The following is a 110,932-nucleotide window of genomic DNA, read 5'->3' as shown; positions in this document are numbered from 1 at the left end:
CGCTGCTCTGAAGTCCGCTCCACGAAAATAGGTTTCGGGGGCGACCGAAAGAACCGTCGCCCCCAACTTATCCACAGGTCTCACAGCGAGGACTCGCCTCTAACTTCTGGAGATCTCTATGTTATTCTGAATGTAATCGAAGGGCGTGTCGACTTTTCAACAGTCCGCCCACGGCCGCTTCGTCCTCGGGGAATCATCCGCATGCCCCCGCAAAATGCGGGTGGACAGTACAGCCCTCCTGTACCGGGACCCGGCCCGGCCGCAGCCGAACACGTCGATCGAGGTGGGGGTACAGCCGTCGCGTCGAGGTCCATCGCATTGGAAGACAGATCGGCACAGCCGTCCCCCATACCGCCTCACAGAGCTCGGTAACCCGCAGCGCCTCTTTCGAGGCCACCCTTTGGAGGACCCGGTGCGGCACGGAACCGCCCCGAGGACGAATCCGAGGTAGCACCGGGTGAGTCCGGGCGTCTATCCCCAACTGCGAAACTTGGCTCAAGTATCCGATAGTATTGTTCTAAATTCAGTCCCTGACACACTGCGAAACCGGCTTCGCGTCGACCGAGCTCTGGCTGCCGGACACGAGGCGCCAAAACTCCCGACGCGGGGCGGTGATTTTTACGACGCGCTCACGATTGCAGAGCAAAACCCGCTCATCTCGTCGTCAAGAGGCTCGAAGTCGCGGTTTTTCCAGCTTTCTGAGAAAGACGGAGTTCGTCCAGCACAGAGCGACCGGGGGGCAGCGGTTTTCAGGAGCCGAGAATTTGCCCCCGGGGTCCAGGTGTGCGGTATGGCGAGGTGATGTCGTCGGGGATCCGGTTGACAAGGAGGGCAGTCCTGGCGCAGCGGCCTTTGGGGGCGTGGCGCCGGGCGGCGGCCGCCCTGCGGGCCGGGGCCCTCTCGGCGGCAGGCGCGCTCCTGATGGCGTCGGCCGCAGGGCCGGCGGCGGCCGAGGAGCTGCCGCCCCAGCTCGCCTACGCTTATGGCGAGAATGAGACGCCCCGCGCCGCGGCCTTCGGGGGTGCGCTGCGCGCCCTCGGGAACGGGACGTCGGCCGTCTTCCTCAACCCGTCCGCCATGGTGGAGACCCGCGTCTATCACCTCCAGGCGCTCTTCCAGGGGAGCCCCGAGGCCGGCCGGCACGCTTACGGCGGCGTCGTCGTCGACTCGGTCACCGGCAAGCTCGCCGGGGCGCTCTCCTTCGTGGGCGGCTTCGTCGACATGGACGGCGGCATCGAGCGCTCCTACCTCGACGCGCGGGCAGGCCTCGCCTACCCCCTCACCGACCGCGTCTTCGTCGGGCTCACCGGCCGCTACGCCAAGATCACGCAGGACGGGACGCTGCGCGAGGGCGGCCTCGGCGACAGCTCCGTCTCGGGCGGGCTGCGCGCGTGGGAGGACGGAGCGGTCGTCGGTCGAAGCGCCCTCGTCGACGGGTTCACGTTCGACGCCGGGCTCACCGTCAAGGCGACCGACAACCTGCACATCGCGGTCGTCGGACAGAACCTCACCTACCCGGACCACGGGCTGCTCCCCACCACGGTCGGCGGCGGCGTCGGGGTCGGCACCGCTGACTTCTCGATCGAGGTCGACGGGCTCGCCGACTTCAACTCTTACCGCGACACCACCTTCCGCTTCATGGCCGGCGGCGAGTACCTCGTCGCCGATCACTTCCCGCTCCGCGCTGGCTACCGCTTCGACCAGGGCGCCGACCAGCACGCGCTGTCGCTCGGCCTCGCCTATGTGGGGACCCAGTTCGCCGTCGAGGGCACCGTGCGGCGGGCCCTCGCCAGCGGAGGACCCACCACGTTCGTGGTCGGGCTCGCGTACCACCTCGAGTCGAGCGGGCTGACCCGCGGGTCGTCCGACAGCTTCTAGAGCGACGGTCACCCGCTTCGGATACGGGCCCATCTCGACGTTTTCGGTGCTCAGCGCACCGGAGTGCGCTTGCGCGCCGAAAACGCCGATCTGGGCCCGTCTCCTGTGCGGGTGACCGCCGCTCTGCTCTGCACGTGGTAGAGGCGGGCGGAAACCGCCCGCGCCCGCCTCCCCCTTCTCGCCGCGCCACGCCTGCTCTAGGTCGGCCCTGCGTGCTGTGCCTGACCCTACCGACCGATCCACGCTGGGCTGACGTGGCGCTCGCCGATCTGCCGGCGCTCCTGACCGATCACGCGCACTGCGAGATGAAGGCGGCGTCGAATGCCCTGTCCCTCGCCGCGCGCTGGCCGTCGCTCCCGCGCCTCGCGCGGGCGCTCGTCGACCTCGCCGAAGAGGAGCTCCGGCACTTCCGCGCGCTGCTCGACGTGATCGAGCAGCGCGGCCTCGCGCTCGGCAAGCCGGAGACCGACGTGTACGCGAGCGAGCTGCGCAAGGCGGCCTCGAGCACCTGCGCGCGCAACGCGAAGGCCGCGCTCATCGATCGGCTGCTCGTCGGCGCGATCATCGAGGCCCGCTCCTGCGAGCGCTTCAGGCTGCTCGCCGACGGGCTCGCGGCGCGCGAGCACGAGCTCGCGCCGCTCTATGAGGAGCTCTTCGCGTCGGAGGCCCGGCACTACCGGACCCTCGTCGACCTCGCCGTCGAGGTCGCCGGCGACGAGGGCGCCACCCGGGGTCGGCTGGCCGAGCTCGCGCGCGCCGAGGGCGAGATCGCCGGGCGGCTCGGGACGGCACCCGCGGTGCACGGGTAACAGGCGTCATGAGCATGGAGATCGATCTGATCCGCCTCGACCGGGACGTTGCCCGCGCGGAGCGCGCCTGGCGCGCGGCGCACGGCGACCTCGTCCGGCGCGGTCCAGCCCCGCCCGCTGCAGACGAGGACGGCCCGAGCGCCGCCGAGGCGAGGGCCAGGCTCGAGAACCCGCTCGACCGCTTCCGGCGCGTCAGCTCGCGGACGACCTACCTCGAGCTCACCGGCAAGACCCCGGGCCTCGGCGCGGAGCTCGGGCTCGCGAGCCCGACGTCGCCCGCCGCGCCGGACCCGACCGGCCTCGCGGCCCCCCTCGCCGACTGGGTCTACACGCTCACGCTGGAGCGCGTCGTCTGGACCGACCGCCTCCGGCTCGCCGCGGCCTGGCACGCGCCGCTTGTCACGATCGACCTGCCCGAGCCGGCGCGGATGTCGCCCCACGAGGCGCGGCTCAGGCTGCTCGCCGACCCGACGAGCGCCGGACAGCAGATCTTCGCCGAGGCGCTCGCCCGAGGATCCGGCGCGGTCGCCGACGCCGCCCGCGTCCTCGTCGAGCGGCGACACGAGGCGGCGCGGCGGCTCGCGGAGGAGGGCCTCCGCGCGATCGAGATCCCCTGCGACCCTCCCGGCGCGGCGATCGGCGCCGCGGAGGCGCTGCTGCGCCAGACCGAGTCGGTGATCGAGCCCGAGCCGGCCTGGCACGCCGCGCTCGGGCGCGCCGTCGGCCGCGACGCGGCGTCGGGGTGGCCAGCGCGGCTCGGCCCACGGTGGATCGAGGAGCTGTTCCGCGCGACGAAGCTGACCGACGGCGTCGCGATCGATCTCGGACCGCTGCCGCGGCCGCTCGGCGCATCGTCGTTCGCGCGCGCGCTCGCCCGCTTCGGCGCGGCGCTCTCGCGCGGCGGGCGGCGCGGGCCGTTCGCGCTTTCCCACGCGCCGTTCGATCTCCGGCAGGCGCGACGCGCCGCGCTGTTCGGCGGCCTCGTCGCCGATCCCGTCTTCTGCGCCCGCGCGCTCGGGCTCGGCCGAGGCCGCGCGCTCGATCAGGCGCGCGCCACCGCGCGCAGCCTCGTCCTCTCGCTGCGCCTCGACGCAGCGACCGTGGCGCTCGTGTTCGGCGCCGACCAGGACGGAGGCGGGCACGTGCTGCTCCGGGCCTCGCGCGATCGGAGCGACCGCTTCGAGGAGACCACCGCGCGCGCTCTCGGCGCGCCGATCCCGGGAGCGCTCGCCGGGGTCGTCCCGGCGCTCGATCCCGGCGCAGCGGTCCGGCTCGCCGGGGCGCTCCTCGCCGCGCGCGATCGGCGCAGCCTGATCGAGCGCTTCGACGAGGACTGGTTCCGCAATCCGCGCGCCGCCGAGGCCATCCGCGACGAGGACGGCGCGCGCGCGCCGGCGCCGCGCGCCAGCAAGGGCGATCTCGAGGCGGGCCTCGGAGAGATGATGCGCTCGCTCGCGAGCCTCTAGCGCGGGCATCGCCCGCGCTCGCACGCCTGGAGCGCGGGCGTCACCCGCGAGCGAAGCGTGCGATCGCGAGGCTGTAGCACGCCCGTCACCCGCGAGCGGCGCGCGGGCGCGTCGTCAGGAGACGTGATGTGTCGTCAGGAGACGTGATGTAACGAGGGGCTCGTCCGCTCTGCGAGAACCCTTCCAGCTTTGACTGACACGTGCTAGTGCCGGCTCGCGAAATCGCCCCCCGGGGGGCGTGGGGCAGCGAGCGGCTCGCGCTGCGCCGCCCTCGTCGCCGAACAAGCACCCGTGAACCCGAACGCAATGCACCCTCTCCTCGCGTCCGGCGCCAGCGCCATCGCCGTCGACTTCGATCTGACGTTCCTGGCGCAGGTCGTCCTGTTCTCGACGTTTGTCGTCGTGCTCAAGCCGCTCTTGTTCGATCCGCTGCTCCGCGTCTTCGAAGAGCGCGAGCGGCGCACCGACGGCGCCAAGCGGGAAGCGCGCGAGATGGACGAGCGCGCCGGCGAGCTGCTCACCCGCTACGAGGCCGAGATCGAGAAGGTCCGGCGCGAGGCGGGGATCGAGCGAGAGCGACTCCGCGCCGAGACGGCGAAGATCGAGGCGCAGATCATGGCCGAGGCCCGGGCCGAGACGGCGCGCATCCTCGAGGACAGCAAGGCGAAGATCGCGACCGAGGTCGCCCGCATGCGCGGCGAGCTCGCCGCCGCCCAGCCCGCGCTCGCCGCGGAGATCGCCGCCAGCATGCTCGGCCGCGAGGTGCGCCAGTGAAGAAGCCGCTCCGCCGCTCCTCGCTCGCGCTCGGCCTGGCCGCGGCGCTCGCCGCCGGCACGGCGCTGGCGCAACAACCGGGCTCCGAGCCGGCGCTGCCCCCCGGGCACCCGCCCATCCCGTCGCCTGGCGAAGCGCAGCCGGGCTCGCCGCAGATGCCGGCGCGCCCGCGCGACATGCAGCCCGGCCGGCCGCTCGGGCCGGGCGGCCGCCAGCTCCCGCCGGGGCATGGGCTCCGGCCGCCGGGCATGCAGCCCGGCCGCGCGCGCCCCACGCCGCCGCCGGCGCCCGAGCCGGCGTCCCACGGGGAGGAGCACTGCCCCGGGCACGGCCCGACGGATCCGCCGCCGCACGTCAACTGGTGGCACGGCCTCATCGGCGTGAACAACGAGGCGGCCGCGAAGGGCGGCATCAACGCGCTGCTCTGGCGCTACCACAACGAGCAGAACCCCTGCGATCCGAAGAACGAGCCGCCGCCGTTCCTCGCGTCGGTCCTGAACTTCGGGCTGCTCGCGCTCATCGTCGTCCGCTTCGGGAGGAAGCCGATCGCGGAGGCGCTCAAGAAGCGCAAGCAGACGATCACGCAGGAGCTCGACAACGCGTCGCGCCTCAAGCAGGAGGCCGAGCAGCGGCTCGAGGAGTACGAGGACAAGCTCACGCGGCTCGAGGAGACGCTCGCCGAGCTCAAGGCCGAGCACGCGGCGCAGGCGGAGGTCGAGAAGGCCCACGTGCTCGCCGAGGCGGAGCAGCGGCGCGTCCGGATGCGGCGCGACGCCGAGTTCCGCGCCGAGCAGGAGCTCAAGGCGGCGCGCGCCATGCTCCTCCAGGAGGCGGTGCAGAACGCCGTCGCCGCGGCCGAGGAGCTGCTCCGGCAGCGCATCGGCCAACAGGACCTCGACCGGGTCAATGAAGAGTACCTGAAGGCCATCCCCGCGGCCGTCTCCGCCGGCGCGCGCCGCGGAGCCCAGACCACCGGAGCAGCGACATGAGCTACGAGTCCGTCGCCCGACGCTACGGGCGCGCGATCTTCGAGATCGGCAAGGAGACCGGGACCCTCGCGGCCCTCGCCAGGGAGATCGGGGACGCCAGCGCGATGTACTCGGCGAGCGAGGAGCTCCGCCTCGTCCTCGACAATCCGCTCATCCCGGAGGCCTCGCGCGAGGAGCTGCTCCGCGAGATCGCCGGCCGCGCCACCTTCTCGGAGGTGACGAAGAACACCCTCCTCCTGCTGGCGCGGCGCCGTCGGCTCGCGGCGCTGCCCGAGATCGCGCGGCAGCTCGCGCTCCTCGTCGATCAGGACCAGAACGTCGCCCGGGCCGTGGTGACGAGCGCGGGCCCGCTGAGCGACGGCTACCTCGACCGGCTCCGGGCCGAGCTCGAGAAGGCGACCGGCAGGAAGATCTCGGTCACCCACAGGCAGGATCCCTCGCTCATCGCGGGCGTGGTCACCCAGATCGACGATCAGGTGATCGACGGCAGCCTCCGGACCCGGCTGTCGAGCTTCCGTGACAACCTGCTCCGGACCTGAGGGGACGCGAGCAAGCACCCCTGTTTCATGATGGGTCGTGGCCTGGCGCTCGCCGCCCCCTCGACCTTGACGACGTTGACTCCGCAGCCCAAGCGTCTCCCGACAGAGGACTCCGCATGCAGCTCCGCGCCGAAGAGATCTCCCAGATCATCAAGAAGCAAATCCAGAATATCGACAAGGCCGCTCAGGTCACCGAGACGGGCACCGTGCTCACGGTGGGCGACGGCATCGCCCGCGTGCACGGCCTGAGCCGCGCGATGGCCGGCGAGCTCATCGAGTTCACCGGCTCGGAGGGCAGCAGCCTGATGGGGCTCGTGCTGAACCTCGAGCAGGACAACGTGGGCGCCGCCCTCTTCGGCGACACGAGCACCATCAAGGAGGGCGACGCCGTCAAGCGGACCGGGCGCATCATGGAGGTGCCCGTCGGCGAGGCGACCCTCGGGCGCGTCGTGAACGCGCTCGGCATGCCGATCGACGGCAAGGGGCCGCTCGAGACGAAGGAGCGCCGCCGCGTCGAGGTGAAGGCGCCCGGCATCATCCAGCGCCAGCCGGTCACCGAGCCGATGCAGACCGGCATCAAGGCGATCGACGCGATGATCCCGGTCGGCCGCGGCCAGCGCGAGCTCATCATCGGCGACCGGCAGACGGGCAAGACCGCCGTCGCCGTCGACGCGATCATCAACCAGAAGGGCAAGGGCGTCATCTGCGTCTACGTCGCGATCGGCCAGAAGCTGTCGACGGTGCGCCAGGTCGTCGACCGGCTCGATGCGCACGGCGCGCTGGAGTACACGATCATCGTCGCCGCGACCGCGAGCGAGACCGCGCCGCTCCAGTTCATCGCGCCGTACACCGGCGTGACCATCGGCGAGTACTTCCGCGACAGCGGGCGCCACGCGCTGTGCATCTACGACGACCTGTCGAAGCAGGCCGTCGCGTACCGCCAGCTCTCGCTCCTGCTCCGCCGCCCGCCGGGCCGCGAGGCGTACCCGGGCGACGTCTTCTACCTCCACTCCCGGCTCCTCGAGCGCGCCGCGAAGATGGCCGACATCTTCTACGTCGTGTCGAAGGGGACGAAGATCGAGGGCGGCGACGCCTCGTACCGCGGCGTCGACGGCAAGGCGCACGTCGGGGCGCACGGGATGCACTCGGCGAAGGACTCGCTCTGGAAGACGATCGACGGGGCCCTCTTCGAGAAGCTCGAGCAGGCGCGCAAGGACGAGAAGAAGGACGAGATCAAGAAGCTCGAGCAGCAGCTCTCGGACAAGGCGAAGGCGAGCGACTACGAGATCGTCCGCGATCCGAAGTCGGGCGGCTCGCTCACGGCGCTGCCGGTCATCGAGACGCAGGCCGGCGACGTGTCGGCGTACATCCCGACGAACGTCATCAGCATCACGGACGGGCAGATCTTCCTCGAGGCCGACCTCTTCTACTCCGGCGTCCGCCCGGCCATCAACGTCGGCATCTCGGTCAGCCGGGTCGGCGGCAACGCGCAGATCAAGGCGATGAAGTCGATCGCCGGCACGCTCCGCCTCGATCTCGCGCAGTACCGCGCCATGGCGGCGTTCTCGCAGTTCGCCTCGGATCTGGACGCGAAGACCCGCGCGCAGCTCGAGCGCGGCGCGCGCCTCACCGAGATCCTGAAGCAGGGCCAGTTCGTGCCGCTGGCGGTCGAGAAGCAGATCCTCATCATCTACGCCGGCACGCAGGGCCTGCTCGACAGCCTGCCGGTGAGCTCGCTCGCGCGCTTCGAGGAAGAGCTCAACAAGTTCATCGAGGCGAAGCACCCCCAGATCTTCGTGGACATCCGCGAGAAGAAGGTCCTCGACGACGACCTCAAGTCCCGGATGACGAAGGCGATCGACACCTTCAAGAAGCGGTTCGCGGTGGAAGCGGGCGGCGCCTCGACCGCGGCCGACGAGGACGGTGCGGGCGACGACGAGGAGGAGGCGCCGGCGCCGAAGGCCAAGTCGAAGAACGGCAAGAGCGCCTCGAAGGCAAAGGAAAAGTAGGCAGCCGTGCCCAGCCTCAAGTCCATTCGCAAGCGGATCTCCAGCGTCAAGTCGACGCAGAAGATCACCCGCGCCATGAAGATGGTCGCGGGCGCCAAGCTCAACAAGGCGCAGCTGCGCATCACCGAGCTGCGGCCCTACGCCGTGAAGGTGCAAGAGGTCCTCTCGGCGATCACGCGCGACGCGGCTCCCGCGGCCGAGGCGCTCGCGGCGGAGGGGATCGGGGCGGAGGGCGAGGCGGGCGCGCTCGCCGGTGGCGAGAAGGCGCTGCACCCGCTGCTCGTGACCCGTCCGGAGCGGCGCGTGCTGCTCGTGGTGCTCACAAGCGACCGCGGACTTTGTGGCGCCTTCAACACCAACATCAACAAGCGCGCCGAGCGCGAGTGGAAGAGCCGGACGGAGGCGGGCCAGGAGGTCCAGCTCGCGATCATCGGCCGCAAGGGTCGGGACTACTTCAACCGCCGCGGCGCGCCGATCCTCGAGTACCTGGCCGGGGTCTGGGACAAGCTCAACCTCGAGACGGCCCAGGCCGTGGGCGCGAAGCTCCTCGCCCCGTTCAACAAGGGCGAGATCGACGCGATCTACCTCGTCTACAACGAGTTCAAGAGCGCCATCACGCAGACGGTGGTCGTCGAGCGGCTCCTGCCGCCCGCCGGCGGTCCGGCGAAGGATCAGGAGCAGGGGGACGAGGGCGGCCACGGCGCGCCTTCCGCGGCGTCGGAGTTCCTCTACGAACCGGACAAGGGCGCGCTCCTGGAGCGGCTCGTGCCGATGTACGTGGACATCTCGATCCTGCGCGCGCTCTACGAGTCGATGGCGAGCGAGCTCGGCGCGAAGCTCACGGCGATGGACGCCGCGAACAAGAACGCCAAGGAAGTGATCGACAACCTGACGCTCGAATACAACAAGGCGCGTCAGGCGGCGATCACCAAGGAGCTCATGGAGATCATCGGCGGCAGCGAGGCGCTCAAGGAGTAGCGCGCCGCGCTGCACGCGGGATCTTCGATCGCCGCCTCGGGCCGGTCGCGCGTGCGACCGGCTCGCGTCTCGGGGCTTCGCCCCGTCTCTCTTCACCCGAATCACCTGCAGCGCCCGCCCCCGGCTGCCCGGCGCTGGTCGTACATCCAATCAACCAGCACTGGCGGAGTCGACCGGGCGGCCCCATGGTTGCGCTCCCGTGCTCCAGCCCATCAACCCCGATCACCCGGAACCCCGCAAGATCGCGCGAGCGATCGATCTCATTCAGAAGGGGGAGGTCATCGGCTATCCGACCGATACCGTGTACGGGCTCGGGTGCGACCTGATGAACAAGCAGGCGATCGAGCGCATCTACCAGATCAAGGGGATGCGCCAGAACAAGAACCTGGCGTTCATCTGCCCGGATCTGAGCGATATCGCGCGCTACGCGATCGTCGAGAACCAGACGTACCGCATCCTCAAGCGCTACCTGCCCGGGCCGTACACCTTCATCCTCCCCGCGACGCGCGAGGTGCCGAAGTACGTGCACCTCAAGCAGAAGACGGTCGGCATCCGCGTGCCGAACCACCCGGTCGCGATCGCGCTGGTGCGCGCGCTCGGGCGGCCGCTCATCAGCACGACCGCGGCGCCGCCTGGCGAGGATCCGATCATCGATCCGGGGGAGATCGACGACCGTTTTCCGGGGCTCGCGCTCGTCCTCGACGCTGGGACCGGCGGGTCGGTGCCGACGACCGTGATCGACCTGAGCCAGGGCAATGTGCAGATCGTCCGCGAGGGCGCGGGGCCAACGGACGATTTCGTCTGACTCAGGGCGAGAATCGAGAAGGAGCGAGGGGCATCGGAGCTGCCCGGCCCGAGGAGCGGGAGCCCGCAGAGCCCAGTCAGGGACGCTCCGGCTCGCCATCCGCGGCTGGAACGGACTCGTACGCTGTGTACACGATCCCCTCGCGGTCGAGCCTCTCCCGCGCCGTCGCGAACGCGAGCGGGCTCCGGTCGCCGCCGACGAAGCGGCGGCCAAGGCGCGCGGCCGCGACGAGCGTGGTGCCGCTGCCGCACATGAGGTCGGCGACGGTCGCGCCGGGCGCGGAGGACGCGCGGACAATGCGCTCCAGCAGCCGCTCCGGCTTCTGCGTGGGGTAGCCGGTGGCCTCCCGGCGCAGCGGGGTGTTGGCGACCATCCCGGGAATGTCGTTCCACACGCTCCCGAGGCGGCGGCCCTCGTCGGCATAGTACCGGTACGCTTTGCCGCCGAGGATCCGCTCGCGGTACAGGCGGCCGTCCTCGTCGCGGTGCTTGAAATGCATCGCGAGGCTGGTCTCGGCGTACGGCTCGCGGAGCATCGGATCCGCGGCGTTGTAGACCACCTGGCCGCGCTCGCCCGCGGCGCGCGCATACAGCAGGATCGTCTGGTGCGTGACGGAGAAGCCGCGCGCGCCCCGGCCGCCGTTGCCGGGCGCCCAGATGATCTCGCCGAGGAAGGCGCCGCGGCCGAACAGGCGATCACACGCGACCTTCGCGTCGTGGACCGCGCGGTGATCGAGGTGCAGGTACAGCGTCGCGCCCTCGGTCATGCGATCGCGGATGGCCTCAAGGCGCGGCGCGAGCATCGCGACGAGCGCGTCGGCGCTCGCGCGATCGTCGTACGCGTCGGGCCCGCTCTCCGGCCTGCGCCGGCCGCGCGCCTGGCCGCGCGCCGCCCGCGCGGTCATCGTCGTCCCGACGCCGAAGGGAGGATCGAGGTAGACGAGATCGAACCGCACGTCAGCGGGGAGCGCCGTACAGACGTCGGCGGCGTCGCCATGCGCCAGGAGGTGGCTCACAGCGCGCTGTCGGGAGCCGCCACGCGTGAGCCCGCGGCGGCGCTTCCAGGCAGGAGGTCGTCAAGCAACGCAGCGGCGAGGTCGCCGTCCGACGGCGCGATGAGCTGCGGCACCGCCGGCAGCCACGGCCACTGCGGGCCGCCGCCGAGGCAGCCGGAGAGGGTTTCGTCCGGCGTACACGCGACGCGGAGGTGGATGTGATCGGCGTGCGCGGTGCTGTCGCCCGGCTGGAGCAGCACGCTCTCGGCATACCAGATGAGCTCCGGGTCCTCGCCGAGCGCGCGGGCGTACTCGATGAGCAGGGCCTCGAGCCAGCGGGCCACGAAGAGCCACTGGACGTGCGCGTCGGGCGAGCGGACGAGCGACTTCACGAGCAGCCACTCCCGCTCGACGTCGAAGCGGACGTACTGAGGCGCGCCAGCGCGCGGCGACGCTGGCTCCTCGGCGCCATCGCTGATCCGCCCGAGCCCGTCCGGCCCGAAGGCGACGAAGCCCGGCGACCGCACGGGGCGGCCGTCCGGGGTCAGCGCGTAGAGCAAGAGGTCGGCGTCGCGCCCGGTGCGGTGGGACCGGTGCCCCCGCGTGGCGCCGCCGTAGCGCGCGGAGAGGTCGCCAACGACGAGCGGCTCGCCGCCCGGCCGCGCCAGCGCAACCTCCGCCGCGGCGCGCTGGACCGCGGCGACCAGCCTCGCCGTCCCCCACCGGATGCCGTTGCTGCGGAGCAGCCGGTAGCCCGGGCCCTGTTTCGGGAGCTCGACGGCGTCGGTGATGACGCCGTGGTGCGGGACGCCGATCGAGCCGCGGAGCGCAGGGGCGAGCGGCGTTGGCGAGGAGCCGACACAGGCCGCGCAGCAGAGCGCGACGAGCCCGAGGAGGAAGGTGGCGAGGAGAGGACGGCTGGACATCACGACGAAAGAGCGGAGGGCCGCGGCGCCAGGCACCGGACGGACGAAGCTGACAGCCGCTCGTTAGCCCCGCGGGCAGCGGAGGGGAAGTTCTCGGCTCACCCGGGTGCCCGAAGCGCGGCGCGCGCCGCGATCGTGGGTCCAGCAGGCGATGCAGATGAGCTCGCCTGCAAGCGTGAGCTCTGCAACTTCCGCGGTCGCCTTCGCGCCGAGCCGGTAGACGAGCCCGAAGCCGAGGTGGCGCGCCCTCGTCCCAGCTTGCATCGAGGCCAAACTACGGGAGCCCGCGGCCGGTGCGCTCGAGCAGGAGAGAGTGTCCGTCGAGGGTGGAGCCAACCATGTCCCCGTGGCTGTTCAGGTCGTTGATGTTCCCTTGAGGGGCCGTGTCGGAGGGCTCGTCGTAGACGAGATCGGCCTGGTTCAAACGCATACCAGGCCCGGGAACAAGACAGCTGTTCCGGAGATCGTCGTCCTCCAGACGGAGGTCCTATCGCAGGCTCCTGCGTCCCGAAACGGCCCCTTGATGGTTGATATCGAGCATCGATGAATATCTGCGCGACTCAGCGCGTGTGCACCGGCGTCGCGCTGGGCCACGCAGAGGTGGCCAAACTCCCACACAGATCTGGCGCCGCAACGAGGCCACTGGAAACGGCGGCACCGGACACACGTGAGGGGACAGGCCGCGTGAATGCGCTCCAGCACGTCCTGCGCGAACGGCGCTGGTCGAAGCGGACACACCCATCCTCCCACGGTGCCGCCGCGCTACATGCCTGTGCGCCCGCGCCCCAGCGATTCCATGAGTCGAGGTCGCGCCCCATCGGGAGCTCGCGCGCAGCGGCCGCGGCGGCGGCGCTGCGCAGCTTACGCTCCCCCTGCCCTCGCGGAGCGATCAGCGCTAACACCCACGCCCCATGGATCCCGAGCAGCGCGCCACCCAGCGGAACACCAGCCAGGGGAGCACGGGCGCAGATCGACAGCCGCCGCCAGCGGATCGACAACCGCCGCCAGGGGACGACCCCGAGGGCGTCGCCTGGAAGGGCGCGCTGGCCGTCGCTCTCGTCGTCGGTGGTCTCGTGGTGTGGCGCGCCTGCTCTCCACCGGGAGGCGGCGCGACCGATGCGCCCGCGTCGCCGAGCGCGAACCCCGCGGCGTCCGCGCCGAGCGACGCCGACGATGCCGGCGCGGCGCCGCAGCCGCCGCCCCCGCGCTGCACGCCCGCGAGCCCGCCGCCGTTCGTCATCGGCGACGCGCCGCCCGCGCGCGCGGCCGAGCAAGGCGCGGGGGGCGGCGACGCGGACAGCGCCGAGGACATCGCGCCGTTCGCCGTCGAGGTCGGCCGCGGGACGACGTTCTCCGGCGGGTTCGCCGTGGGCGCCCAGCGAGAAGCCGAGGGCGGGACCATCGCGATGGTGGCCACGCTCTCGGCCGACGGCGCCCAGGGGAAGCTCGTCCGCCTCGCGCGATCGCGCGGGGACATGGATCCTCCGGTCGTCGCAGGCGCCGGGGGCGCGATCCTCGCCGCGATGCTCGAGCCGAACGCAGGCGGGCGCGCGATCAAGGTCGCCAGGGTCGAAGGGGACCACGTGACGTGGGGGGCCGAGCTCGCCGAGGGGCGGGATGAGTCGCTCGCGCTCGACATCGCCGCGTCCGGCGAGCGCGCGGTCATCGTCTGGGACGACGTGACCCGCGACGGCAAGCGATCGCGGATCATGCTCGCCTCCGCCGACGTGGGCACGCTGCGCTCCGTGACGTCGGCCCGCCCGGTCTCCCAGCCGAGCACCGACGCCGAGATGCCGCGCGTGCTCGGCCGGCCGGGCGGCTACTGGCTCGCGTACATCGCGCGCGCCGAGGAGCCGGCGCGAAAGGCCGCGGCGAAGAAGGACGACGGCGACGAGGACACCGCCGCGGCAGGCGAGACGATCACCCACCAGTGGATCGAGGTGGTCCCCCTCGACGAGACGGGCGCGCTCACCGCGACGCCCCGCGCGGTCACCCCCAAGAACGGACACGTGCTCGCGTACGATCTCACCCTCGGCGAGGACGACGGGGTCATCCTCGCCTTCCGGGACGACGACACTCCGAGCGGCTCGATCGGAGGGCGCATCAGCGCGGTGCTGGTGCGGCTCGGCGGCGCCAGCGAGCCGCGCGTGCTCGTCGGCGGCGATCGCGAGCAGGACGCCCCGCCCGAGGCCGCGCTGGGCCTGGGCGCCGGGGTGCCGGCGCTCCTCCCCGGCGCTCGAGGCCCGGGCGGGCAGGACCCGGCGAAGGCCGGGAGCGCCGCGGCATGGCTCGCGATCGCGAACGCATCGGGCCCGACGCAGCTCGCGGCGCTCACCGCGAGAGGCGAGCTCGAAGGCGGGCTGAACGCCGAGCCGGCCCTCGGGCGCGGCGAGCCGATCGCCGCGTCTGCCGAGGCGCTGCTCGTGGCGCGCCCGGCCGGAAAAGCGATGAAGCTCGCCTTGCTGCGCTGCGCATCGACAGCACCGTTCAACAAGTAGGTCGCCCCTGTATCTGGGAGCGCGCAACACCAGCGAGCAGGCGCATCGACTGTAGATTGAGGGCGCGTGGATGTGTAGCATCCGCGGCGGTGGCCCACGGGGACGATCCGCAACACGAAGCGTCGCGCCGGCCTGGTTTGCCGAGCCTGTCCGGATCGCCGGACGAAGCTGGCTGGGAAGCCAACGCCGACAACGCTCAAATGACGCGCGCGAGCGCGCAACCTCAGCCCGGCGCGAAGACGCTGCTCGTCGGCACGAGCACGTCGAGGCTCGGCGCGCCGTCGAGCGCGAGCGCGCCGACAGACGGCGAACCGCTGCCGGCGGCCGCGAGCGCGCCGACAGACGGCGAGCCGCTGCCGACCGCTGCGAGCGCACCGACAGGCGACGAACCGCTGCCGGCGGCCGCGAGCACGCCGGCAGGCGACGAACCGCTGCCGGCGACCGCGAGCGCGCCGACTGGCGACGAACCGCTGCCGGCGACCGCGAGCCCGCTGCCGCCGCTGAACCCGCCGCCGCTGCCGAGCATACCGCTGGCCTCGAGCCCACCGCCGCTGCCGAGCGCGCCGCCGCCAGGGCCGAACAAGACGCCAGCCCCGAGCGTACCGCCGCCGGTACCGAGCAGGCCACCGCCGCTGATCCGCCGCAAGGACGGCAGCGTCGCGAGCGGGCCGCCGCCGGCGCCGCCGTCGCTGGCGCCGCCGTCGCTGGCGCCGCCGTCGAGGCCACCGCCGCCGATGCCTCCGGGAGGCGCGGCCAAGCCGACGGCTGCGCCCCCTGGCTCCAGCCCGGCCCGCCCTCCGGCGCGCGGCCCAGGCCAGCGCCCGCCGAGCCCGAACCGCGCTGCAACGCAGCCCTCTCCAGGCTCCGCCGCGAGCGCGGGGAAGCCGGCGCCTGGCTCCCAGCCGGGCGCCGCGGCCCAGGCGATCGCCGCGTTCGACGCAAGCACGACGCCGATGCCCATCTCGGTCGAGGCGACCGCGACGCCGCTGCCCATCTCGGTCGAGGCGACCGCGACGCCGCTGCCCATCTCGGTCGAGCCGAGCTCGTCGCCGACGCCCATCTCGGTCGAGTCGATCGATCCGGCGCTCGCACAGAGCGCCGCGCCGGCGCCCGCACAGAGTGCCACGCCGAGCGCCGCGCCAGCGCCCGCACAGAGTGCCGCGCCAGCGCCCGCACAGAGCGCCGCGCCGGCGCCCGCACAGAGCGCCGCGCCGGCGCCCACGCCAAGCGCGACGCGCACGCCGTTGCCAGGCGGCGCGCACGCACCGAGCGCAACGCGCACGCCGTTGCCAGGCGGCGCGCCCACGCCGGGCGCCTCACGCGCCCCGCTGCCGGGCGGCGCGCTCACGCCGAGCGCCACGCGCACGCCGATACCGGGCGTCACCCCGAACGCCGCGCATGCGCCGGGCGCCACGCCCGCGCCGAGCACGGCGGCGCCCGCGCAGAGCGCCGCGCATGCGGCGACCGTCCTGCACGCGCCGAACGCTGCGCATGCAGCGACCGTGCTGCACGCGCCGAACGCCGCGCATGCGCCCGCGCCGAGCGTCACGCACGCGCCCGCCTCGCCCGCCCAGCCGCCTCCGGCGGCGCCCCGCGCGCAGCCGAACGCGCCCGAGCCGCCCGCGCAGAGCCCGCAGCTCGCCGCTCCGGACCTCGCCACCGAGCTCCAGCAGCGCGCCGAGCGGCTCAAGGGCAGCGATCCGGTCGGCGCGGCGCGCGCCCTCGTCGAGCTCGGCATCCATGAAGAGCGGGCGCTCAAGAACCCCGCCGCCGCGCGCCGCTCTTACGAGCGCGCGCGACAGCTGTCCCGCACGCTCGAGCCGGCGCTCTCGCGGGTCCACCGCGTGCTCGACGCGCGCACCGAGCTCGCCCTCGCGCTCGAGGTCGTCGAGGACAAGCTCCGCGTCGCCGAGACCGACGCCCTCCGGGCCGACCTCCTCGCCGAGCGGGCGCGCCTGCTCCAGGCGCTCGGGCGGACGCCGGAGAGCTGCGAGGCCTTCACCGAGGCGCTGCGGCTCGTCCCGCTCCACGCCGCGTCGCTGCGCGGGCTCGAGATCGCCCTCCGGCGCGAGAGCGCCCGCGGCGCCGAGCAGGCGGCCAAGGACCTCGCTGCGCACCTCGACCGGCTCTCCGCCGCCTACGCCCCAGGGCGCCTGCGGCCGGACGGCGACGGCCAGCTCACCGCCTGGGTCCACGTCGAGCGCGCCGCCGTGCTCGATCGGAAGCTCTACAAGCCGGAGCTCGCCCTCGCGTCCCTCGAGGGCGCGATCGCGTTCGATCCAGGGCCTGGGCCCGTGCGGGAGGCGCTCCGCCGCCACCTCGTGCACCACGACGGCATCGTCGGCCTCGTCAGCGCGCTCTCCCTGGAGGCCGATCACGAGAGCGACGACGACCGTGCGGCGCGGCTGCTCTACACGGCGGCGCGGCTGCTCATCGACAAGATCCGCTCTCCGGCGGACGCGGTGCCCCTCCTCCGGCGCGCCTCGACGCGGGCCCCGGCCGGCTCGCCGACCGCGCGGCGCGTGGTCGGCGAGCTGATCCGCCTGCTCGAGACGAGCGGCATGCTCGAGCTCGCCGCCAACGTGCGCCAGAAGGAGCTCGCGCTCCTCACCGACAAAGAGGCGATCATCCACGAGCACGTCCGCCTCGCGGAGATCTACGACACCCTCGGGGACGCCGAGCAGGCCGCGCTCCACGCGACGCGCGCGCTCGACCTCGACCCCGAGGACAGCTCGACGCGGGAGCGGCTCGACCGCGCCCTCCAGCGCCTCGGCCACCACGCCGAGCGCGTGGAGGTGTGGACCGCCGTCGCCAACGCGGACCGGCCCGCGCCCGTCCGGGTCGCGGCGCTCCTCCGCGCCGCGGACATCTCCGAGCGCCACCTGAAGCGACGCGACGAGGCGCTCGCCATCCTGCGCGCCGCGTGGGCGATCGAGCCGGGCAACAGCTCGGTCTTCGACGCGCTCTCCGCCCTGCTCACGCCAGACGCGCTGGCCGTCGAGGAAGATCCGCGCGGCGTGCAGGCGCGGCTCGACCTGTACACGCAAGCCGCGAGCGCGACGGAGGACCCCACGCGCAAGATCGGGCTGCTCGAGAAGCTCGTCTCCATCTGGGAGGACGAGCTCGCCCAGCCCGCCCGCGCCGTGGAGGAGATCGAGAAGATCCTCGAGATCGACCCGGAGCGGCGCGCCGCGATCCTCGCGCTCCAGCGCAACGCCGCGCGCGCGGGCGACGCGCAGCGGCTCGCGCGCGCGCTCTGCGCCGAGGCCGAGCTCACGAGCAGCCCGCGCGAGCAGCGCAGGCTCCTCCTGCGCGCCGCCGACGTCACCGAGCTCCGGCTCGGCGATCGCGATCGGGCCTCGTCGCTGGTCGACCGCGCGCTCGCGATCGATCCGACCGACCCCGACGCGCTGCGCGCGCGCGTCCGCCTCGACGAGCGCGCCGGCCGGTACGAGGAGGCGCGGCGGGCGCTGCTCAAGCTCATCCAGCGCGACCCCGCGGGAGACGCGGCGTTCAGCCTCTGGATCGAGGTCGCGGGGCTCGACGAGCGGCGCCTCAAGCGGCCGCACAGCGCCGTGGAGTCGCACCGCGAGGCGGCGCGGAGGAGGCCCGCTCACCCGCTGCCCCGGATCGAGATCGCGCGGCTCCTCCGCGAGACCGGCAACTACGAGAAGCTCGTCGAGGTCCTCAGCTCGCTCGCCGACGAGGCGCAGCGGCCCGACGACCACGCGCGGCTGCTCTTCCAGGCGGCCGAGGTGCAAGAGCTCGCCCTCGGACGCGATCAGGACGCCCTCCGCCTCCTCGCCCGCGCCGACGCGGCGCTCGCCTCGGGCCAGCACGATCCGGCGATCCTCGACGCGATGGAGCGCATCTACGTCCGCGCCGGCGGCGCAGGCGTCGGCGTCGGCCTCGGCGCGCCCGTCGCGCAGCGGCCCGCGACCGGCGCCCGCGCGTCCAGCCTGCCGGGCATGTCCGCCTCCATGATCGCGAGCGAGCTCGCGGGGCTGTACGCGCGCTGGCTCGAGCGCAAGCCGCCGGCGCTCGTCGATCACGCGCTCCGGATCTCCCTTGCGCTGGTCCTCGCGGACAGCAGCCCGCGCCAGGCCGTCGAGATCCTGGAGGGGCTCGTCGGGGTGGTGCCGAACCACGTCCCGGCGCTCCGCATGCTGGAGCAGCTCTACCGGCACCTCGAGGCGCCGACGTCGCTCGCGACCGTCCTGCGCGCGGAGGCCGACGTGTTCACCTCCGCCACCGCGCGCGGCGGCGCCCTCTGGGAGATCGTGTCGCTCGAGGAGCAGCTCGGTCCGAGCGCCGCGCTCGAGGCGCTCGCGCGCATCGTGAAGGAGGCGCCCGACGACGCGGCCGCCCACCTGGCGATCCTCCGCATCGCCGCCAAGGCGAGCCCCGCGGATCCGAGCGCGCCGCGGGCGCAGGCCCTCTTCGCCAGCGCCATCCGCGACAGCCGGGAGCTGACGCCCGATCCCATCGCGCGCGCCCTCTACAGCGTCGAGGAGGCGCTCCTCGCGGAGGCGCAGGCCGACGCGGACCCCGCCGCCGCCCGCGCCGCGCTCGCCGGCTTCCGCAACGCCCTCGGGCTGTGGCCCGAGAGCGTCATCGCGGCGCGCGGGCTCGATCGGCTCGCGCAGCGCCTCGGCGACCGCGCGAGCGTGATCGCGGCCCAGCTCGCGCTCGCCGACCTCGTCCACGGAGCGCCCGCACGCGCGATGCACCTGGTGCGCGCGGCGGAGCTCACCGCCGAGGACGCGTCCCCCGAGGGCCGCGGGCGCGCGCTCGAGCTGTACGAGAGCGCGCTCCGCGCGGATCCGAGCTGCGTGGCCGCGGCGCGCGCGCTCGCCCGGGAGCTCGCGGGCGATCCCCAGCGGCTCACCGACCGGCTCGGCGAGGCGCTCGGCAAGGCCGCGAGCCGCGAGGCGATCTCGCTGCTCGGCACGGAGATCGCCCGGTCGGTGCTGCAGCACCACGGGCGCCCGGGCGCGATCGACGCCGGCGTGGGCATCGCGGCCGTCCGGCGGGTGATCGAGGCGATCCCGAACGACCCGGCGGCGCTGCTCCTGCTCGCGCGGCTGCTCACCGCGCAGCGCGTCTGGCTCGAGGCCCGCGACGCCCTGAAGCGCACCGTGGCCGCGGCGACGGACGCCGAGACCAAGATCGCGGCGCAGTTCCTGATCGCCGATCTGTACGAGGGGCCGCTCGCGAACCCGGCGCTCGCCCAGGACGCGCTCCAGGCGGTCCTGTCGCTCGACGCGCAGAACCGGCCCGCGCTCGAGCGGCTGCACAAGCTCGGCGTCACGCGCGGCGACCACGCGCTCGCGCTGCGCGCGCTCGGGCGCCTCGTCGAGCTGTCGCCCGACCCGGGCTCCCGCGTCGAGGCCGCCCTGCGCCTCGCGGACGCCTACCGCGACGCGGGCGACACGGCCGGCATGGTCCGCACGCTGTGCGACGCGATCGTGAGCGCGCCCGGCGGCGACACGCGCGGGTGGGTGGCGCTCGCCCGCCTGTACCGCGTCGACACGAGCGAGGGCGCGGCGGCCTACGCCAAGGCGCTCGCGCAGCTGCTCGAGCTCGCCGAGTCCCGCCGCATCCCGGCCGATCCGCGCTGGCTGACCACGCTCGGCCTGCTCGAGTCGACGCTGCTCGTGCGGCCTCGCGACGGGCTCGCGCGCCTCCAGCAGGCCGTCGCGCTCCCGGGCGCGCCGCCCGAGTCGCGCACCGCGCTCGGCCGTGGCCTCGAGGCCGCGGGGCGCAACGCGGAGGCGGTCCAGGTGCTGCGGGAGGTCCTGACGCCCGATCCGGAGGTCTTCACCCGGCTCCCGGACCTCGGCCCAGCGCTCGCCGCGCTCGAGGCCGCGCTTGCCAAGGACGGGCGCGCGGAGGAGCGGATCACCGTGGAGGAGGTCCGCGCCTGCCTCGGCGAGGTGTCGCTGGACCGCATGTCCCGGCTCAGGGGCCGGCGCGTCCCGTCGGAGGCGCCGTACGCCGGGGCCTTCGCGGGCCCCGAGATGGGCCGGCTGCTCCTCCCGGAGGCCCGGAGCCCCTGGATCGACGTGGCGCTCGCGATCGCGCCGATCGCCGCGAAGGCGATCCGCTTCGAGCTGAGCAACCTCGGCATCAGCTCGCGCGAGCGGATCGGCCCGCGCGACAACCACCCGACGCGGCACCTCGCCGAGCGGGTGGGCCGCGCGCTCGGCATCGAGGCGTTCGAGCTCTACCTCGTCCCCTCGTGGCAGGGAGCCGCCCGCGTCTTCCCGGGTGATCCCCCTGCCATCGTCGCGCCGACGTCGTTCATGGAGCTCCCGGAGCTCGAGCAGACGTTCGCGCTCGCCCGCCTCTTCGCGCGCATCGCGGTCGGCTTCACCTTCCTCGACGAGATCCCGGCCGAGGCCACCGACGGCCTGCTGCTGGCGTCGATCCGCACGCTCGATCCCGGCTTCGGGTCAGGCGCCATCTCGCCCCCGCGCGAGCACGCCGCGCAGCAGATGCTCCCCGGCGTGCAGCGGGCGATCGGGCGCCGCCAGCGCAAGATGCTCGAGGAGCTCGCGTCGACCGTCGCCGTGTCGTACGACGCGCGCGCCTTCGTCCTCGGCCTGCGCCGGAGCGAGCACCGCATCGGCTACCTGCTCTGCGGCGACGCGCTCGCCGCGATCGACTACCTCCGCCGGTACGATCGCGACATGGCCCGCTCGACCGAGGAGCCCCGCCTGCTCCTTCAACACCCGGTGTCGAACGAGCTCCTGCGCTACGCGCTCTCGGCCGAGGCCTACACCGAGCGCCGGCGCGCCGGCTCCATCTGGCCCGCCGTTTGAGCGGCACGCGCCCGCGGCGGATACGGGCCCATCTCGACGTTTTCGGTGCTCGGCGTACGGGAGTACGCCTGCGCGCCGAAAACGCCGATCTGGGCCCGTCTCCTGTGCGGGCGCGCGCCGCTCGGCAGGGCGCGTTCCGGGATGGATGAGCTCGGTGACGGGAGCGCTTCACTACGGATGAGCTCGGCGAAGCGCCTGCGATGGAAGCGCGTGCGATGAACGAGCGGTGGTGACGCGGCTTGGCATGGTGTGTTTCATGACCGGTGAAGTTTGGTATCGAGAAGATATCGGCGCTTCTGCGGTGACAGGGACGTACAGTTAACCGGTGATGTTATGTGGCTCCCGGGATCGCGGTGGGCAATCGAACATCCGTGTTGAAAAGATCACTGCGGTTCTGCGGCGACAAGGACGTACACACGAACACCTATGTCGTATGGCGCGCCAAGGCGCGCGGTGCTGCGTCGAACACGTAATTGTCCGACCTGAGCGGTGTCGGGGCGTTTGAGGCATGCGGAGAAGGTCAGGAGGACGGCGCGTGGTATCCTGATCTCCGCGTGAGCAATCCGCTGATCCCGGGCGCCCTGGTGGCGAGTCGCTATCGGGTCGATCGCCAGCTGGCCGAGGGAGGCATGGGGGTCATCTGGGCCGCCACCCACCTCGCGAACGGCGAACGTGTGGCGTTGAAGCTGCTGCGCCCGGGCACGACGGAGGACGCGTCGACACGGCGGCGCCTCGTCCGGGAAGCGCGCGCCGCGGCGGCGGTCGATCACCCGAACGTGCCATCCATCCACGACGTGCTCGAGCTCGACAACGGGACGCCGTTCCTCGTCATGGATCTGCTCGAGGGGGAGTCGCTCCGCGACAAGCTGCTGCGCGAGGCGCAGATCCCCCTCCCCGAGCTGTCGCGCATCCTGCTGCCGGTCATCTCGGCCGTCGGCACAGCGCACGCGCTGGGGATCGTCCACCGCGACCTCAAGCCCGACAACATTTTCCTGCTCACGCCCGACGCAGCCGCGCCACGAGGCTCGCCCGGCACAGCTCACGCCGCCGAGGAGCGCCCGAGCGGCGCGCCGGCGCACGGCTCAACGGATTCACCGGAGGCCGCGCAGCACGACGCCCGCGTCAGGGTGCTCGACTTCGGCATCGCCAAGGTCACGGCGGCCCACGGCGAGACCAGCTGGTCCTGGGGACGCACCGGGAGCGGCGAGATGCTCGGGACCCCGTACTACATGTCGCCGGAGCAGATCCTCGGCGAGCACGACGTGGATCACCGCGCCGACATCTGGTCGCTCGGCGTCATCCTCTACGAGTGCCTCACCTCGGTGCGGCCCACCGAGGCCGAGAACATGGGCAAGGTGATGAAGCGCGTCCTGACCGGCTCGATCCAGCCGATCGGGGAGAGCGCGCCCACGCTGCCCGCCGACGTCGCGGCCATGATCGATCGCATGCTCAGCCCGGACCGCGCGCAGCGCCCGGCCGATCTCCGCGAGGTCGGCGCGCTCCTCGAGCGCTACGCGGCCGTCGCCCTCCGCCCCTTCGGTCCCCCGGCGGCGCCCAGGGCGCCGGAGAGCGACTCGCTCGTGCCCAGCGCCCGCGCCAGCGACCCGCTCGTGCCCAGCGCCCGCGTCAGCGCCTCGCTCGCGCCCGACGCCCGCATCAGCGACGCGTTCCCGGCCAGCACCGCCGATCTGGACGGGGAGGCGTCGATCGCGACGCTGCGCGCAGGCAGCCTCCTGCCAGCGCCCCCCTCGAGCAACCGGCTGCGCGCGCGCAGCGCCGGAGCGGCCTCGCTGGAGGCGCCGCCCGACGCCGCGGCGCTCTTCTCGCCGGAGGCGGCCGGCGCCGCGCTCGCAGAGGAGGGAGCGGTCGTCTCTTCGGCGCGGGCGCGCCGCGCGAAGCGCGCAGGGATCAAGCTCGTCGCCGCCGGCGTGCTCATCGCCGCCGGAGCAGGCTTCTCGCTGCTTCGCTGCTCCGCCTCGTCAGCGCAAGAGTCGCCCCGCCACTTCTTCGTCACGCCAGCGACGCGCGCTCCATCGAACAGCGAGTGATCAAGTCAACTCCGGATCTGCCGGAGAGGTCTTGAGGGAGCCGCCTGAACGAGCCAGTGTCGAGCTCGCCCTGATCCCGCTGTGACGCGGTACGACCGCGTTCTGCCGGGTCGGATTCCTGTTGCGTCGGGATCTTGAACGCGGCCACGCTCTCTTACCTCAGGAGAGCGTCATGCCCAGCGATGTCATCGTCCGGATCCGTTCGCCCCGAGGGTTCATCGACCTGCCTGGCACCGTGGATGCCGTCGGGCCAGCCGCGTCCTCTGCCTTCGAAGGGCGAAAGTCCGCGCCAGGCATTCACCTGCTCGCGGTCGCTGTGAGCGACAGCGATTATGCCCTCTCGCTCTCGGCGCCGGTCCCCGGGGAGAACCTTGCGGCGCTCCGGGAGCGCGAGGGCAGGGCGGTGCTCATCGTGTTTCCCGGCCGCTCGCCTGTGCGCCGGCGGCTGCGCGCCGTCGCCGTCTCCAACGTCGAGGTCGTACCGGATCCGGGCGTGGCGTCGCAGGCGGCGCCGCTCGACCTGAACGCGGGGCGCGAGGGCGCCGCGCCGCTCTGGCTCCTGCCCGCCGGGGTGTTCAGCGCGAGCCCGACCCTCGGCCCCGACGGGCCCGCCGCCCGCGATGCCCTGGTCACCGCGGCCCGGTGGATCTCGTCGCGCCGGACGAGCACCCTCACGCAGCTCTTCCCGCCGAGCGCGTTCCACCCGGAGGAGCCGGTGCGCAAGGAGCGGCTCTCGGCGCGCCGGGGCACGGCGCTGCTGGATCAGGCGCGCGCTGCGCTCGAGATCGCGGCCGTGGGCGGTGACGAGGCGCGGCGCGATCCGACCGCCGCGGCGACCCTTCGCTCGGCGGCGACGACCGTCCTCTCGCACCTCATCGCGACGTCGCTGGACGACCGCGGCTTCGCGCCGGTCGCGGAGCGCGCCGCCGAGGAAATCCTCGCGCTCATCGAGGAGGAGGCGGGCGACGAGACGGCCCGGCCGGCGCTGCGCGCGCACGCGATCCACCTGCTCCAGCTGCGCGCCCCGGGGCTCACGGCGGCCCAGCAGGAGCGAGCGCGGGAGCTCGTCCGCGGGCTGCTCCGCGAGGCGCCGCCGTACGACGAGCTCACGGGACCGTGGAACCTCGCGATGTGCGGCGCCTCGGAGTTCCACGAAGGCGAGTGCAACATCCTCGTATCGACCCACGGCTTCAAGGAGATCGCCCTCCCGCCCGAGGCGCCCCCGTCGCCGAACGGCTGGAGCCGTTACCGCGCCTTCGAGGCCCCCTTCAAGACGCCCGCCGGCGAGCCCATCCGCGTCTTCGCCCGCACCGCCGCCCCGCGCGACGAGAACCTCGAGATGGGGATGACGTTCTTCATCGGGGTGCTCATCAACCGGCACGCCCAGCTCGGCGCCTTCGACCTCCGCGCGGCCGCGGTGCAGGTGAAACAGGAAGGGTACAAGCTGATGATGAACTCGCAGTGCGCGGGGCTCACCACGCGCTTTGCCATTTCCCAGATGTTCCCGGACGCGGACATCTACTCTTCGTGGGACTCGACCTATTTCAGGACCGGTTCGGAGGGGGTGGTCACCTCCTCCGAGGGGGTCGACTGCTTCGTCGCCGCGCTGCGCGGGATGAGCAAGCGCGCGTCGCACGCCGAGCTCGACGCGCGCCTCCGGCAGGCGCAGTGGCCCCACCCGCAGGCGCAGGTTGCCGGGTTCTCGCAGTTCGTCGGGCCCTCGCACCCGCTCGTCGTCGCCCGCTACTCCGACGTGAACCGGGACGGGCGCGCGGATTACTACGACGGCTTCCTCGACTTCCAGCTCACGGACATCGCCGAGGACATCGAGGCCTCGATGACGCCGCGCGACCCGGGGGTGAGCGCGTCGCAGATCGGCGGCGACGGCGCGGCGGGCCTCAACTGGGCGGCGGGCAGCCTCAATCGCGTCGCGCAGTACTCGGACATCTGGGCGGGGCTCGCGGGCAAGAGCGAGCTCTATTATGCCTTCCAGTCGGGTGGCTTCTTCAGCCACCGCGAGCCGCCCCACGACGTGCCCACGGGCGGCGCAGTGAAGCAGGATCTCGGGCGGCTCCCGGTCGTCACCCGCTTTCAGCAGAGCAAGGAGGCGCTCGGCGGCCTCTCGGTCGAGGTCATGTTCCACAGCCACCTGAGCCACGCAGCAAAGGAGCTGAAGCGCCTGCTCTGCGCGGCCGACGCCATGCGCCGCGCCTTCGATCTCGGCCACCTATCCGGCGGCGAGGCGCTGTCCACGCCGAGGGGGCAGCGCTGCGCGATGCTGCTCACCATGGCTGGCCTGCTGGAGTTCCCCGCGGACCAGAACCGCATCGACGGCCTGTGGTCGATGGCGCTCAAGGCGCTGCGGCTCCCGCAGATCTCCCGCAGCGCGGTGCGCGCCTGCATCACGGACGAGGATCACGAGATGTCGAACTACTACGGGTCGCGGCGCGGGCTGGCGCAGCTCCTGGCGGCGCTCGAAAAGAGCGATCCGAGCGCGTTTCAGCAGCTCGGGAGCGAGGATCCGCTCGTGGGGAGGCTGGCGGAGATCGACCTTTCGGCCGAGGGGAAGCCGGAGGGCTGAGCTTGAGAGGGCAGGTCGGGGGCTGAGGCGGTCGTCGCGCGCGTCGTAGCGCTCAAGGTCCGGGACGACCTCGGAGCGGCGGATCACGCGGAGAGACGGCGGCATCGGCCCAGAGGGTGGCATGGGGCTGGGGGCGCGCTGCGCGGCAGGCAAGGTCGGCGGAATCCTGGGTGCGGGCATGGCAATACCTCCCCCCGCGCGGAAGGGGCCGCGCTGCGGGCGCGCAGCTACGCGGGCGCCGCTCGAGCTCAGGGCATGCTGGCGATGGCGACGGAGCTGAAGCCCGTGCCGGCGCCGACCCCGACGGCGGAGGTCCAGCTGCTGCAGGCGCCGGAGGTCATTGCGGTGCACCGCGTGTGACGAATGCCACCGGATGTGCCGGTGCCACCGCCAGTCGAGTCGAGCACGTAAGCGAGCTCCACGGAGGCCGCTGCCGAGGTGTCGGCACCCACGCCGCGGGCCAGCGCCGGAGAGCCCACGATGCGGATGCCGCTGACGGGCTGCGTCGCCGCCGACCAGCTGCCATTGCCGCTCGGGTTGAAGAAGCGCGTGAACAACGTTCCCGCTGTCGCGCTGGAGCTCGACCGATAAGCCACTACTGCAAGCCCCCCATCAAGAGCGGCGAGCGAGACCTGGTGACTCGTCGTGTGCGTGCCAATCCGCGTCGACGGGCTCCACGTCGTCGCTCCCGTCCGCCTCCGCCAGTAGATTCCCCCCGCCGAGTCGACGAAGACCACCAGCAGATCGGCCCCGCTCCCGCCGCGGAAGGCGATGATCGAGGACGGCACGTCCCCTGAGACGTCCGTGCTGAGCACGGGTTCCAGTGTCCATGTGGTAGCGGCGGTCCTTTCGCTGACCCGAAGTTCCTGAGTGAACGAGGAGCCGGCAACCAGGCGACGCGTATAGACCACCGCTGGATGGTCCGACGGTAGCACCGCGATATCAGGCGCCAACACCGATACGCTCGCAACATCCACCGGCTCGGCGAAGGAGCCCCATGCATCGCCGGAGAAGCCGATGTACCGATGCTGATCGTCCATCGACGTGTCCATCAGGTACGCTGCATGGATGGCGCTTGCGCCGGAGCCGAGCGCCGGCCAGGCCAGGATGTCGGGGTCGGTGCCGATCACCGCCGCGAAGGGGGTCCACTCCTGTTCTGTGTAGTCCCATCGCGTGTACCGTAGCTTGTTGCTGCTCGCACCCGAACTGCCACGAACCAGCCCGATCCCTCCCTCCAGGTCCATCGCCACCGCCACGGGGCTCGCCGTCTGCACACCGGCGATCGTCGCGGTCTGCCAGCCTTCTCCGGGATGGAAGTGGGCGCCGAGGATCTCGCTCGCGCCGCCAAGCAACACCACGGTGTGCGCCTGGCATGTGCCGGGAGTCATCAGATTTCCCGTGCAGAAGGCTCCGGCGACGCATTGCGAGTCGTCCGTGCAGCTCATCAGACAGGCGTCACTCACACAGTCGTAGAGACCGCATGGCTCGGTCTCCGCCGGGCAGGCTGCTGACATGCCGGAGCACTGCTCGTCCACGTCGCACTCGCCCGCCGCCGCGCGGCACACCGTTCCGCTTCGCGCCAGCGCGTCGTTCGGGCACGCAGCAGCCGACCCGTTGCAGGTCTCCGCCACATCGCAATCGCCCACCGCCGAGCGGCACACCGTGCCGCTCGGCGCTCGCGCGTCGCCCGGGCACGCAGCAGCCGACCCGTTGCAGGTCTCCGCCACATCGCAATCGCCCGCCGCCGCGCGGCACACCGTGCCGCTCGGCGCTCGCGCGTCGCCCGGGCACGCAGCAGCCGACCCGTTGCAGGTCTCCGCCACATCGCAATCGCCCGCCGCCGCGCGGCACACCGTGCCGCTCGGCGCTCGCGCGTCGCCCGGGCACGCAGCAGCCGACCCGTTGCAGGTCTCCGCCACATCGCAATCGCCCGCCGCCGCGCGGCACACCGTTCCGCTCGGCGCTCGCGCGTCGCCCGGGCACGCAGCAGCCGACCCGTTGCAGGTCTCCGCCACATCGCAATCGCCCACCGCCGCGCGGCACACCGTTCCGCTCGGCTCCCGCGCGTCGCCCGGGCACGCAGCTACCGACCCGTTGCAGGCCTCCGCCACATCGCAATCGCCCCCCGCCGAGCGGCACACCGTTCCGCTTCGCGCCAGCGCGTCGCCCGGGCACGCAGCAGCCGACCCGTTGCAGGTCTCCGCCACATCGCAATCGCCCGCCGCCGCGCGGCATACCGTTCCGCTCGGCGCCCGCGCGTCGTTCGGGCACGCAGCAGCCGTCCCATTGCAGGTCTCCGCCACATCGCAATCGCCCGCCGCCGCGCGGCACACCGTTCCGCTCGGCACACGCGCGTCGCCCGGACACGCGGCGCTCGACCCGTCACAGCTCTCCGCCACATCGCAATCGCCCCCCGCCGAGCGGCACACCGTTCCGCTCGGCACACGCGCGTCGCCCGGACACGCGGCGCTCGACCCGTCACAGCTCTCCGCGAGATCGCACGAGCCCGCCGCCGCGCGGCACAGCGTTCCGCTCCGCACCAGCGCGTCGTTCGGGCACGCGGCAGCCGTCCCGTTGCAGGTCTCCGCCACATCGCAATCGCCCGCCGCCGCGCGGCACACCGTGCCGCCCGGCACGCGCGCGTCGCCCGGACACACCGCGCTCGTCCCATCACAGCTCTCCGCGAGATCGCAGTCGCCCGCCGCTGCGCGGCACACCGTGCCGCTCGGCGCCCGCGCGTCGTTCGGACACGCAGCAGCCGCCCCATCGCAGGTCTCCGCCATATCGCAAATGCCCGCCGCCGCGCGGCACACCGTTCCGCTCGGCACGCGCGCATCCCCCGGACACGCGGCGCTCGACCCGTCACAGGTCTCTGCCACATCGCAGATACCCGCGGCCACACGGCATACCGTGCCGGCCAACCTCACCGCGTCGCCCGGACACGCGGTGCTGGTCCCGTTGCACCGCTCCTCCACGTCACAGCCACCCGGCCCTGCCTCACGGCACACCGTCCCGCTCGCCCTCCTCTGATCACCCGGACAGACCGGGTTCGTGCCGCTGCACGTCTCCGCAAGATCGCAGTCGCCCGCCGCCTCCCGGCACACGGTACCGCCGGGCAACATCGTGTCGCTCGGGCACGCCGCGCTCAGGCCGCTGCACATCTCCGGCAGGTCACAGCCCCCGGCAGACGCGCGGCACACGGTCGTGCTCGATCTGAACACATCGCTCGGGCACACCGCGTCCGTGCCGGTGCACACCTCCGCCAGATCGCAGTCGCCCGCCGCGCTGCGGCACACCGTTCCGCTCGGCCTGAATGCCTCGGCGGGGCACGCCTTCGTCACCCCGTTGCACGCCTCGGCGACATCGCAGTCCCCCGTGCTCGAGCGGCACACGATGCCCGCGTCACGCACACCGTCCGCAGGGCACACCGTGCTGGCGCCGTCACACAGCTCGGCGACGTCGCAAACGTCCGTGGCCCCGCGGCAGACCGCCCCGACCGGGCTGGCAGAGCAGGTTCCCAGGTGGCCGGCGACGTTGCACGCCTGGCAGTCGCCCGAGCTGCCATTACCGCACGCCGTCTGGCAGCACACGCCGTCCACGCAGTAGCCGTCCGCGCACTCGGAGGCCGACGTGCACGGCTCCCCAGCGCGAAGCTGGTCGGTGCACGCGTCCCCTCTGCAAGTGAAGGGAGCGCAGCTCTGGTTGCCCCGGTCCACGCACGACCCGCTCCCATTGCACGTGTCCGCGAGCTCCAGCGTGATGCCGTCGGCGCTGCAGGTCGCCTCCCTGCACGCAGTCGTCGCCGGGTGCTGCTGGCAGGCGCCAGCACCGTTGCAGAAGCCCGTGTTGCCGCACGTCGCCGGTGCCTGGGAGTTGCACTCTTCGTCCGGGTCCCGATCGGACGCGATCGGCCCGCAGACACCGTCTTGTCCGATGCCCCGCAGAGACGTCGTGCACGCATAGCAGAGAGCGGAGCACTCAGCGTCGCAGCACACACCGTCGACGCAGTGAGTGCTCTCGCACTTCACGTCCGCGTCGCAGGGCTCACCGAGCCCCTTCTTCGGCTGGCACCGCGTCCCCGCGCAGATGGACGTCTTGCAGTCGACGTCATCCCGGCACATCTCGCCGACCTCGCACTTCTCGAGGCACGAGCCGCCGCAGTCGATGTCGCTCTCGTTGCCGTTCAGCGTGTTGTCCGGGCAGCAAAAGGGGCCATCGTCGACTTGCCCGTCGCAGTTGTCATCCTCTCCGTTGCACAGCTCAGCGTCGCTCGTCGCCTTGGGCAGGCATCGGATGCTGCCATCCTCGGCGTCGCACTGGGTGGTACCTTCGCTGCACCGGGCAGAGAGCCCCGTCTCGCAAGGCAACCCGACGCCGGGCAGGTCGTCGGTCACGCCATCGCAGTCGTTGTCCAGGTTGTCGCAGCGCTCCAGGCTGGGGAGGACATCATCCTTGCAGTCCCCCCAGCGACCCTCGTTGCAGTGCTGCCGGCCATAGTTGCACGGATCATGGCCGAGCGTGTTTTCCGGCCCTCTGTAGCAGAACTGCTCATCACCGTCGTTGCAGGCGCACCCCTCATCGACCTCGCCGTCACAGTCGTTGTCCAGCTGGTCGCAGAGCTCGGACGTCGGGATGATGGCCCCCGCGCACTGTCCCCAGACGCCGTTCTGGCAGGGCTGGGTCCCCTCGCGACAGAGACCTCTCCCCTGGCCCAGGGTGTCCTGCGACGCGGGGTAGCACAGCTTCTCCGCCCCCTTCTCGCAGGCGCAATCATCCTCATCGATGGCGCCGTCACAGTCGTTATCGAAATTGTCGTTGCACGTATCGCTGGGCTTCGGTTCGAGCGGTGGACAGGTGGCGGGTAGCCCGAGATCGTCGCACGCGTCGAGCAGCACCCAGCAGATCCCTCGGCCCTCATGGCACGAGACGGGAGGGAGCTCATCCGCGTTGGAATCGTTGCACGGGTTGTGCTCGCTCTCCGTGTCGACGCCCAGGAGGTCGGCGCAGCTGGCGACCGTCGCGAGCACCCAGAGCGCGAAGAGCACGAGGCCCGCCGGCATGCTCGGCCCCCTACCCACGCGGCGCCGTGCCCCACCCGCGCTCGCTCCCCACCCAGACCCGCGCATCACCATACCCACCTCACCCCGGCGACAGCCTCGCGCGCACTGCCCCCTGCCCATAGCTCCGGGTCCGCCGCGGCCCCCAGGCGACGCCGTGGTACCTGACCCACGCGTGCAGGCTCCGGCTCCGTCAGAAGCAACACCACCGCCACCCCGAGCGCGCCCAGGCCGACCCCGAAGCTTGCGGTGCTTATAGGACTCGCGACCGCCGCCGTCTGGATCGCTTCCTCCCCCGTCTTGTTGCAGAAGCTATCGCGGCAGTTCTCCGCGATGGTCTCCTTCTGGCTCAACGTCACCCAGCCTGCGATGGATCCGGCAACGACCCCTGCCAATCCCACGCCCCCCGCGATGTACATGCCGAGCCGGCGTCCTGACATCCCGTCGTCGATGGATGGAGGGAGCAACACCGGCACAGGCTCGATCGGCCGGCTATAACGCACCGTCTTCGCCTCATCCCCGGGCTGCGCCACCGTCAGCTCGATCGTCTGGCGCTCTTTCCGGTTCACGAAGAACCGCCTGTCCCGCGGCGGCCCCCCGGGCGGCTCGGTCCTCACCCACTGCTCTCCCGGATCGACCGGCACCGGGACCCCGAGCACCACCGGCACCGCGTCCGGGCTCGCCTTCGACGACCGCGTCACCCTCGTCCCCTTCGGCGCCGTCTCCGGAAGTCGGAACGTCACCCGGGGGATGTCGGCGTCGAGCCGCTCCCGTCGCTCCAGCGCGAGCTTCTGCCGCGCCGCCTCGTCCTGCTGCTCCGGAGGGGACAGGCGCTCGATCGCGTCGAGGTATTCATCGTAGTGCAGCGCCGCGGTAGCGATGCGCCCCGCCCGCTCCTCGCACTCGGCAAGATGAAACAGCGTCCGCGGCCGCTTCTCTAGCCGATAGCTCTTGCGAAGCAGAGGACACGCCGCGTCGTGACGACCGGCCTGAAGGTCTGCCATCCCTTTCTCGAAGAGCTGGTCGGGCTCACTCGCGCCGGCGGGCGCGGTCGACGCCAGCAGCGCGCCCCCCAGCAGGACCGCGGCGGCTCGGATGCCAGACCGGCGACGGAGAGAGCAACGAGATGAAGAAAGGATACGGGCGGACCCTGCGCGGATCGAAGCGGACATCTCGGGTGCTCCATCAAGGTGGCCAGAAGGTCATGGCGCCCCCGCACCCGTCCTGCGCGGCCGGCATCTCTTCCACAACCAGGCCCCCTGTGCATCCTACTTGGGGTCTCTGGCGCGGGCCAACGGAATAGTGCGCGGTCACACGAGTACACGGTGCGGTCACGAAATCCGCCGCCGCCCGCTCGTGGACGGCGAGACCGAGCCCGTCTCCTCTCTTGCGAGCCCCTCCGAGGTCTTCCGCTCCTAAAGACCCCGGCCACGCCGCACCCGCCCTGCACGCCTGAACATCTCGACAAGAAGAGGCCTTTCGTGTCTCGGACTGGGCGCCAGTGTCCCTGAAGCATTCCGCGCGCGCAGTACCGAGCCAGCCGGCTCCGTGTCGTTTACGTGGCTCTGATGACTCATCACAGCAATCGTACAAGCACCGCCCCCACATCGGCCGCGCCGCCGGACTCTGCAGTTTTTTTCCATGCGCCGCGCGCCCACAGTTACCATCGCTTCCATGCCGTACCCGACCGGCGTCCGGGGGTGCCGGATATCGCTCCGCCGCACCCTCGGGGCCCTGCTGGCGGCCTGCGCGCTCGTGGGTTGCGGGGGCGGGATGATCGCTACCCGCCTGCTTCTCGAGGTCCGCATCGCCGCTCTGGCGAACCAGAACTCTCCGATCCCTGTCACGCTCCTGGCTGTCTATGACGCGAAACTGTTCGAGCGCCTTGCCGAGATGTCGGCGAAGCAGTGGTACGAGCAAAGGGATCAGCTCCGGCGTGATTTCCCAGGCGGTGACGCGTTCACGGAGTGGGAATGGGAGTTCGTGCCAGGGTACACGCCGCCTCCCGTCGTGGTGGAGATCCCCCGAAACGCGAAGCCGCTCGTGTTCGCCAATTACCGCGCGCCCGGGCCCCACCGCATCCGCCTCGGTCCCCACCAGCGGCTCCGGATCGAGCTGCGCGACGAGGACTTCTCCGTGACGACCCTCGAAGCCCTGGAGCAAAACCGATGATCGCGGGCAAGCTCCCGACGCGCCGCGCCACGGGCAGCCCCGCTGCCGGACAGCCCCGCCTGGCGAGGAGAGCTCGGGCATGAGGCGCGCCGCGGAAGTGCCCGCCGCCGTCCAGTGGCACGACGGCATGCTGCTCTCGCCGCAGCACTTCCAGGAGGCCGCACGGCGCTCGGAGCGGCTCCTCGATTACCACCTCGGGCAACTCCACCCGTTCCATTACGGGGTCCATCACCTCGAGATCGACGCTGGGCTGCTCGCGAGCGGCACGCTGCGCCTCCTCGAGGTCGAGGCCGTGCTCCCCGATCACCTCGTCGTCCATCATACCCCGCGCGATCCCGAGCTCCAGGTCGACCTCAAGCCTCACGCCGCCGAGCTCACGTCAGGCCCCCTCACCGCGTATCTCGCCGTTCCCAAGGAGCACCTCGGCGGCGCCGCGACCGGAGGCGATCTCGCTCGCTATCGCTCGATCGAAGGAGCGCCGGTCCCGGACGACAACACGGGAGAGGAGCCGCTCCCGATTCCGCGCCTCGTCCCGGTGGCGCGCCTGCTCGTCGCAGCGGCGCCGCCGGCCCGCTTCGTGTGCCTGCCCATCGCGGAGCTGCGGCGCGAAGGCGAGGCGTTCGTGCGCACCGACTACCTGCCGCCGAGCATGTCCGTCCCCCTCACCTCCCCGCTCGGCACGATGTGCGGCCAGATCGCCGCGCGGCTGCGAGAAAAGGCGCTGCGACTCGCCGACAGGATCAGCGCGCACTCCCGCAGCAAGGAGCGCGACGTGCTCGAGGAGCTGCGCCGGCAAATCCACGCGCTCGTCACCGCCTTGCCGCCCTTCGAGGTCGTGCTCGGCACGGGGAGGTCTCATCCCTATGCCCTCTACCTCGCCCTCTCCGCCCTCGTCGGCCACCTCTCCGCCCTCGCCCGCATGCCGGTCCCACCCGTGCTGCCCGCCTACCAGCACGACGATCTGCGGACCACCTTCAGCACCGCGCGCGATCACATCTTCCGCCTCGTCGACGAGGGCATCCTGGAGTCGTTCACGGCGCACCCGTTCGACTTCGGCGAGGGGCGCTATCTCGTGGAGTTCCAGCGGCGCTTCGCCGGGCGGCCCGTGCTCATCGCCGCGCGCGGCCGCCGCGGAGCGCCGGAGAAGGACGTCGTGAGCTGGATCGAGGGCTCGCTCATTGGCTCGGCGCGCCGCGCGCGCGAGATGCAGCAGAGCCGCGTGCTCGGCGCCGGACGCAAGCGCGTCGATCGCCACGGCGATCTGATCGCGCCCGCAGGGACCGTGCTCTTCGAGCTCGAGCCGTCGAGCCCCTACTTCGATCTCGGCGAGCCGCTCCTCATCTTCAACACGGGAGATCCCTCCGCCGCCGCCGGGCCTGCAGAGCTCGTCCTCTACGTGAAAGCGACCGACGAGCGAGCATGACGGCAGGATCTGCAGCCACCGTGGCGACGCCGCGACAGGAGGCCCTGGCTCCTCTCCACGGAAGCCCCGTGCAGACGCTCGCGGGGAGCACGCTGCTGCTCGACGCATTCCACGCCTTTTATGCCGAGGTCGCGCGGCAGCGACAGCTCGTCACCCTCGCCCACGGAGGGCTCGCGCCAGGCATCGAGACGGTGCGGCAGCGCCTCGTCGACTTCCTGGAGACCCAGGCGGTCTTGCTCGGCCGCAAGCTCACCAAGCACGAGCTCCGGGCCTATGACGACGCCCAGTACGTGATGGCCGCCATGGCCGATGAGGTCCTCCTCCAGGCCGAGTGGGACGGGCGGTACGCATGGGCGGAGCGCCCGCTGGAGGCGCACATCTTTCACACCTACGTCTCCGGCGAGCGCATCTTCCGCAAGCTCGACGACGTGCTCGCCGGGCACGACGCGGCCCCCTCCGCGCTCCTGCTCGTCTACCTCGCCGCCCTCGCGCTCGGCTTCCAGGGCAAATACCGCGCGCTCGGCCTGCGCGACAGGCCCGAGCGGTACCGGCAGGAGCTGGCGCTCCACCTCCAGCGCGTCGATCCCACCCTGGGCACGGGGCTCACCGAGCTCTGCCCCCAGGCCCACGCGCACACCCTGGGGGGCTCGTCGCGGAGCCGGCTGCCGTCGCTGCGCAACGGCACCCTGCCGCTCGCCATCGTCGCGCTCTGCCTGATCGCCGCCGCACAGATCGTCTGGTCGTACCGCGTCGCTGACGTCGTCGAAACGCTCGACGGGATCGAGGGCGCGCCGTGAGGTGGCCTCTCGCGATCGCCCTCGCGCTGCTCGCCGCCGCGCTCGTCGGGCTGGCGCTCTTCCTCCGCGCGCGGCGCAAGCGCCGCGCAGCCAGCGCCGCGCCGGCCGACGATCTCGATCACGAGATGGCGCGGCTCTTCGCCGCCGCGCGCGCCGCGCTCAGGGCGTCGCCCGACGAGGTCCCGTGCTTCCTCGTGCTCGGCGCCACCGGCGCCGGCAAATCCACGCTGCTCGCCGGCGCCGGGCTCACGCCGCGCCCCGGGACGACCGCGCGCGCGCTGGGCGACCCATCGACCTGCCAGGTGTGGCTCTCCGAGCGGGCGATGTTCGTGGAGCCGGCCGGGCGGCTCCTCGCGAGCGAGCCGCAGGGCGGCGGAGCGCCGCGCGCGTCCGGCTTCCGCGCCGTCCTCGAGGCGATGCGGAACACGCGATCCGAGCGGCCCGTCGACGGGATCCTCCTTGCGCTGTCCGCCCGCGACTTGCTCGACAGCGACGGCGCGGCGCCGGCCCAGCGAAAGGAGGCCTCCCTCCTGCGCCAGCGGCTCGACGAGGCGCAGCAGCACCTCGGGATGCAGGTCCCCGTCCACCTCGCGATCACGCAGAGCGACCGGCTCGCCGGGTTCGACCGCTTCGCGCAGGAGCTCGACGCCGATCTCCGCCAGGCGACGTTCGGCTGGGCGCAGCCGGGCGCCGCCTGGGTCGAGAGCGGCGCCGGCCTCGTCGATGAGGCGCTCGGCAGCGTCGGCGCGGCGCTCTCCGTGATGCAGGCGCGCCGCCTCGCGGCGGACCGGCCGTTCGCGACGGGCGTCGAGGCGTACTTCCTCTTTCCTGACGCGCTCCTCGCGCTGCGCGAGCCCCTGAAGCGGTCGCTGGAGGACCTCCTCCGGCCGAACGATGGCGGTGAGCCCGTCGCCGTCCGGAGCCTGTCCTGGATCGGCCTGGAACCGCCAGCGCAGCCCGAGACCGCGCAGCCCGAGCCGCCGCCGGAGAGGCCGGCCGGGCAACGGGTGCTCTTCGCGCGGGATCTCCTCGAGAGGAAGGTGATCGCCGAGGCCTGCCTGGCGCGCCCGACCCGCCTCACGCTGCAGCGCCGGCAGCGCGTCGTGCGGGCGCTGAGGATCGCCACCGTCGCGCTCGCGCTCCTCTACAGCATCTTCCTCGGCCTCGAGAGCAACCGCCTGGAGCGCCACGCCGCGTCGCTGCTCCCCTTCCTGAGCGACCTGGCAGCGAGCCTGCGCCATATGAAGCTCGAGGACCCCAGCGCCGACCCCTCGGGCGCGGTGCGCGCGGAGCGCTCCGTCCGCCTGCTCCAGGGGCTGAGCGCGATCGAGAGCACGCGGCTCCGCTCCACGCTCGTACCCGGATCGTGGCTGAGCGGCATCGACGCGCGGATCGAGCAGGCGATCGCGAGCGCCTACGAGCGGGTGATCCTCGACGCCTTCCGCGTCGGCCTCCACGCGAAGACGAGCCCGCTGTTCGGGGAGCCCCCCGCGCTGCCCCCCGCGGGCGCGGAGATCGCCGCGGCGACGCTGGAGCGCACGCCGGAGTACGTCGCGCTCGAGGCCTGGCTGCGTGAGGTTGCCGCGTTCGAGGGGCAGGTGGCCCGCTTCGAGGCGCTCGTGGCCGGACCGCCGAAGGAGCCCACGACCGAGGCCGGCGAGGCGCGCGTCCAGAGCGTGGCCGATCTGGCCGAATCCGTCCTGCAGCACCGGCTCCCGCCCGCGCGCACGACGGCCTACCAGCGGCGCGCGCTCCTCGCCGTCCCGCCCCTCGCGCCCTTCGGCCTCGACGCGTACCGCGATCCGGCGCGCGCCCGGTCTGATCGCCTCTTCACCCAGCTCTACCAGCGCATCTCGCGGACGCTCGACGAGGCCGCGCTGCGCGCTGACGTCGACGCGCTCGTCCGGGGGCTGGCGGAGCTCGAGCGCGGCGGCCCCGAGTACCGGACCGGGAGCCTCGTCGCCTTGCGCGACGCGATCTCGCGCACGGAGGCGCGGCTCGCCGCCCCCACCCTCTCCTGGGTCGCGGCCGACAAGCTCCCGCCGAACGCAGCGCTCGATCGCCTGCTCGCGGCGGTGCGCACGTCGAAGCTGCTCGGCGATCCGGCCTACGGCCTGGTGAAAGACGACGGCGAGGGGCGGCTCTTGCTCCTGAAGAGCTACCTGGGGGGCGCGGAGACCGCGCTCTCCGGGCCGCTGCTCGTGCGCAAGGAGGGCGTGGTGCAGCTCCAGCTCTCGCCCTTCGTCGCCGCCCTCAAGGAGCCTTCGGCCGCGCTCCTCCGCCAGCGCTTCATGGCGCCCGTCGACATCGTGGATCCGCTGCCGGCGACCCTCGACGACGCGCGCCTGAGCTGGAACGTCGAGGAGCTCAAGGAGGGCGTGAAGCGCCTCAAGGAGTACGAGGCGTTCGCGCAGGAGGAGGGGCTCAAGGGGTTCCCGGAGCGGGTGCGGGGCACGCTCGGGGAGCTCGCCCTGCGCAACCTGCGGGACAACGTCCTCGCCGCGGTCGGCAAGGCCGCGCGCCGGGAGATGGCCCCCCCTCCGAGCGAGTCGCGCCGCGTCGAGACGGTGCGCGCCGATGTCGCCAGCCTCGCGCTCGCGAGCGAGCCGCTCCGGGAGATCCTGGCGGCCGCGGGGCGCCTCGGCCTGGAGGAGGTGCGCGATCGCGTCCGCGCGCTCGCGCGCGGCCAGGGCGCGTACCTGCTCACCCTCGCCAGCCGGACGCTCGAGGCGGACGGGCTCTACGAGGTCAAGAACGGGACGTTCCTCTGGTGGAGCGGCGAGCGCAGCCCCGCGTTCGAGGCGTTCGGCCTCGCCGACGGCGACGGGGCGCAGCTCGCGGAGTACGCGGTCGCGCAGCGGGGCCGGGCCGACGCCTTGACCCGTGCGCTCGCCGAGCCCGTCCTCGGCTTGCTGGAGAGCGCCGAGGTCGCGGCCGACGCCCAGTCGGTCAGCGGCATGGCGCCGTGGCAACGCGTCGTCGGGGCGCTCCGCGATTACGAGGGGAAGAAGGCCGGCAACAGCGTCGCCGCCCTGGAGCGCTTCCTCCTCAACGACCTGCCCACGATCACGTTCGAGAACTGCATCGCGCAGATCGAGCGCGTGCCGGTCGACGTGCGCTCCGACGACTACTTCGCCAGGCGGCGCCGGCGCATCCTCGTCCTGCTCCGCGATCGGTGCGCCACGCTCGCCGAAGAGGACATCCGCACGAAATACCCGAGCCTGCGGCGCGCGTTCCACCGCTCGCTCGCGGACCGCTTCCCCTTCGCGCGGCTCGAGCCGGGCGTCGAACGGGAGGACGCGAACCCCGACGACGTCCGGCTCTTCCTTCAGAACGCCAGCGACTTCCGGAAGCGCTTCCGGCCCGTGCTGTCGCTGCGCGGCGGAGCCGCCGCCCGCGACGTCGTGCGCTTCCTCGACCGCATCGAGAAGGTGCGCGAGTTCCTCGCGCCGATGTGGGCGCAGGGGGACGCGACGATGGACGGCTCCTTCGACGTCACGACCGCCTTCCGCGTCAACCAGGCGCGCGAGGTGGCAGGCAACCAGATCGCCGAGTGGAGCCTGCGGATCGCCGAGGAGCGGCTGTTCCTGGGCGGGCCGAAGCCGACCGCCACATGGCGGCTCGGCGACCCGGTCCAGCTCACGCTCCGGTGGGCGAAGAACAGCCCCGACATCCCCTCGGCCGAGCAGAACGCCGGCGCGGCCGCGAAGGAGCGGACAGCGACCTTCGAGGCGAGCGGCCCCTGGGCGCTCCTCCGGCTCATCGCGATGCACACGCACTCCATGGAGGAGGCGGAGCTGAAGAAGGAGGACGCCGCCGCCAACATCCTCCAGCTCGTCGTGTTCACGATCCCCGATCCCGCCGGCGGCTGGCTGGAGCGGGCCGGTACGACCGGCGGCGTGGCCCGGGTGTTCGTGCGGCTCGGCCTGATCGGCAAGGAGAAGGACAAGCAGCTCAAGTACCCGGATTTCCCGACGACCGCTCCGGTGCTTGGCAGCGAGTAGCGCGGCGGCAGCGACGAACGAGGCACGCATGGCAGAAGGCACCATCGCAATCGACATCGAGCGCCTCCTCGCGCCCATCTCGCAGGCCGCGCCCGCCGGGGCGCCGCTGCGCTACGAGGGCACCTACGATCGCGTCCGCGAGGCCCGGCGCGAGGACGATCCGACGCTGCCGCAGGGCGTGTGGGCGACGCGCCTCAAGACGGCGGACTGGAAGCTCGTGGCCGAGCTCTGCGCCGAGGCGCTCGCGCGGCGCTCCAAGGACCTGCAGATCGCCGTCTGGCTCACGGACGCGTGGGCGCAGATCGGCGGGATCGGCGCGGCGGCGCCGGGGCTCCGGCTGATCGCGGGGCTCTGCGATCGCTACTGGGACGCGATGTTCCCGGCGCTCGACGACGACGGCCTCGAGGCGCGCGGCGACCTCGTCGGTTGGCTGGACGAGGCGCTCGCGCGGCGGCTCCGGATGCTGCCCCTGCTCGAAGGCAGCGACGACCGCCCCCCCTGCACGCTCGCCGACTGGGAGAGCGGCCGGGTGGACGGCGGCGGCCCGGCCGAGGGCGCGCGTTCGGCCGAGCCCCTCGCGGCGCGGCTCTCCCTCGTCGATCGCTCGCGATGGACAGCGCTCCAGCGCGACGCGCGCGCCGCCCTGTCCGCGGCCGAGTCGCTGGAGCGGAGCCTCGCGGCGAGGATGGACCGCCCCCCGGTCCTCCACCGGACCCGCGGCGCGCTGCGCCTGCTCGGCGCCGCGACGGCGTCCGCTCTCGGCGAGCCCGCCAATGACGCGCCGGCGCCCGCCGCCGGAGAGCCCCCCGCGCAGGGCGCGGAGGACCCGGCGCCCGCGCGGGGTCCGGCCGCGGCGATCCAGAGCCGGGTGGAGGCGTATCGCCGGCTCAACGAGGCAGCCGACTACCTCCTTCGCACGGAGCCGCACAGCCCCGTCCCGTACCTCGTGAAGCGCGCGATCTCCTGGGGGAACATGTCGCTCGCGGAGCTGCTCGGCGAGTTCGTGTCGAGCGCCGACGACCTCGTCGCGATCTACCGACTGCTCGGCATGCGCGGGCGGGAGGAGGGCGACGCCGGATGATCCCATGAAACCGCCGGCGCCGGCCCGATCCGCCGATCGGTCCCCGGCCCGGCCGCGCGAGGGTGGATTGGCCCCGGGGAGAGCGTCCGCGCGAGATGCACGCTCGACCGAGGCCGCGGGAGAAAGGAACGACCATGGCAGAGAGCAAGCAACAATGGCTGAGCAGGAACCGCCCGCCTCGGGTGCAGATCACCTACGACGTCGAGACCGGCGGCGCGATCGAGAAGAAGGAGATCCCGTTCGTCGTCGGCATCATGACGGACCTGTCGGGTACCTCCGAGGCGCCGCGGCCGAAGCTCAAGGACCGCAAGTTCGTGGAGATCGATCGCGACAACTTCAATGAGGTGCTCGCCGCGGTGGCGCCCGAGGCCACGTGCCTCGTCGACAACAAGCTCACGGACGAGGGCGGCAAGCTGAAGGTCAGCCTCTCCTTCAAGAGCATGGATGACTTCCGGCCCGAGCAGCTCGTGGAGCAGGTCGAGCCGCTGCGCGCGCTGCTCCGCGCGCGGGAGCGGCTGAACGATCTGCTCGCGAAGCTCGAGGGCAACGACGATCTGAGCGGGATGCTCAAGCGGGTCGTCGAGGACACGAAGAAGCTCGAGACGCTCAAGCAGGAGCTCGAGAAGGGCCGGGACGGCTGAGCCGAGATCTTAGGACGGGAAGGGAGAGAGCCATGGCGGAAGAGAGCACCCAAGCGGTCGGCTCGGCGGCGGCAGCGCCGGCCGAGGAGATGAGCCTTATCGACCAGATCCTCGCGCAGGGGATGGTCCGCGGCGCGGCGGAGCCGCAACGAAAGCACGCGCGCGATCTCATCGATGAGTTCGTGAACCAGGTCCTCGATGAGAAGGTGAAGGTCGGGAGCGACACGGTGGCGGCCATCGAGGCGCGCATCGCCGAGATCGACGCGCGCATCAGCGCGCAGCTCGACGCCATCCTGCACCACAAGGAGTTCCAGAAGGTGGAGGCGCGCTGGCGGGGGCTGAACTACCTCGTCATGAACACCGAGACCTCGACGCGGCTGAAGCTGCGCGTGCTCAACGTGAAGAAGGACGAGCTGCGCAAGGACTTCGAGGCCGCGGCGGACTTCGACCGGAGCGCGGTCTTCAAGAAGGTCTACGAGGAGGAGTACGGCACCTTCGGGGGCGCGCCGTACGGCATGCTCGTCGGCGACTACGAGTTCGACGGCACGAACCCCGACGTCTCCCTCCTCACGGAGCTCTCCAAGGTGGCGGCCGCGGCGCACGCGCCGTTCATCGCGGCGGCGTCGCCCGAGCTCTTCGACATGCCGAGCTTCACCCAGATCGGCGTGCCCGGCGACCTCGCGAAGGTCTTCGAGAGCACGCAGCTCATCAAGTGGCGCGAGTTCCGCGAGACGGAGGACTCGCGTTATGTCGGGCTGGTCCTACCGCACGTCCTCATGCGCCTGCCGTACGGGCCGAAGGGCGTCCCGGTCGAGGGGTTCAATTACGAGGAGCAGGTGGGCGAGGGTGATGGGAACTTCCTCTGGGGGAACGCGGCGTACGCGCTCACGCAGCGGATCACCAACGCCTTCGCGCTCTACGGCTGGTGCGCTGCGATCCGCGGCGTCGAGGGCGGCGGCCTCGTCGAGAACCTCCCGCTGCACACCTTCAAGACGAGCGAGGGGGATATCGTCGCCAAGATCCCGACCGAGGTCGCCATCACCGACCGACGCGAGAACGAGCTGTCGGAGCTCGGCTTCATCGGGCTCTGCTACAAGAAGGGGAGCGCGCAGGCGGCCTTCTTCGGCGGCAGCACCACGAACAAGCCGAAGGCGTACAACCTGCCGCAGGCGAACGCGAACGCCCGGCTGAGCGCGCAGCTCCCCTACATCCTCGCGGCGTCCCGGTTCGCGCACTACGTCAAGGTGCTCATGCGCGACAAGATCGGGAGCTTCAGCTCGCAGGAAGGCGTCTCCAACTACCTCAACAACTGGATCGCCGACTACGTGCTCCTCAACGACAGCGCCGGCCAGGAGACCAAGGCGCGGCTGCCGCTGCGCGAGGCGCGCGTCGACGTCTCCGAGGTCCCCGGCAAGCCCGGCGCGTACCGCGCGGTGGTGTTCCTCAAACCGCACTTCCAGCTGAACGAGCTCACGGTATCGATGCGGCTCGTCGCGGAGCTGCCGCCGCCGGTGGGATGACGAGGAACAGCGCGCGCCGCGTGATCGCGTAACCTCGTATGTAGAAGATGGCCGCGCTCGCGGCGGCGCCTCGCAGAGGGGCCCGACCGCGCGCGGGCTGCGCAATCGTGGATAGAGGAGGGATGAACCATGCAGAACGTCTTCTGGGAAATCGATGGCATCAAGGGAGAGAGCACGTCGGATCAGGGCAAGGACATGATCGAGCTCCTGTCCTTCAGTCACGGCGTGTCCATGCCGCTCACGGCCGGGCCCTCGAACACGAGCCGCGCGAGCGGCCGCTGCGTTCACAACGACTTCACGGTCACCAAGTACCTCGATCTCGCCACGCCGACGCTTGACCTCAAGTGCTGCGGCGGCGAGGACATCAAATCGATGAAGGTGCACCTCTGGAAGGCCGACGCGGCCGGCAAGCCGCACAAGTACATGATGTACACCTTCGAGAGCTGCATCATCACCTCCGTCTCGGTGACGGGCGGCTCGGATCAGCCGATCGAGACCATCACCTTCAGCTACAAGAAGATCTCCTGGGACTACGCGCAGCAGAAGCAGGAGTCGCCGGGCGGGGCCAAGGGGAAGAGCTCGGCGTCGTTCAGCCTCGAAGAGAACAAGGGCAAGTGATCGCGCGGGGCCTGCCGCGCGCCGCCGCGCCGGCCTCGCGGACAGGAGCGCGGGATGGAAGAGAGCTGGGGAGCAGCGGATGCGGGGCGCGTGCCCCTCTTCGATCGGCTGGTCGACGACACCCCGTCGCAGCGGAGCGAGGCGCGGCCGAAGCGCAGCCATGACCTCGACGCGCTGCGCGCCTCGGTGCACCGCGAGCTCGAGCGGCTGCTCGGCACGCGGTGCCCCGTCCCCGGGGACGTGGCCCTCTCGCGCCAGCGCACCGTGATCGACTACGGCCTGCCCGACCTGGAGCTCGGCGGCCGCGACGTCGTCAAGGAAGACCGGTTCCGCGTCGCGCGGCTCGTCCAGCAGACGATCGAGGCGTACGAGCCCCGCCTCGCGCGGGTCGAGGTCGAGCTGCTCCCTCCCGCGGACGGCGACGCGCGGTACCGCGTCGCCGTCCGCGCGCTGCTCGCCACCGAGCGGGTCCGCGAGCCGCTCAGCTTCACCCTGCCGCTGCCGGAGGTCGGGTGACGACGACCGACCACGACGCGGAGCTGCTCGATCTCTACGCCCGCGAGCTCGCCTACCTGCGAGAGCGCGGCGCCGAGTTCGCCGCGGCGTACCCCAAGATCGCCGCGCGCCTCGGCCTGGAGGGGCGCCACTCCGCGGACCCGCACGTCGAGCGCCTCCTCGAGTCGTTCGCGTTCCTGACGGCGCGCCTCCAGCGCCGCCTCGACAGCGATCTCCCCGAGCTCACCACGTCGCTGCTCGGCGTCCTCTATCCGCCGCTGCTCTCGCCCATCCCGTCGATGGCGATCGCGGCGTTCGAGGTGAGCCCCAGGGACAGCAAGCTCACCTCGGGCCACGTGATCGAGCGGGGCACGCCGCTCTTCGCCGAGGCGCACGGGGGCCCGACCTGCCGTTTCCGGACGTGCGCTCCGGTCACGCTCTGGCCGATCGAGATCGAGGCCGCCGGCTTCGGCGCGCCCGAGGCGCTGGATTTGCCGCCGGGCTCCGGCGGCGTGATGGCGGCGCTCCGCATCCGGCTGCGGAGCGGCGGCCCTCCGCTGCGCGCGCTCGGGGTGCGGCGGCTGCGCTTCTTCCTGAGCGGCGGCGGCCTGAGCGGCTATCGCCTGTACGAGCTTCTCTTCGGCCACACGCTGCGCGTCCTCTGCGCCGGCGAGGGCGGCGGCCGGGATCTCGCCGAGGCGCGGCTCCACCCGGTCGGCTTCGGGCCCGACGAGGAGGCGCTCCCCTACCCCGTGCACGCGTCCGCCGGGCACCGGCTGGTCCAGGAGTACTTCGCCTTTCCCGAGAAGTTTCTCTTCTTCGACGTCGAGCTCACGCACCTCCCCGAGGGCACGGCGTGCAGCCTGCTGTTCCTGCTCGACCAGCGCCCGCCCGCGAGCCTCGTGGTGCGGGCCGACACCTTCCGGCTCGGCTGCGCGCCGATCATCAACCTGTTCTCCCGCACGACAGAGCCGATCCGGGTCGATCACCGCTTTCCGGAGTATCGCCTGGTCGCGGACGCGCGCCGCGAGCGCACGACCGAGATCCACTCGATTCACAAGGTCACGGCGACGGCGCCGGGCGAGGCGGAGCAGGTGGAGTACGCGCCGTTCTTCTCCTTCACGCACCACGCCGAGGGCGCGGGCCCGCGGGCGTTCTGGCAGGCCCGCCGCGTCGCGACGTCGCGTGAGGACGTGCCCGGCACGGACGTGACGCTGTCGTTCGTCGATCTCGACCTCTCGCCTCGGCGGCCCCCATCCCGGGTCGTGTACGCCTCGGTGCTGTGCACCAACCGCGACCTCCCCGAGGAGCTGTCTGCCGGCGTGTCGCTGTCCCTCGAGCGTGGGGCCGCCATGGGCCGAATCACCTGCCTCACCAAGCCGACCCCGCAGCGCGATCCTCCGCTCGGCGGACAGGCGCTCTGGCGGCTCGTCTCGAACTTATCGCAGAATCACCTCTCGATCTCGGGGCCAGGCGGCATGGACGCGCTGAAGGAGATCCTGCGCGTCTATCTCTTCGCGTCGATCCCCGAGGCGGAGCGCCAGATCCAGGGCATCGTCGGCGTGTCGGCGCGCACCGTGACGCGGCGGCTCGGCGCGGACGCGTGGCGCGGGTTCTGCCGCGGGACCGAGGTGACGCTGACGCTCGACGAGGAGCAGTTCGTCGGCTCGAGCCCGCTCTTGTTCGCAGAGGTGCTGAGCCGGTATCTCTCGCTGCACGCGCACATCAACTCGTTCACGGAGCTCGTGCTGAGGAGCACGGGACGCGCGGAGGTCTGGAAGCGATGGCAACCGATGGCAGGCGCGAAGGCGCTCCTCTAGAGGACTGGCTCTTCGCCGAGAGCCGCCGCTTCGACTTCTTCCAGGCCGTGGCGCTGCTCGAGGCGCGGGCGGAGGGCTGCCGGAGCGTGGGCGAGAGCTCCGAGCCCGCGGCCGAGGCCGTGCGGCTGCGCGGCGCGATCGACCTCGCGTTCCCCGAGACGGACGTGGCCGGGATCGAGCGCCCCGCGCGCGAGGGGGAGCCGCCGGTGCTGACCGCGAGCTTCATGAGCCTCGCGGGCGCGCTCGGGCCGCTGCCGCCGCCGTTCGCGGAGCTCGTGTACCAGCGCGCGGCGCGGCGCGACTTCGCGTTGCGCGATTTCCTGGACATCTTCAACCACCGCCTGCTCTCGCTGGTCTACCGCATCCGCAAGCGGCACCGGATCGGGCTCGGCGTGGCGTCTCCAGAGCAGGACGACGCCGCGCGGTACCTCTATGCGTTGATCGGCCTCGGGTTGCCGTCGCTGCGCGGGAGGTTACCGGTGAGCGACCGCGCGCTGCTGGAGCCGGCGGCGCTGGTGGCGCGGGAGCTGCGGCCGATGGGGGGCCTCACGGCGCTGCTGCGGCACCACCTGCGGGTGCCGATCGAGGCGGCGCCGCTGACGGGGGCGTACCACCCCATCGAGGAGAGCGATCGGACCGCGATCGGGCCCTCGGGGCGCAACCGGGGGCTCGGGCGAGGGGCGATCCTGGGGCGGCGAGCGTGGGACCAGGAGGCGGGGTTCGAGCTCGTCGTGGGGCCGCTGTCGCTCCGGGATTATGTGCGTTGCTTGCCTGGAGGGGACCTGCTCGAGCCGCTGTGCGCGCTGACGCGGTTCTATGCGGGCGAGGTGCTGAGCTTCACGGTGCTCCTGCGGCTGCGCGCCGAGGAGGCGCCGGCTGCGCGCCTCGGGAAGCGGCACGGGGCGCGCCTCGGGACGACGGCGTGCCTCGGCGGGGGGGCGAGGAGGCGGGAGCCGATCGAGAAGCGGCTGCGGGGGGCTGCGCTGGCGCAAGCGTGCGACGTCAACGGTGTGGACTCCCAGGCACGCGGAGCGGCAGCAGCGCGCGCTGCAGTGGGGGATTCATGAGCGGACACGTTCGATGGATTCGGCTCCATGGAATCGATGGGAACCATGTGTTCCGGGCCCAAGTTGAGCGTCTTGGGCCGAGACAGGCCAGAACGCTCTCTATCGAGGGCACGATCCGGAACCTGGCTGAATCCTACAGAGGTCCTCGCGGAGTCCCCGAGCGCACCGCCTTCGACCACCGGGGTCACCTCATCGCGCGAAGATTTGGCGGCCCGAACCGCCGCGCCAACCTTGTGGCAATGCATGGGCTCATCAACATGAGCGGCGGCCCTTGGTACAAAATGGAGGGGGAGGTCGCTGCGTTCATTGGCGATCGACCCGGCCAGATGCGCATCACCGTGCAGTACGTGGGACAGCAGCTCCGGCCTGTGGCCTTCCACGTGGAGGCCACCGACGCTCGGTCGATGCGGCGATTCTGGAGAATTCACAACGCAAACCCTTATTTGCACGCGCCGGGCGACCCGCGCGCACGGCGCCGAGAAGAGCAGGACGCCGAGGAAGTCGCGGAAGATGCTGCGAGGGGAGACGGGTAGAAGGACGTTACCTCGGTGCTTCAGCTCAAGAACACCACACCTCTCAAGGCGAACATCGCGCTCTTCCCGGACGCTCGCGGGGTGGACACGCTCTACGTCGCGGTCCGAGCGACCTTCGCGCTCCGCGGCGGGGCGCTGCGCATCGCCGAGGTGCAGGAGCCGCTGAAGCTCGCGGACGAGTACTGGGGCGAGCCCGGGCAGACCAGCCTGAAGCACGCCGCGGATCTCCACCTCGGCAGGCCGGCGACCGACGTGGTGCTGCTCGGCGAGGCGTGGGCGCCGCGCGGGCGCCCGGCGCCTTCGGTCGATGTGTCGCTCGCCGTCGGTCCGGTCGCCAAGGTGATCCGCGTCTTCGGCGATCGGGAATGGCGCGGCCCGCTCGATCTTCGCATCTCTCCGCCGGTCCCGTTCGAGCGGTTACCGCTCGTCTACGAGCGCGCCTTCGGCGGCGTGCTGAAGCACGATCCCGAGAAGGGTCCGCTGGAGATCGATCAGCGCAACCCGGTAGGCATCGGCTTCGGCTTGCGGAGCGGGCCGCCCGAGAAGGCCGTGCGGCGGCTGCCCAACCTGGAGGACCCGGCGCACCTCATCTCGGGCACGCGCGACCGCCCGCCGCCCGCGGGCTTCGGCTTCGTCGCGCCCTCGTGGGAGCCCCGCAAGCGGTATGCAGGAACCTACGACGAGGCGTGGCAGGAGACGCGGGCACCGTACCTGCCGAAGGACTTCGACGCGCGCTTCTTCAACGCGGCCTCGCCGGGCCTCGTCTGCCCGAGCCACCTGCGCGGCGGCGAATTGGTCAAGGTGCAGAACGCCTCGCCAGATCCCTGGGACTTGCGGCTACCGCTCTGCGAGCTCGACGTGAAGGTCACGATCGATCGCGACGTGGAGCGGCCGCCCATGCGGCTCCAGACGGTGGCGCTCGAGCCTTGCGAGGGGCGGCTCGGGATCGTGTGGCTGGGCGCGGTGGGCTGCGACAAGCGAGCGCTCAAGGTGAAGCTGGTAGAGATCGACGCGAAGCGGATCGAGCTGAGCGGACGGAGGTCGTGATGGCGGCGCGGGGCGCGGACATCCTGCGGATCGGCATGGTGAGCTCTGTCGGCCTGAGCGCCGAGGTGACGAACGCGGCGGTCCGGGCGGGGATCGATCGGTTCCAGGAGAGCTCGGTCCTGGATCGCCGGCGTACCCCGCTTGTGATGGCCCTCGTGGCAACGCCCGATCTGCCGCCCCTCGCGCCAGTGCTCGCCGAGACCGTCCCCACGATGACGGCACGGCAGCGGCGGATGCTGCGGCTCGCCGGCCTCGCGCTACATGGCTGCCTCGGCGAGGCGCGCGGGCCCAGGGCCGGCATGCCACTCCTCCTGGGAGTGCCCGAGGGCATCCCGAGCGGGATCCCGGCGCCCGCCGGCCCGCGCTTTCTGAAGCACCTCTCCCAGCAGGCCGGGTGCCCCCTGGATATCGAGCAGAGCCGTGTCTTCGCGGCTGGCCGCGCGGCCGCGCTTGCGGCGCTGGAGGAGGCGCTCGCCGGGCTGGCGTCGCGGCGTTACGATGAGGTGCTCGTCGGCGGTGTGGACAGCTGCCTGGACCTGCAGTGGCTCGGCGCCCTCGATCAAGAGGACCGGCTGCGAGCCTATGGCGTGCACGACGGATTCACCCCGGGCGAGGGTGCGGCGTTCCTCTGGCTCGCGCGGGCTGGAGCCGGGGCGCAGCGCGGGGCGCCGGCGCTGGCCCGCATCGATGCGGCGGCTACGGCCGAGGAGCCGGGGCACCGCTATGCAAAGGACACCGCGTACCTGGGCGATGGCCTGGACGCAGCGTTCAAGCGCCTCTTCTCCCGGTCGGCTCCTGCCGCGCTCATCCCCACGATCTATGCGGGTCTGAACGGCGAGAGCTTTCCGGCCAAGGAGTGGGGCGTCGCCTACACGCGACAGAAGAAGCGGATCCTGGCGGATTTCACCATCGAGCACCCGGCGGACTGCCTCGGCGACACCGGGGCGGCGCTCGGGGCGATGCTGGTCGCCCTCGCCGGAATGGCGATCCACGACGGGTACAGGAAGGGCCCATGTCTGGTATGGTGCTCTTCGGACCTGGCGACGCGAGGCGCGGCGCTCGTGAGCGGCGCGTAGAGACCTATCGGACAAGAAGTCGTGGCGAGGAGGTAGAGGGATGTCGTCGAGCGTGTTCGCGAACATGCGGGGCGTGGTGCACAAAGGCAGCGGCGGGATGAACATCGTTTTCCCTGACGTCTGCAAGACGCCAGTGCCGCCCGCGGGGCCCGTCCCGATCCCCTACCCTAACATCGGCCAGGCGTCGGATACGTCGGACGGGCCTCAGAAGGTGAAGTGCGACGGCAAGATGCCGATGGTCAAGGGGGCGAAGTACACGAAATCGAGCGGAGATGAGCCCGGCAGCGCCGGCGGCGTCGCGAGCGGCGTCAACCGGAGCGAGTGCGAGTTCATGATGTACTCCTTTGACGTCAAGTTTGAGGGCAAAAACGTCTGCCGCATGGGTGACCCGCTGTTTCACAACAAGAAGAACATGATGGGCTAAGCTCGGAGCAATGCCAAATGCCGCATCTACTCGATGGCATGACCACACCGGACGTCAGCACTCCGAACAACGCCGAGACCCAGCGTTGTGAATGGTCGAAGTGCGCGGGGCTGCACACGTCGAAGATCACCTACCCGAAGGGTGGCAACGTCGAGCGGAGCGGGAACGCCCTCCGCACGGCGCTGCTCGACGCGAAGTTGCACCCCTGGCACGACGGCGGCTACGGCGTCCCGAGCAAGCCGATCTACCTCGACAATGGCGGCAAGATCACGGTCCGCGTCGAGTACCGCAGCGACGGCCTCATGTACGCGCTCGACGCGCATCACCTGATCCCGATCGATCAGATGAACGGCACTTCCACGCTCAAGGACAACGCAGTTCTCGCCGGCTGGGACATCAACGACACTTCGAACGGAATGTGTCTGCCGTCGTACGACACAGACGTGGCCATCCATGAGCTCCAGCTCCATAGCGGCAGTCATGCACCGGATTACACAATGTTGATCGAGGAGCGGCTCGCACACATCGAAGAGCTGTATGAGACGGCTTGCGGCGGCAAGGAGTCGGCGGAGTTCAGCGAGAATCTGACGCGTTCCCTCATGGCGCTGTCGGCCCACGCCCGGCGGAAGCTCCTGGCAATCAGGAAGTACGCGCGAGGAGCAGACTTCCTGCCGCTCCACAACAACTCGCTCGAGGTCTTCATACGCTCGGTCCAGCAGTACAACGACCGGCGCACACGCTACCTAGAACAGGACAGGTGAGAGCCGATGCACTACGTACTCTCCTTCCGCTCGCACGACAGGTCGTGCATCCCCATGCTGCCTCGACCCGAGATCCCCGGTCACCCGGCGCTCCGATTCAACGCCGGCGCCAGGATCGACGAGCGGCTCCCAGTCGTCGAGCTCCGGCAAGGCGCCGATCACCAGGGTTCGATCCCTGACTACGTGCCCACGGCGCTCGCCGGCATGGTCGTTTCGTCCCGCTTCCGGCACACTCTCGAGGCGGCGGGCGTGGACAACATCGACTATCACGACGCGCGGATCCTTAACACGGTGACCGGCGCCGCCCTCGACAACTACTACGTCGCCAACATCGTTGGGCGGGTCGCCTGTCTGGATCGAGAGAACTCCGTCGTCGAGCCAGCTCCCGGAATCCCCGACGCCATCCTGGAGATTTACGAGATGGTCCTGGACTATAACCGCATTGGCGATCTGCGCATGTTCCGGCTCCACGAACTCCCATTTATAGTCATCGTCGACCAGGGAGTGAAAGAGGCGATAGAGCGCGCCCAGATCACCGGCGTGCGCCTCTCGCCAGCCGACGGTTATAGCACGTGAATCACACCCCCGTCTTCGCCGGACAACGTAGAGACCGGCGCAAGTTCGAGGCCAGGCATCCAATCGCGGCCGAGGCGGCTCGCTCAACGGCCTGCGAGCTGAGCTGCACCTCTGCAAGAGTGCAGAATTGGCGCCTACAGGGGACTTCACTTTCTACGAAGAAAGAAATCGGGCCGAGGACATCCATGACGAATCTCCATGCCCGGCTCAAAGCGGGCGGCGAGCATGGAACGACGCAACGCGGGATCTCTGGGCCACTGTTCTGCGGTACCCGAGCCACCACCATTGATAACCTTGTCGGTGGAGCAGCACCATGAGGCGTACGACCTATCTAGGAGGCAGGATCTTAGATCCGGACCTCTATATCTCTCTGAGCAACGCGTCTTTCGAGCTTGCCCGGCAAGGCGCGCTGCCTCTCCAGCTTACTCTTGCCGGGACACGCTACGAGCGCGCCGTGACTCCGGGACCTTGGTACGGGGGACCGCATAGCGTCCTGACGCTCCCGGCCAATGCCAAGACCACGGACGACAACCGCTGGAGCGGGCGGAGCTACGACGGACGGCCTGGAAACGCCGGATTTTATATGGGCCCGTGGAACGCAGTGCGCGCCGAGGTCTGGCACCACGGCGCTCGAAAGGACGACCCATCGATCAGCGATGCGCCGGGCCTCGATCAAAAGGCTTTCAAAGGAAAATTAATATTTGAACTCCGCCTCTTGCAGAGGATAGACCTGGTCGACATCAGAGCGCTTGCGTCCCGGATCGCTCAAGATCAGGACGTGCGACGCTACTTGCAACATCATCCTCGGAACGGCGCGCTTTGGGACTGGGTGCTGGATCCCCACGACTACACGGCCTCTCGCGCTATCGTGAACGGCATCTTCCGCGCCGACGTGGGCTACCGGGGCCTCCAGGTGCCCACGGCCAGGAGCCACCTCGGAGTGAGCGGCGAAAATACCGTACTCATCGACAGCCCATCACAACCGATGACGACGGTCCCCTTGGAGGTGATCAAGGTGTCTCGTCTGTCGGACCCGCCGATCCGTGGCGATAACTTCGTAGGGACCTTCACGGGGGAATATCTCGGGCTTTCGCGCGAGGAGCGGCTCGCAGAGTTCAAGGCGAAGCTGCCGAGGGGAGGCGGACATGTCTAGAACACCGATCGCGTTGTTCAAGCGAGAAATGAGGCGCCATGAGACGCCACAAGCATAAATATACTGGCGTCTTATGGCGCCTTGGCGGTTCGAAATTCTGCGCTTTTCAGGCAGTTTCAACCCGTTTGTTGCTCTAGCATGCGCAGCCCCACGGCGGCTGCAAAGCCCGGCGGCACGCGCTGCGCGCGAGCGACCTGCCCACAGCGATTCGCTACCCCCCGAGCTCCGCCCGCTGCACCTCCCCCCGCGCACGCACCTCGAACACCCCCAGCCGCGGCCTCAAGAAGCACCGCTCGATCGCCGCTGCCGCCCTCGCCGGCTGGCTCCCGCGCCGCAGCACCTCGTTCAGCCCTTCCAGATCGACCCCCCTCCCCCAGAGGTGCCTCTTCCCCGCCGCGAAGTCCCCTCGCCGCCGCGCCCACCACCGCCCCACGGCCGCCGCGTCAGGCCACGGCAGCCCATCGTCCGGATCGGGCCCCACGTCCTCGTCCTCCGGGTCGTCGCTCGGCCCAGCCTCCTCGAGCGCGGGCCCCTCGAGCTCCTCTCTCACCAACTCAACCCCCGTGATCAACGACAGCGCCCCGCCCGCCAGGCGAGCCAGCCTGGGCGCGCTCATCCGCTCGATGAGCCACGGCACGTGCGCCGGATCCCCGAGCGCCCCCACCCCAGCGATCGCCGCCCGCGCCGCCCCCGGCGATTCCCCGAGCCCCCTCAGCCACCGCGCCCCCGCATACGGGCCGAGGCGCCGCAACGCCACGCCCGCGGCCCGCTGCGCGAGCGCTCCCCCGCCCGCAGCGATCTCCAGCAGCACATCCACGCCGCGCTCGTCCCCGAGCAGCGCCGCGGACCACGCCGCCCAGAACCGCACCGCCTCGTCCTCGGCGCCGAGCGCCCGCCGCGCATCGTCGAGCCCCTCCACGTACCCGAGCTCCCCGAGCGCCTTGAGCGCCCGCGCCCGCAGCCCCGCGTCCTCGGCAGAGAGCGCCTCCTTGAGCGTCGGCCCCGGATCCCGCCGCCGCACCGCGCTCGCGGCGATGCCGATGGTCCGGAGCCCCGGCTGCGCCTTCGCGCCGAGCAGCGCTGGCAGCAGGTCCTTCAAGAGCTCCGGCGCCGCCCAGCCGAGCGCCGACGCCACCCCGCGCGCGAGCGCCGGCGCATCGATCCCCCGCGCGATCAACGCCGCGATCGCCACCTGATCCCGCCGCACGAGCGCGAGCGAGAGCGCCGCGAACACCTCGCCCGCCCCCCCTTCCTCGGCCGCGGCCGCGCAGCCGTCCCACGCCGCGCGCCCGCCTCGCTCGAGCAGATCGAGCTGCGCCGCGAGCCGCGCGTCGACCTCCGCCAGGCCCTTCAGGTCGTACCGCGGATCGCGCGCCGCGCTGTCGCGCTGGCTCCACAGGAACCCTGCGTTGTCCACCGCCTGAGCGAAGACCTCATCCTCGGTGATCGACAAGGGCGCTCCTTTCGCGACACGCTCGCCCGCGCCCGGGCGGACGTCAGTTGTTCTTCACCTCGCTGCCCTTGATCGCGACCTTCCCCCCACCCTTCAACGTGAGGTCCGCGCCGGACTCGCCCTTCAGCGCCTGCCCCGCCTTGAGGGTCATCGCCTGCTCGCTCTTGATGGTCACCGACTTGGCCTCGATGACCAGGTTCCCCTTCACCTTGAGGACGTGATTGCCCTTCACCTCCTGGGTGAAGTTGGCCTTGTTCGTGTGGGTCTCGTGCCCCTCGACCGTCAGATCCCGTGTCCCCTTGACCGCGTGCGACTCGTTGCCCTTCGACACGTCGATCGTGCGGTTGCCCTTCCCCACCGTCAGCAGGTCGTCCCCCTTGTCGATCGTCACCGTGCGGCTCTTCTCCACGCTGATGGTCTGGTCTCCACCCACCGCCAGCGTCTGATCGTGGTCGATGGAGATCGCCTGGTCGTGCTTGACGCCGATCGTCCAGTCGTTCTCCACGTCGACCACCATGTCCTTCTGGGCGTGCATGAAGAGCTCCTCGCTGTCCTTCTTGTCCTCGAAGCGGAGCTCGTTGCCCGCGCTGCCCCCCTTCGACGAGCGGGACAGGAGGGTGCTCTTCGTCTGCTCGCCGGGAAGCGCGTAGGGGACCGTCTGGTCCGCGTTGTACACCGACCCGGTGCAGAGCGGCCGGTCGGGATCGCCGCCGAGGAAGCTGACCACGACCTCCTGGCCGACGCGCGGCAAGTACCAGCTCCCCCACCCCTTGCCGGCCCAGGACTGGGCGACGCGGATCCAGCAGGAGCTGTTCTCGTCGCGCTTGCCGTACCGGTCCCAGTGAAACTGCACCTTGATGCGGCCGAATTCGTCAGTCCATATCTCCTCGCCGCTCTTGCCGACGACGACCGCCGTCTGAGCCCCCGCGATGATGGGCCTCGGCGTCACGCGCGCGGGGCGAAAGGGGCTCTGCATGGGCATCGCCTCGAAGGAGTTCTGGTACTCGTCGTTGTCGGCCGAGTGCGTGACGGCGAGGAGCAGGTACTCGCCGTTCACGTCCGAGCGCTCGTGCTGGACGAGCTGGAACGCATGGCCGGCCGTGAACGCGCGGCAGAACGAGCTGCCGACGAGGCGCCGGGCCACGCCCTCCTCCGCCTCGATGCGACGCGTGGCGATCGCGTCGCCGGCGCTCTTGTCGGCGTAGCCGCCAGGATACTCGAAGAGCGCGAGCTTCGCCCCGCCGCCGCTCGCCTGGCTGAGCAGCGACGTGCTGGGCGCCTTGAAATTGTAGTCGGTCGCCGCATACGACCCCGCGACGACCTCTCCGATGAGCTCGCAGACGGTCATCGCGTCCTCATCGCGCGTCGAGTTCTCGGCGGCGCCCACGTAGCGAACGTCGCCGAGATCGGGGCAGCGCGGATTGCCCGCGCTGTCGTCGCCGAGGACGAGGGTGTGCTTTCCGTCCTCGTGCTGGAAATAGTAATAGATGCCCTCCTCCTCCAGCAACCGCGAGACGAACTGAAACGCGGTCTCCTGGTATTGGACACACACCTCGCGAGGAGCGTAGGAGCCGGTCAGCTCGTCCTTGTAATCGGAGAAGCCGAGGTCATCGAAGATCTGCTTCACGATGTCGGGCACCGATCTGTCCTGGAAGATGCGGGAGTCGGTGGTCCTCGTCAGAAACCAGAGCCAGGGGTGGATCTCGGCGCGATAGGCGGTCCTCGGCTGGCCGCCGTCGACATAGACACGGCCGGCCTGACGGAAGCGCGTGACGACACCGTGGATCATGCGCTCGGCGCCGCTGGAGAGGCGGATGACCGCGGTGATGCCCTGGCCGACGATGGCAGAAAAATCGATGGCCCGCTCCTCGGACAGGAGGTCGAGCTCGAACCGGAACAGGCCAGATAGCCGCTCCTCGCCATGGATCCTGACGAGGGCGAGGGCGTCGGGGCCGAGGGGGCTATGGAGGGCGAGGATCGTCTTCGCCTGGGAGTAGGGCATCGCGCATCCTCTTGGTTCAGGGCCGGCGGTCGGGCCGAGACTACCACAGGGGGCCCGCGGAGCCGCAGCGCGGCGACAGGCCCAGAGGCCATTGGCGCCCAGCGAGCGGTGTGCGACAAGGACATCGCTGCCCTCGAGAGGTGGCGCTGATTCTCTTCGCTGGCGCGGGTGCGTTGTGACCCCTTACGACGAGCTCCCCTCCCTGTTCCGTGGGCACCTGACCGCGGGGAATCGCGCGTTCTTGCTCGCGAAGCGCGGACGCTTGCTGGCGGACGGATGACGACGGGGCTGACACTCCTGGCGCTGGCGGCGCTGCTCGTGACGGCGCTCGTCGCCGAGCGAGGGCGACGGCAGCTACGGAGAGCTCTCGAGGACACGCGGCGCGCGCTCGCAGCAGGGGAAGCGGCTCATGCCGAGTCGACGCGGGAGCGCGAGACCGAGGCCGTGCGCCGCGGCGCGGAGGCCGCTCGCCAGGCGCAGGATACAGCGCAGCGCGAGACCGAAGCGGCTCGGCAGGCGCAAAGCACGGCCCAGCGCGACGCCGAAGCAGCCCAGCATGAGGCCGAAGCGGCTCGGCAGGCGCAAAGCGCGGCCCAGCGCGACGCCGAGGCAGCCCAGCATGAGGCCGAAGCGGCTCGGCAGGCGCAAAGCGCGGCCCAGCGCGACGCCGAGGCCGCGCTGCGCGAAGTCGAAGCGGCTCGGCAGGCGCAGCACACGGCCCAGCGCGACGCCGAAGCGGCTCGGCAGGCGCAGCACACGGCCCAGCGCGACGCCGAAGCGGCTCGGCAGGCGCAGCACACGGCCCAACGCGACGCCGAGGCCGCGCAGCGTGAGGCCGAAGCGACCCTGCAGGCGCAGCACGCGGCGCACGCCGCCCTGGAGTCCGCGAAGGCTATCGCAGAAACGGAGCGCCAGGCAGCGCTGGAGGAGGCCCGGCAGGCGCGCGCCGAGCGGGACTCGTTCGCGCTGGAGGTGCGGGTGCTGCGAGCGGAGCTCTCGACGGCGCGCAAGCCTGTCGAGAAGGCGCCGCAAGCGGCGGAAAAGCTCGCGGGGACCTCCGTGAAGCCGAGGACGCCGAAGACATCCGAGCAGCCGAGCAAGACGAGTTGGTGGTGTCAGCAATGCGGGCGAGGAGGAACGCGGCCTGAGCGGTGCTGCCGATAGGTGGCAGATAGGTGGCAGATAGGTGCCGGAGAGTACTGCCGGACGAGCGCGGTGCCGCGCTCAGGAGATCCGTCACCGCGCCGCGCGCGCCTTCGCGAAGCCGCCGCGCACGTCGGGTCTCGCAAAAAAGGGCGGCGGAAGGGCAAGAGCGGCGCGCCCGTCGCGCTGAAGCTCCTGGAGGCGAGGCTCCGCCGCGAGCCCAAGGTGAAGGCGCGGTTCCTCCTGGAGGCCATGGTCGTTCACCCGAACATCGTCGAGGTCCTCGACATCGGCCTCCATGAAGGGTCGCCTTACCTCGTGCTGGAGTTCCTCTTCGGCGAGTCGCTGAGCTCGCTGCCATGATCGTTGCGAGCTGGCGGCCGCTCGCGGCAGGGAGCCGCGCGCAGGATATCCGGCCGGCGGCGCGGGCGGCAAGGCCCGCGCTGCCGAGGGGAGCCGATCTCCCCTCAGGGTCGGTCGATTGTCGATCGGCGCGCGCGCAGTCCGGGCCGTCGTCGCTCGTCTCTACGCAGAGCACGCCGAAGCGACCGCCCCCATCTCAGGGAGCGCAACATCTACACCTCGACCACATCGCGCCCCCGAACGCTTGACCGCGGCTTGAGGCCGCCATGCTCAACGTCGTACAATCGACCAGAATGAAGTTTTTCCAGGCCATCGCTCGGATGGGGCTGAAGGCGGGCGACGATCCGAAGGTGCGCCAGCACAAGAAGATCCTCACGCTCACCGCGGCGCTCAAGGCGTGCGCGTGCCCCGTCTGGGTGATCGCCTATGGGGCAGCCGGGGACCACCGCTCGGCGGCGATCCCGCTCGGCTACATGGTGTGTACCGGCCTGAGCCTCGCCCACTTCGCCAGGACGAAGGAGTTCGCCGGGTTCCGCTTCCGCCAGGCGCTGCTCATCTTCGCCCTGCCGTTTCTCATGCACGCGAGCCGGGGAGGGTTCGTCGGCTCGAGCGGCGTCGTCCTGTGGGCGCTCCTCGCGCCGCTGACGTTGCTGCTGTTCCACGGATCGCGGGCGTCCGTCCCCTGGTTCATCGCGTACACGCTGCTCGTGATGGCCGCCGGCGTCGCCGACCCGCTCCTCTCCGGCGTCGCGCCGGAGGCGCCTCCGAGCCTCCTCGCCGGCTTCTTCGCGATGAACCTCCTCACGGTGTCGGCCATCGCGTACGCAGCGGTGCAGTATTTCGCGCGCCAGCTCGCGGAGGAGCAGGAGAAGCTCGCGGAGCTCGTCGTCTCCTCGGCGCAGGCGCTCGACGACATCGCGAGGTGGTCGTCCGCCGCGGCGGCGCAGATCGCGGAGGCGATCGGCGCCCGCGAGGTCGCGGTGTGGAAGGCCGAGGAGCAGGCGATGGCCAGCCTCACCGCGACCACCACCGAGGCGCCGCACGTCGACGCTCTGCGCCACGCCGCGCTGACCCAACACTCCTTTCCGAGATCCGCGGATGTCGTGGTCCCCGTCCTCGGCATGTCGGGCGACGTCCACGGCGCGCTGGTCATCGTCGGCGACGGCGTCGTGTGGAGCGATACGACCCGACGGCTCGTCCGCTCGTTCGCGCACCACCTCGGCAGCGCGCTCGAGCTCTCGCGGCTGCGCAAGGATCTCGCGAGCGCGGCGGAGCGGCGGGCAGCGACGCTCGAAGACATGGTGCGCCGCGGTATCGATATCCTGCAGATATGCCCGAGCTGCCAGCGCTGTTACGATCAGCGTGTGGAGCGATGCCTCGATGACGGCGCCGCGCTGAAGAGGCCGCGGCCGTCCCCCTATCGCGTGGCGGGGCGGTATCGCCTGACCCGGGCCGTCGCGGAGGGCGGCATGGGCAGGGTATTCAAGGCCCACGACGAGCGGCTCGGGCGCGAGGTCGCGATCAAGACCATCAGGACAGAGCACTTCAACAACGAGGATGTGCGCGAGCGGTTCGCGAGAGAGGCGCGCCTCGTCGCGCGAATCCGTCATTCGTCCGTCGTTGAGGTGTACGACTCGGGCGAGCTCGAGGACGGGACGCTCTTCATCGTGATGGAGTGGCTGGACGGCTTCACCCTCGCTCACGCCATGAAGTCGCACGGGCCCGGGACGCCAGCCCAGGTGGCGGTGCTGCTGCGCGAGGGTGCCTCGGCGCTCGGCGCTGCGCACGCGGCGGGGCTCGTGCACCGCGACGTCAAGCCGGAGAACATCTTCCTGATCCCGTCGACGGGGCCGGGCGACTTTCACGTCAAGATCCTCGACTTCGGTATCGCCAAGGAGCTCTCCGCCGACGTGAGCGCGACCTCGACGGGCATCTTCCTGGGGACTCCGCTCTACATGGCCCCGGAACAGGCGCGCGGCAGGTCGGTGGACACGCGCAGCGATCTCTACTCCTTCGCGGCCGTCGCTTACCAGGCGCTCACCGGACGGCGCATCGCCGCCGGAGAGGACCTCGCCACCATCCTGTCGAGCCTCTCGCGCGCCCCTCCGGCGCCCGTCTCGTCGCTGCTCCCGGGGACGCCGCCGGACGTCGACCGCGCCTTCGCGCGGGCGCTCGCGCTGTCGCCCGACGAGCGGCCTCAGGACATCGAGGAGTGGGTGAGCTCGTTCGTCGGCCTGCTCGACAGCCTGCCCAAGCGGAGCCCGGGCTGGCGCATGTCAGGCGACGCGCCCGACATGGAGGAGCTCTCCAGCGCCGAGACGGTCCTGATCCACGAGCCCAGGGCGCGGATGCCGTCGGACATATCCCGCGCATCGTGATCGCGCCGCGCCCCTTCGCGAGGCGCGATCACGACACGCACGTCGGGCCTTGCAAAGAGGGCCGTGGAGGGGCTATGCCCGGAAGGGGACCTCATGCTGTGCCCTCGTTGCCATCGGCGGTACGCGGATGACCACCGCTTCTGCCCGCACGACGGAGAGAAGCTGGTCGCGAGCCACGACATCCGGCGGATCCGGTCCCAGCCCACCGAGCATGTGGGCACGATCATCGCCGAGCGGTACCGGGTGCGGGGCCTGATCGGCAGCGGCGCCATGGCGCAGGTGTTCCTGGCGGAGGACACCAAGAGCGGCGCGCCCGTCGCGCTGAAGCTCCTGGAAGCGAGGCTCCGCCGCGAGCCGAAGGTGAAGGCGCGGTTCCTCCTGGAGGCCAAGGCCGCGGCCACGGTCGTTCACCCGAATATCGTCGAGGTCCTCGATATCGGCCTCCATGAAGGGTCGCCTTACCTCGTTCTGGAGTTCCTCTTCGGCGAGTCGCTGAGCTCGCTGCTCCTGCGCGAGAAGCGGCTGTCGCCGGAGGCCGGCGTGCCGTTCCTCCTGCAGGCCGCGGCCGGGCTCGGCGCGGCCCACCGGGCGGGGATCGTCCACCGCGACGTGAAGCCCGCCAACGTGTTCCTCGTGGGAGAGAAGGGCGACGCCTGGGCGGCCAAGGTCGTCGATTTCGGGTTCGCGAAGCTGTACGAGCACTCGGGGCTCACGCAGGCCGGGGTGACCGTCGGCACCCTGGAGTACATGGCGCCGGAGCAGACCGTCAGCGACCCTCCCGACGGGCGCACGGACGTCTACGGCTTCGGCATGCTCATGTACCGGATGTTCACCGGCCGTCTCCCCTTCAGCGTCGCGCGGAGCTCCTCCCCCGCCCTGGCGCCCGCCATGGACGAGGCCGTGGTGCTGGCCAATCAGCTCGTCACGCCGCCGCCGCCGCCCAACCTGGGTGAGAGCCCGGCGTCGCGGGCGCTCGAGGCGGTGATCACGAAGTGCCTGCGCAAGCGGCCGGAGAACCGGTATGCCTCGATGGAGGCGCTCAGCGAGGATCTCACCCGGCTCGGGCGGCCCGGCGCGCTGGCGGCGCACGCGCCGATCGCCTCGCCCGACGTGTACGCGGCGCAGACGCCCTATGGAGAGCACGCGGCGCGGTTCCTCTACAAGCAGCTCGGCAGGGTGTACGGCGACGCGCCGTAGCCGCGGCACGCCCGGAGCGCGCTCCCTCGCGCGACGCCGCGCTCCTGCGCTGGCCGCTTGCGCCGCCGCGCTCTGCTGGTTGCTCTGGCCGCTCGCCGCGGGCGCGTCGCCCGAGGCGCCGCGGCAGGCAGCGCCGGCGGCCGCCGCCACGGAGCCCGACATCCACCCCACGCTGGCGTGGCTCCTCGTCCAGCTCGTGCCGAGCCCCGAGCTGTGGCTCGAACCGGGCGAGGCGCACTTCGGCTTCCGGTGGCAGGTGACGCCGCTGCTCTACTCGTTCGGGATCAACCGCAAGCTCTCGCCGTGGCGCGCCTTCATCGCGGAGCCGCTCACGCGCCACGCCGGCTCGATCGAGCTCTTCGGCTCACCCGGGTACGTCGCCCGTCCGGGCGCGTTCGCCGATCGCTGGCTGATCCGGGGCGGCGTCCGCGCTTACTTCCCGCTCCTCGATGGAGGCGACTACCTGTCCTGCTCACTCGGCGGATCCGCGCTCTTTGCTCGAGGGCAGGTGGCGGCCTCGTACGAGGCGGGGATCTATACCCTGTTCGGCGCCCTGGGCGCGCAGGTGGCGACCACGCCGACGGCCGCCTTGCGATCGACCACGATCACGCTCAGCATCCGCTACTTCTGACGCCGCGCATGGCCACGCGCCCCTCCTCGTCGCCAGCTCGCCTCTCCGCCGCGGCGCTCCTCGCGCTCGCGGGCCTGTCGTGCAGCGTGCCCGCGCGCATCCTGGAGAGCAACGTGGCGAGGCTGTTCGCGAGCCCGCTGCCCGTGCCAGACAAGGTGCGTGCGCCGTACCGCCCCGAAGCACGGCTCGCCGCGCTCTGGGTCGGGCACGCGACCGTGCTCGTGCAGATCGATGATCGATGGATCCTGACCGATCCCGTCTTCACGTCGACGGTGGGCCTCATGGTGAAGCGGCTCGTCGAGCCGGGGCTCGCTCCGGAGGACCTGCCGCCCATCGACGCCGTGCTGATCTCGCACATGCACCTCGACCACCTCTCGCTCGGCTCGCTGTCCCTGATCGAGCCGAAGGTCCGCGCGCTGCTCGTGCCTCGAGGCGGGCTCGTCTACGTGCCCAACCATAGCTTCGCGTCGTTCGAGGTCCCCACCTGGACGACATGGCAGCAGGGCGATCTGAAGATCACGGCCGTCCCGGTGCGGCACTCCGGATATCGCTACGGGCTGGACCGGGACTGGATGACGGAGAGCTTCACGGGTTATGTCGTCGAGTACCACGGGATCACCGTCTACTTCGGCGGCGATACCGCCTACGACCGCGATGACTTCGTGAAGACGCGCGCGCGATTCCCCTCGATCGATCTGGCCCTCTTGCCGATCGCGCCGGTGGGGCCGCGCGAGTTCATGGAGAGCAAGCACGTCGATCCGGCAGAGGCGGTGCAGGCGTTCCTGGACCTCGGGGCGCGGCGGATGATGGCTATCCATTTCGACACCTTCATCAACAGCACCGATACGTTCGGAGAGGCGCCCCGCGAGCTCCGGCGCGTCATGGCCGCGCGCGGGCTGGGGCCGGATCGGGTGTTCCTGCCCAGGCATGGCGAGCAGCGGGTCCTCATCACGAGGGGCGAGCCCGGGGGCGCGGCGGCGGCGAGCGCGCCGGCGGCGCGCGGCGAATAGCCGGGTCAGTCGAGCTCGCGCAGCGCCGCCGCGTAGTCCTCGGGCGTGTTCAGGTTGCGCAGCGATCGCAACGCCGGATCCGCAGCGCAGAGCCGCGGATCCGAGAGCAAGAGCTCCGGATCCGCGACCAGGGTGCGCGCCCGCTCGAACAGGGTGGAGAGCCGCAGCCTGCCCTCGGCGAGCAAGGCCGCCACCTCGCCGCGCACCGAGCACGCGTACACCGCGGCGAGCGGGTGATGGTGCCCCTCCGCCCGCGGCACCGCGATGGCGTGGCCGCCCGCCTGGAGATCCGCGAGGCGCCGCACGAAGGCGGGGTGCAGGAAGGGCGCGTCGGTCGAGGCGACGTAGGCCCGCTCGGCGAGCGGCGCGATCGCATCGAGCCCGGCCGCGATGCCCTGGAGCGGCCCGCGGCCCTCCACCGCATCGCGCACGACCAGCACCCCCTCCGGCAACGGCGGCAGCTCCTGCCCCGGCGCCGCGACCACCACGATCGGCCAGGCCGCCTCGCCGAGGCGCCGCACCACCCGCTGGAGCAGCGCCTCGCCCCCGAACGGCAGCCATGCCTTGGGTTGCCCCATCCGGCGGCTCTGCCCGCCGCACAGCACGACGCCCGCGAGCCCGGCCACGCGGCCCGCCCCGTCGCCGTCCTCCGAGGGCGCTGTCATGAGCTGCACCGCCGTCCTGCATACCACCCCCGCGTGGAACATGCGCTCGCGGCGCACGCCAGGCGCCGACCGCTGCCACCGGTGCCCTCGTGCCACGACACAGACACTCCGTGTTACCGAGCGTGTTCCATGTGCTAAGGGCACCTCGCCGGCCCAGGCCGGGGAGCGACGGATGACGAGCCGACTCATCGATGCCATGTGTGCCGCGACTGCGGCCGCCGCGCTCGCCGGCCGCGCTGGTGCGGGCCTGGCGAGCGCGGGCCCTCTGCGCAGGGCCCACGGGCCGTCTCCCCGCCTGGGCTCGCGCGTCCGCCTCGGCGGACGTGAAGGTCGCGACGATCCATCCACACCTACAGGAAACGAGTCCATGAGCCAGCAAAAGAGGGGCCCTGTCTCCGAGTTCATTCGACACCACTACCGGCACTTCAACGCCGCTGCGCTTGTCGACGCCGCGGCCGGATACGAGCGTCACCTCGCGGACGGGGGCAAGATGCTGGTGTCGCTCGCCGGCGCGATGAGCACGGCCGAGCTGGGGGTCTCCCTCGCCGAGATGATCCGCCAGGGGAAGGTGGACATCATCTCGTGCACCGGCGCCAACCTCGAGGAAGACATCATGAACCTCGTGGCGCACAAGCACTACAAGCGGATCCCCGGCTGGCGCGACCTGACGCCCGCGCAGGAGTGGGAGCTCCTCGAGGGCGGTCTCAACCGCGTGACGGACACCTGCATCCCCGAGGAAGAGGCCTTTCGCAAGATCCAGCACAGGGTGTTCGAGATCTGGAAGGACGCCGATGCCCGGGGCGAACGCTTCTTACCCCACGAGTTCATGTACAAGCTGCTCCAGAGCGGCGTGATGGCGGGCGACTACGAGATCGACCCCAAGGACTCCTGGATGGTCGCGGCCGCCGAGCGGAACCTCCCGATCGTGGTGCCCGGCTGGGAGGATTCGACGATGGGGAACATCTTTGCGAGCTATGTCGTGAAGGGCGAGCTCAAGGCGACGACGATGAAGAGCGGCATCGAGTACATGACCTCGCTCGCCGCCTGGTACCGCGAGAACTCCGCCGGCAAGGGCGTCGGCTTCTTCCAGATCGGCGGCGGCATCGCGGGCGACTTCCCCATCTGCGTCGTGCCCATGATGTACCAGGACCTCGGCTGGAAAGACGTCCCCTTCTGGTCCTATTTCTGCCAGATCAGCGACTCGACGACGTCCTACGGCTCCTACAGCGGCGCGGTCCCCAACGAGAAGATCACCTGGGGGAAGCTCGGCATCGACACGCCCAAACACATCATCGAGAGCGACGCCACCATCGTGGCGCCGCTCGTCTTCGCCTACGTGCTCGGGCTGTAGCGCGGCGGTCACCCGCTTCGGATACGGGCCCACCTCGACGTTTTCGGTGCTCAGCGCACCGGAGTGCGCTTGCGCGCCGAAAACGCCGATCTGGGCCCGTCTCCTGTGCGGGAGACCGCCGCTCTGCTCTGCATGGCGCAGAGGTGGACGGAGATCGCTGTAAAGCGCCCCTCAGCGCGGCGTCGATAGCGTGACGTCGCCGAGCACGCCGTGGTTCGCCGCGCCGAACAGGTTGTCGGGATCGACGGCCTGCTTCACCTGCTGCATGAAGGCCCGCGCGCCGTCCGAATAGACCTCCTTCACGAAATCCTGCCGGATCTTGCCGATCCCGTGGTGGTGGGACAGCGACCCTCCGGCGGCGAGGATCTCCTCTCGCGCGGCGTGCTCCATCTCGGAGTAATGGCGCACGGGGTCGTCGACGCCCTTGGCGTAGAAGCCGAGATAGAAATAGATGCAGACCCCCGTCGGGTAGACCTGGGTGATGCGGCCGGTGAAGAACGGCTTGCCGGGCAGGCGCCGCTGCTCGTGCTCTCGCAGGACGCGCTGGCGCACCCGGTCGTAGAGCTCGAGCGCGCGGCTCCACGGGACGCTCGTCTCGAAGCTCTCCGCAATAGCCCAGTGCTCGAACGTGAGATCGCGGATGTACGCGATGCCGAAGGTCAGCTGATAGCCGCGCTCGCCGTTCGCCGCGCCCGCCTTCATCCCGCCGTGCTGCGCCGCGATGCGGTAGAGCGTCTTCTCCTGGAAATCGACCTCCTCCTTCGTCCCCTCGAACACGATGGTGGCGACGGCGAGCTGGTGCGGATCGAAGCCCTTGATCCGGGTCACCACCAGCTTCTCCGCCTGGCTCTTCACCCGGGCGAGCACCCCGGACTTCTTCGGCTTGAGCGCCTGACCGAAATGGAACTGCGTGTTGTCCATGACGCGCACGCTCGCGGGCAGCGCGCCGGCGCCCTGCAGGTCATAGAGGAACGCGAGCCCACGCGCGAGGTCGGGGAAGATGACGCTGCCGTAGCGCTGGACCTCGGGCAGGGGGAACAGCTTGACGACAGCGCTGGTGACGATTCCGTAGTTGCCCTCGCTGCCGAACATGCAGTTCTTCGGGTTGGCGCCGACGCTCTCGCGCGGGGCCACGTGCGGCCGCTCGACCACGCCGCGCGCGGTCACGACCTGCATGTCGAGGACGAGATCCTCGATGTTGCCATAACGGTTCTTCTTCATCCCGCTCGCGTTCGTCGCGATCCACCCCCCGAGCGTCGAGAACTCGAGGCTGTCGGGCTCGTGCCCCATGGTGAGCCCGTGCTTCTCGAGCTCCGCGACGATGTGCCGCCCGGTCGCGCCCGCCTCGATGCAGGCCATGCGGTTCACGGGATCGAGCCAGAGGATCCTGTTCATGCGCCGCATGTCGACCGCGATCACGGTCCGCTCCTCGTGGATCGACAGGCGCAGGGCGTCCGTGACGTTGGTGCCGCCGCCGAACGGGACGAGGCACGCGCCGTGTTGCTTGGCGACCTCGGTGACGCGCACGACGTCGTCGTGCGACGCGGGGAACACGACGAGATCCGGGACGCGCTCGAGGCGCTCGTAGCGGATCGCCCAGATCTCGGCCCCGGTGTGGCCGTGGCCGCGCCTGAGGCGCACGAGCGGGTCCTGCGAGATCTGATCGTCCGAAAGGAAGCCGCGGAGCGCGGCGAGCAGCTCGCTCGCGACCCTGGCGTCGGGGATCTGAGGCGGGTAGTGCGGCTCGTTGCGGTTCTCGTAGGAGAGCGGCGCGGCGAGCGTGGCCGACATCCACGGGATCAGCGACGGCAGCTCGACGTTGCTGATGCTGTACCGCGTGCCGGTGAGCACGACGCTGCCGCTCGGCTTGACGACGAACCGGGTGTCGGCAAAGCCCCAGCCGTCCTTGCGCTCCTCGTCGCGCGCCTCGTCGCGCGCCGCGGGGCCCGGCACGATGCGCGTGCTGGAGGGCGTCGCGCCGCGCGAAGAGAGCAGCGCCGAGCCCGAGGGAGTCTCACGTCTTCGATTCACCATGGAGATAAGGCCTTCCAAGCAACCCGCGCACGAGCGCGCGTCCAATCCCGAGTAGATCGCGCTGGAGCGGGCCGGACGTCCATCGAGAGAGCGCGGCCGCCGATCGACGCCGCGGCTCCTCTGGGCCTGCTCAACGCGCGGCGATGGTGCACGAACGTCGGCGGGCGTACCACCGGATACTTGGGAGCCGCCGCGCGCCCGTGGATAATGCGCTGCGAGACGCCGCTCGAGATGCGCCCTGCCCTTTGCTTCCTCGCGACGTGCGCCGTGGCCGCGCAGATCGGCTGCGAGCGACCCGCCAACGTGGGCGCCGGGCTCGCGCCGCCGCCCGCCGTCGCGCCGGCCGCGCCCCGCGACGCCGCGGAAAGGCCCCGGGAGGCTCGCGCCGCGCCGGCCGCCGCCACCGCCGCGCCCACCGCCGCGCCTGCCGACGCGATCACGCTCCTCGCCGGCGGCGACGTCTGCCTCGGCAAGGCGCTCGGCCAGGAGCTGCTCCGCAATCCGGCGTACGATCCGTTCGCCTCCGTCGCGGCGCTGTTCGCGTCCGCCGACGTGCGCTTCGTCAACCTCGAGAACCAGCTCAGCGACCAGGGCGGAGAGACCCAGCACGCGCGCCAGCCGCTCGTGTTCACGGGCCCCCCGGCCGGCGCGGACGCGCTCGCGCGCGCCGGCATCGGCGTGGTGTCGCTCGCGAACAACCACATGTGGGACTACGGCAAGGGCGGGTTCCTCGAGACGCTCGGCCACCTGGAGCGCGCGGGCGTCGCCTACGTGGGCGCCGGCCGGACGCGGCTCGAGGCGTACGCGCCGGCCGTCATCGAGCACCGCGGCTTCCGCGTGGCGGTGCTGGCCGTGACCGGCATCTGGAACCAGGGCTCGCTCTGGCAGCACCCGGCGCGGGAGTTCGTCGCGGGCGCGGAGCGGGACGGGCTCGCCGCCGCGGTGCGCGCCGCGCGCAAGCAGCCCGGCGTCGACGCCGTCGTGGTGAGCTACCACGGCGGCACCGAGTACCTGGACACCCCGCTCCCGCAGGCGCGCGCGCTCGCCAGCGCCGCCATCGACGCGGGCGCCGACGCCTTCCTCGGCCACCACCCGCACGTGCTCCAGGGCATCGAGCTCCGCCGCGGCCGGCCCATCTTCTACAGCCTGGGCAACTTCCTCATGAAGGTGAAGCGGACCGGCCCCGCGGTCGAGCTCGCGATGCTCGCGCGCCTGCGCCTGCGGCGGGGCGAGCCGCCCCTCGCGGAGATCTGCCCCGTGCGCAGCGACGGCCTCGGGACCGTCCCGCTCGCGGCCGACCCGCGGCGCGCCGAGACCGAGGCGGCGTTCGCCGAGCGGATGCGCCGCGTCTCGGTGTTCGTCGAGGGCGAGCCGGAGATCGGCCCCTTTGCGGCCGACGGCTGCGCGCCGCTCGAGCCGGCGGCGAAGGCGGCCCCCGCCTCGCCGCCGAGGGTCGCCGGCCCGATCCGCTGAGCGACGCTTCGCGGCCTTGGGGCGGGCACGCGCGCGAATCGCTCGGCACCGTCGGTCGGCGCCGGCTGTTGGGCGGAGGCCGCCCGAAAGGGCGCCCGCGAAGCGGGTCGGAGCGAAGCGGAGAGCCTCGATGGCGTCGAGCACGGCGCCATCGAGGCATTCGACGGGCGTTCGCGCCGCACACCCACGAAACGTTCAGGAGCGCCACATTGTCTTTCGATCAGGGCGTCGCGTCCCAGACGCGACCAGATGCAGTTCCATTGCTACCGGGGTTGAACACCTCGACGGCCAGGACCTGATAGGTGGGATCGTCACTCGCATCCAGGTTGTTCATGTTCGGGACAATCCAGCCGTTGTCGGCCCATGCCTTCACGTGATCGGCGAATATGATCTTGTGGTCCTGTCCGAGGGCCTGCGCCCGAGCAGGCTTGCTCCAGTATTGGTAGAAAGTGGAGCGGCCATTGATAGAGGGCTGCTGCTGCCGCGTCGAGCGGAGCGTGGAATACTCAACCCCGTCGCTCATGAAGGTCTTGCCAGCGGTAGCACCCTGGCTGGGATCATAACTCCATCGTTGCAGGATGTAATATTCCACCAGGTGTGCCGCGTTTGAAGTGGGCATGCTCTTGTCGTACCCCCAGCCGTACAAAGCGATATAGCTCGCGCCGCTGTCGCTATTGAGGCGGTAGCCGATCACCCTTTTTTCATCTCCGTAATGCCACCCTGGACCACCGACATAGTTATAGCCACCGCCCTGCCAGGTCACGCTGAATTCGCCATTCGGGTCCACAGTCAAAGATGTCGAGCCGCCATCTTTCCAGTGAGTGAAGAAGAAATCACCGACGTGACCCGTCGCGTGATTCGAATTGATCACAGTTTTCTCAGTGTATTTCTGAGTGTAGGCTGAGTACTTGGAGAAATCGGGGAGGGGCGCGGCCGTTGTATCCAATTCTCCATCATTAGAATAAACGGCAAACCCTGCGATGGTGGGATTCTCTACACCCTCAATCAGCTCGATGGTGACGCTGCCGTCGTTTACCGCAATATCCGCGAAGGTCTCCGTGTAGCCCACATCATGACCAGCCTCGGCATAAACATCCAGATCACTGATAACGGTGCTACCTTCAATTGCAACGCTAAACTTGCGCGAGCCAGCGCTGGTTTTATCAATTTCCGCAAAATGCAACTTCACGGTGTAGCGACCATTGGCGGTAACCGGGACTTCATAACTGAATGAACCATACCGCTCTGTTTGATAAAGCTGCCCACCAACGACAGAGTCTTGCGTGCTGTTGGTGGAACCACCGTTAGCGTATTTGTCCGCCTGGTACTCCACGCCATCAATCATTGTGCTCGAAGTACTACCGGAGTCAATCGCGACCACCAATGCGAGATCGCCACCAGACGAACTGGAGCTGCTCGAAGACGAGCTGGAGCTGCTAGAAGACGAGCTGGAGCTGCTCGAAGACGAGCTAGAGCTGCTCGAAGATGAGCCAGAGCTGGAGCTGGAGCTGGAGGATGAAGAGCTGCTGGAAGACGATGAGCTGCTCGAGGGCCCTGTGGCATTGGTATCATCGCCACAGCCTGCTAGCGCGACCGACGCGAACGCCAGCATGAACCAACGAGAGAATTGATTCTGCTTTGAATTTGCCATAGACGTTTTCCAATGCTGCTTGCTGACGATTGTGTTCATATGACGTTTCACGGCTTCTACATTAACCCATTCTCGGGCAATTGTGCCCTGGGACATACTCTCTCTGGCATGAGTGATCGGACAATAGATGTGCACATCACGCGGTGTGCTTCGTTCGGCGCTGCGGCTTGGGCGGTGCCGTCAGCCGTTGAATTCGACCGAGGACACTTCCATGCTCTCTCTGGAAGATGATGTGGTCCTTCGACTCAATCTATACGCCATGGATCGGCCGCGACACAACGCCATTTTGCACGGTTTTATTGATCGCATTTCTCACCCGACGTTGGCACAGAGGGGGCGGAAAATGCCAACAGGCTTGAGACAGGCCGGACGAGAATCCTATGAGTGGATCGCGCAGAGAGGCGCGTTCCGGCTCTGGGACGAGGAGCTCGTCAAAGCCGGTGTCATGCTCGCCGGAGAGGGGCTACACCCAAGCAGCAAAGGCAAGCGCCTGCACATCTCGGGCGGCAAGAAGACGCTCATCGACGGTCCCTTCGCCGAGACCAAGGAGCTCGTCGGCGGATATTGGATCTGGTAAGTGAAGTCGCTGGACGAGGCAGTCGCGTGGACCAGGCGCTGCGCCGATTACATGCCCAGCGGGGAATGGGTGCTCGAGATTCGACCGATCTTCGACGCAGAGGACTTCGGCAAGGAGTTCACGCCGGAGCTGCGCGTGCAGGAGCAACGCCTGCGCGCGGAGATCGAGCGGCAGCGGAAATCCTTCCTCCTCAGGCCCCCCCGCGCCGCGCGCCGGCCACCTCGTCGACCGCCTCGAGCGCGCTCTCGATCTCGCGCACGAGCTCGTCCGCCGCCTGCGCCTCCTCGTCGGCGCGCGCCTCCACGGCCGACGCGTCGAGGCGCGCCTCCACCCGCCGCAGCACCTCCGCGACCCGCTTCCCCTCAGTCGAGGCGGCGTCCACGCGCCGCCGCTTCAGCGCGCCCAGCGCGGCGTCCACGGCCGGCGCGAGCGGCGCGGCCACGACGGGGTCAGCGCCCTTCAGCTTGGCCCGCGTGCGGTTCGCCAGCCCGATCAGCTGGCCGAACGGCGATCGGGCGCGCCGGCGCTGCACCGCCCAGCCGACCGAGGCGAGCACGCCGAGGCCGAGGAGCACCGCGGCGCCCTGCACATAAGGCGCGACCGACGGCGGGACGGGGGGCACCAGCGCTTCCGGCACCTCGACGGTGATGCCTCCGTGAAGGCAGCTGCCCAGCTCCTGCGCCGTCTGGAGCCGCGAGCGCGCGAGCGGCAGCAGCCGGAGCGGGAGGCACGGGGCTTCCACGCCCGCGAGCGCGCACGCGGGGGCCGGATCCCCGGTCGCGATGGCGTGGACCTCGTGGGTCGCGGGGTCGCGGCTCGTCATGTGAAAGCCGCCCTGCTCGAAGTCGACAAGCCCACCGCTGTCGACCGACGCGCCGCCCGGCGCGCCGGCGGGCCACGTCGTCGTCGCCGCGTCGATGACCGAGGCGTCGGTCGAGCAGACCAGCTTGCCGCGGAGGACGATCTCGCCGCCCGGCGCGACGTCGACGTGCTGCGCCGCCACATCGCGCCGGAGTGTGAATGTCTGGGTCATGTCCGCCCCTCGGCTCCGCCGGTGGATCGCTCCCGCGCCATCGTGCCCCGAGCCCCGCCCTCAGTGAAGGTGCGTCCGCGAGGCCGTCTCGAGCAGCATCGCCAGCACGAGCGGATCACCCAGGCCGCCCGTGGCCCCAGTGTGGCCGCGGAGGCGCGCGAGGCGGGCCGCGTCCTTCAGGAAGAGCGGCTCCCCGAGCGCCTCGGCCGCGGCATGCAGGATCCCCTCCCGCTCGGAGAGCAGCGCAGCGGCGCGGGCGCGATCGCCGAGCGCGATCTGGCGGGCGGCCTCGGCCAGCGTTTCGCCGGCGGCGAAGCCCTGGATCGTGCGGGCGACCGACGGGTCGACGCTCACCGCGCTGTCCGCGTCGCCGGTCGCGTACGTCACCCGGAGCGGCGCCTCGTCCACGACGTTCTTCTTGGCGACGCGGTCCTTGTACTTGAGCTCGATCGCCGCGATGGCCCGCGGGTCCGCGCCCGCCGGGAGGCCGAGCTTGAAGAGCATCGCGTGGCTGTCGTCGCGCGAGAACGCCGGGATGAAGAACCGCATCCCGCCCTCGGCGTCGTCCTGCCGGTCCCGCTCGATGCCATCGCGCCGCGCGGACTGCGCGTCCGCCGCGACCTCGATCGTCCGCACGCGCGCCGCCTCCACGTCGTTCAGCCGGCGCGACCCGTAGACCTGGAGCAGCTTCACGTCCGGCTTCAGCCGCACCCGCAGCTCGACCGCGGTCGCGACCGGATCGAGCCGCCTGTCGAGCTCCGTCGCGAGGGCCGGGGCGATCTGATCCGGATCGCGCAGGTAGTAGTACCCGCCAGCGCCGTCGCTCGCGATGGCGCTCATCAGCGCGCCGTCGTAGTCGGCGCCGAGCCCGAACGTGCTCGTCTGGACGCCGCCCTGGAAGGCGTCGAGCGCGAGCCGCGAGAGCCGCTCCGAGCTCGTGATCCCTGAGTTCGCGCGCCCGTCGGAGAGCAGCAGCACGACCTTCACCGCGCCCTCCGGGATGCCGGGCCGGGCGGCCTGCGCGTAGCCGAGCGCGAGGCCCTGGCCGATGTTGGTACCGCCACCCTCGCGGATGCCGTCGATCGTGGCCTTGATCGCCGCACGCCGCGGCCCGACGGGCCCATCGTCGATCCTGACGTCGGCGCCGCTCGAGAAGGTGACAAGGGAGAAGTCGTCGTTCGCGTCGAGCTTGTCGACAAGCGCTCGCGCCGCGTCACGCGCCCGCGCCATGGGCTCACCCTGCATGGATCCGCTCACGTCGAGCACGAGGTGCACCGACAGGTGCGGCCGCGCCGCGGGCGCCTGCGCCGTCGAGCGGAGCGTGACGCGCACGTGCACCGGGCCGCCGCCGGGCGGGACCCGCGTGCGCTCGAGGTCCGTGCGCAGGGCGAGCGCCGAGCCCTTCGGGACGTCGATCGACGGGGCGTAGCGGGCGCCGACGTCGCTGACCAGCTCGCGCCCGTCGGGTGGAACGATGCCGCGCGCGACCGCGGACTCGAACGCGGCGAGGTGGCCGCCGCCGGGGCGGTACGTGGTGGCGAAGCGGCCGTTCGGGTCGAGGCCCGCGGCCTCGGGCGCCGCGGCGCGGGCCGCGCCCTCGCCCGGCGCTGCGGTGGCCAACGGGGCGGGGACCACCAGGCCGTCGGCGCCTGCGCGCCCCTTCCCGCCCGCCGTGTCGAGCCTGGGTGCGGCGGGGTCACGCACCGCCAGGGGTTCGGCGGCCGACCCCACGGCCTCCCGCTTCGCCTCGGCGGCGTTCCCCAGCGGCGTCGACGCCGGGGACGCCTCCAACGCCGCGGGGGTATCCTTCGTGCTGCACGCGATCCCCGCCCCCGAGAGCCCCAGCACGAGCGCGCCGCCGAGGAGCGCTCGCTTCACCCACACGATTCCGAGTTCGTTCATCGTCTTTCCCCTCCCGCGGACAGAGCGGGTGCTCGGTCTGACGGGTGAGCGCCGCATCTGTTCTGTCGCTCCGCTCCGGAGCGACGGCGCCGGCCGCCGCCGGGCGCTCCAGCCAGAGAGACAGCGGCGATCGTACATTGTTCGGCAGGGGTCGCCCGTGCGCCGGCGGAAGGCCTCCGCGTCAGCCGCCCGGCCGCCACCGCCGGCGGGTGCGACAAGGCCGGTGGGCGCCCCGCGCCGCTCCTGCACGGAGCGCGGCGGCGGGCAGGGCCCGCCTCCTCGCCTCAGCGGACGTTGACCCTGAGCCTCGTCGGGCGGCCGTCGCGCTCGACGACGACGGAAAGGCTCTTGTCGGAGCGCATGCGCGAGTAGGCCAGCATGGCCTTCTGTGGGTCGGTCAGGTCGATGCCGTTGACCGACTTCACGAGATCGCCGCTCTGCAGCCCGAACGACTCGAGCACCGAGCCAGGCTTGATCATCATCTTCAGCCCGACCACCTTGTCGTCCCGCATCTCCGGTACCGCCGCCGAGGTCTGCGTCACGAGCTCGGGCTGCGCGAAGATCTTCTCGGCCGCCGAGCGGTCGATGTCGATCTCCGTGTCGCTCACCCGCTGCATCCGCGAGGCGATCTCGGGCGGGACATCGCTCCTGCTGCTCGGGCGGTACGTCGCGCGGGGCGGAGCCGGCGCTGCCGCCTGCGGCTCGGGCTCCTTCTTGCCGCCCTCTCCACCCTTCTTGCCGAGCTGCATCTGGCAGCGCGCGCCCCCCGAGGTCATCCACACCCGATCCCAGGCGATGTCCTCGACCTTGCGGCCGCCGATCTCTCCGCCTCGCCGCCCGAGCGCCGTATGTCCGCCTTCGCTCTCGAAGGCGGCGAACGACCATTCGGGGTCCTCGGACATGGCGATCAGCACGACGCGGCCCGTATCGCAGGATGGAGCGAGGTAGGGGTCGAGCTTCGAGAGGTCCACCGGGCCGGCGGGCGCGGCGCTCGGCGGGGGCACGAGCGGCCCTGTCGTCGAGTCGAACGGATTGCGCTCCAGGATCGGCGCCGCGCTCGGCGGGGGATCGTCGGAGGGCGGCGCATCGACAGGATCTGGGACGAGGGGGGCGGAGGTCTCGCCGTCCCGCGCGATCTGGTGAGCGACGAGCTGAGATACCCCGGAGGCCTGAAAATACGCGGAGACCGCGACCATTCCTCCCAGGATGAATGCGAATCGGCGCTTGACGAACGCGTCCGGGTTCATGGGTAACGCTCCTCCTGGCCGGAGCGCGCCGGGGCTCGCTGCACGAGTGTCCCTTTCCGCCGCGGCGTTCGCGGCAGTGCACGCCCTCGCCACCGGCAAGACCGCACCTCAGGGCGAGCACCGAGCGTGCCTGCGCGGGAGCGAACGCGACGCGCGCCCCCTGTGGCAGGGATTGCCGCTCTGATTGGACCGCTCAGCGCCGGTGGCGGCCTGTCCGATACGGACGCGGAGCGCGCCCCGCGAGCATCACGCGCGTCGCCCGGTGGAACAACCGGAAGATCCGTCGATCAGGGCAGAGCTGGCGGGCAACGGGGACGGCACCACGAACGAGCTCGTGCGCTCGCCCGGGGGGACGGGGCCGTGACGGGCGCGCTCGGGGACCGAGGAGCGCCTTTCGTGCGGCTCAGCGGAGCGCGTACTCCAGGCCCCAGATGTCCACGGAGCTCCGCTCTGGGTAGTACACGGTGAGCTCGTCCGAGGTCTCGAGTCGGGCGGCGTCGATCAGAGGATCGGAGAAGAACCGGCCCGAGTCGGCGGCATCGAGGAGCGTCCAGGTCGCGTAGCCGTCGCTCGGGGAGGCGCCGGCGATGCGGAGATCGGGGAGGATCGCATAGACGTTCTCGGTGGAGGAGATCGCGAGCTTGCCCCGGAAGTTCTGGACCACCCTCAGGCCGATACCGTGGCGCGCCCAGGTCCCGTCGGTATCGCGGAGATAATGGAAGAACTCGCTGCGCGTCCGGGCGCTGGTGAAGTTCGAATTGGCGGCCTCGGCGTCGGGGAGGTGCGAGAGCAGCACATGGACGCGGCCGCTTGCGTCGACCGTCATGTGTTCCTGGTTGATGAGCCCTCGGTTCTGGCCGATGGGCCACACGGAGAGGCCCTCCGTGCGCAGTGTGACGAAGGAGGTGCCGGTCGTCGCGACCGTGGCGCCTGCGTTGTTCTTCCATGTGCGCCCGTGATCGTCGCTGTAGACGTACAGGAGATCGTGGTTGGTCGTCGCATCGGGCGTGTCGCGCCAGCACCACGCCGCGTGCAGGCGCGAGCCGCCGCGCGTGTACGATAGACCGTGCAGGTAGGCGTTCATGCTGGCGTCGGTGCCCTCGATGTACTCGCCGAGCGCTGTCCAGGCGTGCGTCGTGGCGTCGTACTCCCAGAGGTGCTCGTCGCCGCTGCCGCTCTCGCCGATCCGTGCGCTCAGGAGGAGCCTGTTCCCGCCGGGCTCGGTGACGAACCGCGGATAGGTCACGAGGGAGACGCGGGTCGATCCGACGAGCGCGCTCGAGACGGCGCCGAAGCTCGAGGCGGCCCAGGCCGCGCCTTCCGGGTCCGTCAGGAGTCCCGTGACCGAGCGGCGGTAGTGCAGGTTGCTGCCGTGGTGATCGAACGCGAGGTGCAGCGTGCCGTCGCCTGGCGCGATCCCGAGAGAGATCGTGTTGTGGGCGTCGTCAGCGCTCAGCCGATAATCCTTGAAGTCGAACTTCTCCCAGGCGCCCGCCGCTCCACCGGGGCTCGTCGGCAGCCGCCGTCGCGCGAGGACGACGTTGCGGTTGGTGTTCCAGAAGGCGGTGTACTGGAAGCCGCTGAACGACACGATCGCGTCCTGCTGGAACGACTCGCCGTTCAGGTAGCCGCCGTAGGACACCACGGTGAGCCCCGACTCCGCGAGCTTTCCCTCGCCGAGCTTGACGATCCCCGGCGCGACGGGCTCCGCCCCGCCGCCGCCGGCCGTCGTGCTGCTGACGGTCGTGCTGCCGATCGTCGCGCCGCTGGTCGTCGTCGTGCCGCCCCCCGCGCCGGTGGCTTCGGAGGTCGTCGCGACCGCGCTGCCGCCGCCCGGGTTCGCGCCGCCTGAGCCTGAGGAGGTCGACGACTCCGGCGTCGAGGGGCGCTCGCCATCGCTGCAGCTCGTCAGCCAGACGACCGGCGCAAGGACGGGCAGAATGGAGAAGATAAGTCGGAGGTTCATGCGTTTGCCCGAGGATACTGCCGTACCGCGGCGGTACCAAGCGAGGCAAGCGGGCTTCCTTGAAGGATTCGCGGCAAACAGCGTTCCAGCAATCGCATTGCGCCAGCATCGCCCACCGACCAGAGCGTTCCGAAGCAGAGATCCAGCGGAAGACCTGGCAGCGCAACGTGGTGTTCGAGCCGGTGAGGGGGAACTGAGCGGTCGTTCGGCGTAGATCATGGCAGAAGCTGGCGGTCGTCCTCCGGGACGCCCGGTCCGACGAGAGCGATCCGATGCGACCGGTTCCCCGGGAAGACCATCAGGACGCCGGCGCAAATGCCGCTCACATGAAAAATTCCATGGTTTCGACCGCTTGGTCTCCACGCTCTTCGGCGCAGCGCCCCGCTTTGGTCCTCGCTGAGCCGCCTCTCCGCGGCGCGGCGGTGCGCTTCCTCCGGCGATCCACGGCAGCCGCAGCGCTGCTCGCGAGCACGCTCGCGCCGTGCCTCGCCGCCGCCGCACCCGACACGCCCGTGCCCCATGCAAAGCCGCCCGCGGAGCCGTCCGACGATGCGCCACCGGCGGCGCCGCCCCCCGATGCGCCACCGGCGGCGCCTCCAGATGCGCCGCCGGCAGCGCTCGTCCCACCCACGCCGCTCACGCCGCTCGGCGCCGACTACCCTGCTGGGGCGCATGGCGACGCGACAGTCCGCCTCGTCCTCACGATCAACGCGGACGGGAGCGTCCGCTCCGCGGTCGCCGAGGATGGTGTGGAGCCGTTCGCATCGGCCGCCGTGGCCGCCGCAACGGCGTTCCGCTTTGCGCCGGCCACCAGGAACGGCGCGCCGGTCGCCGCCAGGATCCGCGTCGAGGTCCGCTTCACCGAAGCCGCATCGCCCGCGCCGCCCGACGCCTCCGCAGCCGCGCCGCCCGGCGCCTCCGCGCCCGCGCCGGAGCGCCCGGCCACGGCAGCCGGGCCAGCGCCGAGCGCGCCGCGCCCGATCGAGGTCACCGTGCACGGCGAGCAGCCGGCACCCGGCGTCTCCAGCTTGAGCCGCGGCGAGGTCAGGATCGTCCCGGGCGCGTTCGGCGATCCCTTCCGCGCCCTCGAGATGCTCCCCGGGGTGACCCCTATCGTCTCCGGGCTGCCGTTCTTCTACGTTCGCGGCTCACCGCCGGGCAACGTCGGCTATTTCCTCGACGGCATCCGCGTCCCCTACCTCTATCACCTCGGGCTCGGGCCCTCTGTGGTCCATCCCGGCATCGTCGATCGCGTCGACCTCTATCCTGGCGGTTACCCCGCACGTCACGGTCGGTACGCCGGCGGCATCGTCTCGGGCGAGACGACGCAGCCGCTCCCGTACTGGCATGGGGAGGGCATGCTGCGGCTCGTCGACGTGGGCGGGCTCGTCGAGGGGCCCTTCGCCGGCGACCGCGGGATCGCGCTCGTGGGCGGCCGCTACTCGTACACGGCGTTGCTCCTCTCGCTCGCCGCCCCCGAGGTCACGCTCGATTACTGGGATTACCAGGCCCGGCTGTCCTACGAGGTCGTCCCGGGAGATCGGGTGAGCCTCTTCGCGTTCGGCGCCCACGATTTCCTCGCGAGCGACGAAGACGGCGAGATGACGACCCTCTTCGACACGACATTTCACCGGCTCGATCTCCGGTACGACCACACCTATGGCCAGGGCAGCTCGCTGCGCGGCGCGCTGACGCTCGGCCACGACGAGACGGGGATCGGGGACGGCCAGAAAGCGCTGACGCGGACCGTCGGCGCGCGCCTCTCGCTCGCTCACCGGCTGCGCGACGAGACCACGATCCGCGCCGGCATCGACGCCGTGGTCGACGACAACGAGCTCGATCTCGGGAGCGACGCCGACGACGCTCCGGGCGACGTCCCGCCGGACGATGACGACGACGTCCCCGTCGACGATCTCCTCTTGAGCCGCGTCGACCTCACGGTGGGCGGCTACATCGAGTCCGACATCGCGATCACCCCGCGCCTGCGCATCACCCCTGGGCTCCGGCTTGATCTCTACCACTCGGACGACACGGTCGCGCTCGCCGTCGATCCGCGGCTCTCGGCGCGGCTCTCGCTCGGACGCGGTGTGACGTTCGTGCAGGCGCACGGCATCGCCTCCCAGCTGCCGAGCTTCGTCGTCCCGATCCCCGGCTTCCGCCCGCGCCTCAAGGACGGCCTCCAGCGGAGCTTCCAGTCGAGCGCCGGCATCGAGCTCGCGCTGCCGGAGGACATCACAGCCACGGTCTCGGTGTTCCACAACGCGTTCTTCAACATGACCGACGCGCTCGGTTCGCTGGGCCTCGAGTCGGTCGAGGACGCCTTCACGCTCCGCGCGCTCGGCGCCGCGACCGGCGTGGAGCTGTCGGCCCACCGGCGGCTCACGCGGCGCATCGGCGGGTTCGCGTCGTACACGCTGTCGCGCTCCACGCGGAGCATCGGCCGAAGCCGGCAGCTGAGCTCGTTCGACCGGACCCACGTGGCGAACGTCGCGCTGACCTACGACCTCGGTCGCGGGTACAGGGCTGGCGGGCGCTTCGTGTTCTACTCGGGGCTCCCCCAGAGGATCGGCGGCGCGACGCTCCCGCCGATCAGCGGCGTCCCCGGAGGCGCCGGATCCCTCGCCAGCGGAGCGCCGCGGTGGGAGCGGCTGCCGCCGTTCTTCCGTCTCGATGTCCGCCTGGAGAAGCGCTGGTCGATCGGGAAGGCGGGCTGGCTGGCGGTCGTCCTCGACGTGCTCAACGCCACGCTGTCGAAGGAGACCATGCCGGGGATGTGCGATGCGTTCTCGTCGTGCGAGCCGACGACGTTCGGGCCTGTCACTGTCCCGAACTTCGGCCTGGAGGGTGGGTTCTGACGCCCCGAAGGCACGACGCCACACGCCACCGGCGAGGAACCTGAGAGACGAGCGACTCCGCCGCGCGGACGCCGTCGGCCGAGCCGCTTCGCTTCAGCCCCCCGCCTGATTTGCGAGCAGGACCAAGGCGAGGCCGATGGCCGACGGGACGGTCTGCACGAACAGGATGGATCGCTTTGCCGTCGCGGCGCCGTAGACACCGGCGACGGCCACGCAGAGGAGGAAGAAGGCCTGGATTTGCCATGCAAAGGCCCTGTTCGGATGGATGACGCCCCAGAGCAGGCCCGCGGCGAGGAATCCGTTGTAGAGCCCCTGGTTGGCCGCCAGCGGCGCGGTGATCGCGGCGACCTCGGGGGTTGTACCGAACGCTTTGTACGCTCGTTCCGAGCGCCACAAGAACATCTCCAGGACGAGGATGTAGATGTGAAGGACTCCGATCAACGCGACCACAACCTGAGAAGCGATCAGCATGTGGCGCACCTTAACACGCGTGCCGTGGTGCCACCGGATGTGCACGAAACGTGCTCCGAACGCGGCGTCCCTCCCCCGCCTCACGCGTCGTAGAGCAGCACGTCGACCTCGGCGCCCTCGCCGATCACCGCATCCTCGGCCTGCACGATGACCACGCCGTCCGCGCGCGTCGTCGACGATAGGATGGACGCGCCGCTCGTCGCGATCGGAAACACCCGATCTCCCTCGACACGCACCCTCACGTAATCGACGCGCCCGGGCTGGGAGACGATCTCGCTCGCCACCACGCACCGCCGTCGCCGGTGCGGCCACGCGCGCGGCAGGCCGCCGAGGGCGCGGATCGACGGGCCGGCGAAGAACTCGTAGGCGCAGAGGCACGACACCGGGTTGCCCGGCAGCAGGAACACCGCCCGCCCCCCGGGCAAGAAGCCGAACCCGGCCGGCTTCGCAGGGCGCATCGCGACGCCGTGGACCACCACCTCACCCAGCTCCGCGAGCACGAGCGGCGCATGGTCCTCGGAGCCGACCGACGACCCGCCGGAGACCAGCACCACGTCCCCGCCTGCTGCCTCGAGGGCAGCCCGCACCGCCTCGCGCCGGTCGGGGACGTACGCGACGGCGATGTCCTCCGCGCCGTCACGGCGCGCGAGCGCCGAGAGCACCAGGCTGTTCGTGTCGACGATGCACGCCCCGCTCGGCGCGCTCCCCGGCGGCAGGAGCTCGTCGCCCGTGATCAGGATCCGCACCGACGGCCTGCGCACCACGCGCACCTCGGCGACCCCGGTCGAGGCGAGCACGCCGACGTCCTGCGGGCGCAACCGGCGCCCCGCCGGCACGACCTCCACGCCCTCCAGCACGTCCTCGCCGATCGCCGCGACGTGCTTGCCGGACCGCACCGGCTCGCGCGCCCGCACGACCGCCGCCCCGTCGCGGCCCGCGCCCTCTTCCGCGCGCTCCGCCACCAGCACCGCGTCCGCCCCCTCCGGCACCGGCGCGCCGGTCGTGATCCGCACGGCCTCGCCCCGGCGGATCGCGCCCGCGTGCGGGCGCCCGGGGAACGACGCGCCCACGAGCGCGAGCTCCACCGGCGCGAGCGCAGCCGCGCCCGCGGTCGCCTCGCCGAGCAGCGCATAGCCGTCCATCGCCGCACGGACGAAGTGCGGCACGCTGACCCGCGCGCGCACGGGCTCCGCCGCCACCCGCCCGGCCGCCTCGCCGATCGGGACCAGCTCGTCACCGAGCCGCTGGATCCGCCGCTCCAGGACCTCGAGCGCGCGCTCGACCGCCGTGTGCTCGCGAAAACCCCGCATCCGGACGTCGCGCATCAGCTCTCCGTGGAACGACGGCCGCTCAGACCGCCGCGGAGGCCTCGAGCGCGCCCCGGTACACCTCGTCCACATCGAGCAGGGCGTCGATCGACGCGAGCCGCGCGCGCTCGCCGGGCCCGGCCTCGTAGAGCGTCCACGTGCCGTCCTCGTTGCGCCGGAAGACCTCGATCCTCCGGTGCGCCTGCGAGACCAGGACGTACTCCCGCAGCGAGGGGATCCGACGGTAATGCGCGAACTTCTCTCCCCGATCGTACGCCTCCGAGGAGTCCGACAGCACCTCGACCAGCACCAGCGGGTTGACCACCGCGTCCTTGTCCTCGGGATCACGCGCGATCTGGCCGCAGACGACGCTCACGTTGGGGTAGGTGGCGAGGCCCGTCGCGCGCACGCGCACGCGGAGGTCGGACGAGAACACCTCGCAGGGGCGCCGGCCGAGCTGCGCGCCGAGCGCCACGGTCACCCGCGCCGCGAGCCGCGCGTGCTCCGGCGTGCCGCCGGCCATGTCGAAGATCTCGCCGCCGAGGAACTCGTGCTTGGTCGGGCTCGCCCGCTCCTGCTCGAGGTACTCGGCGTAGGTGAAGGAGAGCCGGCGGGCGGGCGCGTTCACGTCATGACCTCGTCCGGGAGTATGCCACGGGAACCGCCCCTCCGGTGTGCCCCCCTCCCGGAGCGCCGCTGCGCAGCCTACCGCCCGCCGCTCTTCCGGGGCCGGCTCGCGCGCCGGATGGGCGCGATCAGCGCAAACATCCCGAGCGCCATCACCGACAGCTTCGGCCCCCGCTTCTTCCGGGCGCTCGACTGCCGCTCGGCCGCGATCGAGCAGTCCTCCGACTCGGCGTCCTCGGACTCGCTCGTGTCCCCGCTGCAGCCGTCGTCCTCCGCGTAGTACTCGTCCTCGGACTCGCTCGTGTCCCCGCTGCAGCCGTCGTCCTCCGCGTAGTACTCGTCCTCGGACTCGCTCGTGTCTCCGCTGCAGCCGTCGTCCTCCGCATAGTACTCGTCCTCGGGCGCCGGCTCGCTCGTGTCCCCGCTGCAGCCGTCGTCCTCCGCGTAGTACTCGTCGTCGTCGACGTCCTGCGTGTCGACGTCATCCACGACCACCGTATCGGCGGTCCCGGAGCAGCCGCAGCCCACGTCAGCGGCCGGCTCGTCATCGTAGTAGTCGTCCGGCGGCGGGTTCCCGGCGCCCGACGAGCCGCTGGTCGGGCCAGATCCGCCGCTGCCCGGCCCGCCGCCCAGACCGTCGGGCCCGCCCACACCCGACGAGGCGCCCGCGCCGCCACCGCCGGCCTCGCCGGAGCACTCGTCCACACGGACGCTCCCGGCCCTCACGACCGGCGAGATCGCGGAGCCCTCCCCGAAGGTCAGCGGCCAGTCCGCGCCGGGCTGCCCGGCCGCGAGCCGGAGCGAGACGCGGGTCAGCCACACCGACGACGGCGCGATCCCGGAGAGCCCGACCGCGAGATCGTCGGCGGCCGGACCGCAGCGCAGGAGATCGGGATCGGTCTCGTCCCTCCGGGGCGACTCCGCGCAGTCCAGCGCGCCGTCGACCACGCCGTGCGCGGCGCGCGGGCAGCTCGCGGCGACCTTGAGGCTCGACTCCAGCGCGGCCGCGGCGACCGCGGCGCACGTCCCCGGCGCATCGCCGATGTCGCCGTACGCGCTCGCGCGCGCGAAATAGGCCTCGATCACGCTGTCCACGCTGTCGCTGCCGAGGGAGATGCGGCGGCTCAGCGTCTCGTGGCCCGCGCCCTCGACCAGCGCCCCGTGGAGCCCCGCCTGGACGAGGGCCCCTGCGCGGAGCTCCGCATAATCGCTGCGCTGCGCGCTCGCGTCCCAGCTCAGCGAGGCCGGCGGGAGCGTCACCGGCGCCGCGCCCGAGAGCGCACCCCGGCCGTCGCCGAGCAGCCATGCCGTCACCTGCACGTCGCCTGCGCCCGCCGCGGCCAGCGACAGCGGCAAGATCGGCTCACCGCCCCCCATGGCGATGCGCAGCGTCCTCGTGACCGCCGCGCCGCCGGGAGCGTCGAAGCGGGCCGCCGCGAACCGCATTCCTTGCAGACCACCGAGCTGCGCGGCCGTCTCGGAGGACAGCGCGAGCCCGGCCGACGCCGCCCAGCGCGCGACCGCGTCGGCGTCCTCGAGCACCGTCACCTCGACCGGCTCGAGCGTCGCCTCGTGGGCGAGCCGCCCGACCGTCTCGAAGGGGTTCGGCGCGCCTGCCTCCCCGGGGCAGTACGGGCCGACGCCCTGGGGCGGGAGCACCCGGGGCGCCGTCGCCGCCTCGAGCGCCTCGAACCACGCGTCCGAGCTCGTGTCGAGCGCGGCGAGCGGCGGCACCGGAACGACGAGGGCCACGGGCCCGCTCGCGCCCTGGAACCGCAGGCTCGTCCAGAGCGTCGTGCGCTCCGGGCCGGCCGCGACGGCGACGCGCTGCTCGACCGACGCCTGTCCGGCGCCGGGCAGCCACGCCCCCGTGGCGAGGGCGTCGCCGGAGAGCGAGAGAAGGACCGAGGAAGAAAGAGCGACCGCAAGCGACCGTCGGGGCATGCGAGGCCGAATGGCAAGCAGCATGCCCTTCAGCGTACGCCTTGTTCGAGGCCAACTTCCACGCGGCCGCGTCCGGCTGAGAACGGCGGTTCACGACGCCCCGGCGCCACACCGGCGCGACGGCCGATCCGCGAGGATCACCCCTCGTGGACGATCACGATGTCGTCGGGGTGGAGGTGGCAGAACACCCGGTCTCCGACGTGCAGCGCCGCCTGGCCAGAGCTCTCGTTGGCGACCACCGCCGTGAGCACGAGGCCGGCGTCGGTCCGGAGGCGCAGCTGATCGGTGGCGCCCTTGAACAGCTCGTCCTCGACGCGCGCCTCGAAGCGGTTCTCCGGCGCGCCCTGCGGCTCCTTGCGGAGCGCGATCTTCTCCGGCCGGATGGAGACAAGGGTGCTCCCGGCGCTGCCGGCCAGGTGCTCGGCGTTGACGAGGAGCTCGAGCCCCCCGTCGAGCTGGACCCGCGCCCGCTCGCCGCTCCGCGAGAGGACGCTCGCGCGGAGGATGTTGGCCTGGCCGATGAAGTTCGCGACGAACGTCGTCTTGGGGCGGTGGTAGATCTGCGATGCGTCGCCGAGCTGCTCGATCCGGCCCTTGTTGATCACGGCGATGCGGTCGCTCATGGTGAGCGCCTCTTCCTGGTCGTGGGTCACGAACACGAAGGTGATCCCGAGCTGCTTTTGCAGCTCCTTGAGCTCCACCTGCATGGCGTGCCGGAGCTTCGCGTCCAGCGCCGAGAGGGGCTCGTCGAGCAGCAGGACCTTCGGGCGGCACACGATGGCCCGCGCGAGCGCGACCCGCTGCCGCTGCCCGCCGGACAGCTGCGACGGCTTGCGCTGCTCCATGCCCCCGAGCGACACCATCGCGACAGCGGCCCGGACCCGCTCGGCGATCTCCGTCCGGGGAACCTTCTTCATCCGCAGCCCGAAGCCGATGTTCTCCTGCACGGTCATGTGAGGGAACAGCGCGTAGCTCTGGAACACCTGGTTCACGTCCCGGCGGTAGGGCGGCTCGTGCGTGACGTCCTTCCCCTCCAACAAGACGGCGCCGGTCGACGGCGTCTCGAAGCCCGAGATCATCCGGAGCAGCGTCGTCTTGCCGCACCCCGAGGGGCCGAGGAGGGTGATGAACTCGCCCGCCCTGATCTGGAGATCGACCTCGCTCACGGCGTGGAAGGCGCCGAATCGCTTGGTGACCGCGCGGAGCTCGACCATCACATCCATCGATTCACCTCGGAGGGCCGGCAAAGCGCGGGAGAAGGCCGGCAAAGCGCGCGGGAGAGGCGGAGAGGAGCGGCGCTGCGCCCCGCAGGACGGCGCCGCATCAGGCCTCCGGCTCCTTGCGCAGGCCGAGCAGGAAGAAGAGCGAGAACAGGAGCAGGAGCGCCATGCCGAGCGCAGAGCCGAAGGGCCAGTCGCGCGCCTGGCCGAACTGGTTCTGGATGACGTTGCCGATCATCGGCACGCGCGCTCCCCCCATGAGATCCGTGATCGCGAACATCCCGAGCGCCGGGATGAACACGAGCAGGACGCCCGCGAGGATGCCCGGGCGCGTGAGCGGGACGATGACGTGCGAGAACGCCGACACGGGCCCCGCGCCGAGATCGAACGCCGCCTCGATCAGGGCGTTGTCGAGCTTCTCCACGCTCCCGTAGATAGGCAGGATCATGAACGGCAAATACGAGTAGACGAGGCCGATGACCACCGCCGTCGGCGTGTACATGATGTCGAGGGGGGTCGAGATGATCCGCAGGTAGAGGAGCAACCCGTTGAGGAGCCCCTCCGACTTGAGGATCGACATCCACGCATACGTCCGGATGAGGAAGCTCGTCCAGAACGGCACCATCACCAGCATGAGCAGCCGGTTCCGGACGCCCTCCCTGGCCCGCCCGATGAAGTACGCCACCGGATAGCCCGCGACGAGGCAGATCGCCGTGGTGATGGCGGCGTACTTGATCGAGCTCAGCAGGATCTTGAGGTAGGTCGGGTCGAAGACCCGGGCGTAGCTCGACAGCGAGAGCTCGAAGACCACCTGCCCGAGCTCGTCCCGCTCGCAGAAGCTGTAGACGAGCATGATCGCGGTGGGCGCCACGACGAAGGCGACGAGCCAGAGCAGGAGCGGGGCGAGCAGCAGCCACCCGCGGACGCCCGGCCTCCGCCGGGCGCCCTGAAACTCGACGACCTGCCCGGTGGCCGTGTTCATGACGCCCCGCCGCTCACTCCGACGCCTTGAGGTCGGTCACCAGCTTGTCCACGTCCGCGGCCGCCTTGCCGATGTCGTGGAAGGTCTCCATCCCCGCGATCGGCGGGTAGCTCGCCGGGTTCGCGAGCTGCTCCGGCGTGAGCAGCTTGCGCGCCTCCGCGTTCGGGTTCGTGTAAGGGAACTTGTCCGAGATGATCTTGCTGACCTCCGGACGGAGGATGTAGTTGATGAACATCTCCGCGCCGATCTTGTTCTGGGCGCTGTCGGGGATCACCAGGCTGTCGATCGCCTTGTGCGTCCCCTCCTGCGGCAGGACGAACTGGAACTTGTCCTTGTCCTCCTGGTAGAGCAGGGCCGCCTCCCCGCTCCACACGACGCCGATGTCGACGTCGCCGTTGAGCAGCGCCGTCTTCGGGCTGTCGGAGTCGAACACCTTCACGAGCTTGATCCACTCCGCCAGGGTCGGCTTGACCTTCGCGAGGCTCTCGGGCGTGACGTCGTTGGGGTTCAGCCCCATCGTCACCATGACCCAGGAGACCATCTCGCGGTTGTCGTTCAGGGCCACGATGCGCCCCTTGTACTTCGGCTGGAACACGTCCTTGAAGCCCTTCACGGGCTCCTTCACCTTCTGGGTGTTGACGACGATGCCCACGACCGTGCCCATCCACGGGACCGAGTACTTGAGCTCCGGGTCGTGCGGCTGGTTCCTGAACGCGGGCGCGATGTTCTTCAGGTTCGGGATGCGCGATTGTTCAAGCAGCTGCAGCTTCTTCTGCTTGATGAGCGCCTCGACCGCGTACTCCGAGGGCTGGATGAGGTCGTACCGGGTGCTGCCCGCGAGGAGCTTCGACAGCATCTCCTCGTTCGAGGCGAAGGTCTCGTAGTTGACCTTGATCCCCGTCTCCTTCGTGAAGCCGTCCAGGACCTCCTGCGGGACGTACTCGGACCACCCGAAGAGGTTGAGCTCGTTGCCGGGCTTCGGCTCGGGCGCCGGGGCGCTCCCCGAGGCGGCCGCCTGCTGCGGCGCCGGGCTCTCCTTCTTCCCGCAGCCGAGCAGGCAGAGGAGCGGGACGAACATCAGTATCAAGAGCGCTGAGATGCGTTTCATTGGCCTTTTCCTTGTCTCGCCTGCGCCGGCGCAGGCCCCCGGGTTCGCGCCGCGCGCCGCTCCCCTTCAGCTCTCGTCGGGGGGCCGCCTCGCGGTGCTCTTCAGCGACTCGGCGACCACGACGAGCATCGCAGTCGCTACGATGAACACCGTCGAGATCGTGTTCAGCATCGGGTTCAGACCGACCTTCGCCATGCCGAACACCTTGATCGGCAAGGTCTCGGACTTGGGCCCGCGGGTGAAGTAGGTGACGATGAGCTCGTCCATCGACAGCGTGAACGACATCAGCGCACCGGAGATGATCGCGGGCAGAAGGTAAGGCACCATGATCAGGAAGAACGCCTTGAGCGGCGTCGCCCCGAGGTCCAGGGCGGCCTCCTCGAGCGACGGATCGAGCCCCGCGAGCCGCGCCTGGACGGCGATCAGCACGAACGGGAAACAGAAGGTGACGTGCGAGATGATGACCGTCGTGAAGCCGAGATCGAGCGCCACCGTCTTGAAGAAGATGAGGAGGCTGATCCCCATGATGATCTCCGGGATGATCATGGGAATGAAGATCAGCGTCGTGATCGACCGGAGCGCGGGGAACCGGTACCGGTAGAGCAGGAAGGCGCCCGCCGTGCCGAGGGCGACCGAGAACGCCGTCGTGATCGCGGCGATGATCACGCTGTTGCTCAGCGACTCGATGAGCGGCGACCGCCGCTCGTCGCCCAGGTGGGCGACGAGCTCATCGAAGAGCTGCCGATACCATTTGAAGGTGAACCCCTCCCACACCACGCTCATCCGCGAGTCGTTGAACGAGTAAGCGACGAGGAGCAGGATCGGCAGATACAGGTAGAGGAGGACGAGCCCGCTCCAGCCGCCAAGGAGCAAATTCGACAGCTTGATGCCCGACATCGTCCGGAGTCGCATGCGGCGGCCTAGCAATCCGACAGGATCGCCGCGCGAGCTTATCGCTTGCAGAACGCCGCTTGCAACACATTGCCGAGTGGAGAGGAGGGGCACGACGCAGGTGATCGCGGCCACGCTCGCTGTCGTTCGCGAGGACGCGCCTGCACCGACCGCACGCCCGCACGCCCGACCGAGCCCGCCCTCGCCGTGCGCGCTGTTCGCGCCCGCCGCGCCTGCCGCGCCCGCCGCATGCAGCGCGCGGCGGCTCCTTCCGTAGAAGCCCTTGACACCGCACTCTCCTCCGCTTACCGGCCCTGCATGACCGGGTCGTCGCGCCGCCCTTCAGGTGAGGTCCCGTGAGCACTTCCCGCATCTGGACGATCGAAGAAGCGAACGCGCTCGTCCCGCGGCTCTCGTCGATGATCGGCCGGCAGCTCGCCCTGGCGAGCGATATCGAGCGCTGCTGGCAGGAGCTCGTGCAGGCCGTGCAGAGCCCGGCGGCGACGCCCGATCAGCTCATCGAGATGGCGCGCAGCGGCAGCGAGCAGGCGCGGGCCCGCGAGCGCGAGCTCTCGGAGAAGATCGCCGCGTACGAGTCCGGGTGGCAGGAGATCGAGGATCTCGGGGTCGTCGTGAAGGACCAGCGGATCGGCCTCTGCGACTTCTACGGGCGCCTCGACGGCGCCCTCGTCTGGCTCTGCTGGCGCTACGGCGAGCCGGCCGTGGAGCACTACCACGGGCTCGAGGCCGGCTACGCCGGGCGCAAGCCGATCACCGCCGAGAGGCGCCGGCAGCTGCTCAACTGACGAGGTCCCGGTGATCGATCGGAAGAGAGCTGCGTGGGCGATCGAGGAGTTCCTCCGCGCCCTCGGGCGCGACGTCGAGGGCGACCTCGAGGGCACGGGCGAGCGGGTCGCCGACGCGTGGGCCGACGACCTGATCGAAGGCGAGGCGATCGACGCGGCCGCGGTGCTCCGCGAGGGCGCCATGGAGACAGGCCCCTTCGAGCGCGGCCTCGTCGTCGCGCGCGACCTCGCCGTGACCACGATGTGCCCGCACCACCTGCTGCCGGGGCACGGCACCGGGATCATCGTCTACCTGCCGGGCGCGCGGGTCGCCGGCATCGGCACGCTCGCGCACGTCCTCGACGCGCTCGCGCGGCGGCTGACCCTGCAAGAGCGCATCGGCGGGCAGCTCGTCGAGCTCCTCGTCCGCGAGCTCGGCGCGCGCGGCGCGCTGTGCAAGCTCACGCTGACCCACACGTGCCTCATCGCCCGCGGTGAGCGCAAGGCGGGCGCCCTCATCGAGACCGTCGCCGTCGCCGGCGTGTTCGCCGAGCCAGGCCCCGAGCGCGATCTCGCCCTGGCCGCGCTCTCCGGGGGGAGGGCGTGACCGACGTCGCCGTCGTCACCGGGCCGAGCCGCGGGATCGGCCGGGCGACGGCGCTCGCGCTCGCGCGCCGCGGCCTCTCCATCGCGCTGCTCGGCCCTCCGAGCCCGCGCCTCGACGACGTCACCGACGAGGTCCGCCGCCTCGACGTCGCCGCGCTTCCGGTCCCCTGCGACGTCGCCTCCGAGGAGCAGGTGGCGCGCGCCTCCGCCGAGGTGGTCGCGTGGCTCGGCGCGCCCCGCGTCGTCGTGAACAACGCCGGCATCGTGCGCCGCGGCGCGAAGGTCCACGAGACCGCGCCCGCCGCCTGGGACGAGGTGATGGCCGTCAATCTCCGTGGCCCCTACCTCATCTCGCGCGCATTCCTCCCGGCCATGCTGAAGCAGGGGCACGGCCGCCTCGTCCACGTCGGCAGCATCTCCTCGACCATCGCTTCCCCCGGCAACGCCTCGTACGCCGCGTCCAAATGGGGCCTCGTCGGCTTCTCGAAGAGCCTGGCCGAGGAGCTGCGCGGGACGGGGCTCCAGTCCATCGCCGTGCTCCCCGGCTCGGTCGACACCGACATGCTCGTCGGGAGCGGGTTCCCCCCGCAGATGAGCGCCGACGAGGTGGCGCGGCTCATCGTGTACGCCGCGCTCGACGCCCCCGACGCCGTCACCGGCTCGGCCATCGAGATGTTCGGCTGACGGCGCGCCGCGCTCACCTCCGCAAAGCGAGAGAAGGTGACGGCGGACTGCCGAGCCCGATGTGTATGTACGTGGCGCCGCCACACCCCACCCCCCGCGTGCTACCCTGCGGCCCGTGGACACGACGCCTCCGCGCCCGGGCAACCTCAGTGCGGCATTGCCCGAGCTGCCGCTGTTCCCGCTGCCGCAGACGGTGCTCTTCCCCGGCGCCCTGCTGCCGCTCCACATCTTCGAGCCGCGCTACCGGGCGCTCGTGCGCGACGCCCTCGAGACGCACCGCATCCTCTCGGTCGTCCTCATCACGGACACCCGCGCGATTGACGCGCACGGCCACCCGGCCATCGCGGGGGTGGCCGGCGCCGGCGAGATCATCGATCACGCCGAGCTGCCCGGGGGCCGCTACAACATCATGCTGCGGGGCCGCGCCCGCGTCCGCCTGGCGGAGCGCCCGTTCGTGCCGCCGTACCGCACGGCCGCGGCGACGGTCCTCGAGGACGAGCCCGGGGAGGTCTCGGCCCAGGATCACGCCGCGCTCATCTCCACCGCGGCCTCGTTCTCGGCGCTCGTCCGGGATCGGGACAGCAATTTCGAGTTCCGGCTGCCGCGCGACGCGGCCACGTCGCTCGTCGCGGATCTCTGCGCCCACCACCTCATCCTCGACGCGCGGGAGCGGCAGACGGTGCTCGAGACCCTCGACATCGTCGCGCGGGTGCGCCGCGTGACCGAGGCGCTCGCGCTCCAGCAGCTCGCGCTCGCCTCGGCGGCGCGCGACGTCAACTGAGACCTCTAGCGCCGGCCTGCCCGCATGGGCCCGCGCGGCGCACCTGAACACGGGTCCAGAATGGGCTCCGGGGCGGATGCGGTCGCCCCAAGATCGAGTAGGCTGCGCCGCCTATGGCGACCTCTCGTTCAACGGAACCCTCGGCCCCGATCATCGTCAAGCACCCGGGGTGTCCCCAGTGGGGACTCGGATACCTCGTCGAGGAGCGCGACGAAAAGCGCTTCTACGATTTCGAGGATGGCCTCAATCACTCCATCGCCAAGGCTTTCTGGTCGAAGCTCGAGCCGGTGCAGCTCGGCGACGACGAGGCGAACGCGCTCGAGGCCAGGATCCGCGGTCTCCGTGACCGGCCGTCGGCCGCCGCCAAGAAGCAGCGCGCCCGCGTCGTCGCGCCGCCGGTCACGAGCTTCGACGAGCAGGTCGCGAGCTTCGAGACGCAGTTCGAGGGTGGGTTCGGGGGTCCGCAGTTCATCGCCGAGGAGCGCGGCGCCGCCGGGGGCGAGGGGGCCGAGGGCCCGGCGAGCGGCGCGAAGAAGAAGAGCAAGGCCTTCAAGCAGGGCGCCATCGAGACCGCGCGCGCGCTCCTCGCCAAGGGCGAGCTCGAGGCGCTGCTCGCGGCGGGCAACCTGAACGATTTCATGGAGCGGATCACCAAGGTCCACAAGGCCGCGACCGGCCTCCTGCACCCTCTCGGCGATCTGATCCCCTTCAACAAGATGCCGGCCGAGCACCACCGCGCCTACGCCGAGGCCGTCGTGGATCTCCTCTATGGCGCGGGCGACTACGCCGCGCGCTTCGACCGGCTGGCCGGCGTGCTCGCCGCGGCCAAGGTCGTCACGTGGCCGCTCGTCACGATCCTCGGCGCGCTCGTCTACCCGGGCGAGCACGTCTTCGTGAAGCCCTCCTTCTTCGAGAAGCAGGCCGCCGTGCTCGGCTTCGATCTCGCCTACGATCGCGCGCCGAGCGCCGAGGGGTATGCCCGGATGCAAGCGCTGGCGCGCGAGCTCGAGCGGCGCCTGCGCGAGCGCGGCCTCGCCCCGCGCGATCTGATGGACGTCTACGCGTTCCTCTGGCGCACGATCTCCCCGTCCAAGCCGGCCACGAAGTCCTGACATCCCGCGTCAGGCCGCCCTGCGCGACGTCGTGCGACGCTGCGCGGGGCGGTCCCCGGCGCTGCGCGGCGGTGCGCGCGCAGCCGGCGGCCCTCGACCCTCGACGCGCGGCCCTGGCCCGCCTATGCGACCTTCCCAAGGAGGGTCTCGCATGAAGGCTGCCGTTCTCGAAGCCGTGAAGAAGATCGCCGTTCGCCATGACGTCGCCCCGCCGCAGATCGGCCCGCGCGACGTCCTCGTCCGCGCGAAGGCGTGCGGCATCTGCGGGACCGACGTGCACATCTGGGAGGGCGACTTCTTCCCGACGTTCCCGCTGATCCCCGGGCATGAGCTCGCCGGCGAGGTGGCGGCGGTGGGCGACGAGGTCGAGGGCCTCCGGCCCGGCGATCGGGTGATGGTCGACCCGACGGTGACCTGCGAAGAGTGCCACTTCTGCATGATCAACCGGCAGAACCACTGCTTGAAGTGGAACGCGGTGGGCGTGACGCGCGACGGCGGCTTCGCCGAGCTCGTCCGGGTCCCCGCGAAGAACTGTTATCGCTTCGAGCGCGTCTCGTTCAGCGAGGCCGCCTTCTGCGAGCCGCTCGCGTGCGTCGTCTTCGGGCAGGATCGCGCGCGCATCGAGATCGGCTCGGAGGTCCTGGTCCTCGGCGCCGGCCCGATCGGCCAGCTCCACCTCCAGGCGAGCCTCGCGAACGGCGCCGCCGCGGTCACCGTGGTCGACGTCGTCGAGTCGAAGCTCGACCTCGCCCGCCAGCACGGCGCGACCGAGGTGGTGCTCGCCGACAACGCGCTCCAGGCGAAGCTCAAGAAGATCGCGCCCTACGGCTTCGACGTCGTGATCGACGCGACGGGCATCGCCCGGGTGCTCGGCGACTCGGTCCAGTACGTCAAGAACGGCGGCCGGTACCTCGTGTTCGGCGTGTGTGGGCCGCACGACAAGGTGGAGGTCTCGCCGTTCGAGATCTACCGGCGCGATCTCGAGATCATCGGCAGCTTCGCGATCAGGCGGACGTACGACCGGGCATTCAAGCTGATGGAGCGCGGCGCGATCGACGTGAGGAAGCTCCTCTCCGAGGCGATGCCGATCGAGGAGCTCCCGCGCGGCCTCGAGATGATGAAGAAGGGCACCGCGCCCATGAAGCTCCAGGTCGTGTTCTAGCCGCGCGGCTTTCGCGCTTACAAAGCTTAAGATTTTCTCGATTAGTTAAGAGTCGTTACGAAGATCACCGAAGTATACGAAACTGCAAAAAGGACGCTTTCCATGGCCATCGTGATCGGAATCGACGTCGGGACCAGCGGCCTCAAGGCCATCGCAGTCGAAACGGAGCGCGGCGCGGCGGTCGCGTCGGCGCACCGTGAATACCCGCTCTCCACGCCGCACGCCGGGTGGGCCGAGCAGGATCCCGAGGACTTCGCCGCGGCGGCGCTGAGCGCCCTCGGTGAGCTCGCCCGCTCCCTCGGCCCGCGCCGCGACGACGTGCGCGCGATCGGGCTGACGGGGCAGATGCACTCGGCGGTCCTGCTGGACGAGGCGCAGGCGGTCATCCGGCCTGCGATCCTGTGGTGCGACACGCGCACCACGGCCGAGTGTGAGGCCATCCGCGCGAACCCGAAGGTCGGCGACGCGGGGCTCGCTCGCCTGGTCGGCAACCGCGCGCTCGAGGGGTTCACGCTGCCGAAGCTGCTGTGGCTGCGGGCGAACGAGCCCGAGGCGTTCGCGCGCGTCCGCGCGGTCCTCATGCCGAAGGATTTCGTGGGCTTGCGGCTGACGGGCGAGCTCGGGACGGACGACAGCGACGCGAGCGGCACGCTGGCGTTCTCGCCCGGGGATCGCTCCTTCAGCGCCGAGCTCCTCTCGGCGGTCGGCGTCCCGCGCGCGGTGTTCCCGCGGTCTGCGCCCTCGAACGCGCCGCTCGGCCAGCTGACGGCCGAGGTCGCGGCCGCGACGGGGCTGCCGGCGGGTATCCCCGTCGTGAGGGGCGCCGCGGACAACGCGGCGGGCGCGGTGGGGCTCGGCATCGTGCGCCCCGGCCGGGCGATGGCCTCGGTCGGCACGAGCGGCGTGATCCTGGCGCACACCGACTCGTGGATCGTGGAGCCCGAGATGCGGCTCCATAGCTTCTGCCACGCGGTCCCGGGCCGCTTCTACCTGATGGGGGTGATGCTCGCCGCCGGCGGCGCGCTCCGCTGGTACCGCGACGTCCTCGGCGACGGGGAGCGCCTGGCGGCCGAGCTCCGCAAGGTCGATCCGTACGAGATCATCTCGGACACGGCGTCGACGGCGCGCCCGGGCGCGGGCGGGGTCGTCTTCCTTCCGTACCTGATGGGCGAGCGCACGCCGCATAACGATGCGGCGGCGCGCGGCGCGTTCGTGGGGCTGAGCGCCCGGACGACGAAGGCCGATCTCTCGCGCGCGGTGCTGGAGGGCATCACGTTCGGGCTCGCGGACTCGCTGGATCTGATGCGCGGCGTGGGCCAGACGAACGGCGCGTCGGCGGTCTCGATCGACGAGATCCGCCTGACGGGCGGCGGGGCGCGGAGCCCGTTCTGGCGCCAGCTGATGGCCGATGTCTTCGAGGCGCCGGTGGCGATCACGACGTCGACCGAGGGCCCGGCCTACGGCGCGGCGCTCCTCGGCGCGGCGGGCGCGGGGCTGTTCTCGTCGGTCGAGGAGGCGGCGGACGCGTTCGTCCATGTCGTGTCGCGGGTCGCGCCGGACGCGGCGCGCTCGGCGCGGTACCGGGAGATCCACGCGGTGTACCGGGGGCTCTACAACGACCTGCGCGGGCGGTTCCGGGAGCTCGGGCGGCTGGCGTGATGGGGTGACAGGAACCGGGCCGCCACGGTGATGCGGTCGTTGTCCCGGTGGGCGTGAGGTCTTGCCGGGTCGCCCGGCGCCCAGAGAGGGTGGTCTCCGCGCGGGGTGGGGGCCCCGCCGAACTCGCCTGACTCATCTCTCCTCCGGCTCCGCCGGAGGAGAGATGAGTCAGGCTCAAACATCGGCCCATCCCCCACCCCGCGCGGAGACCACCCTCTCTGGGCGCCTACCGCTCACTTGACTGTTTCAACAGACAGACCAGACAGACATCGGCCCATCCCCCTCGGCGAACTCCCTCTCTGGGTGCCTGCCGTGGGCGGTGGGGGCCTGGGACGAGCTCGGGGACACGGCGCTAGGGCGGCCCCGGCAGGTAGCAGAGGTGCATCCAGGGCCTATTCGAGGCGGTCACCGGCGCGATCTCGCTGGCGAGGAACTGAGTCTGCGCGCCATCACGCGCGCGGAGCAGCATCCCGTGATCCTCCTTCTTGCCGCTGAGCCAATCCGTCACGAGGGCGGTCACGTCGAACGAGAGGGTACTGAAGGTGCTCACGCTGGCGGTCTGATTGCCGGACGTCGCGACCGGGGTGGCGTCGAACCCGTCCTTTCCAAAGGAGACCCAGGACTCGCGCTCGTCCCATTCCTTCACGACGCGGTGCACGCTGATCGTCCCCGGCTCGCTCGTGCTCCCTATCATGAGCCCGAGGCGGGCCGCGAGGAGCGTGGCCCCGCGGGGGACCGCCGTGAGATCGAAGCGGAGCAGGGCATTGCGGATCGCGTTCGTGTTCGGCGGTGCCCCCACGAGCAGCACGGCGCGCTCGCCAAAGCTCTGATCGGGCTTATCGCTCGCGATGTAGGTATCGAGAACCGGGCCGAGGGAGATGCCAAGGCGCTGGAGGATGATGCCCTTGAGCATGGATTTCTCGCCGGCGAGCACGTTATCGAGAAACTCGTCCCGGATGGCAGGAAAGGCGACACGCCCCAGCGTGCCCGTGATGTCGCAGAGCCCGAGGCCAGCAGCAGACGAGGTGACACCAGCGACGACCTCGACGCCGCCCTGCGGGATCAGCGCGGGTCCGCCGCTGTCGCCGGCGCACACGCCGCCTTGCTCGTTCGTCTGATCGAGGGCGAGGGAGAGCGGAGTGACCTCGCTGACCCGCGCTTTCGCCCTCTGGCGACGAGTGTTTATCGCCGGGGAGGTGCCGTAACCAACGATCGTGACATCGCTGCCGACCGTGAGGCCGTCAGCCGCCGACACGATCGGGATCGGCGTGACCTTGAGCGCGCCCGCGTCTTTGACCGCCACGACGCAGACATCGTAGTCACGGTCGAGCGATCCCTCGCGTTCATCGAAGCACGGGTGATTCTGGAATGAATCGACAGGGAGAACGAGCGACGGATCGGAGAGATCGAAGCCGATCCGGACCTCCTTGGGCGGAGAGGACTCCCGGCAGCAGTGCGCGGCGGTGAGCACGTACACCTTGTTGCGGTCGGCGCTCTGCCGAACGATGGTGCCGCTGCAGCGCGCATGCTCGGAGTGCAGGGAGACGACCGCCCTGTGGGTGCTGTCCGGGCGGGCGCCGGCGCCGACGACCGCTGACCGCTCCTCCCCGCTCTCCTCGAGCGAGCCGTTCTCGGTCGGTTGCGCGCAGGCCGCCGGCAAGAGCGCGGAGATAGCCATCCAGGCCACGACGAGCGTTCTCATGATTCAACCTCCCCCAGAACACCGACGCTCGGGAGCCACGATCTCCCGGGTGGAGAGCTCCGGGCCGCCGCAGCACAGCGCTCAGGGCGGCCCCAGCAGATAGCAGAGGTGCATCCACGGACGGCTCGAGTGATATAAGAGGGCTGCATCGCTGGCGAGGAGCTGGGTTTGCTCACGATCGTCTGCGCGGAGCAGGATCCCGTGATCGTCTGTCTCGCCGCCGAGCCAGCTCGCCACGAGCCCGGTCAGGTCGAGCGAGAGGACCCCCTCCGCCCTCACGCGGGCCGTCTCGTTGCCGTAGGTCGCGACCGGGGTGGGGTCGAATCCGTCCGGTCCGAAGGACGCCCAGGACTCGCTTTCGTCCCAATCCCTCACCACGCGGTGCACGCTGATCGTCCCCGGCCCGCTCGTGCTCGCCACCCGGAGCCCGACGCGGGCCGTGAGCAGCGTGGCCCCTCGGGGGACCGCGGCGAGCTCGAAGCGGAGCAGAGCGCTGCGAATCGCGTCGGTGTTGGGCGGCGCCCCAACGAGCAGGTCAGCGCGATCGCCGAAGCTCTGCTCGGGCTGGTCGCTCGCGATGTACGTATCGCGGACTGGACCAGGGGTGTCGCCCCTGCGTTGGATCCAGAGGCCCTGGAGCCTCGATTTTCTGCCGGCGAGCACCTTGTCCAGGAACTCGTCGCGGATGCCAGGAAAGGTGACGCGCGCGAACCCACCCGCGACGTTGCAGAGCTCGCCACCGGCTGCCAACGTGATGACACCAGCGACGACCTCGACGCCGCCCTGGGGGATCAGCGCGGGACCGCCGCTGTCGCCGTAGCAGAGACCACCTCGTTCGTTCGTCTGATCGGTGAGAAACGTGAACGGCGCGACGTCGCTGACGCTCGCTTCGACCTTCCGGCGGCTCGTGTTCGTCGTCGGGGTGATGCCGTAACCCACGAGCGTGACGGCGCCGCCGACCGTGAGCTCATCCGGCGCTGATGCGAGCTGGATCGGGCTGACATTGAGCGCGCCCGAGCCTCTGGCCGTCACGACACAGACATCATAGCCATAGAGCGTCGAGCTGCGGTCCTCGTAACATGGATGACGCTCGAACGAGTCGACGGGGAGAATGACCGACGGATCGTCGTAATCGAAGCCAACCCGGATTTCCTTGGGAGGAGACGAGTCCTTGCAGCAGTGCGCTGCTGTGAGCACGTGGACCTTGCCACCTTTAGCGCTCCGGTGGACGATGGTGCCGGTGCACTGTTGGCCGCTTTCCCCGCGCACCGCGACGACCGCCATATGCGTGTTGTCTGCACGGGCGCCAGCGCCGATGATCGCAGCTCGCTCCTCCCCGGGCTCCTCGCGAGAGACACTCTCGGTCGGTTGCAGGCACGCCGCCGGCAGGAGCACGAAAATCACCAGTGGGGTCACCGCCAGCTTTCTCATGGTTTGACCTCCCCCAGACCACCTGCGCTCGCGCCGACGCGCGCGCGACGCCACCACGCGCTCTCGACGATTCCCGCTGTTCATCTGTCCGAGAGGAATCTTGCTGGCGACCCGGGCGCTGTCAATCGAGCGTGCAGCGCTGCCGCGCTCGAGCTGCAACCCGCGCCCAGCACAAACGGCGGTCACGATCAGCCAGGAAAGCTCACTTTCACCCATCTCGCGAAGAGCGAGACGGCGTGCATTCTCCAGAGATCGCCCATTTCACGTCGCGAGCGCATACCGCCCGATCCAGCGCAGGAGTCGAGCGCGCCGAGCCTACGCCGCCCGCACCCAGCCCCGCGCCGTCTCCTCGAAATGCTCCGCGCCGGCGATCTCGAAGACGCTGCTCTCCGGCTGCCAGAAGTTTCGCTCGATATCGATCCTCCGCCCGTCGACGCGGATCACGTTGAACGCGTTCCGCTCCCCGCGTCCGCGGGTCGAGGTCGCCGTGCCGGCCTGGATGATGAGCGAGGAGTGGCCGCCGGCGTCGAAGCGCTCCGCGGAGTGCCCCGTGTGGCTGAGGTGCAGGTGGCCGGACAGGATGACGTCGACGCCGCAACCCGCGATCGCCTCCATCGCCTGCCTCGCGCGCCCGACGATCGCGTGGGGCGAGTTCTCGGGCAGGTCGAACGGGTGATGCGTGACCACGATCTTCGTGATCTCGGGCCCTAGATCGCACATCCTCGCCTTGATCCCCCGGACCTGCCGCGCGTTGATGCGCCCCTCCTTGATGGTCAGCGAGCGCGCGGTGTTGATGCCCAGGATGGCGATCTCCGCGTCGAGGTGGAACGGCGAGAGGTCGTCCGTGATGTGGCTCCGGTACCTGTCGAGCGGGCGAAAGAAGCGGTCGAACAGGTTGTAGAGCGGGACATCGTGGTTACCAGGCACCACGATCTGCGGCGAGGGCAGCGCGTCGAGGAAGGCGCGCGCCTCGGCGAACTCGGCGTCGCGCGCCCGCTGGGTCAGATCGCCGGAGATCACGACCACGTGCGGCTCGAGCCCCCCTATCCTGTCGATCAGCGGGCGGAGGATGGCCTTGTTCACGCGGCCGAAGTGCAGATCCGACAGGTGCACGAGCGTGCGCACGGCGCCTCATCCCCCCAGCGCCGCGACCGGGCGAGTGGGGTCCTCCTGCCGCCACGAGCCCGCGCGGATGTCGGACGACAGCGGAACGATGACGCGCAGCGCTGCAGGCCGCACGCGATAGCAGAGCGGCGGCGTCATCCTGAGGACCTCGCCGTCCGCGGCCACGTGGAGGCGGCGGTGGGGCGCCTCCACCCGGAGCTCCGTCGTCCGCAGGATACTGAAATCGTTCGATTGATGAATGCGCCCGACGACCGCGCTGGCGATGAGCCTGAGCGTGGAGAGGCGGCTCTCCGCGTGCGCCACGCACACGCCGAGCTCGCCCGAGCACGGCGGGCGCTGGCGGCCGATGTCCACGTCGCCAAGCTTGAAATCGTTGTTCGCGACGAACACGAACGGCGTCTCCAGCTCGACCTCCTGCCCATCCAGGATGAGCCGGAGACGGACGCGCTCGTGCCGCCGGATCCCGGAGAGGGTCGACAGCGCCAGGGCTATCCACTTGTTGAGCCCACGCCTCTTCCGGAGCGCCTCGCGGCCGCGCACGATGCCCGGGTAGATGCCCAGCGTCGAGTTGTTCACGAAGGCTCGGCCGTTGACCTCGCCGACGTCCACATGGACGCGCCGCCCCTCGGCGAGCGTGCGCACGGCGCCCTCGAGGGCCAGCGGAACGCCGAGGTGCTTGGCAAAATGGTTCACCGTGCCGAGCGGAAGGACGCCCATCGTCTTGTCCGTGCCGGCGATCGCGGCAGCGACGGTGTTCACCGTCCCGTCGCCGCCGCCGGCCACCACGAGGTCGCAAGGCCCCCGCGCCGCGCGGCGGGCGAGCTCTCCGAGCAGCTGCCCCTTCTCGGCGCACAGCACCTCCGCGGCGAGGCCGCTCTCTTTCAGGAGCTCCCCGAGCCGCGCGCGCTGCGCCGCCGCGCGGTTTGACCGGGAGGAGCAGTTCAGGAGGACCACCATGGATCGATGCTTCACCGTCGCGCTCCCGGCATGGGGCAAGGGCCCATGCTCACCCGACAGCGAGAAAGCAGATCGCGCGCCACCGCCCCGCGGCGAGCGGCCGCGACGCTCCGGCTCCGCCAGGGGGCGCGGAGCGTGGCGGATTGCCACGCTCGTCTCGCGCCGCGCGCCACGCCAGAGCCGGCGCTCCTCAGCGCATGCCGAGCCCGCCGTCCGTCTCCATCCGAGGCCAGGTGAAGAAGAACGTGGCGCCGGCGCCCTGCTCGGACTCGACCCACACACGCCCCCCCTTGCTGAGCACGATCTTCTGGACGATCGCGAGCCCGATGCCCGTCCCCTCGATGTTGTCGCGCGCGTTCAGGGTCTGGAAGATCTCCCATACCTTCCCGTGGTATCGCGGGTCGATCCCGGGCCCGTTGTCCTTCACCGAGAACTCCCAGAGATCGCCCAGCGTCCGCCCCCGCACCTCGACGCGCGCGTCGGGGCGTTCGGCATACTTCAGCGCATTGCCGATCAGGTTCAGGAACACCTGCTCCAGCGGGATCCGCTCGGCGAGGAGCGTCGGCATGCCCGCCGCGATATCGATCGACGCGCTCGCAGGGACCGTGAGCAGCGTGAGGACGTCCTCGAGGAGCTTCTGGACGTCCACGATCTCGGGCTTGTCGCGGAGACGTCCAGCGCGCGAGTAGCGCAGGATCCCGTCGATGAGCGCCTCCAGCCGGATCACGCGCGAGCGGAGGAGCTCCATGTACTGGCGCGTCTCCGGCGTCGCCTTGTCCACGAGATCGTCCTCGATCCACTGCGAGAGGTTCGCGATGGCGCGGAGCGGCGCCTTCAGGTCGTGGCTCGCCACGTAGGCGAAGCGGTCAAGCTCCTTGTTGCTCCGCTCGAGCGCCTGAATGAGCTGCTGCGCCTTCCGGAACAGGTGCGCGTTGTCCATCGCGATGGCGGCCTGGGCCGCGAGGCCGACCACCAGCTTCTCCGCCCGCTCGGTGAAGACACCTCGCCCGGAGTGCCCGAAGAACAGCCCGCCGATGACATGCCCCGAACGGGAGACCACCGGCACGGCAAGGTAGCTGACGACAGGCAAGTGGCCCTTCGGCATCCCGTGGTAAGGGGCGTTGTTCCCGTAACGCGGGTCCTTCGTGACATCGTCGAGCCGCACCACGCCCTCTCCGTTGAAGGTCGGCGCGAACACGTCCGTATTGCGCGGCATCGGGAACCCGGAGAAGTGCTCTCGGGGCACGCCAGAGATGGTGTAGAGCATGTAGCTCTTCCCCTCGGCGTTCGTGACATTGTAAAAGAACGCACCAAACTGGGCGCCGCTCAGCCGGGTCGCCGCGTCGGTCACCGCCTGCACGAGCTTCTCCAGATCCAGCTCGGCGGCGAGCTGCTTGCCGGCGCGATTGAGCAGCTCGAGCGTCTCCCCTTCTTCCTGGAGCCTGTCCTCCGTCTGCTTGCGCTCGGTGATGTCGAGGACGACCGTCCCCACGCCCGTGACGCGCCCGTCCTTCGCCCGCACAGGCGCGTAATTGACCAGCCAGGAGCGCGGTCGCTCCGACGCCCGCGTCGTCCCCGTCACCTCGGCGGTGAACGCCTCGCCCGTGTCCAGGACACGCCGGAGATGGGCGACGATCACATCGCTCATCTCCGGGAGCAGCTCGGGGATCGTCCTGCCGAGGTGCGCCTCGAGGGGGATCCCGTTGATGTCCGCCAGCGCCTGATTGAGCCGCACCACGCGGAGGTCGCGGTCGATCATCCCGAGCCCCGCAGCCGTGGCCTGGAAGAAGGCGTCGACCAGCGCGCCGTCCGCGGAGGGCTCATGCAGCGCAGAACGCTCCTGATCGATCAGCGCAGCCCCCGCCGCGCCGCACTGCAGGGGCGCCGCAGCGGGCTCTGCCGCCGCGGGCGAAGCCGGATCGGGGGGCTCCGCCGACTCTTGACGCGAATCCGTGTTCTCCATGGACCTCGTGGACACAGGCTGTCCCCACGAGCCTAGCGCTCGAGTGCAAACGCGACATCCGCCGTCTGTTGCCAGGCGGTTCCCCGACGCCAGCGCTGCGACACGGGCTCAGCAGTCAAACACGGCCGGTCACCGCGGCCAATCGCATCCCCTGCGCGCCGGCGAGCGCCGGCTACACGCCGGCGACGACTGGCCTGGCGAGACGGAAGCCCACGGCGCTGAAGCGATCCTCCGGGCGCGCGGCGAAGCGGCCTGCTGCGCGGCACACCGCGGGGGGCCCGGAGCTCCACGCGCCCCCGCGGATCGAGCGGAGGCCCGAAGCAGCCGCGTCCGCTGGCTCGAGGCGCGCGATGCGGTCGACCACCGTGGGGCCGTCGGGCATCCACAGCTCGGCGCACCAGTCGCGGATGTTGCCCGCGAGGCCCCGGGCGCCGTGGGGGCCCTCGTCCGTCGGATGGTCGTCCACCGGCGCCGGGCTCGCGGGGCCGGGGCGGCCCCCCACCATGCAGGCCCACGTCGGCTCGGGCTCATCTCCCCAGGGGAAGAAGCGCCCGTCGACGCCGCGCGCGGCCTTCTCGCGCTCGAGCTCGCCGACGAGGCGCCACGGCGCGCCGGTGCGCTCCTCAATCCACGACGCGTAGGCGACGGCGCTGCGCCAATCCACCGAGGCGACCGGGTGCCGCGCCTGCTCCGCGCGCGCCTGCGGGCCGAGCGCGAAGCGCCCGTCCCCGTCGCGCGCGAACAGCGGGATGTCCACGTTGCCGGCGATCGCGCGGGCCGCGCGCGGGCACGCCGCCGCGGCCTCCGCCTCGCGCCCGCGCGCGAGCAGGTCGTTCAGGAAGGCGAGGTACTCGGCCTGCGTCACCGGGTGCCGCCGCACAACGAAGCCGTCGACCCAGATCCGGCAGGCCGGCAGGCCGTCGCCGGCCTGCGGGTCTCCGCCGGCCGAGAAGAAGCCCGCCGGCACGTAGACGTCCTCTTCGCCGAGCGTCTCCGAGGGCAGGAGGGGCACCACGAACGGCGCTGCGCCGCCCGGACGCACGCCGTCCCAGTGCTCGCCGCGGCCGATCTTCACGGGGTACCGCGCCTCGCGGTACCCGGGTGCGCGGATCAAGAGCAGGTAGCTGCCGCGCGCGAGCGGGACCTCGCAGAGCGGCGTGTGGCCGAGGAAGCCCTGGGGCTCGGCGCGAAGCCGGCGCTCCTGCTCGACATAGCGAAGCAGCCAGACCTGCGCCCCCTCGGGATCGGTCCGCAGCGAGAGGGCGCCGGTGCCGCGGAGCAAGACCGCGTGCCGCTCGCGCGCGTGCGCCCTGAGGAACGCCTCGGCGCGCGCCGAGGCCTCGGCGTCGCGGGCCTCCTCGGCGGCCCGCAGGTCGGCCAGGTGGGCGTCGGCGAGCGCGGCGTGCGCCTCATCGAAGTCCGGGGCCTCGTTGAGGGCGGCGCGGAGCTTCTGGTGCCAGGTCGCCTCGTCGAGCGCGGCGGCGCGGTCGAGCGCGCGCGCCTCGTCCTCGAGCGCCCACCCCTGCGCCTTCTCGGCGGCGGGCGCGAACGAGTCGAGGCGCCCGAGCACCGCCTTCGCCTCGGCCCGGAGGGCCCGGGCGCGCGCGCGCAGGCCCTCGATCTGCGGCGCCAGCGCGCGCGACTCCTCGACCAGGGCGCGCGCCCGCTCGCGACGGCGGGCGCCGTCGAGGAAGCCGCGGATCTCCGCGGCGAGCACCTCGGCGCTCGCGTAACGCGAAGACGGCGCGCGGGCCATCGCCCGCTCGCAGATCGCGATGAGATCCCGAGGGATCTGGTCAGGGCACCGGACGGCGAGCGGCTCGGGCGACCGCTGGACCACCTGCGCCAGGACGGCCAGCGCCGTCCCCCGGAACGGGGGCTCGCCGCAGAGGAGCTCGTACAGGACGGCCCCGAGGGAGTACACGTCGCTGGGGGGCCCGAGCTGCTCGGCCTCGCCGCGCGCCTGCTCCGGGGGCATGTAGACCGGCGTCCCCAGGACGAGGCCCGCGTGCGTGTGGTGGCCGCTGTCCGGGAGCGCGTCCGCCAGCGCGCCGCGCGCGGTCGCGCGGGCGATGCCCCAGTCCATCACGAGGACCTCGCCGAACTCGCCGATCATGACGTTGTCCGGCTTGAGATCGCGGTGGAGGACGCCCTGGCCGTGCGCATACGCGACCGCCTCGCAGACGCGGACGAAGACGTCGAGCACGCGGCGCAGCGCCTCGGGCGAGGGGCCGGCCTCGCCCGAGGCGTGGAGCGCGCGGATCAGCGCGCTCAGCGTGCGGCCGCGGACCTCCTTCATCGTGAACCAGAGCTGGCCGGTCGGGAGCATCCCGCAGTCGTGGACGGGGACGATCCCTGGGTGCTGAAGGCACGCCGTGAGGCGCGCCTCGTCGAGGAAGCGCGCGCGGCCGTCCGCATCGTCTTGCCCCTCGATGCGCAGCAGCTTCATGGCGAGCACGCGGCCCATCACGCGATCGCGCACGCGCCGCACCTCGCCCATGCCCCCGCGGCCGATGAGCCCGAGATCGTCGTAGCGGTCCCAGGGCCACGCCGCGACCGGCGCGTGGATCGCCGGAGGCGCGCTCGGGCGGTGCTCGGCCGCCACCGGCGCGTCCCCGGTCTGCCCGGGCGCGTCCCCGGCCGCCGCCGGCGCCTCCCCGTTGGGCCCCGGCGCGTACCCGGCCGCGACGGGCGCCGCCACCGGCGCGTCCCGGACCACGGTCGCCGGTAGCTCGTCCGTGAGGCGGCGCGCGGCGTGCTCGGCGAGCGCCCGCTGGATCTCCGCGCATGCCGAGGGAGACAGGTGCAGCTCGCCCGCTAGCTTCCTGAGGAGTGCCGCGGGATCGCTCATGGGAGGCCTCGCCTTCGACGCCGTTGATGTGGTCGGCGGCAGCATCTTACGCTGCATCCATGGCGGTCTTGAAGCATGAAGCCCACGGCGCTCGCGTGACGCTCCCGGCGCGCGCGCGGGTCGGCCGAGCGCGCGACTGCGCCGTGCGCCTCCGGGACCGCTGCGCCTCCGGCGAGCACGCCGTCCTGTTCTGGGACGGGGCGCGCTGGTGGATCCGCGACCTCGGCAGCACGAACGGCACGCACGTCAGCGGCCGGCGGCTCACGTCCGCCGAGCGGGTCGCGCTCGACGCGGGGACGGAGCTCGTGTTCGGCGGCGACGCCGAGCGCTGGACCGTGGAGGAGGCCGGCGCGCCCGTCACGAGCGCGCGGGCCGAGCTCACCGGCGAGGTGCGCGCGGCGGAGGAGGGCCTGCTCGCGCTGCCGGACGCCGCCGATCCCCGGGTGACGCTCTTCGAGGATCAGCACGGCGTCTGGCAGATCGAGATCGACGGGAGCACGCGCCCGGCCGTGGATCAGGAGCGCATCGAGGCCGGCGGCGCCTGGGTCCTGCGCGTCCCGCCGCACACGCTCGACGCCGCCGTGCCGACGACCGCGTCGAGCGCGGCGAGCCCCAAGCTCCTCGGCCTCACCGTCCTGCGCTTCGAGGTGAGCCACGACGAGGAGCACATCGCCGTCTCCCTGGTGCAGGGGGAAAAGGTCATCCAGCTCGCCGCGCGCGCCCACCACGAGCTGCTCCTCATGCTGGCGCGCTCCCGGCTGCGCGACCGGGAGAGCGGGCTGCCCCCGGCCGAGCGCGGGTGGCGCTACGTCGACGACCTGCTCGGCAAGCTGCGGCTCGACCTCCATCACCTCAACGTCAACGTCTTCCGCGCCCGCCAGCAGCTCGCGCGCGCGGGCGTTCTCGACGCCGGCGCGCTCGTCGAGCGCCGGACGACGTCGCGGCAGATCCGGCTCGGCACCGAGGCGATCGAGGTGGTCCGGTACTGAACATCGGGTCGCCGCCGGAGCTCACCGGCCCTCCCGCGTGACCGCCTGTCATCGACGCCGCGGCCCGGAGGATCCAGGTTTCCTGCCGTCGACGCGGGGTAAGGCCGCGCGGGTCGCGCGTCGTGAACACGCACGCGCGACCGCGCCGCCGCCGGAGCGCGGGCTGGGCAGGGCCTGCGCGCTGCGATCGATGCTGTCGTGATCGTCATCCCAGGAGAGAGCGCAACCATGAGCAACGATGCAGACTCAACGTTCGGTGCGCCCGCCGTCGGCGCTTCTATTTCAACGCGCAGCCCTGCGAAGGCCAAACCGGGCTCCGGTGTGACCGAGCAGATCCCGCCGGACGTGAGGCTCAGGATCTTCTCGACCGCGGATCTCGTCCGGATCGTGACCCTCGGGATCAACGGTGTTTCCAATGGCCAGCTCAGCTTCCAGGCGCAGACAGAGTACTGGCGGTGGGCGAACACGCTCACCTTCTCGAACACATTGACCTTCACGTCCGAGGTGATCCCGAGCTTCACGGCGCCAGCGCTCGACGCGTTCCTGGACGTCGTGAGCGCGAGCAACCAGTTCACGGCCCCCCGGAACCCGACCCAGGGCGACTGGACGCAGGGGACGCGCACCGTCCCGGGGACCCGCACCGGGGTCCTCTACCGGTTGCCGAGCCCTGACGACAGCCAGGTGAAGATGGGAGTCCTGTTCGAGAAGGACAACCAGACATCGGCCCTGATGGCGGTCGCCTGGTACGTGAAGACGCAGGCGCCGAGCAACGGCCTTGCGTTCAACAAGAAGATCTTCACGAGCACGCTGACCCGGGTGAGCGGCACGCACCCGAACGCCATCGAGGTGGGCACCTGGTATTATATCCTGATGGGCACGCCCTGACCTAGGGCAGGGGCGAGAGGCGGCGCGGCGGGGTCGCCTCCGGGGCCCTCTCCAACGAACCGCGCGCGCCGCCTCAGAACCGCGCGCGCCGGCTCAGAGGAACGGGGCAGATCGCCGCTCCGGCTCGCGAAGGGGGATATGCAGCTCGCGCTGGGGCATCGGGACGACGATCCCCTCCGCGTCGAGCCGCTCCTTGAAGTGGCGCGTGAGCTCGAGCCGCACCGGGAAGAAGTCGGCGGGGAGGGTCCAGGCGCGGACGAGCAGGTTGACCTTCTCGTCCGCGAGCTCGATCACGTCGACCGACGGCGCCGGCTCCGGCAGCACGCGCGGCTCGTTCGAGAGGACGTCCCGCAGCGTGGCGATGGCATGAGCGATGTCGGCGGTGGCGCTGACGCCGATCGTGAGGTCCATGCGCCGGCGCTCCGCCCGGGTGAAGTTCTGGATCTTGGCGGACCGGACCTTGGAGTTCGGCAGCGTGATCGGGACGCCGTCGAAGCTCGTCAGCTTGGTCTGGAACACGTCGATGGCGTCGACGACGCCGGAGGTCCCGTCGACCTCGATCGCATCGCCGACATCGAACGGACGGAGCACGAGCAAGACCAGCCCGGCGGCCACGTCCGACAGCGTGTCCTTGAGGGCGAGGCCGATGGTCAGACCCGCAGCGCCGAGCACGGCGAACAGGCTCTTCGTGTCGACGCCGAAGCGCTCGAGCACGGCCATGGCGGTGACCGTCAAGATAGTGAGTCGGCTTACACTGGCCAGCAGGGGGATGAGGGTCGCGTCGACCTGCGTCCACTTCTTGCCGAGCGCTCGCACGCTCCGCGCGGCCCAGGCCGCGGCCGTCCACCCGACGACCGCGATGAACAGCGCGCTCGCGACGCCGGGCCCGTGGCTCTCCAGGAGCTCGATCGGTGTGCCCCACGTCGGAATCCCCTGCTGCACGGCGCATCCTCCTCGGCCTCAGCGCGACGCCGCGCGCGGCCCTGCGCCGGGCTGTCTCCGCGCGCGGCCGGCGGGAGTCAACCCGCGAACGTGACCAGGCGCCGGAGCCGCTGCGCCGCGAGCTCCACGCCGTTCACGAGGCCCCGGAGGAGGTGGGCGACGACGTCGTCCTTCGCCGCCCGCGTGGCGCGCACCGGGCGCGCCGCGAACCACGCGAGCTCGTCGGCGACCGCCTCGACGAGGGGCCTGCGCATCGAGAGCCAGCGCGCGCACCACGCGGCGAGGGGCGTGTCGCCCTCCACGGTCGCGACGTACTGGAGCAGCTCGACGAGGTCGACGCCGTGCCGCATCCCGAGGAGCGTGCCGCGGTAGGACCTCTCGGTGCTGAGCAGGTGATCGGCGAGGTGATCGCGCAAGGCCGAGAAGGCCCCGCCCACCATGCTGCCGCCCGCGCTGATGGGCAGCCCGCGCTCGCGGAGGAGCGGGCGGATCTCCGACAGCGCGGCCTCCGCGTGGGTCGAGACCGCCCGCATGGCGTGCGCCGGCGGCACATCGCCGAGGCGCTCCGCCTCGATCCGCGGATGGATCATCGCCGAGCGCTCCGTCTGAAACAGCTCCCGGACAAGGGTCGTGAGGAACTCGCGCCCTCTCCGGCTCTCTACCTGCGGCCCGGACTCGTCGCCCAACAGGCCGCCCTCACCATTCGTCGCTCCGTTGCTCTGAAGTTCCTGCATGGTTGCCCCCTCTCCCCTTCTCGCCGGGGCGTCAGGACCCGCTCGCGGCGCGCCGCGCTCCGGTCTTCGCCCTCGAGCTCGTCTTGCGCGAGGCCCCACTCGCGGCGCGCCGCGCTCCGGTCTTCGCCCCCGAGGTCGTCTTGCGTGAGGCCCCCGCCCCGCCGCGGCGGGCCGTGCCCTGCGCGGCGCGGGAGCGGCCGCTCGTCGACTTGGCCGAGGAGCTGCGCGAGCGAGCGCTGGACGCGGCGCTCTTCTTTGCCCTCGCCGGCGCCTTCTTCGCGGCCGTGGCCCGTCCGGCGCTCGCCGCAGCGTTCCGCTTGCGGGTCGCCGCGGCCTTCTTCGCCGCCGCGCTCTTCGCGGCGGCCGGCCGCGCCTTGGACGCGGCGCCTCCCTTGCGGCCCCCCTTTCTCGCTGGCTCCTTGTTCACTGGCTTGCCCACCCCCGAGCCCGACTTCTTCCCCCCGCCGGTCATCTTGTTGACCGTCGCCCAGGCCCGCCGCTCGGCCTCATCCTCGGAGACCCCGCGCTTCTCGTACCCCTCTTCGATGTGCTCGGCCTGCCGCTTCTGCTTGGTCGTGTAGCTGGATTTGTCGCCTCTAGGCATGGTGCCCTCCTTGCGCCTGCTCCACCTCGCGGGTCGGCAGCTTCGTCGGAAGCGCCGGCTCGCCCCGTTGTGAGAACGTGAGAATCGCGACAACGTGCGAACGCATGAACGTGCGGAAAAGACAGACCGTGCGTGTGGCCCGGGTCCATCGAGCCGCGATGTCGATTTCGTCTGTTGCGATGGACGAGCAACGGCTGTGCCGTCGAAGAGCGCGGCGCCAGCCGCTGGCGGCGCATCCGGGCCGAGCGCCCCGTCACACGCGGTTTCCCCGCTCCGCTGGTTGCCGGGTGATGGGGGCTCGTAGCGTGGCAATCGGCCCCGGATGTCGAGGAACGCCTCGGTCGTATCGCGCGAGGAGCGCGGCGCTCCGAAGGCTCAGAGGGTCTCGAGGTACGCGACCAGATCGTCGAGCTGCGCGGAGGTCAGGCCGGAGACGTCACCGTGCTTGTCGCCTCCGCACAGCGGATCGAAGCGATCGTGGAGCGTCGCCGCGCAGCCGTCGTGCATGAACGGGGCGCGCCCGGAGATGCCGAGGAGCGAGGGCACCTGCAACCACTCGCCCTTGCCCACGTCCTCGTTTCGGTTGTTGGTGAGCATCGGGCCACCGTGGCAGTCCGCGCAGGCCACCTGCTTGTCATGGAAGAGCACCTCGCCCCGCGCCACGGCGGCGTCGTCCTCGGGCGGCGACGCCGGGAAGGCGGGCAGGCTGTCGAGGAAACGGGCCATCAGGTCGAGCCGCCGGGCGCCGGGCTGCTGGCCGCCCATGCGGGAGACGAACACCTCCCCCATCAGTCCCGCGAGATCCTGCAGATCGCCGCTCCAGTGGAGGGGCGCTGTCTTCAAGATGCCGCCGCCCAGCGCCTGCGTCCGCCGCAGGCCCACGGGATCGAAGTCCCACGTCCGCCCGTCCTCGTGCCCTTCGGGGTGGCACGACGCGCACGCCACGGCGCTCACGCCGTTCGGCGGGCGGTGGAACATCTCGTGGCCGGTGTCTTTCACGCTCTCGCCCGGAAGCGCGATGATGCGCCCGCCGAGCACCTGCAGGGCCGCAGGCTCCCGCAGCTGCACGACGATCTCACCCTGGCCGTCGAAGGCCACGGCGACAGGCTGCCCGCTCACCGCGTTCGCGGTGACCTCCGGGCTGCAGCTGTCCGTCTCGGCGTCGCGCTCCAGATTGTCGACGGTCGCGCTCACGACGGAGCGTCTGCCGGCCGCCACGATGGCCATCCGCGCGCCGTCGGGCGCGACAGCGATGTCGACCGGCAGCGAGACATTCGGGATCGCGGCCGCGGGCAGCGAGGTGCTCGATGTGTCAGGAACGTCCGCCGGGTCGATCCTGCTGACCGCGGCGTGCACGATGTTCCCGTCGCAGTCGGCAGCCTGGTAATAGCCGCCCGGGCTGAGGGTCACCTTCGACGACATCGAGCGCTGGTGCACCATCAGCGCACCTCCGCCGGCGAGCGGCGCCATGCGCCAGGCCACGGACGGCGCATAGTCCGAGTTGGCGAACCCGTTCGAGTGGAAGACGGGGAGCGTGCGGCGCGAGAGCACCGCGCCGTCGGGGCCCACGACCAGCGTCTCCGCGGACCTGAAGCGGCTGACAAGGAGCCGGTCGCCCTCGACCACGACGTCGCGCAGGTCAGGGGCGAGGCGGAGCTTCCGGACCGCGGGGCCGCCGGAGGCCGGGAGCGTCACGAGCTCGCCGCCGGCGCAGGCAACGTGGATGGCGTCGCTCGCGGCGTCGTAGGCGACCCCGCGCGGCGCGCGGCAGATCTCTCTGCGCGCGATGACCGACCGCGCCTCGACATCGAGGGTCACCACCGCGCCAGCGCGCCGGAGCGCCACGTGGACCCGGCCGCTCGCGTCCTCGACGAGGCGCCCGGGCTCGTCGCCGCGCTCCAGCGGGACCGCCGCCGGCTCGCCGCCGTCGAGATCGACGATCCAGACGCGATCGCGGTCGGCGTCCGCCGCCACCGCCGTGCGACCGTCGCTGGCGACGATCAGCGTTCCGCCGCTGATGGCCGGCGGTGGCACCTCCGTCACCGTGATCTCCTGATCAGGGTCGTCGACATAGGCCCCGGCCACCGGGGTTGGAT

The 110,932-nt window shown here is 71.2% G+C and carries 84 protein-coding genes and 1 pseudogene; 51 read left to right on the top strand and 34 right to left on the bottom strand.

Annotated features, from left to right (window positions below):
- The first annotated feature begins 921 nt into the window (after positions 1-921).
- From WME79_RS50365 to WME79_RS50325, 9 genes are all read left to right on the top strand, one after another.
- A complete protein-coding gene (locus WME79_RS50365) occupies positions 922-1,878 on the top strand; it encodes a hypothetical protein (RefSeq protein ID WP_437530641.1) in 957 nt (318 codons plus the stop codon).
- A gap of 212 nt (positions 1,879-2,090) precedes the next feature.
- A complete protein-coding gene (gene miaE / locus WME79_RS50360; RefSeq protein ID WP_012241974.1) occupies positions 2,091-2,687 on the top strand; it encodes a tRNA-(ms[2]io[6]A)-hydroxylase in 597 nt (198 codons plus the stop codon).
- Between the two features lie 8 nt (positions 2,688-2,695).
- Entirely contained in the window at positions 2,696-4,153 is a 1,458-nt protein-coding gene (locus tag WME79_RS50355; protein ID WP_437530638.1) for a hypothetical protein, read from the top strand.
- 291 nt (positions 4,154-4,444) lie between these two features.
- Positions 4,445-4,927 (top strand): ATP synthase F0 subunit B, encoded by a 483-nt coding sequence (locus WME79_RS50350; RefSeq protein ID WP_437530637.1) that lies wholly within the window; start codon positions 4,445-4,447, stop codon positions 4,925-4,927.
- Complete coding sequence (locus WME79_RS50345) at positions 4,924-5,916, top strand: F0F1 ATP synthase subunit B family protein (RefSeq protein WP_437530634.1); 993 nt, start codon at positions 4,924-4,926, stop codon at positions 5,914-5,916. Before WME79_RS50350 ends, WME79_RS50345 begins: the two co-directional genes overlap by 4 nt.
- Entirely contained in the window at positions 5,913-6,455 is a 543-nt protein-coding gene (gene atpH, locus WME79_RS50340) for an ATP synthase F1 subunit delta (protein ID WP_437530631.1), read from the top strand. Before WME79_RS50345 ends, atpH begins: the two co-directional genes overlap by 4 nt.
- Before the next feature lie 116 nt (positions 6,456-6,571).
- Positions 6,572-8,464 (top strand): F0F1 ATP synthase subunit alpha, encoded by a 1,893-nt coding sequence (gene atpA, locus WME79_RS50335; RefSeq protein ID WP_437530628.1) that lies wholly within the window; start codon positions 6,572-6,574, stop codon positions 8,462-8,464.
- 6 nt (positions 8,465-8,470) lie between these two features.
- Entirely contained in the window at positions 8,471-9,442 is a 972-nt protein-coding gene (gene atpG, locus WME79_RS50330) for an ATP synthase F1 subunit gamma (protein ID WP_437530625.1), read from the top strand.
- 199 nt (positions 9,443-9,641) lie between these two features.
- A complete protein-coding gene (locus WME79_RS50325; protein ID WP_437530623.1) occupies positions 9,642-10,247 on the top strand; it encodes an L-threonylcarbamoyladenylate synthase in 606 nt (201 codons plus the stop codon).
- Between the two features lie 76 nt (positions 10,248-10,323).
- Here the strand turns inward: WME79_RS50325 and WME79_RS50320 are convergent, their stop codons facing one another.
- The 4 genes from WME79_RS50320 to WME79_RS50305 all read right to left on the bottom strand — a co-directional run bounded on the left by WME79_RS50320 (position 10,324) and on the right by WME79_RS50305 (position 12,597).
- The gene (locus tag WME79_RS50320) at positions 10,324-11,262 is read right to left on the bottom strand and encodes a DNA-methyltransferase (protein WP_437530620.1); all 939 of its coding nucleotides are present in this window, start codon (positions 11,260-11,262) and stop codon (positions 10,324-10,326) included.
- Positions 11,259-12,167 (bottom strand): penicillin-insensitive murein endopeptidase, encoded by a 909-nt coding sequence (locus tag WME79_RS50315; protein WP_437530618.1) that lies wholly within the window; start codon positions 12,165-12,167, stop codon positions 11,259-11,261. Before WME79_RS50315 ends, WME79_RS50320 begins: the two co-directional genes overlap by 4 nt.
- A 63-nt stretch (positions 12,168-12,230) precedes the next feature.
- Positions 12,231-12,431: a hypothetical protein gene (locus WME79_RS50310; protein WP_437530616.1), complete on the bottom strand. Its 201-nt coding sequence runs from the start codon at positions 12,429-12,431 to the stop codon at positions 12,231-12,233.
- Positions 12,432-12,441: 10 nt separating this feature from the next.
- Positions 12,442-12,597 (bottom strand): hypothetical protein, encoded by a 156-nt coding sequence (locus WME79_RS50305; protein WP_437530613.1) that lies wholly within the window; start codon positions 12,595-12,597, stop codon positions 12,442-12,444.
- Positions 12,598-13,078: 481 nt separating this feature from the next.
- Here WME79_RS50305 and WME79_RS50300 point away from each other — a divergent pair, with 481 nt between their 5' ends.
- Entirely contained in the window at positions 13,079-14,665 is a 1,587-nt protein-coding gene (locus WME79_RS50300) for a hypothetical protein (RefSeq protein WP_437530611.1), read from the top strand.
- A 223-nt stretch (positions 14,666-14,888) separates the two neighbouring features.
- Here WME79_RS50300 and WME79_RS50295 read toward each other — a convergent pair whose 3' ends face one another.
- Positions 14,889-16,214, bottom strand: a complete 1,326-nt coding sequence (locus WME79_RS50295; protein ID WP_437530608.1) for a hypothetical protein — start codon at positions 16,212-16,214, stop codon at positions 14,889-14,891.
- Here WME79_RS50295 and WME79_RS50290 point away from each other — a divergent pair.
- From WME79_RS50290 to WME79_RS50280, 3 genes are all read left to right on the top strand, one after another.
- The gene (locus WME79_RS50290) at positions 16,168-21,489 is read left to right on the top strand and encodes a tetratricopeptide repeat protein (protein ID WP_437530605.1); all 5,322 of its coding nucleotides are present in this window, start codon (positions 16,168-16,170) and stop codon (positions 21,487-21,489) included. The two genes, WME79_RS50295 and WME79_RS50290, sit on opposite strands and share 47 nt — an antisense overlap.
- A gap of 554 nt (positions 21,490-22,043) precedes the next feature.
- Complete coding sequence (locus WME79_RS50285) at positions 22,044-23,537, top strand: protein kinase domain-containing protein (protein WP_437530602.1); 1,494 nt, start codon at positions 22,044-22,046, stop codon at positions 23,535-23,537.
- A 172-nt stretch (positions 23,538-23,709) separates the two neighbouring features.
- Positions 23,710-26,118, top strand: a complete 2,409-nt coding sequence (locus WME79_RS50280) for a hypothetical protein (RefSeq protein WP_437530599.1) — start codon at positions 23,710-23,712, stop codon at positions 26,116-26,118.
- Positions 26,119-26,366: 248 nt separating this feature from the next.
- Here WME79_RS50280 and WME79_RS50275 read toward each other — a convergent pair whose 3' ends face one another.
- Both WME79_RS50275 and WME79_RS50270 read right to left on the bottom strand, forming a co-directional pair.
- On the bottom strand, positions 26,367-31,178 hold the full coding sequence (locus WME79_RS50275; RefSeq protein WP_437530597.1) for a hypothetical protein: 4,812 nt from the start codon (positions 31,176-31,178) through the stop codon (positions 26,367-26,369).
- 65 nt (positions 31,179-31,243) lie between these two features.
- Positions 31,244-32,179 (bottom strand): hypothetical protein, encoded by a 936-nt coding sequence (locus WME79_RS50270; protein ID WP_437530595.1) that lies wholly within the window; start codon positions 32,177-32,179, stop codon positions 31,244-31,246.
- A gap of 670 nt (positions 32,180-32,849) precedes the next feature.
- Here WME79_RS50270 and WME79_RS50265 point away from each other — a divergent pair.
- From WME79_RS50265 to WME79_RS50180, 18 genes are all read left to right on the top strand, one after another.
- Positions 32,850-33,347, top strand: coding sequence for a type VI secretion protein (locus tag WME79_RS50265; protein ID WP_437530593.1), 498 nt, complete (start codon positions 32,850-32,852; stop codon positions 33,345-33,347).
- A gap of 79 nt (positions 33,348-33,426) precedes the next feature.
- Positions 33,427-34,770, top strand: coding sequence for a type VI secretion system baseplate subunit TssK (gene tssK, locus WME79_RS50260; RefSeq protein ID WP_437530590.1), 1,344 nt, complete (start codon positions 33,427-33,429; stop codon positions 34,768-34,770).
- A complete protein-coding gene (locus tag WME79_RS50255; RefSeq protein WP_437530588.1) occupies positions 34,767-35,567 on the top strand; it encodes a DotU family type IV/VI secretion system protein in 801 nt (266 codons plus the stop codon). The genes tssK and WME79_RS50255 overlap by 4 nt, the downstream gene beginning before the upstream one ends.
- Positions 35,564-39,571, top strand: coding sequence for a type VI secretion system protein (locus WME79_RS50250; protein ID WP_437530585.1), 4,008 nt, complete (start codon positions 35,564-35,566; stop codon positions 39,569-39,571). The genes WME79_RS50255 and WME79_RS50250 overlap by 4 nt, the downstream gene beginning before the upstream one ends.
- Before the next feature lie 28 nt (positions 39,572-39,599).
- Positions 39,600-40,652: a type VI secretion system protein TssA gene (tssA, locus tag WME79_RS50245; protein WP_437530582.1), complete on the top strand. Its 1,053-nt coding sequence runs from the start codon at positions 39,600-39,602 to the stop codon at positions 40,650-40,652.
- 134 nt (positions 40,653-40,786) lie between these two features.
- Positions 40,787-41,293, top strand: a complete 507-nt coding sequence (gene tssB, locus WME79_RS50240; protein WP_437530579.1) for a type VI secretion system contractile sheath small subunit — start codon at positions 40,787-40,789, stop codon at positions 41,291-41,293.
- A 32-nt stretch (positions 41,294-41,325) separates the two neighbouring features.
- The gene (gene tssC, locus WME79_RS50235) at positions 41,326-42,813 is read left to right on the top strand and encodes a type VI secretion system contractile sheath large subunit (protein ID WP_437530576.1); all 1,488 of its coding nucleotides are present in this window, start codon (positions 41,326-41,328) and stop codon (positions 42,811-42,813) included.
- A 129-nt stretch (positions 42,814-42,942) separates the two neighbouring features.
- Positions 42,943-43,431 (top strand): Hcp family type VI secretion system effector, encoded by a 489-nt coding sequence (locus tag WME79_RS50230; protein ID WP_437530573.1) that lies wholly within the window; start codon positions 42,943-42,945, stop codon positions 43,429-43,431.
- Between the two features lie 54 nt (positions 43,432-43,485).
- Positions 43,486-43,947: a type VI secretion system baseplate subunit TssE gene (gene tssE, locus WME79_RS50225; protein WP_437530570.1), complete on the top strand. Its 462-nt coding sequence runs from the start codon at positions 43,486-43,488 to the stop codon at positions 43,945-43,947.
- Complete coding sequence (gene tssF / locus WME79_RS50220) at positions 43,944-45,746, top strand: type VI secretion system baseplate subunit TssF (RefSeq protein WP_437530567.1); 1,803 nt, start codon at positions 43,944-43,946, stop codon at positions 45,744-45,746. The genes tssE and tssF overlap by 4 nt, the downstream gene beginning before the upstream one ends.
- A complete protein-coding gene (tssG, locus tag WME79_RS50215; RefSeq protein WP_437530565.1) occupies positions 45,710-46,813 on the top strand; it encodes a type VI secretion system baseplate subunit TssG in 1,104 nt (367 codons plus the stop codon). The genes tssF and tssG overlap by 37 nt, the downstream gene beginning before the upstream one ends.
- Complete coding sequence (locus tag WME79_RS50210; RefSeq protein WP_437530562.1) at positions 46,810-47,346, top strand: DNA/RNA non-specific endonuclease; 537 nt, start codon at positions 46,810-46,812, stop codon at positions 47,344-47,346. The genes tssG and WME79_RS50210 overlap by 4 nt, the downstream gene beginning before the upstream one ends.
- Positions 47,347-47,361: 15 nt before the next feature.
- Complete coding sequence (locus WME79_RS50205; protein WP_437530559.1) at positions 47,362-48,393, top strand: DUF2169 family type VI secretion system accessory protein; 1,032 nt, start codon at positions 47,362-47,364, stop codon at positions 48,391-48,393.
- On the top strand, positions 48,393-49,469 hold the full coding sequence (locus WME79_RS50200) for a beta-ketoacyl synthase N-terminal-like domain-containing protein (protein WP_437530556.1): 1,077 nt from the start codon (positions 48,393-48,395) through the stop codon (positions 49,467-49,469). Before WME79_RS50205 ends, WME79_RS50200 begins: the two co-directional genes overlap by 1 nt.
- Positions 49,470-49,509: 40 nt before the next feature.
- Positions 49,510-49,893 carry a DUF4150 domain-containing protein gene (locus tag WME79_RS50195; protein ID WP_437530553.1) on the top strand — a complete coding sequence of 128 codons (384 nt, stop codon included), beginning with the start codon at positions 49,510-49,512 and terminating at the stop codon, positions 49,891-49,893.
- Positions 49,894-49,931: 38 nt separating this feature from the next.
- The gene (locus tag WME79_RS50190; RefSeq protein ID WP_437530551.1) at positions 49,932-50,654 is read left to right on the top strand and encodes an AHH domain-containing protein; all 723 of its coding nucleotides are present in this window, start codon (positions 49,932-49,934) and stop codon (positions 50,652-50,654) included.
- Positions 50,655-50,660: 6 nt separating this feature from the next.
- The gene (locus tag WME79_RS50185) at positions 50,661-51,230 is read left to right on the top strand and encodes an imm11 family protein (RefSeq protein ID WP_437530548.1); all 570 of its coding nucleotides are present in this window, start codon (positions 50,661-50,663) and stop codon (positions 51,228-51,230) included.
- Positions 51,231-51,543: 313 nt separating this feature from the next.
- Positions 51,544-52,383, top strand: a complete 840-nt coding sequence (locus tag WME79_RS50180) for a hypothetical protein (protein WP_437530546.1) — start codon at positions 51,544-51,546, stop codon at positions 52,381-52,383.
- Positions 52,384-52,594: 211 nt separating this feature from the next.
- Here the strand turns inward: WME79_RS50180 and WME79_RS50175 are convergent, their stop codons facing one another.
- Together WME79_RS50175 and WME79_RS50170 are read right to left on the bottom strand one after the other, a co-directional pair.
- The gene (locus WME79_RS50175; RefSeq protein ID WP_437530543.1) at positions 52,595-53,836 is read right to left on the bottom strand and encodes a TIGR02270 family protein; all 1,242 of its coding nucleotides are present in this window, start codon (positions 53,834-53,836) and stop codon (positions 52,595-52,597) included.
- A 43-nt stretch (positions 53,837-53,879) separates the two neighbouring features.
- A complete protein-coding gene (locus WME79_RS50170; RefSeq protein WP_437530540.1) occupies positions 53,880-55,838 on the bottom strand; it encodes a type VI secretion system Vgr family protein in 1,959 nt (652 codons plus the stop codon).
- A 276-nt stretch (positions 55,839-56,114) separates the two neighbouring features.
- Between WME79_RS50170 and WME79_RS50165 the strand changes: the two genes are divergently transcribed.
- The 6 genes from WME79_RS50165 (at position 56,115) to WME79_RS50140 (ending at position 62,560) form a co-directional block, all read left to right on the top strand.
- The gene (locus WME79_RS50165) at positions 56,115-57,002 is read left to right on the top strand and encodes a hypothetical protein (protein WP_437530538.1); all 888 of its coding nucleotides are present in this window, start codon (positions 56,115-56,117) and stop codon (positions 57,000-57,002) included.
- Positions 57,003-57,053: 51 nt separating this feature from the next.
- Positions 57,054-57,344, top strand: coding sequence for a hypothetical protein (locus WME79_RS50160; RefSeq protein WP_437530536.1), 291 nt, complete (start codon positions 57,054-57,056; stop codon positions 57,342-57,344).
- 293 nt (positions 57,345-57,637) lie between these two features.
- Positions 57,638-59,722 carry a serine/threonine-protein kinase gene (locus WME79_RS50155; protein WP_437530534.1) on the top strand — a complete coding sequence of 695 codons (2,085 nt, stop codon included), beginning with the start codon at positions 57,638-57,640 and terminating at the stop codon, positions 59,720-59,722.
- A 93-nt stretch (positions 59,723-59,815) separates the two neighbouring features.
- Positions 59,816-60,919 carry a serine/threonine-protein kinase gene (locus tag WME79_RS50150; RefSeq protein WP_437530532.1) on the top strand — a complete coding sequence of 368 codons (1,104 nt, stop codon included), beginning with the start codon at positions 59,816-59,818 and terminating at the stop codon, positions 60,917-60,919.
- 79 nt (positions 60,920-60,998) lie between these two features.
- Entirely contained in the window at positions 60,999-61,550 is a 552-nt protein-coding gene (locus tag WME79_RS50145; protein WP_437530529.1) for a hypothetical protein, read from the top strand.
- An 8-nt stretch (positions 61,551-61,558) separates the two neighbouring features.
- Positions 61,559-62,560, top strand: a complete 1,002-nt coding sequence (locus tag WME79_RS50140) for an MBL fold metallo-hydrolase (RefSeq protein ID WP_437530528.1) — start codon at positions 61,559-61,561, stop codon at positions 62,558-62,560.
- 5 nt (positions 62,561-62,565) lie between these two features.
- Here the strand turns inward: WME79_RS50140 and mobA are convergent, their stop codons facing one another.
- On the bottom strand, positions 62,566-63,321 hold the full coding sequence (gene mobA, locus WME79_RS50135) for a molybdenum cofactor guanylyltransferase (RefSeq protein ID WP_437530524.1): 756 nt from the start codon (positions 63,319-63,321) through the stop codon (positions 62,566-62,568).
- 271 nt (positions 63,322-63,592) lie between these two features.
- On the opposite strand from mobA, the gene WME79_RS50130 reads away from it, so the two are divergent.
- Positions 63,593-64,576 carry a deoxyhypusine synthase family protein gene (locus WME79_RS50130; protein ID WP_437530521.1) on the top strand — a complete coding sequence of 328 codons (984 nt, stop codon included), beginning with the start codon at positions 63,593-63,595 and terminating at the stop codon, positions 64,574-64,576.
- A 171-nt stretch (positions 64,577-64,747) separates the two neighbouring features.
- On the opposite strand, the gene WME79_RS50125 is transcribed toward WME79_RS50130, so the two are convergent.
- Entirely contained in the window at positions 64,748-66,610 is a 1,863-nt protein-coding gene (locus WME79_RS50125; RefSeq protein WP_437530518.1) for an FAD-binding oxidoreductase, read from the bottom strand.
- A gap of 231 nt (positions 66,611-66,841) precedes the next feature.
- Here WME79_RS50125 and WME79_RS50120 point away from each other — a divergent pair, with 231 nt between their 5' ends.
- Positions 66,842-68,083 (top strand): CapA family protein, encoded by a 1,242-nt coding sequence (locus WME79_RS50120; protein WP_437530517.1) that lies wholly within the window; start codon positions 66,842-66,844, stop codon positions 68,081-68,083.
- Between the two features lie 220 nt (positions 68,084-68,303).
- Here the strand turns inward: WME79_RS50120 and WME79_RS50115 are convergent, their stop codons facing one another.
- A complete protein-coding gene (locus WME79_RS50115; protein WP_437530515.1) occupies positions 68,304-69,416 on the bottom strand; it encodes a glycoside hydrolase family 11 protein in 1,113 nt (370 codons plus the stop codon).
- 13 nt (positions 69,417-69,429) lie between these two features.
- Here WME79_RS50115 and WME79_RS50110 point away from each other — a divergent pair, with 13 nt between their 5' ends.
- Positions 69,430-69,714: a hypothetical protein gene (locus tag WME79_RS50110; RefSeq protein ID WP_437530512.1), complete on the top strand. Its 285-nt coding sequence runs from the start codon at positions 69,430-69,432 to the stop codon at positions 69,712-69,714.
- A 363-nt stretch (positions 69,715-70,077) separates the two neighbouring features.
- A pseudogene (locus WME79_RS50105) lies at positions 70,078-70,485 on the top strand (YciI family protein); the annotation flags it as partial.
- Between the two features lie 16 nt (positions 70,486-70,501).
- On the opposite strand, the gene WME79_RS50100 reads toward WME79_RS50105, so the two are convergent.
- From WME79_RS50100 to WME79_RS50085, 4 genes are all read right to left on the bottom strand, one after another.
- On the bottom strand, positions 70,502-71,344 hold the full coding sequence (locus WME79_RS50100; RefSeq protein ID WP_437530509.1) for a hypothetical protein: 843 nt from the start codon (positions 71,342-71,344) through the stop codon (positions 70,502-70,504).
- A 60-nt stretch (positions 71,345-71,404) separates the two neighbouring features.
- Positions 71,405-73,246 carry a vWA domain-containing protein gene (locus tag WME79_RS50095; protein ID WP_437530506.1) on the bottom strand — a complete coding sequence of 614 codons (1,842 nt, stop codon included), beginning with the start codon at positions 73,244-73,246 and terminating at the stop codon, positions 71,405-71,407.
- A gap of 284 nt (positions 73,247-73,530) precedes the next feature.
- Positions 73,531-74,493, bottom strand: coding sequence for a type II secretion system protein GspC (gspC, locus tag WME79_RS50090; protein WP_437530504.1), 963 nt, complete (start codon positions 74,491-74,493; stop codon positions 73,531-73,533).
- 403 nt (positions 74,494-74,896) lie between these two features.
- A complete protein-coding gene (locus WME79_RS50085; protein ID WP_437530501.1) occupies positions 74,897-76,459 on the bottom strand; it encodes a BNR repeat-containing protein in 1,563 nt (520 codons plus the stop codon).
- Positions 76,460-76,845: 386 nt separating this feature from the next.
- On the opposite strand from WME79_RS50085, the gene WME79_RS50080 reads away from it, so the two are divergent.
- A complete protein-coding gene (locus WME79_RS50080; RefSeq protein ID WP_437530498.1) occupies positions 76,846-79,314 on the top strand; it encodes a TonB-dependent receptor plug domain-containing protein in 2,469 nt (822 codons plus the stop codon).
- Between the two features lie 93 nt (positions 79,315-79,407).
- Here WME79_RS50080 and WME79_RS50075 read toward each other — a convergent pair whose 3' ends face one another.
- The 8 genes from WME79_RS50075 to WME79_RS50040 all read right to left on the bottom strand — a co-directional run bounded on the left by WME79_RS50075 (position 79,408) and on the right by WME79_RS50040 (position 87,885).
- Positions 79,408-79,785 carry a DUF1304 domain-containing protein gene (locus WME79_RS50075; RefSeq protein ID WP_437530495.1) on the bottom strand — a complete coding sequence of 126 codons (378 nt, stop codon included), beginning with the start codon at positions 79,783-79,785 and terminating at the stop codon, positions 79,408-79,410.
- 80 nt (positions 79,786-79,865) lie between these two features.
- Positions 79,866-81,110, bottom strand: a complete 1,245-nt coding sequence (locus WME79_RS50070; protein WP_437530492.1) for a molybdopterin molybdotransferase MoeA — start codon at positions 81,108-81,110, stop codon at positions 79,866-79,868.
- A gap of 25 nt (positions 81,111-81,135) precedes the next feature.
- A complete protein-coding gene (locus WME79_RS50065) occupies positions 81,136-81,720 on the bottom strand; it encodes a Uma2 family endonuclease (RefSeq protein ID WP_437530490.1) in 585 nt (194 codons plus the stop codon).
- A 77-nt stretch (positions 81,721-81,797) separates the two neighbouring features.
- The gene (locus WME79_RS50060; RefSeq protein WP_437530487.1) at positions 81,798-83,663 is read right to left on the bottom strand and encodes a DUF2330 domain-containing protein; all 1,866 of its coding nucleotides are present in this window, start codon (positions 83,661-83,663) and stop codon (positions 81,798-81,800) included.
- A gap of 137 nt (positions 83,664-83,800) precedes the next feature.
- Positions 83,801-84,886 carry an ABC transporter ATP-binding protein gene (locus tag WME79_RS50055; RefSeq protein WP_437530485.1) on the bottom strand — a complete coding sequence of 362 codons (1,086 nt, stop codon included), beginning with the start codon at positions 84,884-84,886 and terminating at the stop codon, positions 83,801-83,803.
- Between the two features lie 100 nt (positions 84,887-84,986).
- The gene (locus WME79_RS50050; protein ID WP_437530483.1) at positions 84,987-85,865 is read right to left on the bottom strand and encodes an ABC transporter permease; all 879 of its coding nucleotides are present in this window, start codon (positions 85,863-85,865) and stop codon (positions 84,987-84,989) included.
- A 13-nt stretch (positions 85,866-85,878) separates the two neighbouring features.
- Positions 85,879-86,973, bottom strand: coding sequence for a polyamine ABC transporter substrate-binding protein (locus WME79_RS50045; RefSeq protein WP_437530480.1), 1,095 nt, complete (start codon positions 86,971-86,973; stop codon positions 85,879-85,881).
- A gap of 66 nt (positions 86,974-87,039) precedes the next feature.
- Entirely contained in the window at positions 87,040-87,885 is an 846-nt protein-coding gene (locus WME79_RS50040) for an ABC transporter permease (RefSeq protein WP_437530477.1), read from the bottom strand.
- Between the two features lie 335 nt (positions 87,886-88,220).
- On the opposite strand from WME79_RS50040, the gene WME79_RS50035 reads away from it, so the two are divergent.
- From WME79_RS50035 to xylB, 7 genes are all read left to right on the top strand, one after another.
- Positions 88,221-88,670 carry a DUF2203 domain-containing protein gene (locus WME79_RS50035; RefSeq protein WP_437530474.1) on the top strand — a complete coding sequence of 150 codons (450 nt, stop codon included), beginning with the start codon at positions 88,221-88,223 and terminating at the stop codon, positions 88,668-88,670.
- Between the two features lie 10 nt (positions 88,671-88,680).
- A complete protein-coding gene (gene folE / locus WME79_RS50030) occupies positions 88,681-89,256 on the top strand; it encodes a GTP cyclohydrolase I (RefSeq protein WP_437530471.1) in 576 nt (191 codons plus the stop codon).
- Positions 89,253-89,939, top strand: a complete 687-nt coding sequence (locus tag WME79_RS50025; protein ID WP_437530468.1) for an SDR family NAD(P)-dependent oxidoreductase — start codon at positions 89,253-89,255, stop codon at positions 89,937-89,939. The genes folE and WME79_RS50025 overlap by 4 nt, the downstream gene beginning before the upstream one ends.
- Positions 89,940-90,054: 115 nt before the next feature.
- Complete coding sequence (locus WME79_RS50020) at positions 90,055-90,720, top strand: LON peptidase substrate-binding domain-containing protein (protein WP_437530465.1); 666 nt, start codon at positions 90,055-90,057, stop codon at positions 90,718-90,720.
- A gap of 113 nt (positions 90,721-90,833) precedes the next feature.
- A complete protein-coding gene (locus tag WME79_RS50015; RefSeq protein WP_437530462.1) occupies positions 90,834-91,832 on the top strand; it encodes a hypothetical protein in 999 nt (332 codons plus the stop codon).
- 151 nt (positions 91,833-91,983) lie between these two features.
- Positions 91,984-92,994 (top strand): zinc-dependent alcohol dehydrogenase family protein, encoded by a 1,011-nt coding sequence (locus tag WME79_RS50010; RefSeq protein WP_437530460.1) that lies wholly within the window; start codon positions 91,984-91,986, stop codon positions 92,992-92,994.
- A gap of 102 nt (positions 92,995-93,096) precedes the next feature.
- Entirely contained in the window at positions 93,097-94,653 is a 1,557-nt protein-coding gene (gene xylB / locus WME79_RS50005) for a xylulokinase (protein WP_437530457.1), read from the top strand.
- 352 nt (positions 94,654-95,005) lie between these two features.
- Here xylB and WME79_RS50000 read toward each other — a convergent pair whose 3' ends face one another.
- The 6 genes from WME79_RS50000 to WME79_RS49975 form a co-directional block, all read right to left on the bottom strand.
- Entirely contained in the window at positions 95,006-96,355 is a 1,350-nt protein-coding gene (locus WME79_RS50000; RefSeq protein ID WP_437530454.1) for a DNRLRE domain-containing protein, read from the bottom strand.
- 81 nt (positions 96,356-96,436) lie between these two features.
- Positions 96,437-97,786 carry a DNRLRE domain-containing protein gene (locus WME79_RS49995; RefSeq protein ID WP_437530451.1) on the bottom strand — a complete coding sequence of 450 codons (1,350 nt, stop codon included), beginning with the start codon at positions 97,784-97,786 and terminating at the stop codon, positions 96,437-96,439.
- A 315-nt stretch (positions 97,787-98,101) separates the two neighbouring features.
- Entirely contained in the window at positions 98,102-98,911 is an 810-nt protein-coding gene (locus tag WME79_RS49990) for a metallophosphoesterase family protein (RefSeq protein ID WP_437530448.1), read from the bottom strand.
- 6 nt (positions 98,912-98,917) lie between these two features.
- Positions 98,918-99,868: a diacylglycerol/lipid kinase family protein gene (locus WME79_RS49985; protein WP_437530446.1), complete on the bottom strand. Its 951-nt coding sequence runs from the start codon at positions 99,866-99,868 to the stop codon at positions 98,918-98,920.
- A 190-nt stretch (positions 99,869-100,058) separates the two neighbouring features.
- Positions 100,059-101,831, bottom strand: a complete 1,773-nt coding sequence (locus WME79_RS49980) for a sensor histidine kinase (protein ID WP_437530443.1) — start codon at positions 101,829-101,831, stop codon at positions 100,059-100,061.
- Positions 101,832-102,003: 172 nt separating this feature from the next.
- Positions 102,004-104,682 (bottom strand): protein kinase domain-containing protein, encoded by a 2,679-nt coding sequence (locus tag WME79_RS49975; protein WP_437530440.1) that lies wholly within the window; start codon positions 104,680-104,682, stop codon positions 102,004-102,006.
- A gap of 59 nt (positions 104,683-104,741) precedes the next feature.
- Here WME79_RS49975 and WME79_RS49970 point away from each other — a divergent pair, with 59 nt between their 5' ends.
- Positions 104,742-105,671: an FHA domain-containing protein gene (locus tag WME79_RS49970; protein ID WP_437530438.1), complete on the top strand. Its 930-nt coding sequence runs from the start codon at positions 104,742-104,744 to the stop codon at positions 105,669-105,671.
- Positions 105,672-105,899: 228 nt separating this feature from the next.
- A complete protein-coding gene (locus WME79_RS49965) occupies positions 105,900-106,556 on the top strand; it encodes a hypothetical protein (RefSeq protein ID WP_437530436.1) in 657 nt (218 codons plus the stop codon).
- Positions 106,557-106,649: 93 nt separating this feature from the next.
- Here the strand turns inward: WME79_RS49965 and WME79_RS49960 are convergent, their stop codons facing one another.
- The 4 genes from WME79_RS49960 to WME79_RS49945 all read right to left on the bottom strand — a co-directional run bounded on the left by WME79_RS49960 (position 106,650) and on the right by WME79_RS49945 (position 110,921).
- Positions 106,650-107,498, bottom strand: a complete 849-nt coding sequence (locus WME79_RS49960; protein ID WP_437530434.1) for a mechanosensitive ion channel family protein — start codon at positions 107,496-107,498, stop codon at positions 106,650-106,652.
- Positions 107,499-107,575: 77 nt separating this feature from the next.
- Positions 107,576-108,232 carry a hypothetical protein gene (locus WME79_RS49955; protein ID WP_437530432.1) on the bottom strand — a complete coding sequence of 219 codons (657 nt, stop codon included), beginning with the start codon at positions 108,230-108,232 and terminating at the stop codon, positions 107,576-107,578.
- Between the two features lie 31 nt (positions 108,233-108,263).
- Complete coding sequence (locus tag WME79_RS49950) at positions 108,264-108,836, bottom strand: hypothetical protein (protein WP_437530430.1); 573 nt, start codon at positions 108,834-108,836, stop codon at positions 108,264-108,266.
- A 375-nt stretch (positions 108,837-109,211) separates the two neighbouring features.
- A complete protein-coding gene (locus WME79_RS49945) occupies positions 109,212-110,921 on the bottom strand; it encodes a cytochrome-c peroxidase (protein ID WP_437530428.1) in 1,710 nt (569 codons plus the stop codon).
- Positions 110,922-110,932: the final 11 nt, after the last annotated feature.

The sequence above is a fragment of the Sorangium sp. So ce726 genome, assembly GCF_051521405.1.
In the GTDB taxonomy this organism is placed as follows: Bacteria; Myxococcota_A; Polyangia; order Polyangiales; family Polyangiaceae; genus Sorangium.
This window is presented reverse-complemented; position numbering and strand designations above follow the sequence as displayed.

Bases quoted from the DNA above. Each gene is read 5' to 3' on its own strand.
- WME79_RS50125 (WP_437530518.1), bottom strand. From the start codon at position 66,610: ATGGTGAATCGAAGACGTGAGACTCCCTCGGGCTCGGCGCTGCTCTCT.
- WME79_RS50045 (WP_437530480.1), bottom strand. From the start codon at position 86,973: ATGAAACGCATCTCAGCGCTCTTGATACTGATGTTCGTCCCGCTCCTC.
- WME79_RS50190 (WP_437530551.1), top strand. From the start codon at position 49,932: ATGACCACACCGGACGTCAGCACTCCGAACAACGCCGAGACCCAGCGT.
- WME79_RS50015 (WP_437530462.1), top strand. From the start codon at position 90,834: ATGGCGACCTCTCGTTCAACGGAACCCTCGGCCCCGATCATCGTCAAG.
- WME79_RS50365 (WP_437530641.1), top strand. From the start codon at position 922: ATGGCGTCGGCCGCAGGGCCGGCGGCGGCCGAGGAGCTGCCGCCCCAG.
- atpH (WP_437530631.1), top strand. From the start codon at position 5,913: ATGAGCTACGAGTCCGTCGCCCGACGCTACGGGCGCGCGATCTTCGAG.
- WME79_RS50300 (WP_437530611.1), top strand. From the start codon at position 13,079: ATGGATCCCGAGCAGCGCGCCACCCAGCGGAACACCAGCCAGGGGAGC.
- WME79_RS50195 (WP_437530553.1), top strand. From the start codon at position 49,510: ATGTCGTCGAGCGTGTTCGCGAACATGCGGGGCGTGGTGCACAAAGGC.
- WME79_RS49955 (WP_437530432.1), bottom strand. From the start codon at position 108,232: ATGCAGGAACTTCAGAGCAACGGAGCGACGAATGGTGAGGGCGGCCTG.
- WME79_RS50010 (WP_437530460.1), top strand. From the start codon at position 91,984: ATGAAGGCTGCCGTTCTCGAAGCCGTGAAGAAGATCGCCGTTCGCCAT.
- WME79_RS50085 (WP_437530501.1), bottom strand. From the start codon at position 76,459: ATGAACCTCCGACTTATCTTCTCCATTCTGCCCGTCCTTGCGCCGGTC.
- WME79_RS50165 (WP_437530538.1), top strand. From the start codon at position 56,115: ATGACGACGGGGCTGACACTCCTGGCGCTGGCGGCGCTGCTCGTGACG.
- tssK (WP_437530590.1), top strand. From the start codon at position 33,427: ATGAGGCGCGCCGCGGAAGTGCCCGCCGCCGTCCAGTGGCACGACGGC.
- xylB (WP_437530457.1), top strand. From the start codon at position 93,097: ATGGCCATCGTGATCGGAATCGACGTCGGGACCAGCGGCCTCAAGGCC.
- WME79_RS49995 (WP_437530451.1), bottom strand. From the start codon at position 97,786: ATGAGAAAGCTGGCGGTGACCCCACTGGTGATTTTCGTGCTCCTGCCG.
- WME79_RS50305 (WP_437530613.1), bottom strand. From the start codon at position 12,597: ATGCGTTTGAACCAGGCCGATCTCGTCTACGACGAGCCCTCCGACACG.
- WME79_RS50155 (WP_437530534.1), top strand. From the start codon at position 57,638: ATGAAGTTTTTCCAGGCCATCGCTCGGATGGGGCTGAAGGCGGGCGAC.
- WME79_RS50200 (WP_437530556.1), top strand. From the start codon at position 48,393: ATGGCGGCGCGGGGCGCGGACATCCTGCGGATCGGCATGGTGAGCTCT.
- WME79_RS50130 (WP_437530521.1), top strand. From the start codon at position 63,593: ATGAGCCAGCAAAAGAGGGGCCCTGTCTCCGAGTTCATTCGACACCAC.
- atpA (WP_437530628.1), top strand. From the start codon at position 6,572: ATGCAGCTCCGCGCCGAAGAGATCTCCCAGATCATCAAGAAGCAAATC.
- WME79_RS50265 (WP_437530593.1), top strand. From the start codon at position 32,850: ATGCCGTACCCGACCGGCGTCCGGGGGTGCCGGATATCGCTCCGCCGC.
- tssB (WP_437530579.1), top strand. From the start codon at position 40,787: ATGGCAGAGAGCAAGCAACAATGGCTGAGCAGGAACCGCCCGCCTCGG.
- gspC (WP_437530504.1), bottom strand. From the start codon at position 74,493: ATGAACCCGGACGCGTTCGTCAAGCGCCGATTCGCATTCATCCTGGGA.
- tssC (WP_437530576.1), top strand. From the start codon at position 41,326: ATGGCGGAAGAGAGCACCCAAGCGGTCGGCTCGGCGGCGGCAGCGCCG.
- WME79_RS49950 (WP_437530430.1), bottom strand. From the start codon at position 108,836: ATGCCTAGAGGCGACAAATCCAGCTACACGACCAAGCAGAAGCGGCAG.
- tssA (WP_437530582.1), top strand. From the start codon at position 39,600: ATGGCAGAAGGCACCATCGCAATCGACATCGAGCGCCTCCTCGCGCCC.
- WME79_RS49965 (WP_437530436.1), top strand. From the start codon at position 105,900: ATGAGCAACGATGCAGACTCAACGTTCGGTGCGCCCGCCGTCGGCGCT.
- WME79_RS50060 (WP_437530487.1), bottom strand. From the start codon at position 83,663: ATGCCCCGACGGTCGCTTGCGGTCGCTCTTTCTTCCTCGGTCCTTCTC.
- WME79_RS50150 (WP_437530532.1), top strand. From the start codon at position 59,816: ATGCTGTGCCCTCGTTGCCATCGGCGGTACGCGGATGACCACCGCTTC.
- WME79_RS50230 (WP_437530573.1), top strand. From the start codon at position 42,943: ATGCAGAACGTCTTCTGGGAAATCGATGGCATCAAGGGAGAGAGCACG.
- WME79_RS50075 (WP_437530495.1), bottom strand. From the start codon at position 79,785: ATGCTGATCGCTTCTCAGGTTGTGGTCGCGTTGATCGGAGTCCTTCAC.
- WME79_RS49980 (WP_437530443.1), bottom strand. From the start codon at position 101,831: ATGGAGAACACGGATTCGCGTCAAGAGTCGGCGGAGCCCCCCGATCCG.
- WME79_RS50255 (WP_437530588.1), top strand. From the start codon at position 34,767: ATGACGGCAGGATCTGCAGCCACCGTGGCGACGCCGCGACAGGAGGCC.
- WME79_RS50055 (WP_437530485.1), bottom strand. From the start codon at position 84,886: ATGGATGTGATGGTCGAGCTCCGCGCGGTCACCAAGCGATTCGGCGCC.
- WME79_RS50050 (WP_437530483.1), bottom strand. From the start codon at position 85,865: ATGAACACGGCCACCGGGCAGGTCGTCGAGTTTCAGGGCGCCCGGCGG.
- WME79_RS50120 (WP_437530517.1), top strand. From the start codon at position 66,842: ATGCGCCCTGCCCTTTGCTTCCTCGCGACGTGCGCCGTGGCCGCGCAG.
- WME79_RS50140 (WP_437530528.1), top strand. From the start codon at position 61,559: ATGGCCACGCGCCCCTCCTCGTCGCCAGCTCGCCTCTCCGCCGCGGCG.
- WME79_RS50280 (WP_437530599.1), top strand. From the start codon at position 23,710: ATGCCCAGCGATGTCATCGTCCGGATCCGTTCGCCCCGAGGGTTCATC.
- WME79_RS50210 (WP_437530562.1), top strand. From the start codon at position 46,810: ATGAGCGGACACGTTCGATGGATTCGGCTCCATGGAATCGATGGGAAC.
- WME79_RS50070 (WP_437530492.1), bottom strand. From the start codon at position 81,110: ATGCGCGACGTCCGGATGCGGGGTTTTCGCGAGCACACGGCGGTCGAG.
- WME79_RS50185 (WP_437530548.1), top strand. From the start codon at position 50,661: ATGCACTACGTACTCTCCTTCCGCTCGCACGACAGGTCGTGCATCCCC.
- WME79_RS49970 (WP_437530438.1), top strand. From the start codon at position 104,742: ATGGCGGTCTTGAAGCATGAAGCCCACGGCGCTCGCGTGACGCTCCCG.
- WME79_RS50315 (WP_437530618.1), bottom strand. From the start codon at position 12,167: ATGTCCAGCCGTCCTCTCCTCGCCACCTTCCTCCTCGGGCTCGTCGCG.
- WME79_RS50355 (WP_437530638.1), top strand. From the start codon at position 2,696: ATGAGCATGGAGATCGATCTGATCCGCCTCGACCGGGACGTTGCCCGC.
- tssE (WP_437530570.1), top strand. From the start codon at position 43,486: ATGGAAGAGAGCTGGGGAGCAGCGGATGCGGGGCGCGTGCCCCTCTTC.
- WME79_RS50095 (WP_437530506.1), bottom strand. From the start codon at position 73,246: ATGAACGAACTCGGAATCGTGTGGGTGAAGCGAGCGCTCCTCGGCGGC.
- WME79_RS50040 (WP_437530477.1), bottom strand. From the start codon at position 87,885: ATGCGACTCCGGACGATGTCGGGCATCAAGCTGTCGAATTTGCTCCTT.
- tssG (WP_437530565.1), top strand. From the start codon at position 45,710: ATGGCAACCGATGGCAGGCGCGAAGGCGCTCCTCTAGAGGACTGGCTC.
- WME79_RS50180 (WP_437530546.1), top strand. From the start codon at position 51,544: ATGAGGCGTACGACCTATCTAGGAGGCAGGATCTTAGATCCGGACCTC.
- WME79_RS49975 (WP_437530440.1), bottom strand. From the start codon at position 104,682: ATGAGCGATCCCGCGGCACTCCTCAGGAAGCTAGCGGGCGAGCTGCAC.
- WME79_RS50100 (WP_437530509.1), bottom strand. From the start codon at position 71,344: ATGACCCAGACATTCACACTCCGGCGCGATGTGGCGGCGCAGCACGTC.
- WME79_RS50000 (WP_437530454.1), bottom strand. From the start codon at position 96,355: ATGAGAACGCTCGTCGTGGCCTGGATGGCTATCTCCGCGCTCTTGCCG.
- WME79_RS50170 (WP_437530540.1), bottom strand. From the start codon at position 55,838: ATGCCCTACTCCCAGGCGAAGACGATCCTCGCCCTCCATAGCCCCCTC.
- WME79_RS49985 (WP_437530446.1), bottom strand. From the start codon at position 99,868: ATGGTGGTCCTCCTGAACTGCTCCTCCCGGTCAAACCGCGCGGCGGCG.
- WME79_RS50310 (WP_437530616.1), bottom strand. From the start codon at position 12,431: ATGCAAGCTGGGACGAGGGCGCGCCACCTCGGCTTCGGGCTCGTCTAC.
- WME79_RS50270 (WP_437530595.1), bottom strand. From the start codon at position 32,179: ATGGCAGACCTTCAGGCCGGTCGTCACGACGCGGCGTGTCCTCTGCTT.
- WME79_RS50275 (WP_437530597.1), bottom strand. From the start codon at position 31,178: ATGCCGGCGGGCCTCGTGCTCTTCGCGCTCTGGGTGCTCGCGACGGTC.